This is a genomic window from Enterobacter cloacae complex sp. S2, from assembly GCF_015159675.1.
GTDB classification, from domain to species: Bacteria; Pseudomonadota; Gammaproteobacteria; order Enterobacterales; family Enterobacteriaceae; genus Enterobacter; species Enterobacter intestinihominis.
This window is the reverse complement of the sequence record NZ_JADDTS010000018.1, coordinates 57,436-145,030: the sequence shown is the minus strand read 5'-3', so window position 1 is coordinate 145,030 and position 87,595 is coordinate 57,436. Positions and strand designations below refer to the sequence as shown.

Annotated in this window: 73 protein-coding genes and 1 riboswitch (1 of these 74 cut by a window edge); of the genes, 32 read left to right on the top strand and 41 right to left on the bottom strand. The window is 55.4% G+C overall.

Going from position 1 to position 87,595, the window contains the following annotated elements; translation table 11 throughout:
• From IPZ49_RS10120 to pdhR, 3 genes are all read right to left on the bottom strand, one after another.
• The coding region (locus tag IPZ49_RS10120; protein ID WP_305038893.1) for a biotin/lipoyl-containing protein at positions 1-353 on the bottom strand (353 nt) is incomplete at its 3' end.
• 14 nt (positions 354-367) lie between these two features.
• Positions 368-3,031: a pyruvate dehydrogenase (acetyl-transferring), homodimeric type gene (gene aceE / locus IPZ49_RS10115; protein ID WP_022647064.1), complete on the bottom strand. Its 2,664-nt coding sequence runs from the start codon at positions 3,029-3,031 to the stop codon at positions 368-370.
• Positions 3,032-3,154: 123 nt separating this feature from the next.
• Positions 3,155-3,919: a pyruvate dehydrogenase complex transcriptional repressor PdhR gene (gene pdhR, locus IPZ49_RS10110; RefSeq protein ID WP_006173806.1), complete on the bottom strand. Its 765-nt coding sequence runs from the start codon at positions 3,917-3,919 to the stop codon at positions 3,155-3,157.
• 537 nt (positions 3,920-4,456) lie between these two features.
• Here pdhR and aroP point away from each other — a divergent pair.
• From aroP to IPZ49_RS10095, 3 genes are all read left to right on the top strand, one after another.
• The gene (gene aroP, locus IPZ49_RS10105; RefSeq protein WP_022647063.1) at positions 4,457-5,827 is read left to right on the top strand and encodes an aromatic amino acid transporter AroP; all 1,371 of its coding nucleotides are present in this window, start codon (positions 4,457-4,459) and stop codon (positions 5,825-5,827) included.
• Positions 5,828-5,991: 164 nt separating this feature from the next.
• Positions 5,992-7,389 (top strand): glycoside-pentoside-hexuronide (GPH):cation symporter, encoded by a 1,398-nt coding sequence (locus IPZ49_RS10100; protein WP_063146431.1) that lies wholly within the window; start codon positions 5,992-5,994, stop codon positions 7,387-7,389.
• A 10-nt stretch (positions 7,390-7,399) separates the two neighbouring features.
• Positions 7,400-8,350, top strand: coding sequence for a family 43 glycosylhydrolase (locus IPZ49_RS10095; RefSeq protein ID WP_063146430.1), 951 nt, complete (start codon positions 7,400-7,402; stop codon positions 8,348-8,350).
• Between the two features lie 18 nt (positions 8,351-8,368).
• On the opposite strand, the gene ampE is transcribed toward IPZ49_RS10095, so the two are convergent.
• Both ampE and ampD read right to left on the bottom strand, forming a co-directional pair.
• Entirely contained in the window at positions 8,369-9,223 is an 855-nt protein-coding gene (ampE, locus tag IPZ49_RS10090; RefSeq protein WP_063146429.1) for a beta-lactamase regulator AmpE, read from the bottom strand.
• Positions 9,220-9,783, bottom strand: coding sequence for a 1,6-anhydro-N-acetylmuramyl-L-alanine amidase AmpD (gene ampD / locus IPZ49_RS10085; protein WP_022647059.1), 564 nt, complete (start codon positions 9,781-9,783; stop codon positions 9,220-9,222). Before ampD ends, ampE begins: the two co-directional genes overlap by 4 nt.
• A gap of 87 nt (positions 9,784-9,870) precedes the next feature.
• Between ampD and nadC the strand changes: the two genes are divergently transcribed.
• From nadC to hofC, 4 genes are all read left to right on the top strand, one after another.
• Complete coding sequence (nadC, locus tag IPZ49_RS10080) at positions 9,871-10,764, top strand: carboxylating nicotinate-nucleotide diphosphorylase (protein ID WP_063146428.1); 894 nt, start codon at positions 9,871-9,873, stop codon at positions 10,762-10,764.
• A gap of 174 nt (positions 10,765-10,938) precedes the next feature.
• Positions 10,939-11,376 carry a prepilin peptidase-dependent pilin gene (gene ppdD, locus IPZ49_RS10075; RefSeq protein ID WP_023299332.1) on the top strand — a complete coding sequence of 146 codons (438 nt, stop codon included), beginning with the start codon at positions 10,939-10,941 and terminating at the stop codon, positions 11,374-11,376.
• 12 nt (positions 11,377-11,388) lie between these two features.
• The gene (gene gspE, locus IPZ49_RS10070) at positions 11,389-12,768 is read left to right on the top strand and encodes a type II secretion system protein GspE (protein WP_063146427.1); all 1,380 of its coding nucleotides are present in this window, start codon (positions 11,389-11,391) and stop codon (positions 12,766-12,768) included.
• On the top strand, positions 12,758-13,942 hold the full coding sequence (hofC, locus tag IPZ49_RS10065) for a protein transport protein HofC (RefSeq protein ID WP_063146426.1): 1,185 nt from the start codon (positions 12,758-12,760) through the stop codon (positions 13,940-13,942). Before gspE ends, hofC begins: the two co-directional genes overlap by 11 nt.
• A gap of 33 nt (positions 13,943-13,975) precedes the next feature.
• Here the strand turns inward: hofC and IPZ49_RS10060 are convergent, their stop codons facing one another.
• Entirely contained in the window at positions 13,976-15,019 is a 1,044-nt protein-coding gene (locus IPZ49_RS10060; RefSeq protein ID WP_022647054.1) for a GMP reductase, read from the bottom strand.
• A gap of 228 nt (positions 15,020-15,247) precedes the next feature.
• Here IPZ49_RS10060 and coaE point away from each other — a divergent pair, with 228 nt between their 5' ends.
• From coaE to yacG, 3 genes are read left to right on the top strand one after another with little or no spacing between them, the layout of a single operon-like run.
• The gene (gene coaE, locus IPZ49_RS10055) at positions 15,248-15,868 is read left to right on the top strand and encodes a dephospho-CoA kinase (protein ID WP_063146425.1); all 621 of its coding nucleotides are present in this window, start codon (positions 15,248-15,250) and stop codon (positions 15,866-15,868) included.
• Positions 15,868-16,611 carry a cell division protein ZapD gene (gene zapD / locus IPZ49_RS10050; RefSeq protein WP_063146424.1) on the top strand — a complete coding sequence of 248 codons (744 nt, stop codon included), beginning with the start codon at positions 15,868-15,870 and terminating at the stop codon, positions 16,609-16,611. Before coaE ends, zapD begins: the two co-directional genes overlap by 1 nt.
• A gap of 9 nt (positions 16,612-16,620) precedes the next feature.
• The gene (gene yacG / locus IPZ49_RS10045) at positions 16,621-16,815 is read left to right on the top strand and encodes a DNA gyrase inhibitor YacG (protein WP_003856332.1); all 195 of its coding nucleotides are present in this window, start codon (positions 16,621-16,623) and stop codon (positions 16,813-16,815) included.
• Positions 16,816-16,849: 34 nt separating this feature from the next.
• Here the strand turns inward: yacG and mutT are convergent, their stop codons facing one another.
• The 23 genes from mutT to leuO form a co-directional block, all read right to left on the bottom strand.
• Positions 16,850-17,242 (bottom strand): 8-oxo-dGTP diphosphatase MutT, encoded by a 393-nt coding sequence (mutT, locus tag IPZ49_RS10040; RefSeq protein WP_032625594.1) that lies wholly within the window; start codon positions 17,240-17,242, stop codon positions 16,850-16,852.
• A gap of 57 nt (positions 17,243-17,299) precedes the next feature.
• Entirely contained in the window at positions 17,300-20,005 is a 2,706-nt protein-coding gene (secA, locus tag IPZ49_RS10035; RefSeq protein WP_022647050.1) for a preprotein translocase subunit SecA, read from the bottom strand.
• A gap of 59 nt (positions 20,006-20,064) precedes the next feature.
• The gene (secM, locus tag IPZ49_RS10030) at positions 20,065-20,568 is read right to left on the bottom strand and encodes a secA translation cis-regulator SecM (protein WP_032677334.1); all 504 of its coding nucleotides are present in this window, start codon (positions 20,566-20,568) and stop codon (positions 20,065-20,067) included.
• A 280-nt stretch (positions 20,569-20,848) separates the two neighbouring features.
• Positions 20,849-21,766, bottom strand: coding sequence for a UDP-3-O-acyl-N-acetylglucosamine deacetylase (gene lpxC, locus IPZ49_RS10025; protein WP_003856337.1), 918 nt, complete (start codon positions 21,764-21,766; stop codon positions 20,849-20,851).
• Between the two features lie 101 nt (positions 21,767-21,867).
• Complete coding sequence (gene ftsZ, locus IPZ49_RS10020; protein WP_022647048.1) at positions 21,868-23,019, bottom strand: cell division protein FtsZ; 1,152 nt, start codon at positions 23,017-23,019, stop codon at positions 21,868-21,870.
• A 62-nt stretch (positions 23,020-23,081) separates the two neighbouring features.
• A complete protein-coding gene (gene ftsA, locus IPZ49_RS10015; protein WP_003856340.1) occupies positions 23,082-24,338 on the bottom strand; it encodes a cell division protein FtsA in 1,257 nt (418 codons plus the stop codon).
• A complete protein-coding gene (gene ftsQ / locus IPZ49_RS10010) occupies positions 24,335-25,177 on the bottom strand; it encodes a cell division protein FtsQ (protein WP_003856342.1) in 843 nt (280 codons plus the stop codon). Before ftsQ ends, ftsA begins: the two co-directional genes overlap by 4 nt.
• A gap of 1 nt (position 25,178) precedes the next feature.
• Positions 25,179-26,099 carry a D-alanine--D-alanine ligase gene (locus IPZ49_RS10005; protein ID WP_023299324.1) on the bottom strand — a complete coding sequence of 307 codons (921 nt, stop codon included), beginning with the start codon at positions 26,097-26,099 and terminating at the stop codon, positions 25,179-25,181.
• Positions 26,092-27,567 carry a UDP-N-acetylmuramate--L-alanine ligase gene (gene murC / locus IPZ49_RS10000; RefSeq protein ID WP_063146423.1) on the bottom strand — a complete coding sequence of 492 codons (1,476 nt, stop codon included), beginning with the start codon at positions 27,565-27,567 and terminating at the stop codon, positions 26,092-26,094. Before murC ends, IPZ49_RS10005 begins: the two co-directional genes overlap by 8 nt.
• Before the next feature lie 59 nt (positions 27,568-27,626).
• Entirely contained in the window at positions 27,627-28,691 is a 1,065-nt protein-coding gene (gene murG, locus IPZ49_RS09995; protein WP_023299322.1) for an undecaprenyldiphospho-muramoylpentapeptide beta-N-acetylglucosaminyltransferase, read from the bottom strand.
• Positions 28,688-29,932 carry a cell division protein FtsW gene (gene ftsW, locus IPZ49_RS09990; RefSeq protein ID WP_022647044.1) on the bottom strand — a complete coding sequence of 415 codons (1,245 nt, stop codon included), beginning with the start codon at positions 29,930-29,932 and terminating at the stop codon, positions 28,688-28,690. The genes murG and ftsW overlap by 4 nt, the downstream gene beginning before the upstream one ends.
• Positions 29,932-31,248: a UDP-N-acetylmuramoyl-L-alanine--D-glutamate ligase gene (murD, locus tag IPZ49_RS09985; RefSeq protein WP_063146422.1), complete on the bottom strand. Its 1,317-nt coding sequence runs from the start codon at positions 31,246-31,248 to the stop codon at positions 29,932-29,934. The genes ftsW and murD overlap by 1 nt, the downstream gene beginning before the upstream one ends.
• A gap of 2 nt (positions 31,249-31,250) precedes the next feature.
• On the bottom strand, positions 31,251-32,333 hold the full coding sequence (mraY, locus tag IPZ49_RS09980; protein WP_003856353.1) for a phospho-N-acetylmuramoyl-pentapeptide-transferase: 1,083 nt from the start codon (positions 32,331-32,333) through the stop codon (positions 31,251-31,253).
• Entirely contained in the window at positions 32,327-33,685 is a 1,359-nt protein-coding gene (gene murF, locus IPZ49_RS09975; RefSeq protein WP_063929051.1) for a UDP-N-acetylmuramoyl-tripeptide--D-alanyl-D-alanine ligase, read from the bottom strand. The genes mraY and murF overlap by 7 nt, the downstream gene beginning before the upstream one ends.
• Positions 33,682-35,169: a UDP-N-acetylmuramoyl-L-alanyl-D-glutamate--2,6-diaminopimelate ligase gene (murE, locus tag IPZ49_RS09970; RefSeq protein WP_046619892.1), complete on the bottom strand. Its 1,488-nt coding sequence runs from the start codon at positions 35,167-35,169 to the stop codon at positions 33,682-33,684. The genes murF and murE overlap by 4 nt, the downstream gene beginning before the upstream one ends.
• The gene (locus IPZ49_RS09965) at positions 35,156-36,922 is read right to left on the bottom strand and encodes a peptidoglycan glycosyltransferase FtsI (protein ID WP_063146420.1); all 1,767 of its coding nucleotides are present in this window, start codon (positions 36,920-36,922) and stop codon (positions 35,156-35,158) included. Before IPZ49_RS09965 ends, murE begins: the two co-directional genes overlap by 14 nt.
• Before the next feature lie 15 nt (positions 36,923-36,937).
• Complete coding sequence (gene ftsL / locus IPZ49_RS09960; RefSeq protein WP_003856363.1) at positions 36,938-37,303, bottom strand: cell division protein FtsL; 366 nt, start codon at positions 37,301-37,303, stop codon at positions 36,938-36,940.
• Positions 37,300-38,241 (bottom strand): 16S rRNA (cytosine(1402)-N(4))-methyltransferase RsmH, encoded by a 942-nt coding sequence (gene rsmH, locus IPZ49_RS09955; protein WP_003856366.1) that lies wholly within the window; start codon positions 38,239-38,241, stop codon positions 37,300-37,302. The genes ftsL and rsmH overlap by 4 nt, the downstream gene beginning before the upstream one ends.
• A 2-nt stretch (positions 38,242-38,243) precedes the next feature.
• On the bottom strand, positions 38,244-38,702 hold the full coding sequence (gene mraZ, locus IPZ49_RS09950; RefSeq protein ID WP_014830641.1) for a division/cell wall cluster transcriptional repressor MraZ: 459 nt from the start codon (positions 38,700-38,702) through the stop codon (positions 38,244-38,246).
• Positions 38,703-39,293: 591 nt separating this feature from the next.
• Positions 39,294-40,298 carry a catabolite repressor/activator gene (gene cra, locus IPZ49_RS09945; protein ID WP_063146419.1) on the bottom strand — a complete coding sequence of 335 codons (1,005 nt, stop codon included), beginning with the start codon at positions 40,296-40,298 and terminating at the stop codon, positions 39,294-39,296.
• A 176-nt stretch (positions 40,299-40,474) separates the two neighbouring features.
• Positions 40,475-40,969, bottom strand: coding sequence for an acetolactate synthase small subunit (ilvN, locus tag IPZ49_RS09940; RefSeq protein ID WP_023305437.1), 495 nt, complete (start codon positions 40,967-40,969; stop codon positions 40,475-40,477).
• 1 nt (position 40,970) lies between these two features.
• Positions 40,971-42,695, bottom strand: coding sequence for an acetolactate synthase 3 large subunit (gene ilvI / locus IPZ49_RS09935; RefSeq protein ID WP_063146418.1), 1,725 nt, complete (start codon positions 42,693-42,695; stop codon positions 40,971-40,973).
• 376 nt (positions 42,696-43,071) lie between these two features.
• Positions 43,072-44,016, bottom strand: coding sequence for a transcriptional regulator LeuO (leuO, locus tag IPZ49_RS09930; protein ID WP_022647036.1), 945 nt, complete (start codon positions 44,014-44,016; stop codon positions 43,072-43,074).
• A gap of 627 nt (positions 44,017-44,643) precedes the next feature.
• On the opposite strand from leuO, the gene leuL reads away from it, so the two are divergent.
• The 5 genes from leuL to leuD all read left to right on the top strand — a co-directional run bounded on the left by leuL (position 44,644) and on the right by leuD (position 49,503).
• On the top strand, positions 44,644-44,730 hold the full coding sequence (gene leuL / locus IPZ49_RS23445) for a leu operon leader peptide (protein WP_057979999.1): 87 nt from the start codon (positions 44,644-44,646) through the stop codon (positions 44,728-44,730).
• 91 nt (positions 44,731-44,821) lie between these two features.
• Complete coding sequence (gene leuA / locus IPZ49_RS09920) at positions 44,822-46,393, top strand: 2-isopropylmalate synthase (protein ID WP_022647035.1); 1,572 nt, start codon at positions 44,822-44,824, stop codon at positions 46,391-46,393.
• Complete coding sequence (leuB, locus tag IPZ49_RS09915) at positions 46,393-47,484, top strand: 3-isopropylmalate dehydrogenase (protein WP_022647034.1); 1,092 nt, start codon at positions 46,393-46,395, stop codon at positions 47,482-47,484. The genes leuA and leuB overlap by 1 nt, the downstream gene beginning before the upstream one ends.
• 2 nt (positions 47,485-47,486) lie before the next feature.
• A complete protein-coding gene (gene leuC, locus IPZ49_RS09910; protein ID WP_063146417.1) occupies positions 47,487-48,887 on the top strand; it encodes a 3-isopropylmalate dehydratase large subunit in 1,401 nt (466 codons plus the stop codon).
• Positions 48,888-48,897: 10 nt separating this feature from the next.
• Positions 48,898-49,503, top strand: coding sequence for a 3-isopropylmalate dehydratase small subunit (gene leuD, locus IPZ49_RS09905; protein ID WP_023299315.1), 606 nt, complete (start codon positions 48,898-48,900; stop codon positions 49,501-49,503).
• A 90-nt stretch (positions 49,504-49,593) separates the two neighbouring features.
• Here leuD and IPZ49_RS09900 read toward each other — a convergent pair whose 3' ends face one another.
• The 3 genes from IPZ49_RS09900 to sgrT all read right to left on the bottom strand — a co-directional run bounded on the left by IPZ49_RS09900 (position 49,594) and on the right by sgrT (position 51,414).
• A complete protein-coding gene (locus IPZ49_RS09900; protein ID WP_010427008.1) occupies positions 49,594-49,746 on the bottom strand; it encodes a Hok/Gef family protein in 153 nt (50 codons plus the stop codon).
• Between the two features lie 216 nt (positions 49,747-49,962).
• A complete protein-coding gene (locus IPZ49_RS09895; RefSeq protein WP_063146415.1) occupies positions 49,963-51,141 on the bottom strand; it encodes a sugar efflux transporter in 1,179 nt (392 codons plus the stop codon).
• 120 nt (positions 51,142-51,261) lie between these two features.
• Positions 51,262-51,414: a glucose uptake inhibitor SgrT gene (gene sgrT, locus IPZ49_RS09890; RefSeq protein ID WP_003856388.1), complete on the bottom strand. Its 153-nt coding sequence runs from the start codon at positions 51,412-51,414 to the stop codon at positions 51,262-51,264.
• 88 nt (positions 51,415-51,502) lie between these two features.
• Here sgrT and sgrR point away from each other — a divergent pair, with 88 nt between their 5' ends.
• The 4 genes from sgrR (at position 51,503) to thiQ (ending at position 56,581) form a co-directional block, all read left to right on the top strand.
• The gene (gene sgrR / locus IPZ49_RS09885) at positions 51,503-53,158 is read left to right on the top strand and encodes an HTH-type transcriptional regulator SgrR (RefSeq protein WP_022647030.1); all 1,656 of its coding nucleotides are present in this window, start codon (positions 51,503-51,505) and stop codon (positions 53,156-53,158) included.
• Positions 53,159-53,194: 36 nt separating this feature from the next.
• A riboswitch (TPP riboswitch) is annotated at positions 53,195-53,295 on the top strand.
• A 31-nt stretch (positions 53,296-53,326) separates the two neighbouring features.
• On the top strand, positions 53,327-54,310 hold the full coding sequence (gene thiB, locus IPZ49_RS09880; RefSeq protein ID WP_023299313.1) for a thiamine ABC transporter substrate binding subunit: 984 nt from the start codon (positions 53,327-53,329) through the stop codon (positions 54,308-54,310).
• Positions 54,286-55,896 carry a thiamine/thiamine pyrophosphate ABC transporter permease ThiP gene (thiP, locus tag IPZ49_RS09875; protein WP_063929057.1) on the top strand — a complete coding sequence of 537 codons (1,611 nt, stop codon included), beginning with the start codon at positions 54,286-54,288 and terminating at the stop codon, positions 55,894-55,896. The genes thiB and thiP overlap by 25 nt, the downstream gene beginning before the upstream one ends.
• Positions 55,880-56,581, top strand: coding sequence for a thiamine ABC transporter ATP-binding protein ThiQ (gene thiQ / locus IPZ49_RS09870; protein ID WP_032625461.1), 702 nt, complete (start codon positions 55,880-55,882; stop codon positions 56,579-56,581). The genes thiP and thiQ overlap by 17 nt, the downstream gene beginning before the upstream one ends.
• A gap of 43 nt (positions 56,582-56,624) precedes the next feature.
• Here the strand turns inward: thiQ and IPZ49_RS09865 are convergent, their stop codons facing one another.
• Together IPZ49_RS09865 and araC are read right to left on the bottom strand one after the other, a co-directional pair.
• Complete coding sequence (locus IPZ49_RS09865; protein WP_017383796.1) at positions 56,625-57,392, bottom strand: DedA family protein; 768 nt, start codon at positions 57,390-57,392, stop codon at positions 56,625-56,627.
• 118 nt (positions 57,393-57,510) lie between these two features.
• Positions 57,511-58,356, bottom strand: a complete 846-nt coding sequence (araC, locus tag IPZ49_RS09860) for an arabinose operon transcriptional regulator AraC (RefSeq protein WP_022647026.1) — start codon at positions 58,354-58,356, stop codon at positions 57,511-57,513.
• A 335-nt stretch (positions 58,357-58,691) separates the two neighbouring features.
• Between araC and araB the strand changes: the two genes are divergently transcribed.
• The 6 genes from araB (at position 58,692) to rluA (ending at position 68,916) form a co-directional block, all read left to right on the top strand.
• Entirely contained in the window at positions 58,692-60,401 is a 1,710-nt protein-coding gene (gene araB, locus IPZ49_RS09855; protein WP_063146413.1) for a ribulokinase, read from the top strand.
• A gap of 10 nt (positions 60,402-60,411) precedes the next feature.
• Positions 60,412-61,914, top strand: coding sequence for an L-arabinose isomerase (araA, locus tag IPZ49_RS09850; RefSeq protein ID WP_015572656.1), 1,503 nt, complete (start codon positions 60,412-60,414; stop codon positions 61,912-61,914).
• An 86-nt stretch (positions 61,915-62,000) separates the two neighbouring features.
• Entirely contained in the window at positions 62,001-62,696 is a 696-nt protein-coding gene (araD, locus tag IPZ49_RS09845) for an L-ribulose-5-phosphate 4-epimerase (protein WP_022647024.1), read from the top strand.
• Between the two features lie 156 nt (positions 62,697-62,852).
• Positions 62,853-65,210: a DNA polymerase II gene (gene polB, locus IPZ49_RS09840; RefSeq protein WP_063146448.1), complete on the top strand. Its 2,358-nt coding sequence runs from the start codon at positions 62,853-62,855 to the stop codon at positions 65,208-65,210.
• A 127-nt stretch (positions 65,211-65,337) separates the two neighbouring features.
• Entirely contained in the window at positions 65,338-68,244 is a 2,907-nt protein-coding gene (gene rapA, locus IPZ49_RS09835) for an RNA polymerase-associated protein RapA (protein ID WP_063146412.1), read from the top strand.
• A 12-nt stretch (positions 68,245-68,256) separates the two neighbouring features.
• Entirely contained in the window at positions 68,257-68,916 is a 660-nt protein-coding gene (rluA, locus tag IPZ49_RS09830) for a bifunctional tRNA pseudouridine(32) synthase/23S rRNA pseudouridine(746) synthase RluA (protein ID WP_003856412.1), read from the top strand.
• 31 nt (positions 68,917-68,947) lie between these two features.
• Here rluA and djlA read toward each other — a convergent pair whose 3' ends face one another.
• Positions 68,948-69,763 (bottom strand): co-chaperone DjlA, encoded by an 816-nt coding sequence (djlA, locus tag IPZ49_RS09825; RefSeq protein ID WP_023299305.1) that lies wholly within the window; start codon positions 69,761-69,763, stop codon positions 68,948-68,950.
• 239 nt (positions 69,764-70,002) lie between these two features.
• On the opposite strand from djlA, the gene lptD reads away from it, so the two are divergent.
• From lptD to apaH, 6 genes are read left to right on the top strand one after another with little or no spacing between them, the layout of a single operon-like run.
• Positions 70,003-72,354 (top strand): LPS assembly protein LptD, encoded by a 2,352-nt coding sequence (lptD, locus tag IPZ49_RS09820; RefSeq protein WP_023299304.1) that lies wholly within the window; start codon positions 70,003-70,005, stop codon positions 72,352-72,354.
• Positions 72,355-72,407: 53 nt separating this feature from the next.
• A complete protein-coding gene (gene surA, locus IPZ49_RS09815; RefSeq protein ID WP_003856417.1) occupies positions 72,408-73,694 on the top strand; it encodes a peptidylprolyl isomerase SurA in 1,287 nt (428 codons plus the stop codon).
• Positions 73,694-74,680, top strand: coding sequence for a 4-hydroxythreonine-4-phosphate dehydrogenase PdxA (pdxA, locus tag IPZ49_RS09810; RefSeq protein ID WP_063146411.1), 987 nt, complete (start codon positions 73,694-73,696; stop codon positions 74,678-74,680). The genes surA and pdxA overlap by 1 nt, the downstream gene beginning before the upstream one ends.
• Entirely contained in the window at positions 74,677-75,498 is an 822-nt protein-coding gene (rsmA, locus tag IPZ49_RS09805; RefSeq protein ID WP_003856423.1) for a 16S rRNA (adenine(1518)-N(6)/adenine(1519)-N(6))-dimethyltransferase RsmA, read from the top strand. Before pdxA ends, rsmA begins: the two co-directional genes overlap by 4 nt.
• Positions 75,499-75,501: 3 nt before the next feature.
• The gene (apaG, locus tag IPZ49_RS09800; protein WP_003856425.1) at positions 75,502-75,879 is read left to right on the top strand and encodes a Co2+/Mg2+ efflux protein ApaG; all 378 of its coding nucleotides are present in this window, start codon (positions 75,502-75,504) and stop codon (positions 75,877-75,879) included.
• A 4-nt stretch (positions 75,880-75,883) separates the two neighbouring features.
• Positions 75,884-76,732 carry a bis(5'-nucleosyl)-tetraphosphatase (symmetrical) ApaH gene (gene apaH / locus IPZ49_RS09795; protein WP_022647017.1) on the top strand — a complete coding sequence of 283 codons (849 nt, stop codon included), beginning with the start codon at positions 75,884-75,886 and terminating at the stop codon, positions 76,730-76,732.
• Between the two features lie 39 nt (positions 76,733-76,771).
• On the opposite strand, the gene folA is transcribed toward apaH, so the two are convergent.
• The 3 genes from folA to kefF form a co-directional block, all read right to left on the bottom strand.
• The gene (folA, locus tag IPZ49_RS09790; RefSeq protein WP_003856431.1) at positions 76,772-77,251 is read right to left on the bottom strand and encodes a type 3 dihydrofolate reductase; all 480 of its coding nucleotides are present in this window, start codon (positions 77,249-77,251) and stop codon (positions 76,772-76,774) included.
• Between the two features lie 114 nt (positions 77,252-77,365).
• Positions 77,366-79,231, bottom strand: coding sequence for a glutathione-regulated potassium-efflux system protein KefC (gene kefC / locus IPZ49_RS09785; RefSeq protein WP_022647016.1), 1,866 nt, complete (start codon positions 79,229-79,231; stop codon positions 77,366-77,368).
• Positions 79,224-79,754 carry a glutathione-regulated potassium-efflux system oxidoreductase KefF gene (gene kefF, locus IPZ49_RS09780; RefSeq protein ID WP_023305423.1) on the bottom strand — a complete coding sequence of 177 codons (531 nt, stop codon included), beginning with the start codon at positions 79,752-79,754 and terminating at the stop codon, positions 79,224-79,226. Before kefF ends, kefC begins: the two co-directional genes overlap by 8 nt.
• A 364-nt stretch (positions 79,755-80,118) precedes the next feature.
• On the opposite strand from kefF, the gene IPZ49_RS09775 reads away from it, so the two are divergent.
• Positions 80,119-83,142 carry an autotransporter outer membrane beta-barrel domain-containing protein gene (locus tag IPZ49_RS09775; protein ID WP_375336469.1) on the top strand — a complete coding sequence of 1,008 codons (3,024 nt, stop codon included), beginning with the start codon at positions 80,119-80,121 and terminating at the stop codon, positions 83,140-83,142.
• A 50-nt stretch (positions 83,143-83,192) separates the two neighbouring features.
• Here the strand turns inward: IPZ49_RS09775 and IPZ49_RS09770 are convergent, their stop codons facing one another.
• The 3 genes from IPZ49_RS09770 to carA form a co-directional block, all read right to left on the bottom strand.
• On the bottom strand, positions 83,193-83,426 hold the full coding sequence (locus IPZ49_RS09770; RefSeq protein WP_003856439.1) for a YgdI/YgdR family lipoprotein: 234 nt from the start codon (positions 83,424-83,426) through the stop codon (positions 83,193-83,195).
• 182 nt (positions 83,427-83,608) lie between these two features.
• Positions 83,609-86,833, bottom strand: coding sequence for a carbamoyl-phosphate synthase large subunit (gene carB / locus IPZ49_RS09765; protein WP_022647013.1), 3,225 nt, complete (start codon positions 86,831-86,833; stop codon positions 83,609-83,611).
• An 18-nt stretch (positions 86,834-86,851) separates the two neighbouring features.
• Positions 86,852-87,595, bottom strand: partial view of a glutamine-hydrolyzing carbamoyl-phosphate synthase small subunit gene (carA, locus tag IPZ49_RS09760; protein WP_063146409.1) — the 3' portion only. Its footprint extends 405 nt past the window's final position; 744 of the gene's 1,149 nt are visible here — the last part of the coding sequence; its start codon lies beyond the right edge, outside the window; the stop codon is at positions 86,852-86,854.

Here is an 87,595-nt window from a genome sequence, read left to right as displayed (position 1 = left end):
ACTTCGTCACCGCCGATGTCAGGCACATTTACTTCTTTCGCTGCCGCGGCCGCTGCTGGAGCAGCAGCAGGAGCGGCTTCTTTCTTCTCTTCCTGCGCAGGTGCAGCAGCTGCTGCACCGTCGGCGGAATCGAAAATCATGATCAGTTTGCCAGTCTCGGTTTTATCGCCAACAGAGACTTTGATCTCTTTAACGATGCCAGCCTGAGGAGACGGGACTTCCATAGAGGCTTTGTCGCCTTCTACGGTGATCAGCGACTGTTCAGCTTCAACTTTGTCGCCTACTTTGACCAGGATCTCGGTGATTTCAACTTCATCAGCCCCGATGTCCGGTACATTGATTTCGATAGCCATTATTCTTTTACCTCTTACGCCAGACGCGGGTTAACTTTATCTGCATCGATGTTGAATTTGGTGATTGCGTCTGCAACCACTTTCTTATCGATTTCGCCACGTTTAGCCAGTTCGCCCAGTGCTGCTACTACCACGTAGGAAGCATCAACTTCGAAGTGGTGACGCAGGTTTTCGCGGCTGTCAGAACGACCGAAGCCGTCAGTACCCAGTACGCGATAATCATCAGCTGGAACGTAAGTACGAACCTGCTCAGCGAACAGTTTCATATAGTCAGTAGACGCCACCGCTGGCGCGTCGTTCATCACCTGAGCGATGTACGGAACGCGTGGGGTTTCCATTGGGTGCAGCATGTTCCAGCGCTCACAATCCTGGCCATCACGCGCCAGTTCAGTGAAGGAGGTCACAGAGTACACATCGGAACCCACACCGTAGTCTTTCGCCAGGATCTGCGCTGCTTCACGAACGTGACGCAGGATAGAACCGGAGCCCAGCAGCTGAACTTTACCTTTGCTACCTTCGATGGTTTCGAGTTTGTAGATACCTTTACGGATACCTTCCTCGGCACCTGCTGGCATTGCCGGCATGTGGTAGTTTTCGTTCAGGGTGGTGATGTAGTAGTAAACGTTCTCTTGCGCTTCACCGTACATGCGCTGCAGACCGTCATGCATGATGACTGCCACTTCGTACGCGTAAGACGGGTCGTAAGAGATACAGTTAGGGATAGTCAGAGACTGAATGTGGCTGTGACCATCTTCGTGCTGCAGACCTTCACCGTTCAGGGTCGTACGACCAGAAGTACCACCGATCAGGAAGCCGCGAGCCTGCTGGTCGCCTGCCTGCCAGCACAGATCACCGATACGCTGGAACCCGAACATGGAGTAGTAGATGTAGAACGGGATCATCGGCAGGTTGTTGGTGCTGTAAGAGGTCGCAGCAGCCAGCCAGGATGCGCCTGCACCCAGTTCGTTGATACCTTCCTGAAGGATCTGACCTTTCTCGTCTTCTTTGTAGTATGCAACCTGCTCACGGTCCTGCGGGGTGTACTGCTGGCCGTTCGGGCTGTAGATACCGATCTGACGGAACAGACCTTCCATACCGAAAGTACGCGCTTCGTCGGCGATGATTGGAACCAGACGATCTTTGATTGACTTGTTCTTCAGCATCACGTTCAGGGCACGAACGAAAGCGATAGTGGTAGAGATCTCTTTGTTCTGCTCTTCCAGCAGCTGAGAGAAGTCTTCCAGGGCTGGCAGTTCCAGCTTCTCGGTGAAGTTAGGCTGACGAGCAGGCAGGTAGCCTTTCAGCGCCTGACGACGTTCGTGCAGGTACTTGTGCTCTTCAGACCCTTCCGGGAAGGTGATGTAAGACAGGTTTTCTACCTGCTCATCGGTCACTGGAACGTTGAAACGGTCGCGGATATAACGCACGCCGTCCATGTTCATTTTCTTAACCTGGTGAGCGATGTTTTTACCTTCTGCGGTATCACCCATGCCGTAACCTTTGATGGTGTGGGCCAGGATCACAGTCGCTTTACCTTTGGTTTCCTGCGCTTTTTTCAGTGCAGCGTAAACTTTCTTCGGATCGTGACCACCGCGGTTCAGCGCCCAGATCTGCTCGTCAGTCCAGTCTGCAACCAGGGCTGCGGTTTCAGGATATTTGCCGAAGAAGTGCTCACGAACGTAGGCACCGTCTTTGGATTTGAAGGTCTGGTAGTCGCCGTCAACGGTTTCGTTCATCAGCTGGATCAGTTTACCGCTGGTGTCTTTACGCAGCAGCTCATCCCAACGACCGCCCCACATGACTTTGATCACGTTCCAGCCTGCACCCGCGAAGATGCCTTCCAGTTCGTTAATGATCTTGCCGTTACCGGTTACCGGACCATCCAGACGTTGCAGGTTACAGTTGATGATGAAGCACAGGTTGTCCAGCTTCTCACGGGTCGCGATGGTGATCGCGCCTTTAGATTCTGGCTCATCCATTTCACCGTCGCCCAGGAAGGCGTAAACGGTCTGCTCAGAGGTGTCTTTCAGACCACGGTGTTCCAGGTACTTCAGGAATTTAGCCTGATAGATTGCACCAATTGGGCCCAGACCCATAGATACGGTCGGGAACTGCCAGAACTCAGGCATCAGTTTAGGGTGCGGATAAGAAGACAGACCCTTACCGTGAACTTCCTGACGGAAGTTGTTCATCTGCTCTTCAGTCAGACGACCTTCCAGGAAGGCACGTGCATAGATGCCCGGAGAGATGTGGCCCTGGAAGTACACCAGATCGCCGCCGTCTTTCTCGTTGGCTGCACGGAAGAAGTGGTTGAAGCACACTTCGTAAACGGTCGCAGAGGACTGGAAGGACGCCATGTGGCCACCCAGTTCCAGATCTTTCTTGGATGCGCGCAGAACGGTCATGATAGCGTTCCAGCGGATAGCAGAACGGATACGGCGTTCCAGATCCAGATTGCCCGGGTATTCCGGTTCGTCTTCGACGGCAATCGTGTTTACGTAGTTGCTAGCCCCTGCACCTGAAGCCACTTTCACGCCGCCTTTGCGCGCTTCTGAAAGCAGCTGATCAATCAGATACTGAGCACGCTCAACACCTTCTTCACGGATGACCGATTCGATCGCCTGTAGCCAGTCGCGAGTTTCGATCGGATCCACGTCATTTTGGAGACGTTCTGACATGGGGGTATTCCTTATCTATCTAATACGTTGATTTGTCTGGAACCTGTCCCATTGTGCTCTCGGTTAAGAACACAATAAGACAGGTTCTGCGTTTAGTTGCCGCGCTCTAAAAGTACCTGGCGCTTAATCCTTTCGTTGCTGTATGCGGCGCAATGAACGCTCGCGACGCGATTGTTCACGGCTGCGGTCCAGCAAGATTTCCTCAATGAAAGCCAGATGGCGGTGCGACGCTTCACGCGCCTGCTCCGGTTCCCCGGCCATTATCGCCTCGAATACTCGGGTGCGATGGTTGCTTACCAGCGGGAGCATCTCCCGACGGGCATACAACAATTCAAAATTCTGACGAACGTTCTGGGCCAGCATGGGCTCCATGCAGCGTAGCAGATGGAGGAGCACCACGTTGTGCGCTGCTTCGGTGACGGCAATTTGATACTGGACAACGGCGCTGGATTCGGCGTCTAAGTCGCCGGACTGCTGTGCCCGTTCAATGGCCTGATGCAGCTCGCGAATACGTACGCGGTCTTCATCAGTGCTGCGAAGGGCGGCGTAATAGGCCGCGATACCTTCCAGCGCGTGACGGGTCTCAAGCAGATCAAACTGGGATTCTGGGTGGTCAGAGAGAAGTTCTACCAGCGGGTCGCTGAAGCTCTGCCACAGGCTGTTTTGCACAAAGGTTCCGCCACCCTGACGACGGAGCAACAGGCCCTTTGCTTCGAGACGTTGAATCGCCTCACGCAGAGAGGGGCGTGAAACGTCGAACTGTTTTGCCAGCTCGCGTTCTGGCGGGAGTTTCTCGCCCGGGCGCAGTGTCCCTTCGAGAATCAAAAACTCCAGCTGCTGCTCAATCACATCGGAAAGTTTTGGTTGGCGAATTTTGCTGTAGGCCATATTCCCTGTCTTACGCCTTTTTGCCCGGAGTCAATTGGTCTTACCAATTTCATGTTCGTATCGCTAAAGTAACAAAGTATTCACCTTCTGTCCATATTGGTTTTGATTGAAATCAGGAAACCCGGCACATTTTAACAACCTTACAGAACTAACGTTTCAGGAATGTAACTTTGCACAAATGAAATGGTTACTCCCAAAGGGGCAGTTTTAACCATATTTAAACGAGGGATTTTGCAATCTGAAGCGATTCAACAAGGCAAAATATGAAAATTCGTCCACTTATGACGCATTTCTATTCTATAGGTTGGGGTATGAGGGGTTAACGTACCGATTTACAATTGGTTTCTTTTTATTCAAGTCGTCATCATCCCTTCATAAAGCAGGTGCATTCGCTGGCACTTACCACTATTCTGGCGGTAACGGAAGCCATCTCCGCTTTTTTCGGTATCGTTAACCGTAAAGAAATAAATACAGAATATGGACTTTCATAATTACACACGCACAGCGTGAACATAACAACCACACACGAGGTTTCAAATGGAAGCTCAACAGCATGGCGATCAGCTAAAGCGCGGCCTTAAAAACCGCCATATTCAGCTCATCGCCCTGGGCGGTGCTATTGGTACTGGCCTGTTTCTGGGCAGTGCGTCCGTTATCCAGTCGGCCGGTCCGGGCATCATTCTGGGTTACGCGATTGCAGGTTTCATTGCGTTTTTGATTATGCGCCAGTTAGGGGAAATGGTCGTTGAGGAGCCGGTTGCAGGCTCTTTTAGCCACTTTGCCTACAAATACTGGGGCAGCTTTGCGGGCTTCGCCTCTGGATGGAACTACTGGGTTCTTTACGTGCTGGTTGCTATGGCGGAACTCACCGCCGTCGGTAAATACATTCAATTCTGGTACCCGGAGATCCCCACCTGGGCGTCTGCGGCAGTCTTCTTCGTGCTGATCAACGCCATTAACCTGACCAACGTGAAAGTGTTTGGGGAAATGGAGTTCTGGTTCGCCATTATCAAAGTAATTGCCGTTGTAGCGATGATCATTTTTGGCGGCTGGCTGCTCTTCAGCGGCAACGGTGGCCCGCAGGCAACCGTGCGCAACCTCTGGGAACAGGGCGGGTTCCTGCCGCACGGCATGACCGGCCTGGTAATGATGATGGCGATCATTATGTTCTCCTTCGGCGGTCTGGAGCTGGTGGGCATCACCGCCGCGGAAGCCGACAACCCGGAGCAGAGCATCCCGAAAGCCACAAATCAGGTTATCTACCGTATTCTGATCTTCTACGTGGGCTCCCTGGCGGTCCTGCTCTCCCTGCTGCCATGGACACGCGTCACGGCGGATACCAGCCCGTTTGTGCTGATCTTCCACGAGCTGGGCGACACCTTCGTGGCGAACGCGCTCAACGTCGTAGTGCTGACCGCCGCGCTCTCTGTTTATAACAGCTGCGTTTACTGCAACAGCCGTATGCTGTTCGGCCTGGCGCAACAGGGCAACGCACCGAAAGCGCTGCTTACCGTTGATAAACGTGGCGTACCGGTTAACACCATTATCGTGTCGGCGGTCGTGACGGCGCTTTGCGTTCTGATTAACTACCTGGCACCGGAATCGGCCTTCGGCCTGCTGATGGCGTTGGTGGTTTCCGCGCTGGTGATCAACTGGGCGATGATTAGCCTCGCGCACATCAAGTTCCGCCGCGCCAAGCAGCAGCAGGGCGTAACCACGCGCTTCCCTGCCCTGCTCTATCCGCTGGGGAACTGGGTTTGCCTGCTGTTCATGGCGGCCGTGCTGATCATCATGCTCATCACGCCAGGCATGGCGATTTCCGTCTACCTCATCCCGGTGTGGATTGCGATCCTCGGCGTGGGCTATATGGTGAAACAGAAAAACGCCAAAACGGTGAAAGCGCACTAAGTGTTTTCTCGCTGTACCCGCAGTTGCGGGTACAGCGTCTTGTTACCTTCCTCACAAATTCACGCCAACAGCAAAATCCTCCATATCACCGCCCTTATATTGCAACGCATATATCCGTTTGCCAGCGAATAATTCTCTCCATACCGAAACCCGGAGATCTGTCGATGGATAACAACAAACTGTCAGTAAAAGAAAAGATCGGCTATGGCATGGGTGACGCCGGATGCAACATTATCTTTGGCGCCATCATGTTATTTGTTAACTATTTTTATACGGATATTTTTGGTCTGGCGCCTGCGCTGGTTGGAGTACTGCTGCTGTCCGTTCGCGTGATTGACGCCGTAACGGACCCAATCATGGGCGCGATTGCCGACCGCACCCGCAGCAAATATGGCCGATTTCGTCCATGGCTACTGTGGATTGCCTTCCCCTATGCGCTGTTCAGCATCCTGATGTTCACCACCCCAGAGTGGAGCTATAACAGCAAAGTTATCTATGCATTTGTCACCTACTTCCTGCTGTCGCTGACCTATACCGCCATCAACATTCCGTACTGCTCGCTCGGTGGCGTGATCACCAACGACCCAAAAGAGCGCGTAGCCTGCCAGTCCTATCGTTTTGTTATGGTCGGTATCGCCACGCTGCTGCTGTCGCTTACGCTCCTGCCAATGGCTGACTGGTTCGGTGGGGATAACAAAGCCAAAGGCTACCAGATGGCGATGACCGTGCTGGCGCTGATTGGTACCTGCATGTTCCTGTTCTGCTTCGCCACGGTGCGCGAGCGCGTTCGCCCGGCGGTACAAACCCACGACGAACTGAAAAACGACCTGAAGGATGTGTGGAAGAATGACCAGTGGGTGCGCATTCTGCTTCTGACGCTCTGCAACGTCTGCCCGGGCTTTATCCGCATGGCGGCCACCATGTATTACGTCACCTGGGTAATGGGGCAAAGCACCCATTTCGCCACGCTGTTTATCAGCCTGGGCGTTGTCGGCATGATGTTCGGCAGTATGCTGGCGAAAGTGCTGACCGACCGCTGGTGCAAGCTGAAGGTCTTCTTCTGGACCAACATCGCGCTGGCGATTTTCTCCTGCGCCTTCTACTTCTTCGACCCGAAAGCGACGACAACCATTGTTGTGCTTTACGTCCTGCTGAATATCCTGCACCAGATCCCATCCCCTCTGCACTGGTCACTGATGGCCGACGTGGACGACTACGGTGAATGGAAAACCGGGAAACGTATCACCGGGATAAGCTTCTCCGGCAACATCTTCTTCCTGAAGCTGGGTCTGGCGATTGCCGGGGCGATGGTTGGCTTCCTGCTCTCCTGGTACGGTTATGACGCGGGCGCAAAAGCGCAGAGCGCGGATGCCATCAACGGCATTGTGCTGCTCTTTACCGTCATTCCTGGCACTGGATATTTAATTACCGCGGGCGTTGTACGTCTGCTGAAAGTGGACCGTGAGACCATGAAGCAAATCCAGTCCGATCTGGAGAAGCGTCGCACCAACTATCGTGAACTGAGCGACTATCAGGAATTTAAAGCCGCTGAGACTAAATAAGGAAAGCCGAATGCAAACCTGGCCAAACCCGTTTATTGAACAACGCGCCGACCCGTATATCCTGCGCCACGAAGGACAATATTACTTTATCGCCTCCGTGCCGGAGTATGACCGGCTGGCGATCCGCCGCGCGGACTCGCTGGAAGATTTAGGCAATGCCGAAGAGGTAGTTGTCTGGCGCAAGCCCGACACCGGCCCGATGAGCCAGCTGATCTGGGCACCGGAACTGCATCATATCGACGGCAAGTGGTACATCTACTTTGCCGCCACACATACCCAAGCGCTCGACGAACTCGGGATGTTCCAGCATCGCATGTTCGCCATTGAATGCGCAGATCGCGATCCGCTCACCGGTACATGGGTGGAAAAAGGGCAAATCAAAACCCCGTTTGACACCTTCGCGCTGGATGCCACTACCTTTGTGCATCAGGGCAAACGCTGGTATCTGTGGGCGCAAAAAGCCCCGGACATTTCCGGTAACTCCAATCTTTACCTGTGTGAAATGGAAAATTCGTGGACGCTGAAAGGCGAGCCGGTGATGCTCAGTAAACCGGAATATGACTGGGAGTGCCGCGGATTCTGGGTCAACGAAGGCCCGGCGGTGCTGTTCCATGGCGATAAGCTATTTATCAGCTATTCCGCCAGCGCCACCGACGAGAATTACTGCATGGGATTACTGTGGATAGACGTAGATGCCGATCCGCAAAACCCGACTAACTGGCATAAATCCCCGCGCCCGGTGTTCGTCACCAGCTACGAAAACCGTCAGTATGGACCAGGCCATAACAGCTTTACGCAGACGCCGGAAGGCGACGATGTGCTGGTCTACCACGCGCGAAACTACACTGAAATTGAAGGCGATCCGCTTTACGATCCGAATCGCCACACTCGCCTGAAGCTCGTCCGCTGGGACGACAACGGGATGCCTGATTTCGGCATCCCGCCTGCGGATACGCTGTAACGGCTTCGGCGCGCTGGGTCAGACCAGCGTGCCGTAAATCGTCAGCAACGCCACAATCACCACCACCACAAACGACGTTTTTTTCGCCATCGAGACGGCAGCTTTAGGCGTTTCGACTTTGTTCGTGTGCGGCTCGCGAGCCAGCGAGAATTGAGCCAGTCGGGTTAAGACCTGATACTGCGCGGTATGGCGGTCTGCAAGGGAGGCAAACCACGCTGGCAACGCCTTTTCACCGTGACCGATGAGGGCATAGACCACGCCGACCAGTCGCACCGGAAGCCAGTCGAGCACGTGCAGAATGGCATCAATGCCGGACTGGAGACGTTCATGCGGCGTAAGGTAGCGGGCAAGCCAGGTCTGCCAGGCGCGCAGAAAAGCATAGCCCATCAGCAGTACTGGTCCCCATGGACCGCCCACCACAAACCAGAACAGCGGCGCCAGGTAGTAACGGAAGTTAATCCACAGCAGCGCGTTTTGTAGCTCGCGCAGAAATTCGCGTTCATCGCAGTCCGGCGGTACGCCGTGGATCATCGTCAGCTCGCTCGCCATCGCGCCGCGCGCGTGGACATCATCCCGGGAAGCAGCTTTCAGATACGCGTGATAGTGCAAACGCACCTTGCCCGCGCCAATACACAACACGCCCAGCAGTATCCATACCACCAGCAGCGGCACGTTGAAAAAGAGGCCGTAAAGTGAGCGTAGCAACAGGAACGTAATCACCATCATACCTGCCGTCATAAGCAGCGTGCGTAGCATGGAAAAATGCCTGATCCGGCGGAATAACACTTCCAGCCGATGATCCAGATGCCAGTGCTCGCCGAGCTTAAACAGGCGTTCGGCGATCATAACCAGCAGCATGGTAAACAACGTCATGTTATCTCCTTATCTGACGACGTGGTAAGCATGGCGTGAAACCGGGACCAGTCAAACGCCGGGCCGGGGTCGGTTTTTCTTTCGGGGGCGATGTCGCTGTGCCCCGTAATATTGTCTGCAATGGCGGGATAAAGCCCCACTAAAGTTTGCGTCACAGCAACCAGTTTCTGATATTGCGCATCGGTGTAAGGCGTGGTGTCCGTTCCTTCCAGTTCAATTCCAATGGAGAAATCATTGCACCGCTCGCGCCCCTGATACATCGACACGCCGGCATGCCAGGCTCGCTTATCAAAAGGAACATACTGAACCACTTCGCCATCACGGCGGATCAGGCAGTGCGCCGATACGCGCAAATGCGCAATCTCAGCAAAGTAAGGATGAGCATCGGGATCTATCGTTCCTGTGAATAACGCGTCGATCCACGGACCGCCAAACTCACCTGGCGGGAGACTTATGTTGTGAACCACCAGCAGTGTGGGCTTTTCATCCTCCGGGCGGCAATCGTGGTGCGGCGACGGTACATGTCGCGCGTCCACCAGCCATCCGTTTTCTAACAACATGCTGGAACTCCTTATCTATGGTGCTGTTACTCGGTTCAGAGTAGCATGTTTCAATATTATGATTCGTTACCAATTTGGAGTTTTATCATGCCGCCTCGCCGCTATAACCCCGACCACCGACGTGACGCGCTTCTGGAACGTATTAATAGTGATATCCCGGCAAGCGTTGCCCATGCCCTGAGAGAAGACCTCGGCGGTGACGTCAGCGCCGATAACGATATTACCGCCCAATTGTTGCCAAAAGAGACACGGTCGCACGCGGTAGTCATCACCCGCGAAGCGGGGGTTTTCTGCGGCAAACGCTGGGTTGAGGAGGTCTTTACCCAGCTGGCGGGCGACGAGGTGCAGGTAACATGGCACGTTGAGGACGGTGATGCGGTCACGGCAAATCAGCCACTGTTCGAGCTGGACGGCCCGTCCCGCGTCTTGCTGACCGGTGAACGCACCGCGCTCAATTTTGTGCAAACGCTCTCTGGCGTTGCCAGTGAAGTACGCCGCTACGTTGACCTGCTGGCAGGCACCCGCACGCAGCTACTGGATACCCGTAAAACCCTGCCGGGCCTGCGCACCGCGCTGAAATACGCCGTGCTCTGCGGTGGCGGCGCCAACCATCGTCTGGGGCTATCCGATGCCTTCCTGATCAAAGAGAACCACATTATTGCCTCTGGCTCGGTACGTCAGGCCGTGGAAAAAGCCTTCTGGCTGCATCCGGATGTGCCGGTTGAGGTGGAAGTGGAAACGCTGGATGAGCTGGACGAGGCCATTAAAGCGGGGGCTGACATCATCATGCTCGATAACTTCGACACGGAGAAGATGCGTGAAGCGGTCAAACGCACAAACGGCCAGGCGCAGCTTGAGGTGTCCGGCAACGTGACGTTCGACACCCTCCGCGAATTTGCTGAAACCGGCGTCGATTATATCTCCGTTGGCGCCCTGACCAAGCACGTACGTGCCCTGGACCTCTCGATGCGCTTCAAATAACTGATCTTCCCCTCTCCGCCCGGAGAGGGGAAATACGAAACCGCTCGCAATTACGCTGTCCTTCTCTGCAACACTGAATCATTTCCCTGAAAGCCCTTTCACGTTCGCGCTTTTGCCCCTCGTTTCTGCGCGCCGACACTGCCACAGTAGCGCCACTTAACGTAAGGAGCAGATATGAACAGACAACAAGGATTTACCCTGATTGAGCTAATGGTGGTCATTGGCATTATTGCCATCCTGAGCGCGATTGGCATCCCGGCCTATCAGAACTACCTGCGAAAAGCAGCGCTCACCGATATGCTGCAAACGTTCATCCCCTACCGCACCGCTATTGAGCTTTGCGCCCTGGATCGTGGTGGTGTGGATCGCTGCGACGCAGGAACCAATGGCATCCCCTCCCCGACTACCACGCGTTACGTTTCAGCGATGAGCGTGGCGAAGGGGGTCGTATCGTTAACAGGGCAGGAAAGCCTTAACGGACTTGAAGTGCTCATGACACCGATCTGGAGCGACGGTAACGGTATGACGGGCTGGACGCGTGCCTGCAACATTGCGTCCGACACGGCGCTCAGACAAGCCTGTGAAGATGTTTTCCGCTTCGACAACAACTGACAGGAGTGGACAATGAACACCGAACAGCTTATGACGCTCTGTCAGCGCCATCACGCACTGCTACTCGCAAGCGACACCGAGATGATCAGCATTGCGGTGGTGGGTAATCCTGCCTCTGAGCTGATGGAAGCGTTACGCTTCGCCACGCAGAAACGTATTGATATTGAGTGCTGGACGGCCGAACGGATGGAAAAACGGCTTCAGTCCCTCTCATCATCACACCTGCCGGGAATAGCGCCAAACTCAGCCGCTGACGTGCTCAGTACAACGTTGCAGCAGGCAGTGAACCAGCGGGCTTCTGACATCCATATTGAACCGACGGAGCACGGCTACCAGATCCGTTTGCGAATCGACGGTGTTCTCTACCCGCAACCGCCGGTTTCCGCCGCCCTCGGTACGACGCTTGCCGCACGCCTGAAGGTGCTGGGCCAACTGGATATTGCGGAGCGCCGCCTGCCGCAGGACGGTCAGTTTACGGTGGAGCTGGCAAGCGTCCCCGTCTCTTTTCGTATCGCAACCCTTCCCTGTAGCGGTGGAGAAAAAATCGTGCTTCGTCTGCTTCACCAGGTGCAGCAGGCACTGGAGCTTGAACTGCTGGGGATGAGTGCAGACCAGCAGGCCCGTTTTGCCGGGGCGCTTAACAGCCCTCAGGGGTTGATTCTGGTCACCGGCCCGACCGGTAGCGGGAAAACGGTGACGCTGTACAGCGCGTTACAGGCGCGAAATACCCCTGACGTTAATATTTGCAGCGTGGAAGATCCCGTTGAAATCCCGCTTGCAGGCTTAAACCAGACGCAGATTAATCCGCGCGCGGGGCTGACCTTCCAGAGCGTGCTGCGTGCCCTGCTCAGGCAGGATCCTGACATCATTATGGTGGGTGAAATTCGTGACGGCGAAACGGCAGAAATTGCCATTAAGGCGGCGCAAACCGGGCATCTGGTGCTGTCCACCCTCCATACTAATTCGACGACTGAAACGCTGGTACGGCTGCAACAGATGGGCGTCGCGCGCTGGATGATCTCTTCGGCGCTCTCGATGGTGATTGCCCAGCGGCTGGTGCGTCGTTTATGCCCGTACTGCCGACAGGAAGCCAGCCGCCACACCGAATTACCTCGCACGCTGTGGCCCCGGCCGCTTCCTCGCTGGCAACCCACCGGTTGCGAGCGCTGCTACCACGGTTTTTATGGTCGCGTAGCCATTTTTGAAGTGCTCGTCATCGACGACACGCTGCGGCAGGCCATCGCCAGCGGAGCAAGCACGGAGGTGATTGGATCCAGCGCTCGTCAGGCGGGAATGACCTCTTTGTTTGAGCACGGCTGCATGGCCGTAGAGCAAGGGCTGACCACGCTCGAAGAGCTGTTGCGCGTCCTGGGAATGCCCGATGGCTGCTAATTCGCTCTGGCGCTGGCGTGCCCTGACCACCGAGGGGGAGGTGCAAACCGGCACCCTCTGGGCCATCGACCGTAACGCAGCTTACACGGCTCTGGTGCTTAAACAGCTGCACCCGCTGGCGCTAAAACGCTGCCAGCAGCGACACCGATGGCAGGTGCAGCACTGCTACGATATTTTTCGCCAGCTCGCCACGCTGCTACAGGCCGGACTCACGCTGTCCCAAAGCCTGCACATGCTGGCGGAACAGCATCCTTTGAAGCACTGGCAGGCGCTGCTGCACAGTCTTGCTGATGACCTGAGCGAAGGTTGCGCCCTGTCAGAGGCCATGAAGAAATGGCCAGAGGTGTTTAGCCCCCTTTATGTCTCGATGGTGAAGACGGGTGAGCTGACGGGTAAGCTCGAAGCCTGCTGCCGTCAGCTTGCGCTGCAGCAAAAATCCCAGCAGCAGCTCAGTGCAAAGGTGAAGAAAGCGCTGCGCTATCCGCTGATCATCCTGACGCTGGCCGTTTTCGTGGTGCTGGCGATGGTAACGCTGGTTTTGCCTGAGTTTGCTGCAATCTACAAAACATTCAACACCCCGCTCCCTTTGCTCACGCAGGCAGTCATGGGGCTGGCGGCGCTGGTTCAGGCGCATATCCTCACCCTTTTGGCCCTGCTCGTGGCAATGGTTGTCATCGCCTGTAAGCTGCGGCGGCATCCGCGCTGGCAGTATGTCTTATTACACGTACCGGTGATGGGCACGCTGATGCGTGGGCAAAAACTGGGGCAAATTTTTACAGTGCTGTCATTAACCCAGCAGGCCGGGATTGCCTTTTTACAAGGAGTGGAGAGTGTGGAGGAAACCGTTGAGAGTGGCTACTGGCAGGAGAAACTCCGTGAGATACGCAGCGATATCGAACAGGGGATGCCCGTGTGGTCCTCCTTCCAGAAGGCCTCTGTTTTTACGCCACTGTGTATTCAGCTCATTCGCACCGGAGAAGTGTCGGGTTCACTGGATGTGATGCTGATGAATCTGGCCCGCCATCATACGGAACAGACATTTCAGCAGGCAGACAATCTGGCGGCGCTTCTTGAGCCTTTGCTACTGGTCGTGACAGGTCTGATTATTGGCACGCTGGTGGTGGCGATGTATCTGCCAATTTTCCATCTGGGGGATGCAATGAGCGCGGGGTAATGCTGGCGCACGGACGCGCGCCAGCCGTAGCCGTCAGAGGCTATTAAATACGCGGTTTTCCTGCTCCTGAACGCGGATAAACGTCGTGCGTTTAGTCAGCTCTTTCAGGCGGGAAGCCCCCACGTAGGTGCAGGCAGAACGCAGACCGCCGAGGATATCGCGCGCCGTGTTTTCGACCGGGCCGCGCAGTGGCAGCTTCACGGTTTTACCTTCCGCCGCACGGTATTTCGCGACACCACCCACGTGACGGGTCATCGCAGATTCAGAGCTCATTCCGTAGAACAGCATGAATTTCTCACCGTTCTCTTCCACCACGGTACCGCCGCTCTCTTCGTGGCCGGCCAGCATGCCGCCGAGCATCACGAAGTCCGCGCCGCCGCCGAAGGCTTTCGCCACATCGCCTGGCATGGTGCAGCCACCGTCGCTGATGATCTGGCCGCCCAGACCGTGCGCGGCGTCAGCGCATTCAATTACCGCAGACAGCTGCGGATAACCCACACCGGTTTTCACGCGCGTGGTGCAAACGGAGCCCGGGCCAATGCCCACTTTCACAATGTCGGCCCCGGAGAGGATCAGCTCTTCACACATTTCACCGGTCACCACGTTGCCCGCGATGATGGTTTTGGTTGGCCAGGCTTCACGCGCCTTGCTGACGAACTGGACGAAATGCTCGGAATAACCATTTGCCACGTCAATGCAGACAAAATTCAGCGCCGGATTGGCGTTCAGGATCTGTTTGGTTTTCTCGAAATCTGCATCAGACGTACCGGTCGAGACCATCACATGCTTCACCACGTCAGCCGAGGCTGAGGCGACAAACGCATTCCACTCCTCAGGGCTGTAGTGTTTATGTACCGCAGTAAGGATGTCGAATTGCGCCAGCGCGGTCGCCATCTCGAAGGTCCCGACGGTGTCCATATTGGCCGCGATAATCGGCACGCCAGACCACGTCTGACCGGAATGCTTAAAGGTGAATTGACGTTCGAGTTCAACGTCTGAGCGACTTTTCAGTGTAGAGCGTTTAGGGCGGATAAGAACGTCTTTGAAACCTAACTTCAGATCTTCTTCAATACGCATGTGCGGATTCCTGGGGTTAGAGGCAAATATATTAAAAGCACAACTCCAGTGACGCTATCATACGCACTAATACCTGCTCCGCAAGACTGCGAAATTCTCTTTTTTTACGCTACAATCCTATAAATTTACCTGGTAAAAAGCGGGTAAAGAGAGCTAAACATTGGCTGTTGTAAGTTTGAATTTTAAGCAACTGATTTTAAAACTGAATAATTCCCAGGATCTGATTTAATGGGGTATATCGTCGCATTAACCGGCGGCATCGGTAGTGGTAAAAGCACCGTTGCGCACGCGTTTGCTCGTCTCGGCATCACGATTATCGACGCCGATATCATTGCCCGTCAGGTGGTAGAACCCAATACACCCGCCTTAAACGCCATCGAAGCGCATTTTGGTCGCCGTGTGATACAGGCTGACGGCACCCTGAATCGTCGGCAGCTGCGTGAGTGCATATTTTCCGATCCGGCGGAAAAAGCCTGGCTTAATGCCCTGCTCCACCCCATTATCCACCATGAAACTCAGCGTCAGATTGCCGCAGCCAGTTCGCCCTATGTGTTGTGGGTGATCCCGTTACTGGTGGAAAATCATCTACAGAATAAGGCGGACAGAACGCTGGTGATTGACGTTTCCCGCGAAACGCAAATCCAGAGAACCATGGCGCGTGACCATGTTTCACGCGAGCATGCTGAACAAATTCTTGCCGCACAGGCCACGCGCGAAGCGCGCCTCGCCGTTGCGGATGATGTTATTGATAATAACGGCGCACCAGATGCCATTGCATCGGATGTTGCTCGTCTGCACGCGAAGTATCTGACCTTCGCCACGCAGGCCGTTGCACAGGAAAAACCATAATGTCGACTCATATCCTTTTTGAGCATCCGCTTAACGAAAAAATGCGTACCTGGCTACGCATAGAATTTCTTATTCAACAACTTTCACAACATCTGCCCGTCAACGATCATGCCACCGCGCTGCATTTTTTCCGCAACGTGGGCGATCTGCTGGATGTGATTGAACGCGGCGATGTCCGCACTGAGCTGTTGAAAGAGCTGGAGCGCCAGCAGCGTAAATTACAGGCCTGGGCCGAAGTACCGGGCGTAGATCAAAGTCGAATTGACGCTTTACGCCAGCAGCTAAAAAACAGCAGCGCGACGCTGATGGCCGCGCCGCGCGTTGGACAATTTTTACGCGAGGACCGTCTGATTGCGCTGGTGCGTCAGCGTCTGAGCATACCGGGCGGTTGCTGTAGCTTTGACCTTCCAACGCTGCATATGTGGCTGCACATGCCGCAGGAACAGCGCGATCGCCAGGTGAACAGCTGGATGGGCAGTCTGGAGCCGATGAATCAAACGTTATCCCTGATCCTCGATCTTGTGCGTAACTCTGCCCCGTTCCGCAAGCAGACCAGTCTCAACGGTTTTTATCAGGATAACGGCGACGACGCCGATCTTCTGCGTTTGAATCTCTCTCTTGGCGAGCAGCTTTACCCGCAAATTTCCGGACATAAAAGCCGTTTCGCGATCCGCTTTATGCCGCTGGACAGTGAGCATGGCACCGTGCCGGAACGCCTCGATTTTGAACTGGCCTGTTGTTAAGGAGTGCCGATGTCTGACGTAACCACCGTAAACTGCCCAACCTGTGGGAAAACTGTCGTCTGGGGAGAAGTGAGTCCATTTCGCCCATTCTGCTGCAAACGCTGTCAACTTATAGACCTGGGCGAATGGGCGGCGGAAGAGAAACGCATTCCGAGCGAAGGCGATCTCTCGGATAGCGATGACTGGAGCGAAAACCAGCAGTAACATTTAAAGCCTGCTGGCGCTTCGCTTAGCAGGCCTACGGTTGTGCGACCAGCCGGAGGATCACAGGCTCATTGGCAGGCGGGAATTTTTCCGCATCGCTGGCCTGAAGCTCAATCCAGTTACCCGGCTGCCCCTCTTTTCCCCATGGCTCACCTTCCCAGTTTTCCACCAGCCAGAACCACAGCGTGATGTGCCTGTCCGGAAACTGGTACTCCAGCTTATCGAACAGCGTTGCGCCATGCGGGGTGATCCCCACCTCTTCCTGAAGCTCACGCACCAGCGCCTGCTCCGGCGTTTCACCTGATTCGATTTTTCCGCCGGGGAATTCCCATTTGTTGGCCATATGCGCATCGGCGGCACGTTGGGTAATGAAGATCTGGTTTTGCGGGTTGCGAATGATCCCGACAGCAATTTGCAGTGTTTTCATCATGTCACGTCCATAAAAAAGGCGCAGATATCTGCGCCTTTTCGGTTTGTTATGTTCTTAGCTCAGGCGGCCGTGGCACGCCTTGTATTTTTTGCCGGAACCGCATGGGCACGGATCGTTACGACCGACTTTACGATCGCCCGTCTGCGCTGCGATTGCCGCTGCGGCTTCGCTCTCATCGGTCTGATGACTCAGCTGCTGCATCTGTGCCAGACGCTCAGCTTCTTCACGACGCTGCTGCTCCATCGCTTCCACTTCTTCCGGCATACGCACCTGAACTTTGCTCAGAGTGCTGATGACTTCATACTTCAGCGACTCCAGCATGGCAGCAAACATGGAGAAGGATTCACGCTTGTACTCCTGCTTCGGATCTTTCTGCGCATAACCACGCAGGTGGATACCCTGACGCAGGTAGTCCATTGCCGCCAGGTGCTCTTTCCACAGGGAGTCCAGGGTCTGCAACATTACGCCTTTCTCGAAGTGACGCATCATCTCAGCGCCAACCACTTCTTCCTTACGCTTGTAGACGTCCAGCGCGGTTTCGTAGATACGCTCGCGCAGGGTCTCTTCGTGCAGCTCAGGCTCTTTGTCCAGCCACTCTTTGATTGGCAGTTCGAGGTCGAAGTCGTTTTTCAGACGTTCCTGCAGGCCTTCGATATCCCACATCTCTTCCAGAGACTGCGGTGGAATGTGCGCGTCGATAGTGGCTTTGAACACATCTTCGCGAATGCTGTTGATGGTTTCGCTCACGTCGGACACGTCCAGCAGTTCGTTACGCTGGGTATAAATCGCACGACGCTGGTCGTTGGCAACGTCATCATATTCCAGCAGCTGCTTACGAATATCGAAGTTGCGGCTTTCTACTTTACGCTGGGCGTTGGCAATCGCTTTGGTAACCCACGGGTGCTCGATCGCTTCGCCAGGTTTCATGCCCAGTTTACGCATCATGCCGGACACACGGTCAGAGGCAAAAATACGCATCAGCGCATCTTCCATAGACAGATAGAAACGGGAAGAACCGGCATCACCCTGACGGCCCGCACGACCGCGCAGCTGGTTATCGATACGACGAGATTCATGACGCTCGGTACCAATGATGTGCAGACCACCGGATGCCAGCACCGCGTCGTGACGCACCTGCCAGTCGGCTTTGATCTGCGCGATTTGCTCCGGGGTTGGGTTTTCCAGCTCGGCCACTTCGGCCTGCCAGCTACCGCCGAGCATAATATCGGTACCACGACCCGCCATGTTGGTAGCGATGGTTACGGCAGCCGGGTAACCCGCCTGCGCAACGATATCTGCTTCTTTAGCGTGGAACTTGGCGTTCAGCACGTTGTGCTTGATGCCCGCCTTGGTCAGCTCGTTAGACACCACTTCAGATTTCTCGATGGAGATGGTCCCCACCAGAACCGGCTGGCCCTTCGCGGTACGATCGCGAATATCTTCGATGATCGCCTGGATTTTTTCCGCTTCGGTCATGTACACCAGGTCCGGCATATCCTTACGGATCATTGGACGGTTGGTTGGTACTACCACGGTATCCAGCTTATAGATGGAGCTAAACTCAAACGCTTCGGTATCTGCGGTACCGGTCATCCCCGCCAGCTTCTCGTACAGACGGAAGTAGTTCTGGAAGGTGATAGACGCCAGCGTCTGGTTTTCGTTCTGAATATCCACGCCTTCTTTCGCTTCCACGGCCTGGTGCAGACCATCGGACCAGCGACGTCCCTGCATGGTACGACCGGTGTGTTCATCGACGATGATGACTTCACCGTCTTTAACGATATAGTCAACGTCGCGGGTGAACAGGGCGTGCGCGCGCAGTGCAGCCGTTACGTGGTGCATCAGCATGATGTTGCTCGGGGAGTACAGAGACTCGCCCTCTTCCATAATGCCTTCAGCCACCAGCAGCTCTTCGATTTTCACCAGGCCGCGTTCGGTCAGGTTGACCTGACGCGCTTTTTCATCCACGGAGAAGTGACCTTCACCCTGGAAAGTATCGGAGTCTTCTTTCTCCTGACGCAGCAGGTGTGGAATGATTTTGTCGACTTTACGGTACATCTCGGAGCTGTCTTCGGCCGGGCCGGAGATGATCAGCGGGGTACGCGCTTCATCGATCAGAATGGAGTCAACCTCATCCACCAGCGCATAGTGCAGTTTACGCTGGACGCGCTCTTCAGGGCTGAACGCCATGTTGTCACGCAGGTAGTCGAAGCCGTATTCGTTGTTGGTGCCGTAGGTGATGTCCGCGTTGTAGGCTTCACGCTTCGCAGGTGCCGGCAGGCCGGACATGTTAATGCCCACGGTCATGCCGAGGAATTCGAACAGTGGACGGTTATTTTCGGCGTCGCGTTGCGCCAGATAGTCGTTGACGGTAACAACGTGAACGCCCTTACCCGTCAGCGCATTCAGGTAAGCCGGCAGCGTTGCAGTCAGGGTTTTACCTTCACCGGTACGCATTTCCGCGATGCAGCGCTCGTTGAGCACCATCCCGCCCAGCAGCTGCACGTCGAAGTGACGCATGCCGAACACGCGTTTACTGGCCTCACGTACTACGGCAAAGGCTTCCGGGATCAGGCTTTCTAAGGTTTCGCCTTTCTCCAGACGCGCACGGAACTCCGCGGTTTTTGCTTTCAGTTCATCATCAGAGAGCTTCTCCATCGCCGGTTCCATACCGTTGATGACGTTCACAGCTTTGCGCATGCGGCGCAGGGTACGATCGTTACGACTACCAAAAACTTTGGTTAATAATTTGATTAGCATGTTAAATTCTCAAACGCCCCAGTCGGGCAGATAAATTAAGGTATTGAAAAAGGGTTAATTTAGCTGAGGCGTTGAGGCCCGGCACGGATGCCGTGAACCTGGCTAATCCAGGTCGAAACAGAGAAGGATGCGGGGGAAACAAAAGCAGTTTGCGCCGTCTGACTCACGGTCACAGGCGGCTGGTTGTCCTGCGTCAGAAGCGCATTGAGCGTATCGAGCAGAGCAAGGTGCTGAGCCTGGACCGGCAGCGTTTCTTCAGCAACAGGCATCGTCTGCGGCGCCATCGCGAACGACAGATGGCGAATAACCGTGCGAATCGCGTGTTGCTGCCAGTAATCAACGGAGAAATTGGGACGACGGCTGGCTTCAAGCCATGCGAGATTAGTGAAGTTAACCCGCGTGGTGAGATCGTGCTTGGTCGTCGTGGAACGTGCTGGGGTTGCCGCGTCTGCGCTGTTGCTGAGCACAGGCAAGCCGAGACTCGCCGCGACCATCCCCAATAAGAGATGCGGCCAGAAGTAACGTCTGCCAAATTGTCGCCAGCGCGTCAGTATTCCGCTCACTTGCTCCACCACGTTCGCCCGCCAGTGCAGGCTGAGTTCAGTTATTCTTTTTTAGCGCCCAGATATTACCACTAAAGCCAATACACGACAGCAGGAATGACACCTTGCAGCAGGTAAAAACGGTCATTAATGCAGCGAACACACCGTTATTTGGCACCCAACACAGGCCAGGGGTGAGAGAGACAAATCCAGAAAGGGCAGAAATAAAAACGACTGGCTTCCCTGGTCGGAGAGAGTACCAGGTGAACCAGTCGCTTTTCTTACGAAACGGCTTTAACCGTTACGCCAGGACCATAGTCGGGGCTTTGAACGCCAGCGGCAGTTCAGCTTCGTCTTCGAAGGTCACATATTCCCAGGCTTCCTGTTTTGCCAGGACGGCCTGCAACAGTTTGTTGTTCAGTGCATGACCGGATTTAAACGCGGTAAAGGCACCAATGATGTTGTGACCACACATGAAGAGGTCGCCGATCGCGTCCAGCATTTTGTGACGGACAAATTCATCTTCAAAACGCAGGCCGTCTTCGTTCAGTACGCGATAATCGTCAACAACGATGGCACAATCGAAGCTGCCGCCCAGGCACAGGCCGCGGGATTGCAGATATTCGATATCACGCATAAAGCCGAAGGTACGTGCTCGGCTGATCTGACGCATGAACGCATCCGCAGAGAAGTTCATCGCATAGCGCTGGGTGCTGGAGTCAATCGCCGGATGGTTAAAATCGATGGTGAAGTCCAACGAGAAACCATTGTACGGTTTGAATTCAGCCCATTTGTCGCCATCTTCGACGCGAACGGTCTCTTTAATGCGAACAAATTTCTTCGCGCAGTTCAGTTCTTCGATGCCGGCATCCAGCAACAAATAAACGAACGGAGCAGCACTCCCGTCCATGATCGGGATTTCTGGCGCATCGACTTCAACCATAATGTTGTCGATACCCAGACCCGCCAGGGCGGCGTTCAGGTGCTCTACGGTAGAAATCCGCACGTCATGCTCGTTCACCAGACAAGTACAGAGCATAGTATCACGCACAGATTTGGCATCGGCCGGAAAATCTACCGGTGGATTCAAGTCGGTGCGACGATAGATGACCCCGGTATTGGCCGGCGCAGGGCGTAACGTCAGTGTGACTTTCTTGCCGGTATGTAAACCGACACCCGTCGCCTGAACGATACGTTTAAGTGTCCTTTGTTTGATCATCGTATAATCTCGCCAAATTAACTATCCAACCGAGAGTGTATATCACTAACGGTGGGCCAGTTTAGCACAAAGAGCGCAAATCCCCAAATTCCAGCCAATTCTTAGTCAGCTTGCTTACGCAGGAACGCCGGGATATCCAGATAATCTGGCTCTTTTGCCGTTTGTGGAGTCGGGTCGTTCACCACTTTCGCAGCCGGTTTTTGCTCCTGAGTCAGAGGCGACATACCGTGCTGCTGGTAACGATCCATCACCGGCTGCTGAGTCTGTTTGTTGGTCACGAGGGTGATCTCAGGACGCTTGTCCATACCGATACCGGTGGCCACAACAGTCACACGCAGTTCGTCGTTCATTTCCGGGTCAAGGGACGTACCGATAACAACGGTCGCGTTGTCAGAGGCGAATGCACGGATGGTGTTACCCACGGTTTCGAACTCATCCAGACGCAGGTCAAAGCCAGCGGTAATGTTGACCAGCACGCCGCGCGCGCCAGACAGATCGATATCTTCCAGCAGTGGAGAAGAGATCGCCATTTCAGCGGCTTCTTCCGCACGGTCTTCACCGCTCGCCACGCCAGAGCCCATCATCGCGTAGCCCATCTCGGACATCACGGTGCGAACGTCTGCAAAGTCAACGTTCATCAGGCCAGGACGGGTAATCAGTTCAGCAATACCCTGAACCGCGCCTTTCAGCACGTCGTTTGCCGCGCCAAAGGCGTCCAGCAGAGAGATACCGCGACCCAGCACTTTCAGCAGCTTGTCGTTCGGAATGGTAATCAGAGAGTCCACGTGCTTGGACAGCTCGGTGATACCCTGCTCCGCGAAAGCCATACGCTTCTTACCTTCGAAGTTGAAAGGCTTGGTCACGACAGCAACGGTCAGAATACCTAAATCTTTAGCGACTTCCGCCACAACGGGTGCTGCACCGGTACCTGTACCGCCGCCCATACCCGCTGCGATGAAGACCATGTCTGCACCGTCCAGTGCAGCGCGCAGCGCTTCACGATCTTCTTCAGCCGCGTTGCGGCCCACTTCCGGGTTAGCCCCTGCTCCCAGACCTTTGGTGATGCCACCACCGATCTGAATCGTCTGGCCAACAGCCGTTTTACGCAACGCCTGCGCATCGGTGTTCACCGCGAAGAATTCAACACCTTCGATGCGCTCGCGCACCATGTGCTCTACGGCGTTACCGCCGCCGCCACCGACGCCGATGACTTTAATCACCGCGTCGTTGGTTAATTCCATAGGTTCAAACATAATCTCTCTCTCCGTTGTGCCTGTCGCCCGAGACCGCTAATTCTCTCCGGTCTCTTAAAAAATTAAAATTCTTTTCGCAACCAGGTGTTAAGTCGTTTGACCCACGACCCCACCGAGACGCGTTTTTCCACCTCTGCCTCACCACTTAAATGGGATTCTTTCCCGTAGTGCAGCAGGCCCACCGCCGTTGAATAGTACGGCTCCTGAGCATAATCCGTTAAACCGGTGATATTCAGCGGCGCACCAATACGCACCTGCGTATGGAACACGCGCTGAGCGCAGGCCGCAAGACCTTCAATTTGCGCTGCCCCGCCGGTTAATACAATCCCCGCTGCGAGATGATGTTTCACACCCTGCTGGCGAAGCTGTTCCTGTAACTGCAAAATCTCTTCGTTGACCAGGTTGAGCAGCTCGGTATAACGCGGCTCAATTACCTCTGCCAGCGTCTGGCGTTGCAGGCTGCGCGGCGGTCGACCGCCTACGCTCGGCACTTCAACGCTCTCGTCTTTGCCGACGATAGAGCCCAGCGCGCAACCGTGGCGCACTTTAATCGCCTCTGCATCGCTCGGTGGCGTACCAAAGGCGTAAGCGATATCGCTGGTCACCACATTCCCGGCGTACGGGATCACTTTGGTGTGGCGCAACGCACCGCCGGTATAGACAGCCATGTCCATTGTACCACCACCAATATCGACCACACAGACGCCCAGTTCACGTTCGTCTTCGGTCAGCACGGAATAGCTCGCGGCAAGTCCGGCGAAAATTAGTTGGTCAACTTTCAGGCCACAACGTTCAACGGCTTTTACAATGTTCTTCGCCATATCGTTGTGACATGTGATCAGGTGCACTTTTGCCTGCATACGTACGCCCGACAGACCGACCGGATTCTTGATACCTTCCTGGTAGTCGATCGCGTATTCTTGCGGGATCACATGCAGCACACGGTGCTCGTCGCGAACACGCACGGATTTCGCCGTGTGGACAACGTTCTCAACGTCTTCCTGCGTCACTTCTTCTTCAGAAATCGGCACCATACCGATTTCATTCTGGCAGCTGATGTGCTTACCAGAAAGGGCCAGATAGACAGAGGAAATCTGGCAATCTGCCATCAATTCAGCCTGGTCGATGGCGCGCTGAACGCATTTCACCACCGACTCAAGGTCGTTTACCCCACCTTTATCCATACCACGGGAAGGGCAGCTGCCCACGCCAATGATATTGACCATACCGTCGGGCAGAACTTCCCCTACCAAAGCGGCAACCTTCGCGGTGCCAATCTCCAGTCCTACTACCAATTTTCTGTCCGTCGACTTGATCATTGTTGTTCTGCCTGTACCTGTGCCTGATTTTGTTGCTGATTAGGTTCCTCGACCGGAGCCGGCTCCCAACCGACTGCTGCGCCTGAGTCATAGCGCAAATCAACGTAGCTTATCCGTTTGCCATCCGTCTGCGCCTGCTGCTGTAAAACCGGGTAAAGTTCTACAAAACGCGCCAGACGTTTCATTGTGTCGCCGCGGCCAAGATTGAGCTTAATGCCATTCGTTAAGGTCAGCTGCCAGGAACGGCGCGCCGTCATCGCAGCATCTTTTAACGTAAAGCGATCCTTAGCCAGCACCTGCCCCATCTCACGAAAACCCTGCAATACTTCGTTTTCGCTGCCTTCCGGGCCATACAACATCGGTAAATTCTGCTTGTTGACACGATCGCTCGGGACGCTGAACGAATTTCCGTCTACGTCAACCATATGCTGATCATTCCAACGCGCAATCGGCACATATTCAACCAGATGAATCTTCAATTCATCAGGCCATTGCTTTCTGACACTCGCCTGTTTTATCCACGGCAGACGTTCAATCTGGCTCTGGATAATGTTGACGTCCTGCGTCATAAAGGTGCCAGGCGACCCCAGCGCCAGAATTGACTGGCGAATGTCATCGTTACGCGTGTAGTGACGCTCTCCGGTCACTACCAGCTTCGACAGCGGCAACCGCTGTGCGTCTTCCATCCAGCCCAGCACCATCCAGCCGCTGATAAACACGGTGCACAGCACCCCGAGCAGGAAAATAATTCCTGCAAGACGCGTTCCATTACTCCGGCGCGAAGAAGAATATTCTTCTTCGTCATCGCGGTTGCGCGTGTTCAACGCAGCCTGAGACATATCAGCCCGCCTGGTCCAGAATACGTACGACTAATTGCGAGAAGCTCATTCCCGCCTGACGCGCCGCCATCGGCACAAGGCTATGGCTGGTCATACCCGGAGACGTGTTTGCTTCCAGCAGATAAAATTGCCCATCACCGTCAAGCATCACATCAATTCGTCCCCAGCCTCGGCATCCCAAAACATTCCAGGCTTTAAGCACCAGAGACTGTAATTCCGCTTCACGTTGTGCTTCAAGACCAGCTGGGCAGAAATATTGCGTCTCATCAGAGAGATACTTCGCCTCATAATCATAGAAGACTCCGGCGGGTTGGATGCGAATTGACGGTAAAATTTCTTCACCAAGCATCGCGACGGTAAATTCCGGCCCGCTAAGCCATTTTTCAATCAGAACTTCTTCATCATGTTGAAATGCCAGAGCTAAAGCGTCAGCCAAATCTACAGCTTTATCAACTTTGGACATTCCCACGCTCGACCCTTCACGGCTAGGCTTCACAATAACCGGTAAGCCCAGTGACGCAATGCGTGTATTAACGCTGTCCGACAAGCCCAATTCAAATTCACGGCGCGTCAGTGCAACCCATGGCGCAACGGGCAGACCCGCCCCCTGCCACAGCAGTTTGCTGCGCAGTTTATCCATGGAGATAGCGGATGCCATCACGCCACTGCCGGTGTACGGCATACCGATCAGCTCCAGCAGCCCCTGCAACGTGCCGTCTTCACCGCCGCGGCCATGCAACGCGATAAAGGCTTTATCGAAGCCCATCGCTTTCAGCTGCGTAACGTCCACCTCTTTCGGATCAACCGGATGCGCGTCCACGCCACCTTCACGCAGGCCCGCCAGCACGGCAGCGCCCGAATTCAGAGAAACCTCGCGTTCGGCGGAAGTGCCGCCAAACAGGACAGCAATCTTATCAGCCATGACGCTCGTCCTCCTGAGTTTGCGGCTTCAGTTTGATTTCAGCTAAGGTACGGGCGATTTTGCCGATATTTCCCGCACCCTGAATCAGGATCAGATCGTTACCCGTCAGGACCGGGGCAAGCATTTCAGCTACCTGCACCGGGTCGGGGACCAGGATAGGGTCCACTTTACCGCGTCCGCGGATGGTACGACATAAAGACCGACTGTCCGCGCCCGGAATCGGCGCTTCACCCGCGGCATAAACATCCAGCATCAGCAGGGTATCGACCTGCGAAAGGACGTTGGCAAAATCGTCATACAGATCGCGGGTACGTGTGTAACGGTGCGGCTGGAAGATCATGACCAGATTCTTTTCCGGCCAACCCGCGCGTGCCGCTTTGATGGTTGCGTCCACCTCCGTCGGATGGTGACCGTAGTCATCGACCAGCATCGCAGAACCTGGCTTACCGTTTACTGGCTCCAGTGGGAACTCACCCAGGAAGTCGAAGCGACGGCCCGTTCCCTGGAAGCTTTCCAGCGCGCGCAGGATCGCCTCATCATCAATGCCTTCTTCCGTTGCAACAGCCACCGCCGCCGCCGCATTCAGGGCATTGTGACGTCCCGGCGCGTTCAGGGTGACATGCAGGAGCTCTTTATCCTGGCGTGCCAGGGTGAAATGCCCCTGCGCACCAATCTGCTTATAATCTTCCACGCGTACATCAGCGTCTTCGCTGAAGCCGTAGGTGGTAATTTGACGCCCGACGCGCGGCAGCAGCTCGCGGATCACCGGGTCGTCCACGCACATCACCGCACGGCCATAGAACGGAAGGTTGTGCAGGAAGTTAATAAAGGTCTGCTTTAAGTTCTCGAAGTTGCCCTGGTAGGTATCCATATGGTCAGCTTCGATATTGGTGACGATAGCCACCATCGGCTGCAAATGCAGGAACGACGCGTCGCTTTCATCCGCTTCCGCAATCAGATAACGGCTGTGGCCCAGACGCGCATGCACGCCAGCGGCTTTCACCAGACCACCGTTAACGAACGTTGGGTCGAGACCCGCTTCCGCATAAATGCTGGAGACCATCGCTGTTGTTGTGGTTTTACCGTGCGTACCGGCCACCGCAATGCCGTGACGGAAACGCATCAGTTCCGCCAGCATTTCCGCGCGACGGATCACCGGAATGCGCGCCTCATGCGCCGCAACGATTTCCGGGTTATCCGCGGAGATCGCGCTGGACACTACAACCACGCTCGCATCGCTCACATTTTCCGGGCGATGATTGAAATAGATAGTCGCCCCCAGCGACGCCAGCTGCTGCGTAACAGGGTTTGGCGCCAGGTCAGACCCGCTGATCTGATAGCCTTCGTTAGCTAACACTTCGGCAATACCGCCCATGCCAGCACCACCGATGCCGACAAAGTGAATGTGCCGGACGCGACGCATCTCGGGCACGATAGAACGCAGTTTTGCCAGTTGTTGTGTATTCATTCTCTAAACGCCATCGACTACTTCAAAAAAATCGTGCAGCGCAACACGCGCTGCGAGAATTATGCCTGGGCTGCCAGGCTCACTTCTTTTGCCACCCGTTCCGTTGCATCCGGGATAGCGGTCGCGCGTGCGCGTTGCGCCATCTCCAGTAATACATCCCGGTTCCAGCCCGCCAGGGTAGTGGCGACCGCATCAGCGGTAAATTGTGGCTGCTCAAAAATCTTCGCGGCACCCGCTTTCTCAAGCGGCAGCGCATTCCAGTACTGCTGTCGGTCTTTGTGCTGGAACGGCACAAACAGCGCCGGCAAACCGGCGGCGGCGATTTCGCTCACCGTCAGCGCGCCCGAGCGACAGACCACGACATCGGCCCAGGCATAGGCTGCGGCCATATCATCAATAAATTCAGTCACTTTATGCTGCGGCTGACCTTCCTGCGCGTAAGCCTGCTCAACGCTCTGCTGAGCGCCCTTCCCGCTCTGGTGCCAGATGGTCACCGCATCACCCAGTTTTGCCGCAACCTGTGGCATCGTCTGGTTTAAAATACGTGCGCCCTGTGAACCGCCGACAACCAGCACGCGCACCGGCCCTTCGCGACCCGCCAGACGCGTATCTGGCAGCGGCAGCGCCAGCACGTCCACACGCACCGGATTCCCTACGACATCCGCTTTCGGGAATGCCCCGGGGAAGGCCTGCATAACTTTGGTGGCGATTTTTGCCAGCCATTTGTTGGTCAACCCGGCAATACCGTTCTGCTCATGCAGAACAACAGGGATGCCCAGTGACCACGCCGCCAGTCCTCCCGGACCGGAAACGTAGCCGCCCATGCCCAGAACGACGTCAGGCTTAAAGCGCTTCATAATGTCGCGCGCCTGACGCCAGGCATTGAAAATGCGCACCGGCGCCAGCAGCAGCGCCTTGATCCCTTTGCCACGAAGGCCAGAAATACGAATAAAGTCGATCTCGATACCGTGTTTAGGTACAAGGTCGGCTTCCATGCGGTCTGCGGTTCCCAGCCAGCGTACCTGCCAGCCCTGTTCCATTAAATGGTGCGCAACCGCCAGTCCCGGGAACACGTGTCCGCCGGTCCCGCCTGCCATCACCATTAACCGCTTCGGTTGATTCATCGTGAACCTCGTGTAAACGCCTGAGCTTTCTCCAGACGCGTTTCATAATCTATGCGTAACAAAAACATGATGGCCGTCGACATGATCAACAGACTCGAACCACCATAACTGATCAACGGCAACGTCAGACCTTTGGTCGGCAGCATACCCGCTGCGGCCCCAACGTTTACCAGTGCCTGGAAGCTAAACCAGATACCAATTGAGCAGGCCAGGAAACCGGAGAAGCGGTGATCGATCTCCAGCGCTTTACGGCCAATCGACATGGCGCGGAAAGCGACGAAGAATACCATTAATAGCGCCAATACCACACCGATATAACCCAGTTCTTCCCCAATAATGGAGAAGATAAAGTCGGTATGCGCCTCCGGTAAATACTCCAGTTTTTGCACCGAGTTGCCCAGGCCTTGGCCCCAGACTTCGCCGCGGCCAAACGCCATCAGCGACTGTGTCAGCTGATAACCGCTGCCGAACGGATCTTCCCATGGGTTCCAGAACGAGGTCACACGGCGGATACGGTATGGTTCGGCGAGGATCAGCAGCACCACCGCCGAAATCCCCATCCCGATGATGGCAATGAACTGCCACAGTTTTGCGCCCGCCAGGAACAGCATCGCCAGCGTAGTGACAAACAGTACGACTACCGTACCGAGGTCGGGCTGCGCCAGCAGCAGGATCGCAAGCACCAGAATCACGCCCATCGGTTTTAAGAAGCCGCGCAGGTTGTTACGAACTTCGTCGACTTTACGCACCAGGTAGTTTGCCAGGTAGCAGAACAACGAAAGCTTGGTGAACTCTGCAGGCTGAATACGCAGCGGACCAAAGGCGATCCAGCGTGATGCCCCGTTAACGGAGCTCCCGACGACCAGAACGATCAACAGCATGATGATTGAGGCGATAAGCATGGCCGTACTGTGCCGCTGCCAGAACGACATCGGCAGGCGTAAGGTGATCATCGCCAGGCAGAACGCGAGAATGATGTACAGCCCGTCACGCTTGGCAAACAGGAACGGATCGTTTGCCAGACGCTGTCCGACAGGCATCGACGCCGAGGTGACCATAATAAAGCCGGTCGCAGCCAGCCCCAGCGTGAGCCAGAACAGCGTGCGGTCGTACATAATCAGGCTGTCGGAATCTTTATCCCGTGAAGCCATCACCCAGCCTTTCAGCGCCGTAAACAGCCATACCAGGATACCAAACCCTGGCAGACGCGGCATTTTCAGGCGAGGGAGAGATAAACGCATCAGCCTAACTCCTTCGCCAGGCGGGTAAAGACATCGCCCCGCTGTTCGAAATTCTTAAATTGATCGAGGCTGGCACAGGCTGGCGAGAGCAGCACCATATCGCCGGGCTTCACGCGTGGGGCGATAAGGCGCATCGCCTGTTCCATGGTCTCGGTTTGTTCGGCGACCTCAGGACGCAACGCCGCAAGCTCGCTGCCATCGCGGCCAAAGCAATAAAGGCGCACGTTATTACCGTTGAGGTACTGCTTCAGCGAGGAGAAATCGGCTGATTTACCGTCGCCGCCCAGCAGCAGATGCAGTGTGCCTTCAACGTGCAGACCGTTCAATGCCGCCTCGGTGCTACCCACATTGGTCGCTTTGGAATCGTTAATCCAGCGTACGCCGTTGTGTTCCAGCGCCAGCTGAAAACGGTGAGCCAGGCCGGTAAAGGTGGTCAGCGCCTTCAGGCTTGAAGATCGCGGCAGGCCAACGGCATCCGCCAGCGCCAGCGCCGCCAGGGCGTTGGTGTAGTTATGCTGGCCGGAGAGCATCATCTCTTTCACGTTCAGCACCTTCTCACCTTTCACCCGCAGCCAGGTTTCGCCCTGCTGGCGGTTAAGGTGATAGTCACCCATGTTAATACCGAAGCTAATGCAGCGATCGTCTGCGCCACGCACCGGCATGGTGAGTGCATCATCGGCATTCACCACGCAGACTTTGGCATTTTCATAGACACGCAGCTTGGCCGCGCGGTACTGCTGCAAGCCGAACGGGTATCTGTCCATATGATCTTCGGTGACATTAAGGATCGTCGCCGCCGCCGCATGCAGGCTTGAAGTGGTTTCCAGCTGGAAGCTGGAAAGCTCAAGTACAAACAGCTCACACCCTTTATCGAGCAGCATCAACGCGGGCAGACCAATGTTACCGCCCACGCCGACATTTTTGCCCGCCGCTTTCGCCATCTCACCCACCAGGGTGGTGACGGTGCTTTTACCGTTTGAACCGGTAATGGCAACGATCGGGGCCTGCGCCTCCCGGCAGAACAGTTCGATATCGCCAACAATCTCAACGCCTGCATCCGCCGCGGCACTCAGCGAAGGATGCGCCAGCGCCATGCCCGGGCTGGCAACAATCAGATCGGCGACCAGCAGCCACTCATCATTCAGACCACCCAGGTGGCGTTCAACCTGCTCCGGCAGCTTGTCCAGACCCGGCGGAGAGACGCGCGTATCCATCACGCGCGGCGTCACGCCACGCGCAAGGAAAAAGTCCACGCAGGAGAGGCCGGTAAGGCCCAACCCGATGATAACGACTTTTTTGCCCTGGTAATCTGCCATGATTAACGTACCTTCAGCGTTGCCAGGCCAATCAGCACCAGCATCAGCGAAATAATCCAGAAGCGCACAATGACGCGCGGCTCCGGCCAGCCTTTCAGTTCATAGTGGTGGTGAATCGGTGCCATACGGAAGATGCGCTGGCCGCGCAGCTTGAAGGAACCGACCTGCAAAATCACCGACAGGGTCTCAACCACAAACACACCGCCCATAATCACCAGCAGGAACTCCTGACGCAGCAGCACGGCGATAATGCCCAGCGCGCCGCCCAGTGCCAGTGAACCGACGTCGCCCATAAAGACCTGCGCCGGATAGGTGTTGAACCACAGGAAGCCCAGCCCCGCGCCGACAATCGCCGTACAGACGATCACCAGCTCACCAGCGTGTCGCAGGTACGGGATGTGCAGGTAGTTTGCAAAGTTCATGTTACCGGTCGCCCACGCCACCAGCGCGAAACCGCCCGCGACAAACACGGTTGGCATGATGGCCAGGCCGTCCAGACCATCGGTCAGGTTGACGGCGTTGCCGGTGCCGACGATCACAAAGTAAGCCAGCAGAATGTAGAACAGCCCCAGCTGCGGCATCACGTCTTTGAAGAACGGCACCACCAGCTCGGTGGCCGGGGTGTCTTTTCCTGCCAGGTAAAGCGCGAAGGCCACACCCAGCGCAATTACCGACATCCAGAAATACTTCCAGCGCGCGATCAAACCTTTGGTGTCTTTGCGCACGACTTTGCGGTAGTCATCAACAAAACCGATGATCCCGTAGCCAACCAGAACAGTCAGCACGCACCAGACGTAGGGGTTAGACGGATAAGCCCACAGCAGAACGGACACCACAATCGCGGTCAGGATCATGATCCCGCCCATGGTCGGCGTACCGCGCTTGCTGAAATGCGATTCCGGACCATCGTTGCGTACAACCTGGCCGAAAGAGAGTTTTTGCAAACGGGCAATCATGCGCGGGCCCATCCACAACGAGATGAACAGCGCAGTCAGCAGGCTGACGATGGCGCGAAACGTCAGATAGGAAAAGACGTTAAAGCCTGAATAATATTTGACCAAATGTTCGGCCAGCCAAACTAACATGTCCCGTTCTCCTGTAATGCGTGCACAACCTCTTCCATGGCGGCACTACGTGAACCTTTAACTAAAACAGTCACAATCTGTTTTTCTGTAATCAATGCCTTCAGGCGTTCGATCAGTGCAGATTTATCGGCAAAATGTTCGCCAACTTCACTGGCATCGGAAATGGCCTTGCTCAGCGTGCCTGCGCTCAGTACGCGGTCAAGCCCGGCAGCTTTCGCCGCTTCGCCAACCTGTACGTGGCAGGCTTCGCTTTCATCACCCAGCTCGGCCATATCGCCAACAACCATCACGCGATAGCCCGGCATCTCAGACAAGACCTGCACGGCCGCCGTCATGGAGCCGACGTTAGCGTTGTAGGAGTCATCCAGCAGGAGTTTGTTTTCAGCCAGCTGGATCGGGAACAGACGCCCCGGCACGGCTTTTAAATTTGCCAGACCAGTTTTTATCGCAGCATGTGAGGCCCCTACCGCCATTGAGAGCGCTGCCGCAGCAAGCGCATTGGCGATGTTATGACGACCCGGCAACGGCAGCAGCACGTCGATGTCGCCCGTTGGGGTCAGGAGGGTGAACTCGGTGCCGTGTGACGTCACATGAATGTTGGTCGCCGAAAAATCACTGTTTGCCGCATTCGGGGAGAAGCGCCAGGTTTTGCGTGAACCAATGATGCTCTGCCAGTTCAGCCAGTCATTGTTATCGGCATTCATAATGGCGATGCCGTCATCCGGCAGGCCGGTATAAATTTCACCTTTCGCTTTCGCCACACCGGCCAGCGAACCAAAACCTTCAAGATGTGCCGCCGCCAGGTTATTCACCAGCGCCGCTTCCGGACGCGTCAGGCTCACGGTCCAGGCGATTTCGCCTTGATGGTTAGCCCCTAACTCAATCACCGCATATTCATGCTCGTGGGTCAGGCGCAGCAGCGTCATCGGTACACCGATGTCATTATTAAGGTTGCCCGCCGTATAAAGCGTGTTTCCGCACTGGCTAAGGATCGCCGCCGTCATCTCTTTAACGGAGGTTTTGCCCGACGAGCCCGTCAGCGCCACGACGCGTGTTGGCACCTGCTGGCGAACCCATGCCGCCAGCTCACCAAACGCCAGGCGCGTATCTTTCACCACAATCTGCGGCAAATCGATATCGAGCTTACGGTTGACCAGCAGCGCACCCGCGCCGTTATCTTTAGCCTGTTGCGCAAAATCGTGGGCGTCAAAACGTTCACCCTTCAGCGCCACAAACAGGCAGCCCACCGTCACCTTACGGGTGTCGGTGGTCACAGCCTCGATGGTCAGATCCTGACCATGCAGCATCCCCTGCAATACCGCAGCGGCCTGGCTTAACGTAATGCTAATCATGCCACCACTCCCAGCAGACGCGCTGCCGTCACGCGGTCGGAGTAATCCAGACGACGATTGCCGACGATCTGATAATCTTCATGACCTTTACCGGCCAGCAGAACCACATCGTTCTCCTGCGCCTGCATAATGGCGTTAGTCACGGCCTCCGCACGGCCTTCGACCACGCGCGCACGCCCAGCATCCAGCATGCCCGCCAGAATGTCGTTGATAATGGCCCTCGGCTCTTCGGTACGCGGGTTGTCATCGGTCACCACGGGAATATCCGCGAACTGCTCAGCGATGGCGCCCATCAGCGGACGTTTGCCCTTGTCGCGATCGCCACCGCAGCCAAACACGCACCAGAGCTTGCCTGCGCAGTGCAGACGCGCCGCTTCCAGCGCTTTTTCCAGCGCATCCGGCGTGTGGGCGTAATCCACGACCACCGTCGGCTTGCCCGGCGCACTGAACACTTCCATGCGGCCACAGACCGGTTGCAAACGCTCAGACGTTTTCAGCAGATCCACCATCGGGTAACCCAGCGCCAGCAGCGTCGCCAGCGCCAGCAGCAGGTTACTGACGTTGAAAGCCCCCATCAGGCGGCTTTCAATTTCACCTTCGCCCCAGGTGGAAGCAAAGCGGATCGTCGCCCCGCTATCGTGGTAGTTCACTTCGACTGCCTTCAGCCAGCGGCCACGACAGTTCGGATTAATGCGATCTTCCATCGACACCGCCACCGCATCTGGCAGTTTTTCCAGCCAGCGGCGACCGACTTCGTCGTCGGCGTTAATGATCGCCTGCCCGTGGTGGTGAGTGGAATAAAGCAGCCATTTCGCCGCTTCGTAGTGCTCCATATCACCATGATAATCAAGGTGATCGCGGCTCAGGTTTGTAAAGACAGAGGCGGCAAATTTCAGTGCCGCCACGCGATGTTGTACCAGACCATGGGAGGAGACCTCCATCGCCGCGAAGGTCGCCCCCTGCTCTGCAAGGCCTGCCAGCACACGCTGCACGTCAACCGCCGAGCCTGTCGTGTTTTCCGTCGGGCTTACTTTGCCCAGAATACCGTTCCCCACCGTGCCCATGACGGCACCGGTTTCACCCAGCAGCTGAGCCCACTGCGCCATCAACTGAGTGGTGGTGGTTTTTCCGTTGGTTCCTGTCACGCCAACAAGCTTTAACTGGTCGGAAGGTTCGTTGTAAAAACGTCCTGCCAGCGCGGAGAGACGCTCATTCAGCTGGCTGAGATAGATGACCGGCACGCCGTGCATTTCACGGATCTCACCGTCTGTTGCCTCATCTTTGGCCTCAGCAATAATGGCAGCAACACCTTGCGCAATCGCCTGCGGGATATAACGACGCCCGTCCGCCTGATGACCTACAACTGCCACAAAAAGATCGCCAGAAGCCGCTACGCGGCTGTCCAGTACCATCTCTCGCAGTGCTCGCGCAGGTAGCATAGGCACCCACGGAGCAAGAAGGTCGCGCAAATTACGATCTGCCACCTGTTCCCTCGCCTTGATTAATTACAAATTCACTTTTTTCGCCCGTCGCCAGCGCATCCGGTTCAATGTTCATGGTGCGCAACACGCCGCCCATAATAGCCCCGAACACAGGCGCGGAGACGGCGCCGCCGTAGTATTTACCCGCCTGCGGATCGTTGATGACGACCACCAGCGCAAAACGCGGATTGCTTGCAGGCGCTACGCCTGCGGTATAGGCAATGTATTTGTTGATATAGCGGCCGTCCGGCCCCACTTTTTTCGCTGTACCGGTTTTGATGGCGATACGATAGCCCTTAATCGCGGCCTTCACGCCACCACCACCGGGCAGCGCGACGCTTTCCATCATATGTACGACGGTACGAACGATAGATTCCGGGAAAACACGTTCCCCCGGTACCGGTGGATCAACTTTGGTGATCGACAGCGGGCGATAAATGCCATAGCTGCCAATCGTTGCGTAGACTCGCGCTAACTGTAAGGGAGTTACCATTAGCCCGTAGCCGAAAGAGAAGGTGGCCCTCTCTATGTCAGACCACCGTTGTTTTTGAGGATATAAGCCACTGCGTTCTCCGACCAACCCCAAATTGGTCGCCTTTCCCAGCCCAAAACGTGAGTAAGTATCTGCTAACGCTGAGGACGGCATCGCTAACGCCAGTTTTGACACACCGACGTTACTCGACTTCTGTAAGACCCCGGTCAGGGTCAGTTCGCTGTAACGTGCCACGTCTTTTATTTCGTGGCCGTTAATTCGATAAGGGATCGTATTCAGAACGGTATTTTCGTTGACGATGCCTCGCTGTAGAGCCGTCATCACCACCATAGGTTTTACGGTTGAACCGGGTTCAAACACATCGGTGATGGAGCGGTTACGCATCGCATCTTTTGCTGTACCGGCAAAATTATTCGGGTTATATGAGGGACTACTGGCCATCGCCAGCACTTCACCTGTCGCCACATCCACCAGCACGGCACTGCCCGATTCCGCCTTGTTAAACGCGACGGCGTTGTTCAGCTCACGATAGACCAGCGCCTGCAAGCGCTCATCAATACTCAGGGCCAGGTTGTGCGCGGCCTGGCTGTCTGTCGAGGAAATATCTTCAATGACGCGACCATAGCGGTCTTTGCGCACGATTCGCTCGCCAGGCTGGCCGGTAAGCCACTTGTCGAAGCTTTTTTCAACGCCTTCAATCCCCTGGCTATCCACGTTGGTGAAGCCAATCAGGTGCGCGGTGACTTCGCCGGAAGGATAATAACGGCGGGATTCTTCCCGCAGATGAATGCCGGGCAGCTTAAGTTTTTTAATGTAATCAGCCATGTCAGGGTTCACCTGACGGGCAAGATAGATGAAGCGCCCTTTCGGGTTGGCGTTAACGCGTGACGCCAGCTGATCCAGCGGCATTTTCAACGCGTCTGAGAGCGCCTTCCAGCGGTTATCAAGGGTGATCCCGCCTGCGTCATGCAGCTCTTTAGGATCGGCCCAGATCGCCTTCACCGGTACGCTCACCGCCAGCGGGCGGCCGGAGCGGTCGGTGATCATCCCACGAGAGGTAGAAACTTCCTGCACGCGCAGAGAACGCATATCACCCTGACGTACCAGCATGTCAGGCGCGATGATTTGTAGCCACGCCACGCGTCCCAGCAGGAAACCCAGCGCCAGTAAAATGCAGCCGCAAAGCAACGCAAAACGCCAACTGTTAAAGTTGGCCTGTTCTTCCTGGCGTTTTGGTTTTAGCGTTTTTGCCGCTGCTTTCATGCGTCGCGTTTTCCCTTATTTTTGTACTACGATATTTTCCTGCGAAGGATCAACATGCTGTAATTGCAGTTTTTCCGTTGCGATCCGTTCAACCCGGCTGTGATCGCCGAGCGCGTTTTCTTCAAGGATCAGATTTCGCCATTCAATATCCAACGCATCGCGTTCCAGTACCATCTGTTCGCGCTGCGCAGTTAACAAACGGGTATGGTGAGCGGTGGTTACCACCATGACTGCCGTCACAATGATGCAAATGAACAAGCAGAGTGGCAGCTTCCCAAACCGCAAAAGATCGTCGCCGATCACGCCAGGCAAGGCATGGCGCTCGTTGCTTCCTAACGATCCCTTAACTTTGCTTAGGGTCTCTGTCACTCTGCTGATCATGCGTTCGTCCTCTCTGCAATACGCAGCACTGAACTACGGGCACGTGGATTCTCTGCCACCTCTTCTTCGCCCGGCATCAACTTGCCTAATGCTCGCAACTGACGGCCTCCCAGCTTTCTGAGTTGTTCTTCCGTCATCGGCAGCCCAGCTGGAACCTGCGGACCGCGGCTCTGTTCACGCATAAAGCGCTTAACGATGCGATCTTCCAGCGAATGGAAGCTGATGATGGATAACCGCCCACCCGGGGCCAGCACGTCGAGCGAGCTTTTTAGCGCCAGCTCTATTTCCTCCAGTTCACTGTTTACCCAGATACGAACCGCCTGGAAGGTACGGGTCGCAGGATGTTTGTGCTTGTCCTTCACTGGCGTTGCCGCCGCGATGACTTCTGCCAGCTCTTTGGTACGGGTCATTGGCTCAACGCGGTTGCGCTCCACGATGGCGCGCGCAATACGTTTGCCAAAGCGTTCTTCGCCGAAGGTTTTGATCACCCAGGCAATATCCGCTTCGTCAGCAGTTTGTAACCACTCGGCGGCAGACTGGCCGCGGGTGGGGTCCATACGCATATCCAGCGGACCGTCGCGCATAAAGGAGAAGCCGCGTTCTGCATCATCAAGCTGTGGTGAAGAGACACCAAGATCGAGGAGGATCCCGTCGATTTTGCCGGTCAGGCCGCGCTCGGCGACATAATCCGCAAGCGCAGAGAAAGGTCCATGCACGATGGAAAAGCGAGGGTCATCGATGGTTTGCGCAACGGCAATCGCCTGCGGATCGCGGTCAATTGCCAGCAGGCGCCCTTCCGCTCCAAGCTGAGAGAGGATCAAACGCGAGTGGCCACCGCGACCAAAAGTGCCATCAATATAGATGCCATCTGGACGAATATTCAGGCCGTTAACGGCCTCATCCAGCAGCACCGTTGTATGTTTATAATTTTCCATCATATTTATAGAGACAAGTCCTGCAGCCGTTCCGATAATGTTGCGGAATCAGACTGCTCAGCGTCGATATCTTCCTTGACCTGTTGATACCAGGTCGTTTCGTCCCACAGTTCAAACTTGTTGAACTGCCCGACCAGCATCACTTCTTTAGTCAGACCGGCATGTTGCCGCAACACAGGCGCAATCAATAATCGCCCGGCGCTATCCATCTGACATTCACTGGCATGTCCCAATAACAACCGCTGTACGCGGCGTTCCTGCGGGTTCATGCTCGACAGTCGCGACAGCTTTTGCTCAATGATTTCCCATTCAGGCAAAGGATAAAGCAGCAGGCAGGGGGAGTTGATGTCAATGGTGCAAACCAGTTGACCCGAAGCGTTCTCAATCAGCTGGTCACGGTATCGGGTTGGTACCGATAAACGCCCTTTGCTGTCGAGATTGACTAACGTTGCTCCACGGAACATGCCAGCCTCACCCCTCCTCACCACTTTAACCCACAAATTCCCACCTGAAGGAGTTTACGGAGCGAGGGAAAAGCTTGTCAAGCCAGGACTCTCTCTGTACGGACCCGAAAGCATCCTATTTACAGAGCAAGAGTGACCTGGCTAATAACTAAACAACTGGCGAGGCAAAATTAACGTTATGAATATTTGTAAGAAAAAAACCGAATATGCACACGAGCGTTAAGACTCACTCAATATCATCGCAGGGAAATATAAAGTGTCAGTTTGCGACGCGGGCAGCATTTTAAGGCATATCGCCGGGGGATAACAGCACCAGTTTAATCCCGAGGCAATATGGATTCGTTCGTGTGCATTGAGGCCTGGAGGGAGAGTGAAAAATGGCTGAATATTCATCGGCTGGCACCTGTTTGTAACAAAACAATACAAAGAAATGTCAGTCAAAAATTTATAATTGTGCTTTTTAACACCAAAATGGATTCAGAAAAATAGCAGGCTATGAATCTTAGAGATAAATCCTAATTTTTATCCGGGAATTATTTATCGCAATAAATTCGCCGCAAAAGGGGCAGTTATACCGCCCCTGTGGAAATATTAATGGCGGCTCAAAATTCCGCGCCGATAGAGATTACGTTTGATACGCGTAAGTCCGGGTTTCGGCTTGCGGGGTTCATCCAGGCTTGCCAGAACAATCTCCAGCACGCGCTCGGCGACGTCGCGGTGACGCTGAGCCACGGCCAGCACTGGACATTGCAGGAAGTCGAGCAGTTCGTTATCACCGAAGGTAGCAATCGCCAGATCGGATGGCAGCTTGCCATCGCGACGTAACGTCACGTCCATCACTCCCTGCAACAGAGCAAACGAGGTGGTAAACAACGCCTGCGGCATCGGGTGCGTTTCCAGCCATTTCTCGAACAGCTGGGCAGCCGCTTCGCGCTCATAACTGTTGGCATAGAGATAATGAACGTCACGCGGATCGTCTTTCCATGCCGTACGGAACCCTTGTTCACGCAGGAAGCTTACCGAAAGTTCAGGCAAAGCGCCAAGATACAGCACCGTTTCAGCCGGGAAGGTACGCAGCTCGGCAGCCAGCATTTCTGCATCGTCCTGATCGGCACCCACGACGCTGGTGAAATGTTCACGATCGAGCGCACGATCCAGCGCCACTATCGGGAACGAATCGTTCGCCCAGCGCTGATAGAACGGATGCTCGGGTGGTAAAGAGGTCGACACGATGATGGCATCAACCTGACGTTGCAGCAGATGCTCAATGCAGCGCATCTCGTTGTCGGGCTGATCCTCGGAGCAGGCAATCAACAGCTGATAGCCCCGCTGACGAGCCTGACGTTCCAGATAGTTGGCGATGCGGGTATAGCTGGTGTTTTCCAGGTCCGGGATCACCAGGCCAATAGAGCGGGTGCGCCCGGCACGTAAACCTGCGGCGACAGCATTCGGATGGTAATTATGCTCACGAACGACTGCCATCACTTTCTCAACGGTCTTATCGCTGACACGATACTGCTTTGCTTTACCGTTAATCACATAGCTGGCCGTGGTTCTCGACACGCCGGCGAGCCGGGCGATTTCATCCAGTTTCACAATTGCCCCTCAAAAAAAGAAAAGAGTCCATGGCCCTGTCAAGGTTATGGTTAAATATTTTAACATCTAAACGCAGAATAGCCTTCACGGCAACCGCTTTTGTCTGCGTTGTCGGCGGATTACGCAAAAAAAAGCCCGGCTTTGGCTACCGGGCTGAAAGAGGCGAACCTATTGCGCTACTCACGCATGATTTTATCGCCGCGCGAGAGGCCAACAACGCCAGAGCGCGCAACTTCAACAATTTTTGCCACATCCCTGACAGAGGCCAGGAAAGCGTCCAGCTTATCGCTCGTTCCGGCAAGCTGGACAGTATATATAGAAGGCGTGACGTCAATAATCTGCCCACGGAAAATATCCGTGTTGCGCTTGACCTCATCACGGCCGTAACCGCTGGCCTGAATTTTCACCAGCATCACTTCACGTTCGACGTAAGCACCCTGCCCCAGCTCGCTGACGCGCAGTACGTCCACCAGCTTGTGCAATTGCTTTTCGATCTGCTCAAGCACTTTCGCATCGCCGACAGTCTGGATCGTCATGCGCGAGAGCGTAGGGTCATCGGTCGGTGCCACGGTCAGGCTTTCAATGTTATAGCCGCGCTGGGCAAAGAGCCCAATAACCCGCGACAGTGCGCCCGACTCATTTTCCAGTAATACAGATAATATCCGGCGCATATCAGGTTCTCTCCGTTTTGCTTAACCACATTTCATCCATACCACCGCCACGAATATGCATCGGATAAACGTGCTCTGTGCCATCGACGATAACGTCCATGAAGACAAGGCGATTGTTTTTAACGTGCTCAAGCGCTTCGCCGAGCTTCGCTTCCAGCTCTGACGGATGGGTTACCCGCATGCCAATATGACCATAGGCTTCAGCCAGACGGACAAAGTCCGGAAGTGATTTCATATAGGACTGGGAGTGACGGCCCGAATAAATCATATCCTGCCACTGTTTTACCATGCCGAGGTAACCGTTATTCAGGTTCAGCACCAGCACTGGCAGTTCATATTGCAGCGCAGTGGAAAGTTCCTGAATATTCATCTGTATACTGCCGTCACCCGTTACGCAAATAACCGTTTCGTTTGGCAACGCCAGCTTTACCCCCAGCGCGGCGGGCAAACCAAAGCCCATCGTGCCGAGCCCGCCTGAGTTGATCCAGCGACGCGGTTTATCAAACGGGTAATACAGCGCAGCAAACATCTGATGCTGGCCCACGTCAGAAGTGACATACGCATCGCCATTGGTCAGACGCCAGATCGTCTCGATCACCGCCTGCGGTTTGATGTTCTCACTTTGCGTGTCGTATTTAAGGCACTGACGGCCACGCCATTGCTCGATTTGTTGCCACCAGTCGCGGATCTCGTCCAGCGGTTGAGAGGCGGTCTCCTGCGCCAGCAGATCCAACATTTGATCCAGCACCTGTCGTGCGTCTCCCACGATCGGCACATCCGCCGGCACCGTTTTAGAGATAGAAGTAGGATCGATATCAATGTGCAGCACCGTCGCATTCGGGCAGTATTTCGCCAGGTTGTTCGTGGTGCGATCGTCAAAACGCACGCCGACGGCAAAAATCACGTCAGAATTGTGCATCGTCATATTGGCTTCGTAGGTGCCGTGCATACCCAGCATGCCCAGCGCCTGCCGATGCGTGGCAGGGAATGCCCCCAGCCCCATCAGTGATGACGCGACAGGAAGATTGAGCCTCTCGATCAGTTCGCGTAGTTGCGTTTCGCAGGCTGCATTGACGGCGCCGCCCCCCACATAGACCACCGGTTTTTTCGCAGACAGCAGCGTTTGAAGCGCACGTTTAATCTGTCCTTTGTGCCCTTGCGTGGTCGGATTATACGAACGCATGCTCACCGACTCAGGCCAAAGGTAAGGCAGTTTATTCGCCGGATTGAGAATATCTTTTGGCAGATCGACAACCACTGGCCCAGGACGACCGCTGGCGGCCAGCCAGAAGGCTTTTTTCAGTACGCCCGGGATATCTTCAGTTTGTTTAACCAGAAAGCTGTGCTTCACCACGGGGCGTGAGATCCCCACCATGTCGCACTCCTGAAACGCATCATAGCCAATCAGCGACGTCGCCACCTGTCCGGAAAGAATGACCAGTGGAATAGAGTCCATATACGCAGTCGCTATGCCGGTAATGGCATTGGTCGCCCCCGGCCCGGAAGTGACCAGCACAACACCCACTTCGCCCGTGGCGCGGGCCAGGCCGTCAGCCATATGCACAGCAGCCTGTTCATGACGAACCAGAACATGATCAATACCGCCTACCGTGTGCAGCGCGTCATAAATATCGAGAACCGCGCCTCCGGGATAGCCGAACACTTGTTTCACGCCCTGATCGATAAGCGATCGGACGACCATTTCCGCGCCAGACAACATCTCCATGCTTTGCCTCCAGGCTTTTGTTATAGACGGTCTACAGAATTCATTTCCGCGCCGTCTTCTGACAGGGTAAACCCATCTTATAATGTGCAGAGTGATGGATACCTTAACCGCTCGTTATGAGGCAGGCAATTAGCAAACGGGATGCGGGAATGAGCAATAAAAGCAGAAAAAACAGCTGACAGACATGAATATGGTGAATTCGTCTGGTATGAGTGGAGACAATAATAATTCATCTCTTAAAAAGAGGATGGATCAGGAAATCATCTATTTTTGAGCATGCATAAGTAACTAAAAAAATGAACACAGAACATAATATCGCCAGTTTTAAAAACGGCAGAATAAACCGCATGACGCCATGCGGTTTATTCACCAGAACCTAGCGACGGCAAATATTGATCAGCAGCTCTTCCATCCACTGATGCCCTTTATCCCGACCCGCAGCCTCATGCCAGGAAAGATAACAGGTACGGCTATTAAGCTTGAGCGGCAGAGGTAAAATTTGCAGATTCAGTGAATCGGAGAACTCTTCAGCAAGCCAGCGCGGCGCAATAGCGACTAACTGCGTCTGAGAAACGACATTTAATACACTGACCATGGCCATTCCCTGATAAGCCACGCTGGCTTGTTTATCGGCGGTGTCATACCACGGCTGACTGAATGAGGCATATCTGTCAAGAGCAACAACGGCGTGTTGCTCACTGTAAACATCGCTTTCACGCAGCGGCGAATTCATACGGGGATGTTTTTTACTGGCGACTAACACCATTTCGTCTTTGAACAACGGAACACAGGCAAACTCTGGACGGCGGAACTCTTCGTATCCCAGAACAAACTCTGTTTCCTGATAACGAAGCTGGTGTTCAGTGTTTTGATTTAATGATGATTTAAAAACGAGATGAATATTTGGGGCGATCTGTTCAACTTTATTATATATAACAGACGTCAAATAATTATCTAACGGACTGCACACACAGAGATGGAAAACCCGCTCACTGCTTAAGGGTTCAAAGCCCGAACCGGGAAGTTCATTTTGAACTAGCTGTAGCGCCTGACGAATCGAACCGAATAGCTGGAATGCACGCGCTGTGGGCTGAATTCCCCTCCCATAACGAACGAATAACTCGTCGTTAAACATCACCTTAAGTCTGGCTACGGCATTACTCACGGCAGGCTGAGACATTCCCAGAGATTGCGCTGCTCGCGTAATATTCTGCTCCTGCATCACTGCATCGAATACAGTTAACAAGTTAAGATCCACTGTGCGTAACTGAGGCTTAACCCCATCATAAGTCTGTGGTTGGTTAATATTATTTTCTGGCATTTCTGACTCCACCGTCACGCTAAATTCCCTTTGCCCAGGTACAGTAATAACTTCGAAAAATATGATTTACCATGCATATACAACAAGCGAAAGGAAATTATTTAAAATTCGGAATATATAAAGAGCCCCATTCACCGAGCGGCTTTACGCACCCCATAAATGAAGAGTTAAAAATCGTTCAAAAGATATCTCAAACTTTATTGTGAGCATGAAACCATAAACCAGACAAATACACAATCAACGCTCTCATTAATAATGACTTAAGCGTTATTAAACTATTAATAGTATACAACGCATATTCATTAACAAATTGATATCAATTTTGATAACTTACTTACCCGTAAATCATTCATGAAGTCTATAAATCAATGATATGAAACACATTCCATTTCATAGCATGTTGGTGAAAATAGTATGTTCAATTGCTACCAATTATATTCAAATTATTCCAGAGATGAATCCCCAGTCCAATAATAGACAATAAAATCGGTTAGCCACGCAAAAACCAGCACAATTAGCTAATGTATTCTCCCTGCGTTGGGTCCCCGTTTTGTCGGGGAGGGGTTGACATGAGTCGGCGTATCCAGTACCACTAAAAGCATATCGCATTCACCTGGAGCAGGATTCATGATTCGCACCCTTCGTTTCACCGGTCTACTACTACTAAACGCATCCACTGTGCGCGGTAGACTGGCGGGCGAAATTCAGCGTTGAATCGTCTTCAGTAAAACTAAAAACCCGCGCCACTGCGCGGGTTTTTTTATGCTCGTAGCAAGGCGCCCTAAGACTGACAAGGACCTAACCCATGAGCCAGCAAGTCGTTATTTTCGATACTACTTTACGTGACGGTGAACAGGCATTACAGGCGAGCCTGAGTGTTAAAGAAAAACTGCAAATTGCGCTGGCCCTGGAACGCATGGGTGTAGACGTAATGGAGGTCGGTTTTCCTGTCTCCTCGCCGGGTGATTTTGAGTCAGTGCAGACTATCGCCCGCACCATCAAAAACAGCCGCGTGTGCGCTCTGGCTCGCTGCGTTGAGAAAGATATCGATGTGGCCGCGGAATCCCTGAAAGTTGCAGAAGCTTTCCGTATCCATACTTTTATAGCCACCTCCCCCATGCACATTGCAACCAAGTTGCGCAGCACGCTGGATGAAGTGATCGAACGTGCGGTGTATATGGTTAAACGGGCGCGTAACTACACTGACGACGTGGAATTTTCCTGTGAAGATGCAGGCCGCACGCCGATTGACGATTTGGCCCGTGTAGTGGAAGCCGCTATTAATGCCGGAGCCAGAACCATCAACATCCCGGATACCGTCGGCTACACCATGCCGTTTGAGTTTGCCAACATCATTACTGGTCTGTATGACCGCGTACCAAATATTGATAAAGCCATTATCTCTGTACACACCCACGATGACCTGGGTCTGGCCGTTGGCAATGCTATCGCGGCGGTGCACGCCGGCGCGCGTCAGGTAGAAGGCGCGATGAACGGCATCGGCGAACGCGCAGGCAACTGTTCACTGGAAGAAGTGATCATGGCGATCAAAGTGCGCAAAGACATCATGGACGTGCACACACGCATCAATCACAACGAAATCTGGCGCACCAGCCAGACCGTCAGCCAGATTTGCAACATGCCGATCCCGGCCAACAAAGCGATTGTCGGTACGGGCGCGTTCGCTCACTCTTCCGGTATTCACCAGGATGGCGTGCTGAAGAACCGTGAAAACTACGAAATCATGACTCCGGAATCCATCGGTCTGAACCAGGTTCAGTTGAACCTGACCTCACGCTCTGGTCGCGCGGCAGTGAAGCACCGTATGGAAGAGATGGGCTACAAGGACAGCGATTACAACATGGATCAGCTGTACGACGCCTTCCTGAAGCTGGCGGACAAGAAGGGCCAGGTGTTCGATTACGATCTGGAAGCGCTGGCATTCATCAACAAACAGCAGGAAGAGCCAGAGCACTTCCGTCTGGACTACTTCAACGTCCAGTCCGGCTCAAGCGACATCGCCACCGCCTCCGTTAAGCTGGCCTGCGGGGATGAAATTAAAGCGGAAGCCGCCAACGGCAACGGCCCTGTGGATGCCATTTACCAGGCGATTAACCGCGTCACTGAGTACGACGTAGAGCTGGTGAAATACGACCTGACGGCTAAAGGGCACGGTAAAGACGCCCTGGGTCAGGTGGATATCGTCGTCAATTATAACGGTCGCCGCTTCCACGGTGTGGGTCTGGCGACAGATATCGTCGAATCCTCCGCGAAAGCGATGGTGCATGTCCTGAACAACATCTGGCGCGCCGCCGAAGTCGAAAAAGAGTTGCAACGCAAAGCTCAGAATAAAGAGAACAACAAGGAAACCGTGTGATGTCGAAGAATTACCATATTGCTGTGTTGCCGGGTGACGGTATTGGCCCGGAAGTGATGGCACAGGCGCTGAAAGTACTGGAAGCCGTTCGTTCGCGTTTTGCGATGAAAATTACCACCAGCCACTACGATGTGGGCGGTATTGCAATTGATAACCACGGTACGCCATTGCCGAAAGCCACTGTGGAAGGCTGTGAAAATGCCGATGCCGTGCTGTTTGGCTCCGTGGGCGGCCCTAAGTGGGAACATTTGCCGCCAGCAGAGCAGCCGGAGCGCGGTGCGCTGCTGCCGCTGCGTAAACATTTCAAACTGTTCAGCAACCTGCGTCCGGCGAAGCTGTACCCGGGGCTGGAAGAGTTTTGCCCGCTGCGCGCGGATATCGCGGCCAACGGTTTCGACATTCTCTGCGTGCGTGAGCTGACCGGCGGCATCTACTTCGGTCAGCCAAAAGGTCGCGAAGGCAGCGGTCAGCATGAGAAAGCGTTTGATACCGAGGTCTATCACCGTTTTGAAATTGAACGTATCGCCCATATCGCGTTTGAGTCAGCGCGCAAACGCCGCCGTAAAGTGACCTCTATTGATAAAGCGAACGTGCTCCAGTCTTCCATTTTGTGGCGCGAAATCGTCAGTGAAGTCGCTAAGCAGTACCCGGACGTTGCGCTGTCGCATATGTATATCGACAACGCAACGATGCAGCTGATCAAAGATCCGTCTCAGTTTGACGTGCTGCTGTGCTCCAACCTGTTCGGCGATATTCTCTCGGATGAATGCGCCATGATCACCGGCTCCATGGGCATGCTGCCCTCCGCCAGCCTGAACGAAGAAGGCTTTGGCCTGTACGAACCGGCGGGGGGCTCCGCGCCGGATATCGCAGGCAAAAACATCGCCAACCCGATTGCGCAGATCCTCTCCCTGGCTCTGCTGCTGCGCTACAGCCTGGATGCAGGCGATGCAGCAACCGCAATTGAAAACGCCATTAACCGGGCGTTAGAAGAAGGCGTCCGTACCGGTGATTTAGCACGCGGCACGGCGGCAGTCAGTACCGATGAAATGGGCGACATCATTGCCCGCTATGTCGCTGAAGGGGTGTAATCATGGCTAAGACGTTATATGAGAAGTTGTTTGATGCGCACGTTGTTTACGAGACGCCAGACGAAACCCCACTGTTGTACATCGACCGTCATCTGGTACACGAAGTGACGTCTCCTCAGGCATTTGACGGCCTGCGTGCGCACAAGCGCCCGGTGCGTCAGCCGGGTAAAACCTTTGCCACGATGGATCACAACGTTTCCACCCAGACCAAAGACATTAATGCATCTGGCGAGATGGCGCGTATCCAGATGCAGGAGCTGATTAAGAACTGTAACGAGTTTGGCGTGGAGCTGTACGATCTGAACCACCCCTATCAGGGCATCGTCCACGTAATGGGGCCTGAACAGGGTATTACTCTGCCGGGCATGACCATTGTCTGCGGCGACTCCCACACCGCGACGCACGGCGCATTTGGCGCCCTGGCGTTCGGGATTGGCACCTCTGAAGTGGAACACGTTCTGGCGACGCAGACCCTGAAGCAGGGCCGCGCCAAAACCATGAAGATTGAAGTGAAGGGGAAAGCCGCGCCGGGTATCACCGCGAAAGATATCGTGCTGGCGATTATCGGCAACACCGGCAGTGCAGGCGGTACCGGTCACGTCGTTGAGTTCTGCGGCGACGCTATTCAGGCGCTGAGCATGGAAGGTCGTATGACCCTGTGCAACATGGCCATTGAGATGGGTGCCAAAGCAGGCCTGGTGGCCCCAGACGACACCACCTTCAACTATGTGAAGGGGCGTCTTCATGCGCCGAAAGGACAGGATTTTGACGACGCGGTAGCGTACTGGAAAACCCTGAAAACGGACGAGGGGGCAATTTTTGATACCGTTGTGACGTTGCAGGCGGAAGAGATCGCCCCGCAAGTCACCTGGGGCACCAACCCGGGCCAGGTCATTTCCGTCAACGACAGCATTCCTGACCCGGCTTCCTTCGCCGATCCGGTCGAGCGCGCGAGTGCGGAAAAGGCGCTGGCTTACATGGGGTTGAAACCCGGCGTACCGCTGACCGACGTGAGCATTGATAAAGTGTTCATCGGCTCCTGCACTAACTCCCGTATCGAAGATTTACGCGCTGCGGCAGAAATTGCAAAAGGCCGCAAAGTGGCACCGGGCGTGCAGGCGCTGGTTGTGCCGGGCTCCGGTCCGGTGAAAGCCCAGGCGGAAGCGGAAGGTCTGGATAAGATCTTTATCGAAGCAGGCTTCGAGTGGCGCCTGCCCGGCTGCTCCATGTGTCTGGCGATGAACAACGACCGCCTGAATCCGGGCGAGCGCTGTGCCTCCACCAGCAACCGTAACTTTGAAGGCCGTCAGGGCCGCGGTGGGCGCACCCACCTGGTCAGCCCGGCAATGGCCGCCGCTGCGGCAGTCACCGGTCATTTCGCCGATATTCGCAGCCTGAAATAAGGAGACATTCATGGCAGAGAAATTTACCCAACATACGGGCCGTGTTGTCCCGCTGGACGCCGCTAACGTCGATACTGACGCGATCATTCCTAAACAGTTTTTGCAGAAAGTGACGCGCACGGGTTTTGGGGCGCATCTGTTCAACGACTGGCGCTTCCTCGACGATAAAGGCGAAGTGCCGAACCCGGAATTCGTCCTGAACTTTCAGGAATACAAAGGCGCCTCCATTTTGCTGGCGCGGGAAAACTTTGGCTGCGGATCGTCGCGTGAACACGCGCCATGGGCATTGACCGACTACGGTTTTAAAGTGGTTATCGCCCCAAGCTTCGCGGATATCTTCTACGGCAACAGCTTCAACAACCAGCTGCTGCCGGTGACGCTGAGTGACGAACAGGTCGATGAACTGTTTGCGCTGGTGCAGGCAAATCCGGGGATGTCGTTTGAAGTGGATCTGGAAGCAGAAGTGGTGAAAGCCGGTGACAAGACCTACAGCTTTAGCATTGATGCGTTCCGTCGCCACTGCATGCTGAACGGTCTGGATAGCATTGGCCTGACGCTGCAGCACGAAGAGGCTATCTCCACCTACGAGAAAAAACAGCCTGCGTTTATGGGCTAAAGGCAATGGCCCGCAGGGTGCGGGCCATTGATAAGGGTGCGTTGAGGCGTAACCACTCTGGAGAGGCGGGGAAAAACCCCGCCAATACCGCTAACGTTTTGCTTCGTAAGCCAACACTGCCGCCAGCTCTGTTTTCTCCTGTCTGAAGTGCAGCTCACACAGCGAGTCGCGCACCATCCAGGTGAAGATCAACAACGTCGTACAGATCAGAAACAAACCTAACAGCAGAGTACGTTTTGGCATTCCAGCCTCCTTATTGCTTTTCGGCAATGAAGAGACTAACCTCGCAATGTTGGTTGTGAAGTTGGTCTCCCCATCAGTTTTTTGATGTGGGACTCTCCACTGTTTGCCTCTTGCGAAAGCCTGAGGCAAACAGCCTCAAGCACCCGTCACGCACTCTATGCGCCTTCTCTGCTCCTGTCAGAAAATCGTTTCATTTCGTGAAGCCGCCTTCCAGAATCAAACGTCTTTAACCCGGCACGTTAATACAAGCGTGATGACCGAAATCGCTGCGATCACCCAGTACACGGATGCATGTCCATAGCTTTGCGACAGCGCCCCCTGAATCACCCCTGCCAGAATCACGCCGGTAGAGATACTGTTTGTAAACAGCGTGGTCGCGGAGCCTGCTCGCCCCGGCATTAAATCCTGGAACCAGAGCATGCCGATCCCGGCAACGATTCCGATAAATACCGCGTTAAATAGCTGTAACGCCAGCAAAGCTTCCCGCGAATGGAAAAGGATTAACCCCGCGTAGAACACCACCCCAGCCGCCACGGCGACGACCATCATCCGACGCTTTCCGAAACGTTTTACGTAGTAACCCGCCAGAATCATCGCCGGGATCTCCAGCCCGGCAGCGGTGCCCATCAGGATCCCCGCGAGCTTGTCGGGCAGTCCCAGATCGCTGCTGATCCACAGCGGCATATCGATAATGTACATGGTGTTGCAGGTCCACATCAGCGTGGAGGCGATAAACAACATGCGGACGTTTTTATTCTGCCAGCCGCTTACCTGGGTGATGGGCTTGTCCGTCACCTGCTCTACGCGCACCACCGATGGCAGCACAAAGGCTATCAGCGCCAGGCTGATGGCAAAAATTCCCGCGGCGATGGTGAACATGACGGTGAAACCGTAGTTCAGCGCCAGCATGAACGCCAGCGGGGGGCCGATGACCCATGCGAGAGAGAGCTGCGCACGCATCACCGAGCTGAACATCACCACTTCCCGCGCCGAGTTGTCGGCGTACTCCCGGGCCAGAGCGAAGAGCTGCGGCATGGCGGTGTTCGCCAGAGAGGCCAACAGCACGCCACAGGTGATAAGCGTCAGGTAGTGACGATTAAAGGCAAACAGCAACGCGTTGCCCACGGCCATGGCGCAACAAAAGAGGATCAGCTTGCGGCGATCGCCCTGGCTGTCGGATCGTTTCGCCAGCCACAGGCTGACGAGGATCCCGGCAATGGCGTTGACGGTGTAGAACAGGCCTACCCAAAATGGCTGCGCCCCAACCTCACGGCTGAGAAACAGGCTCAGCGTCGGCGCCTGTAGCGCACCGGCCACGCCCATCATGAAGGCCACCAGCATAAAAGCGGCGTACACGCCGTTCAGGCGTCGCCCCATCGTCATCAACCAGAGCATGCGCAAGTCCTTATGAAAGCGAATCGAAATTGGGTGAAATAGTAAACGAAAAAAGCCAGCAAAAACATTTTGCTGGCGGGTGATTAGCACCAATACTCAGTCACACATGATCGAGGCGAGTTAGCGAGAAGAGGTCGGTTTCGTAACGTCCCACTGCATCAGATCTTCCAGTATTCTCAGCCGCTGCTCTGCGCACTGGCGGGCCAGCCAGGACACTCCCTTTGTCGCTGAAAAATAGTGCTGATAAAACTGACGTGCGGTAGACCTCTTCATAATTTACCTCCTCGCTTCATCGATAAGGATTATTGGCTTAATATAGGGATTAATAAATTGCTGATTTTTTGTCAGGAGTTCCTCTTTTATGCCTTCTGGTCGTCTGCAACAACAATTTATCCGCCTCTGGCAGTGCTGCGAGGGGCAATCGCAGGAGACCACGCTGAACGAGCTGGCTGAGCTCCTCAACTGCTCCCGGCGTCATATGCGTACCCTCCTTAACACCATGCAGCAGCAGGGCTGGCTAAACTGGGAGGCCGAAGCCGGACGCGGTAAGCGCTCGCGCCTGACTTTCCTCTATACCGGCCTGGCGTTGCAGCAACAGCGGGCGGAGGATCTGCTGGAGCAAGACCGCATCGATCAGCTGGTCCAGCTGGTGGGCGACAAAGCCGCCGTGCGCCAGATGCTGGTCTCGCATCTGGGACGCAGCTTTCGTCAGGGACGCCACATTCTGCGAGTGCTTTACTATCGCCCAATGAAAAATCTGTTGCCCGGTACGGCGTTACGTCGCTCTGAAACCCACATGGCCCGGCAGATTTTTAGCGGTCTGACGCGGATAAATGAGGAAAACGGGGAACTGGAAGCGGATATTGCCCATCACTGGCAACAGGTGTCTCCGTTGCACTGGCGCTTCTTTTTACGCCCCGGCATACATTTCCACCATGGACGCGAGCTGGAGATGCGCGACGTTATCGATTCCTTAGAGCGCGCCCGCACGCTGCCGCTCTATTCGCATATCGCGCGGATCCACTCCCCCACGGCCTGGACGCTGGATATTGAGCTATCGCAGCCGGACAAATGGCTTCCGTGGCTTCTGGGCTACGTACCCTCGATGATCCTGCCTGCCGAGTGGCGATCCCTGAACAATTTTTCCAGCCAGCCGATTGGTACGGGCCCCTACTCCGTTTCACGGAACAACAGTAATCAGCTGAAGATCCGCGCCTTTGATGATTACTTTGGCTATAGGGCGCTGATCGACGAAGTCAACGTCTGGGTACTACCGGATCTCAACGAAGAGCTGAGCGCAGGCCTGACGCTGGAAGGGCCAACAGCCGGTGAAAAGGCGTTCGAAAGCCGCCTGGAGGAGGGCTGCTACTACCTGCTCTTCGATAGCCGCAGCCATCGCGGGGCGAATCACGACGTACGCAGGTGGATCAGCCATGTTCTGGCGCCCGCTAACCTGATTTATCACGCAGAGGAGCAATACCAGACCTGGTGGTTCCCGGCCTATGGCCTGCTTCCGCGCTGGCACCATGCGCAGCCAGTACGCAGTGAAAAACCTGCCGGACTGGAGACCATCACCCTCAGCTACTATCGCGATCACATTGAACACCGGTTTATCGCAAGGATCATGAGTAAGCTGCTGGCAGCCGAGGGCGTGACGCTGGCGATACAGGAAGTGGACTATGATGAATGGCACCGTGGAGATGTTATCAGCGATATCTGGCTCAACAGTGCGAACTTCACGCTGCCGCTTGATTTTTCGCTCTTCTCTCACCTGTATGAAGTGCCCCTGATTCAGCACTGTATCAATCGGGACTGGCAGCGAGACGCCGCACGTTGGCGGGCAGGAGAAATGGATCTGGCCGCCTGGTGTCAGGAGCTGCTGGCCGGGCAGACGATCGTACCGTTGATTCACCACTGGCTGCTGATCCAGGGTCAGCGCAGCATGCGCGGCCTGCGAATGAATACCCTGGGCTGGTTTGATTTTAAATCCGCGTGGTTTGCGCCGCCGGAGCCATAACGCTTTCGTAATATTCACCAAATCATTACAATAGCGCCGTTCTCAACGGGGTGCTGCATCACTGATGTGCGCTGAGATAATACCCGTCGAACCTGATCCGGATAACGCCGGCGAAGGGATTTGAGGCTGTCTCTCAAAATCCTTTGCCACTCAACCCTGAGGTGCAAAGTGTTAAAAAACGTTCTTCCTCTGCTGGCGCTGTTTGCGCTGCCTGTTTTTGCTAAGCCTGTCCTGACGGTCTACACCTACGACTCCTTCTCCGCCGACTGGGGCCCCGGCCCGGCGGTGAAAAAAGCCTTTGAAGCCGACTGCAACTGCGAGCTGAAATTCGTGGCACTGGAAGATGGTGTCTCTCTGCTTAACCGGCTGCGTATGGAAGGCAAAAACAGCAAAGCCGACGTGGTGCTCGGGCTGGATAACAACCTGCTGCAAGCCGCCACTCAAACCAGACTGTTCGCCAAAAGCGGCGTGGCGGCAGATGCCGTCAACGTGCCGGGCGGCTGGAAAAACGACACCTTCGTACCCTTTGATTACGGTTACTTTGCGTTTGTCTACGATAAAAACAAGCTGAAGAATCCGCCCAAAAGCCTGAAAGAGCTGGTCGAAAGCGATCAGAAGTGGCGCGTGATTTATGAAGATCCGCGCACCAGCACGCCGGGTCTGGGGCTGCTGTTGTGGATGCAGAAAGTCTATGGCAACAAAACGCCTGAGGCGTGGCAGAAACTGGCTGCGAAAACCGTTACCGTCACCAAAGGCTGGAGCGAAGCCTACGGCCTGTTCCTGAAAGGCGAAAGCGACCTTGTGCTGAGCTACACGACTTCTCCGGCCTACCACATTATCGCCGAGAAGAAAGACAACTACGCCGCCGCGAACTTTGCTGAAGGACATTATTTGCAGGTGGAAGTGGCCGCCCGCACCGCCGCGAGCAAACAGCCGGAGCTCGCCGAGAAATTCCTGAAGTTTATGGTTTCACCGGCATTCCAGAATGCTATTCCGACAGGAAACTGGATGTACCCGGTCACTGATGTTGCGCTGCCGGCAGGTTTTGAGCAGCTGAACAAACCGCAAACCTCCCTGGAATTTACGCCGCAGCAGGTTGCCACCCAGCGCGCCGCATGGATAAGCGAATGGCAACGCGCCGTCAGCCGCTGATCCCCGGCTGGTTAGTTCCCGGGCTGCTCGCCGCTATACTGATGGTGGTCGTCAGCCTGGGTGCATTCCTTGCGCTGTGGTTTAACGCGCCAGAGAGCGATTTGCTTGCCCTCTGGCACGACAGCTATCTCTGGCACGTCATCCGTTTCTCCTTCTGGCAGGCGTTTCTCTCCGCGCTGCTGTCGACGCTCCCGGCCATTTTCCTCGCCCGCGCCCTCTATCGCAGACGTTTCCCCGGCAGGCTTGCCCTGCTGCGGCTGTGCGCGATGACGCTGATCCTGCCCGTGCTGGTGGCGGTGTTCGGCATTCTGAGCGTCTATGGTCGGCAGGGATGGCTGGCATTCCTTTTCAACCTGCTTGGTCAGGAATGGACCTTCTCGCCATACGGCCTGAAAGGCATTCTGCTGGCGCATATTTTTTTCAATATGCCGATGGCCACGCGCCTCTTTTTACAGGCGCTGGAAAACATTCCCGGTGAGCAGCGTCAGATTGCCGCCCAGCTTGGCATGCGCGGCTGGTCGTTCTTCCGCTTTGTCGAATGGCCGTGGCTGCGACGCCAGATTGCCCCGGTTGCCGCGCTAATCTTTATGCTCTGCTTCGCCAGCTTCGCGACCGTACTTTCTCTCGGCGGCGGGCCGCAGGCCACCACCATTGAGCTGGCGATCTATCAGGCTTTAAGTTACGACTACGATCCGGGCCGCGCCGCGCTGCTGGCGATCGTGCAGATGGTATGCTGTCTGGCACTGGTGTTACTCAGCCAGAGGCTAAGCAAAACGATCCCCGCAGGAAGCAATAACATGACAGGCTGGCGCGATCCGCAGGACAGCCTGTATAGCCGCGTCGCGGATTTTATGCTGATCGCACTGGCACTCCTGCTTTTGCTGCCCCCGCTGCTGGCCGTTATCGTTGATGGACTGAATCGCAATGTGTTGTCGGTACTGCAACAACCTGTCCTGTGGCAAGCGACGTGGACCTCCTTGCGCATTGCGCTGGCAGCCGGGCTACTGTGCGTGATCCTGACCATGATGCTGCTCTGGAGCAGCCGCGAGCTGTACGCGCGTCATGCCCGTAAAGCCGGACACGCGCTGGAACTGACGGGTATGCTGATCCTGGCGATGCCGGGCATTGTGCTGGCGACCGGATTCTTTTTACTGTTCAACAGCACCCTCGGCCTGCCGGAAAGCGCCGACGGCATCGTCATTTTTACCAACGCACTAATGGCCATCCCTTACGCGCTCAAGGTACTGGAAAACCCGATGCGCGACGTCAACAGCCGCTACAGCTTGCTGTGTCAGTCGCTGGGCATGCAGGGCTGGCAGCGCCTGAAGGTGGTAGAATTGCGCGCACTGAAACGCCCGCTCGCCCAGGCGCTGGCGTTTGCCTGCGTACTGTCAATTGGCGATTTTGGCGTAGTGGCGCTCTTCGGCAACGAGGATTTCCGCACGCTGCCGTTCTGGCTTTATCAGCAAATCGGCTCCTATCGTAGCCAGGACGGCGCCGTCACGGCGCTGCTCCTGTTGCTGCTGTGCTTTGCGTTATTTACCGTTATCGAAAAACTTCCGGGGCGTGATGTTAAAACTGACTGATGTAACCTGGCTTTATGAGCACCTGCCAATGCGTTTTACCCTCTCCGTTCGTCAGGGAGAGCGAATCGCAGTGCTTGGCCCCAGCGGGGCCGGAAAAAGTACCCTGCTCAATCTGATTGCCGGTTTTCTGCAACCTGCCAGCGGGTCGATCGTCATTGATAACGGCGAGTTTACCTACGCTCCGCCGGCTAAGCGCCCGGTGTCGATGCTGTTTCAGGAAAACAATCTGTTCAATCATCTTACGGTCTGGCAGAACATCGCGCTGGGTATGGATCCGGGGTTAAAGCTCAGTGCTGCGCAGCGTCAGACGCTGGAGGCGATCGCCGAACAAATGGGCCTGTCTGCGTTTATCAACAGACTTCCGGGGGAGCTTTCCGGCGGCCAGCGCCAGCGCGTGGCGCTGGCACGCTGTCTGGTGCGCAAGCAGCCGCTGCTGCTGCTCGACGAACCCTTTTCGGCGCTCGACCCGGCTCTGCGCCAGGAAATGCTCTCGCTGGTTGAGGAGGTGTGCGAGCGCGAACAACTGACGATGCTGATGGTTTCGCACAGCATTGAAGATGCCGCACGCATCGCGCCGCGATCGGTGGTGATCGCAGAGGGACGTATTTTGTGGGATGGAGAAACAGAAGAACTTCTGAGTGGTAACGCAGGGGCATCTTCATTGTTGGGCATTCGTGCGGTCTGATGCCCTCACCCTGGCCCTCTCCCACGGGGAGAGGGAAAACACCTTAACGGCTCACCACCTTCAACAGGATCTCTCCGTACACCGGCATCAGCGGGTGACGGATTAGCGCCACCAGCGCTACCACCGCCACGCCGAGCGTAAGTGGGGCCAGCCAGAGCAGGCGCGTGCGCGGGAGATAGCGGGTCAGGCGATCGACGCTCGCTTTCGCGCTGCGCCACAGGCGCCAGCAGAGCCAAACCGCCAGCCACAGCAGCACCGCCGTACCCAGCAGAAGCCATTTAAACTCACCGCTTTGCATACCGTCAGGAATATCAATCGCCGCGCCCGCCAGGATACCCGGCAGGAAGTAGAACGGCGGCCAGAAGACGCAGCCGATGATATTCGGCACCACAAACTTCGCGACGGGCAGATCCAGCATCCCGGCCACCATCGGCACCAGTGGACGCGTTGGCCCAACGAAGCGCCCCACGAGGATGGTGAACATGCTGTGCTGGTGCAGCGCGTGCTCGGTTTTATCCAGCAGCGCTTTGTTTTTTTTCATGAACGACCAGCGGTGTAGCGGCTTCTTAAAGCGCCAGCCCAGCCAGAAGGAGATCCAGTCCCCCAGCAAACAGCCGATAATACCGGCCATCCACGCCTGCCAGAAATTGACCTCGCCGCTGCCGATAAGCGCCCCAAGCCCCGCCATCATCACGGTGCCGGGCAGGATCAGCCCGACCAGCGCCAGCGACTCCAGAAACGCCACCAGCGCCACGGCGATGAGCGAATACATAACGGACTGGGTAATAAAATGTTCCAGCAATGCCTGCATAACTATTCCGGTCAGAAAACGAATCAGCGATTCTGCTTAGCGCCCTGCACCGCGTCAAGGCATCAATTGTCTGAATAGTTTACAAGATGCGCCTGAAGTTCACCTGAATGTTTACCGATTATTCACATCCCGCACGGAATTCGCTCGGGCTGGCACCGGTGCACTTCTTAAACACGCGAGAGAAATAGAGCTGATCTTCAAAGCCGACGTTACGCCCGACGGTGGCGATAGGCATTCGGGTGGTGCTGAGCAGCAGTTTCGCCTGGCTGATGCGCTGATCCTCGCGCCAGCTGAGTACGCTCACGCCAAGCTGCTGGCGGAACAGATGCGACAGCCGTGACGGCGACAGGCACACATGCTGGGCGACGCTGGCAATATCAAACTGGCTGTCGGCAAGGTGGTCGCTGATGTACTGGCAGGCGTCGCGGACGCGGTTGTCCAGCGGCGGATTAAGCGACTCGTTGATGGCCTCCATGCGGCGCAGCAGCACCTGTTCAAGCAGATTGATGGCCAGCAGTTCGGCGTAGCGCCCTCCCGCCTGCCCTGCCTCAATAATCTGTGCAAACAGCTCACGGAACTGCGCCAGATGCGCCTCATCCGGGCGATATAAACCGGTATGGGCGAAAATGGCCGGCCACGAGAGCCACTCCTGCCAGTAGGCGCGCGGACGGAAATAGACCCACTGGTGATACCACTCTTTGGCATCCGGGTGGCGCCCGTAGTGGTGGATCTCCCCCGGCGGGAACAGCAGCATATCACCAGGGCGGCAGATAAACTGCCGATCGCCGTTTTTAATCACCCCTTCCCCGCGAACGGTCAGGTTCAGAATATACCCTTTCATTCCGAGCGGTCGATCGACGTAGAAATCAAGGTACCCCTCGGCCTCAATGGGCGTCAGCCCCGCCACCAGATGGGCGTTAAATGAGTATCCCGGCAGCAGGGGATCGTTTTGCGGTTCGGCCATAGATTCAGTTCTCCCAAGGGTCCTGAAGGAAACCAATTGTCCATATCGATAAAAGCAGTATAAAAATGGCCCGCGAAAAGATCCAAAAAGCATCACGCCTCTTTTACGTCCGCCATGTTTCAGCCTTTCCCCCTGATTTCTCCGCCAGCACGGGCGGTTAAGCAGTAACAAAAGTGTCTATAAGTACGGCAGAAATGTCCACATTGAATATTTGCACGGCGTCACACTTTCCGCTGCTACAGCAATTTAGTCCATAAGATTAGCGGATCCTGCCTGACGATCTTTGTTCTCAGTCTCTAATGTTCTTCCATACCTGTTTTGGATGGAGCAACACCATGGCAATTGCAATTGGCCTCGATTTTGGCAGCGACTCAGTTCGCGCGCTGGCAGTGGACTGTACGACTGGCCGGGAGATAGCAACTAGCGTTGAGTGGTATCCGCGCTGGCAAGAGGGGCGCTACTGCGATGCGCCGAACAACCAGTTCCGTCACCACCCGCGCGATTACATTGAATCAATGGAAGCGGCGATCAAAACCGTGCTGGCGGAGCTGACGGACGCCCAGCGGGCCGACATCGTGGGGATTGGCGTCGACAGTACCGGTTCAACGCCAGCCCCGGTTGATGCAGAAGGCCGCGTACTGGCGCTTCGCCCGGAGTTTGCTGATAACCCGAACGCCATGTTTGTGCTGTGGAAAGACCATACCGCCGTGGAAGAGGCGGAAGCCATCACCCGCTTATGCCACCAGCCGGGCAAAACCGACTACTCGCGCTACATCGGCGGGATCTACTCCAGCGAATGGTTCTGGGCAAAAATCCTGCACGTTACCCGCGCGGACGCGTCGGTCGCACAGGCTGCGGCGTCATGGATTGAGCTGTGCGACTGGGTTCCCGCCCTGCTTTCCGGCACCACTCGCCCGCAGGCTATTCGCCGTGGCCGTTGCAGCGCCGGGCATAAATCGCTGTGGCATGAAAGCTGGGGTGGTCTGCCTCCGGCAGCGTTCTTCGATGAACTCGACCCGATCATCAACAAAAACCTGACATACCCGCTGTTTACCGACACCTTCACCGCCGATATTCCGGTCGGCATGCTCTGTGAAGAGTGGGCGAAACGCCTCGGTCTGCCGCAAAACGTGACCATTTCCGGCGGCGCGTTCGACTGCCATATGGGCGCCGTGGGCGCGGGTGCGCAGCCTAACACGCTGGTGAAAGTGATTGGCACCTCCACCTGCGACATTCTGACGGCGGATAAAACGACCGTTGGCGACCGCGCGGTGAAGGGTATCTGCGGTCAGGTTGACGGCAGCGTGGTGCCCGATTTTATCGGCCTCGAAGCGGGTCAGTCCGCGTTTGGCGATATCTACGCCTGGTTTGGCCGGGTGCTCGGCTGGCCGCTGGATCAGCTGGCGGCCGCGCATCCTGAACTGAAAACCCAGATTACCGCGAGCAAAAAACAGCTCCTGCCGCAGCTCACCGAAGCCTGGGCAAAAAATCCGTCTCTCGATCACCTGCCGGTGGTGCTGGACTGGTTCAACGGCCGTCGTACGCCGTTTGCCAACCAGCGTCTGAAAGGGGTGATTACCGATCTCAACCTGGCGACCGACGCGCCCGCGCTGTTTGGCGGCCTGATCGCCGCCACCGCGTTCGGCGCGCGCGCCATCATGGAGTGCTTCACCGGGCAGGGCATTGACGTGAACAACGTGATGGCTTTGGGCGGTATCGCCCGTAAAAACCCGGTGATCATGCAGGCCTGCTGCGACGTGCTCAACCGTCCGCTGCAAATTGTGGCCTCCGATCAGTGCTGTGCGCTGGGCGCAGCGATTTTCGCTGCCGTGGCCGCAGGCGTCCATGCGGATATCCCGACCGCGCAACAGCATATGGCGAGCGCCGTCGAAAGTACGCTTCAGCCGCAGGCTCAGCAGGCACAACGCTTTGAACAGCTTTATCAGCGCTACCAGCAATGGGCAAAAAGCGCCGAACTTCACTATCTCCCTGTCGCCGCCCCGGCCAAAAGCACCGCGGACACTACGGCAACCCTGACACTTTAAGGACACGATAATGACCATTTTTAATAATTATGAAGTGTGGTTTGTGATTGGCAGCCAGCATTTATACGGACCGGAAGCGTTGCAGCAGGTGACGAAACACGCGGAGCACGTTGTGAATGCGCTGAACGCGGAAGCCAAACTGCCGTGCAAACTGGTGCTGAAGCCGCTGGGTACTACGCCGGACGAAATCACTAACATCTGCCGCGATGCCAATTACGATGACAAATGCGCTGGCCTGGTGGTGTGGCTGCACACCTTCTCGCCAGCCAAAATGTGGATCAACGGCCTGGCTATCCTCAACAAACCGCTGCTGCAATTCCACACTCAGTTCAACGCCTCCCTACCGTGGGACAGCATCGACATGGACTTCATGAACCTGAATCAGACCGCGCACGGCGGTCGCGAGTTCGGCTTCATCGGCGCACGTATGCGTCAACAACATGCCGTGGTGACCGGCCACTGGCAGGACGGCCAGGCACAAAAACGCATTGGCTCCTGGATGCGTCAGGCGGTCTCTAAGCAGGATACCCGTCACCTTAAAGTGGTGCGTTTCGGCGACAACATGCGTGAAGTTGCCGTAACCGACGGTGATAAAGTGGCCGCGCAGATCAAGTTCGGCTTCTCCGTAAATACCTGGGCGGTGGGCGACCTGGTGCAGGTGGTGAATGACATCAGCGATGGCGACGTGAACGCGCTGGTGGACGAGTACGAAAGCAGCTACCGCCTGACGCCTGCGGCACAGGTCAACGGCGACAAGCGCCAGAACGTGCTGGATGCCGCACGCATTGAACTGGGCATGAAGCGCTTCCTGGAACAGGGCGGCTTCCATGCCTTCACCACCACCTTTGAAGATCTCCACGGCCTGAAACAGCTCCCGGGTCTGGCGGTACAACGTCTGATGCAGCAGGGCTACGGTTTTGCGGGCGAAGGCGACTGGAAAACTGCCGCTCTGCTTCGCATCATGAAGGTGATGTCGACCGGTCTGCAGGGCGGCACCTCCTTTATGGAGGACTACACCTACCACTTCGAGAACGGCAACGATCTGGTGCTCGGCTCGCACATGCTGGAAGTGTGTCCCTCTATCGCCGTCGAAGAGAAACCGATCCTCGATGTGCAGTACCTCGGCATTGGCGGCAAAGCGGATCCGGCCCGTCTGATCTTCAACACCCGTACCGGCCCGGCCATTAACGCCAGCCTGATCGACCTCGGCGACCGTTTCCGCCTGCTGGTGAACTGCGTCGATGCTGTGGAAACTCCGCATTCTCTGCCGAAACTGCCGGTCGCGAACGCCCTGTGGAAAGCGCAACCTGACCTGCCAACCGCGTCGGAAGCCTGGATCCTGGCCGGCGGCGCGCACCACACCGTCTTCAGCCACGCGCTTGACCTGAACGATATGCGTCAGTTTGCCGAGCTGCACGACATCGAACTGACCGTGATTGATAACGACACCCGTCTGCCAGCCTTTAAAGACGCGCTGCGCTGGAACGAAGTCTATTACGGTTCAAAACGCTAAGCCCTGAATGCCCGGTGGCACTTCGTTTACCGGGCCTACGGTTCTGTAGGCCGGATAAGCGCAGCGCCATCCGGCAGGAGACGACAATGTTAGAAGATCTCAAACGTCAGGTACTCGAAGCCAACCTGGCGCTGCCAAAACATAACCTGGTGACCCTGACTTGGGGCAACGTCAGCGCCGTTGACCGGGAAAAAGGCGTGTTCGTGATCAAGCCTTCGGGCGTGGATTACACGGTGATGACCGCGGAAGATATGGTGGTGGTCAGCATCGAAACGGGTGAAGTGGTTGAAGGCGATAAAAAGCCCTCCTCCGATACGCCCACTCACCGCCTGCTGTATCAGGCCTTCCCGACCATCGGTGGGATTGTGCATACCCATTCGCGTCACGCGACCATCTGGGCGCAGGCGGGCCAGCCAATTCCGGCCACCGGCACCACCCACGCGGACTACTTTTACGGCACCATTCCCTGCACGCGTCTGATGACCGATGCGGAGATCGGCGGTGAGTACGAATGGGAAACCGGGAACGTGATCGTCGAAACCTTCGAAAAACAGGGTATCGACGCGGCGCAAATGCCCGGCGTGCTGGTGCACTCCCACGGTCCGTTTGCCTGGGGTAAAAACGCGGAGGACGCGGTGCACAACGCGATCGTGCTGGAGGAAGTCGCCTACATGGGGATCTTCTGCCGCCAGCTGGCACCGCAGTTGCCGGATATGCAGCAAACCCTGCTCGATAAGCATTATCTGCGCAAGCACGGCGCGAAGGCGTACTACGGGCAGTAAAACATTGTCCGGTGGCGCTGCGCTTATCGGGCCTACGGATCCTGTTGGCCGGATAAGCGTAGCGCCATCCGGCAAAACAGGCACTGTATAAAACCCCAGCAAATACCCCTCAACCAGGCTATAATCAGGCCTGGTTTTGTTTTGTGGGATAGCGGCGTGGCACAGGCGCAAGAAGGCTTTTTACTGACCCGACACTGGCGGGATACCCCTCAGGGCACCGAGGTTGCGTTCTGGCTGGCGACGGATAACGGCCCGCTGCACGTTACCCTGCCGCCTCAGGAGTCCGTGGCGTTTATCCCTGAACACCACGTCGAGAAAGTAAAGCAGCTGCTGCGCGGTGAAAACGGCTGGCGCCTTACTCCCCTTGAGCTAAAAGACTTCCACCGCCAGCCGGTTTATGGCCTCTACTGCCGCGCCCATCGCCAGCTGATGCGCTATGAAAAATTGCTCCGCGAAGCGGGCGTGACGCTCTATGAAGCGGACATTCGCCCGCCGGAACGTTTTCTGATGGAGCGGTTTATCACCGCCCCCGTCTGGGTGGACGGCGCTGAGCAGAACGGTTGTCTCGTGAACGCGCGCCTGAAGCCTAACCCGCACTATCGCCCGCCGCTGAAGTGGGTCTCGCTGGATATCGAAACCACCCGTCACGGCGAGCTGTACTGCATCGGCCTGGAGGGCTGTGGGCAGCGGGTTGTCTATATGCTCGGGCCCCCGAACGGCGATGCGTCCGCGCTGGATTTTCATCTGGAATACGTTATCAGCCGACCACAGCTGCTGGAGAAGCTTAATCAGTGGTTTGCCGAGCACGATCCCGACGTGCTGATCGGCTGGAACGTGGTGCAGTTTGACCTGCGCGTGCTGCAAAAACATGCCGAGCGGTACCGCATTCCCCTGACGTTAGGGCGCGGAAACACGGAGCTGGAGTGGCGAGAGCACGGTTTTAAGAACGGCGTATTCTTCGCACAGGCTAACGGTCGCCTGATTGTCGACGGCATCGAGGCGCTGAAATCCGCCTTCTGGAACTTCTCTTCCTTCTCGCTGGAAGCGGTCGCCCAGGCGCTGCTCGGTGAAGGTAAATCCATCGACAATCCCTGGGACCGAATGGACGAGATCGACCGGCGCTTTAATGAGGATAAGCCAGCGCTCGCTACCTATAACCTGAAAGACTGTGAGCTGGTAACGCAGATTTTCCATAAAACCGAGATCATGCCCTTCCTGCTGGAACGCGCAACGGTAAACGGTCTCGCGGTCGACAGGCACGGCGGCTCGGTAGCGGCCTTCAGCCACCTCTATTTCCCGCGGATGCACCGGGCGGGCTATGTGGCCCCTAACCTCGGTGACGTGCCGCCGCAGGCCAGTCCCGGCGGTTACGTGATGGATTCACGGCCCGGGCTGTATGATTCGGTGCTGGTGCTGGATTATAAAAGTCTGTACCCGTCGATTATCCGCACATTTCTGATTGATCCGGTAGGGCTGGTCGAGGGGATGGCGCAGCCAGACGATGCGCACAGTACTGAAGGTTTTCTCGGGGCACGCTTCTCGCGCGAAAAGCACTGCCTGCCTGAGATCGTGGGAAATATCTGGCACGGCCGTGACGAGGCAAAACGCCACGGCAACAAGCCGCTCTCACAGGCGCTGAAAATCATTATGAATGCCTTTTACGGGGTGCTGGGCACCAGCGCCTGCCGCTTCTTTGATCCGCGTCTGGCGTCGTCCATCACCATGCGCGGGCACGACATTATGCGCCAGACCAAAGCGTTGATTGAATCCCGGGGTTATGACGTTATTTATGGCGACACCGATTCCACCTTTGTCTGGCTGAAATCGGCCCATTCAGAAGACGACGCCGCGCAAATCGGCAAAGAACTGGTCGCCTTCGTGAACGCCTGGTGGCGCGAAAGTTTGCAAAAAGAGCGGTTAACCAGTGCGTTAGAGCTGGAGTTTGAAACCCATTTTGCCCGCTTTTTAATGCCGACCATTCGCGGTACCGACCAGGGCAGCAAGAAGCGCTACGCCGGACTGATTCAGGAAGGCGACAAGCAGCGGATGGTGTTTAAAGGGCTGGAGACAGTGCGCACCGACTGGACGCCGCTGGCACAGCAGTTTCAGCAAACGCTTTATCTGCGGGTGTTCCGCAATGAGCCGTATCAGGACTACGTGCGCGAGACGATAGCCAGCCTGATGGCGGGCGAACTTGACGCGCAGCTGGTGTATCGCAAGCGCCTGCGCCGCCCGCTGGCGGAGTACCAGCGTAACGTTCCTCCGCACGTCCGCGCGGCGCGACTGGCAGATGAAGAGAACGTTCGCCGGGGCCGCGCGCCGCAGTATCAGAACCGGGGAACGATCAAATACGTCTGGACAACGAACGGACCAGAACCCGTTGATTACCAGCAGTCTCCGCTCGATTACGATCACTACCTGACCCGCCAGCTTCAGCCTGTTGCGGAGGGAATTTTACCGTTCATCAACGACGACTTTGCTACACTAGTGACAGGACAACTTGGGCTATTTTGACGCGTGACGAAACCGTTGCCATCCAGTACCATAGCGCCCTTTCCATTCCCGGACCCATTTTTCGATGACCGTCTTTTTTGACGGGGTCGAACTATTGCCTGCAATTAAAGATTAGAGCCGAACAACTATGCCTTTTACACTTGGTCAACGCTGGATCAGCGATACAGAAAGCGAACTTGGATTAGGAACCGTCGTTGCCGTCGATGCGCGCATGGTTACCCTCCTTTTCCCTGCTACCGGTGAAAACCGCCTGTACGCTCGCAATGACTCCCCTGTTACCCGCGTAATGTTCAATCCGGGTGATACCGTGACCAGCCATGACGGCTGGCAACTGAAGGTTGAAGACGTAAAAGAAGAGAATGGACTGCTCGCCTACATCGGAACGCGTCTTGATACCGACGAGACAAATGTCATCCTGCGTGAAGTGCTGCTCGACAGCAAACTGGTGTTCAGTAAGCCACAGGACCGTCTGTTTGCCGGGCAAATCGACCGAATGGATCGCTTCTCCCTGCGCTACCGCGCGCGTAAGTTCCAGAGTGAGCAGTACCGCATGCCGTGGAGCGGCCTGCGCGGTCAGCGTACCAGCCTTATTCCCCATCAGCTGAATATCGCCCATGACGTGGGCCGTCGCCATGCGCCTCGCGTGCTGCTGGCTGACGAAGTGGGCCTGGGTAAAACCATCGAAGCAGGCATGATCCTGCACCAGCAGCTGCTCTCTGGCGCTGCCGAGCGCGTGCTGATTGTGGTTCCAGAAACGCTGCAACATCAGTGGCTGGTTGAAATGCTGCGCCGCTTTAACCTGCGCTTCTCCCTGTTCGACGATGAGCGCTATGCCGAAGCCCAGCACGACGCGGACAACCCGTTTGAAACCGAACAGCTGGTCATTTGTTCCCTGGACTTCGTGCGCCGTAGCAAGCAGCGCCTGGAGCATCTGTGCGACGCTGAATGGGATCTGATGGTCGTCGACGAAGCGCACCACCTCGTCTGGAGCGAAGACGCGCCAAGCCGTGAATACATGGCGATTGAGCAGCTTGCCGAGCGCGTACCGGGCGTTCTGCTCCTGACCGCCACGCCGGAGCAGCTGGGTCTTGAGAGCCACTTCGCCCGTCTGCGTCTGCTCGATCCCAACCGTTTCCACGATTTTGAGCAGTTTGTTGAAGAGCAGAAAAACTACCGCCCGGTGGCGGACGCCGTCGCGCTGCTGCTGGCCGGTAATCGTCTCTCTAATGATGAGCTTAACACTCTCAGCGATCTGATTGGCGAGCAGGATATTGAGCCGCTGCTTCAGGCCGCGAACAGCGACAGCGATAATGCGGGATCCGCGCGTAAAGAGCTGATCGACATGCTGATGGACCGCCACGGTACCAGCCGCGTGCTGTTCCGTAACACCCGTAACGGCGTGAAAGGCTTCCCGAAACGCGAGCTGCACACCATCAAACTGCCGCTGCCGACCCAGTACCAGACGGCGATTAAAGTCTCCGGCATTATGGGTACCCGTAAATCTGCGGAAGATCGCGCGCGCGACATGCTCTACCCGGAGCAGATTTATCAGGAATTCGAAGGCGACAGCGGCACCTGGTGGAATTTCGATCCGCGCGTGGAGTGGTTGATGGGCTACCTCACCGCTCACCGTTCCCAGAAAGTGCTGGTGATCTGCGCCAAAGCCGCTACCGCATTGCAGCTGGAGCAGGTTCTGCGTGAGCGCGAAGGCATTCGCGCCGCCGTGTTCCACGAAGGCATGTCCATAGTTGAGCGCGATCGTGCAGCAGCCTGGTTTGGTGAAGAGGACAGCGGCGCGCAGGTTCTGCTGTGCTCTGAAATCGGTTCTGAAGGCCGTAACTTCCAGTTCGCCAGCAATCTGGTGATGTTCGATCTGCCGTTTAACCCGGATCTGCTGGAGCAGCGTATCGGCCGTCTGGATCGTATCGGGCAGGCGCACGATATTCAGATCCACGTGCCGTATCTGGAGAAAACCGCCCAGTCGGTGCTGGTGCGCTGGTACCACGAAGGGCTGGACGCGTTTGAACACACCTGCCCGACCGGCCGCACCATTTACGATCAGGTCCATGGCGATCTGATCGGTTACCTGGCCGCGCCTGAAAATAGCGAGGGCTTTGATGAGCTGATCAAATCCTGCCGTGAGAAGCACGACGCACTGAAAGCGCAGCTGGAGCAGGGTCGCGATCGCCTGCTGGAGATCCACTCCAACGGCGGTGAAAAAGCGCAGCAGCTGGCCGAAAGCATTGAAGAGCAGGACGACGACACCAGCCTGATCAGCTTCTCCATGAATCTGTTCGACATCGTCGGTATAAACCAGGACGATCGCGGCGAGAACATGATCGTGCTGACCCCGTCCGATCATATGCTGGTGCCGGATTTCCCGGGCCTGCCGGAAGACGGCTGCACTATCACCTTTGAGCGTGATGTGGCGCTGTCCCGCGAAGACGCACAGTTCATTACCTGGGAGCACCCGCTGATCCGCAACGGTCTGGATCTGATCCTCTCCGGCGATACCGGCAGCAGCACCATTTCCCTGTTGAAGAACAAAGCCTTGCCTGTGGGCACGCTGCTGGTGGAGCTGATCTACGTTGTGGAAGCGCAGGCGCCGAAACAGCTTCAGCTTAACCGCTTCCTCCCGCCAACGCCGGTGCGTCTGCTGCTGGATAAAAACGGTACGAATCTGGCCGGCCAGGTGGAGTTTGAAAGCTTCAACCGTCAGTTGAGCGCGGTGAACCGCCATACCGGCAGCAAGCTGGTGAATGCGGTGCAACAGGACGTGCATGCCATTCTGCAACTGGGTGAAACCCAGGCCGAAAAAGCGGCCAGAGTGCTGATTGATGCGGCGCGCAGCGAAGCCGATGAGAAGCTTTCTGCCGAGCTGTCGCGTCTGGAAGCGTTGAAAGCGGTGAACCCGAACATTCGTGACGATGAGCTGGCCGCAATTGAGAGCAACCGCCAGCAGGTGCTGGAAAGTCTGAATCAGGCGGGATGGCGTCTCGACGCCCTGCGTCTTATCGTTGTGACGCATCAGTAAGCGGAGCGCAAAATGGTAATGGAGCCCTACAATCCCCCGATGGATCCGTGGCTGGTCATTCTGTATCAGGACGAGCACATTATGGTGGTTAACAAGCCGAGCGGCCTGTTGTCCGTGCCGGGGCGTCTGGAAGAGCATAAAGACAGCGTGATGACGCGTATCCAGCGCGATTATCCCCAGGCCGAGTCTGTCCATCGTCTGGATATGGCGACCAGCGGCGTGATTGTGGTGGCTCTTAATAAGGCGGCAGAACGTGAGCTGAAGCGTCAGTTCCGCGAGCGCGAGCCGAAGAAGCAGTATGTCGCCCGCGTGTGGGGCCATCCGGCGCAGGCGGAAGGGCTGGTGGATTTACCGCTGATTTGTGACTGGCCGAACCGGCCAAAGCAGAAAGTGTGTTATGAAACCGGCAAGGCTGCGCAGACCGAGTATGAAGTGCTGGAGTACGCGCCGGATAATACCGCGCGCGTCCTGCTGAAGCCGATTACCGGGCGCTCCCATCAGCTGCGTGTGCATATGCTTGCGATGGGTCACCCGATTCTGGGTGACAGATTCTATGCGCCGCCGGAAGCGCTGGCGTTAGCGCCGCGCCTGCAACTGCATGCGCAGACGCTCACCATCACCCACCCTGCTTTCGGCAACGCCATGACGTTCAAAGCCCCGGTGGACTTCTGAAAAAATGGCCCGACACTGTCGGGCCATTTTTTTATTTAAAACCTTTCTGCTCTTTAATCAGCTCGTAGGCTTTCTGGATTTCCTGCGCTTTCTGTTTCGCCATCTCCATCATCTCAGGCGGCAGGCCTTTCGCCACCAGCTTATCCGGATGGTGCTCGCTCATCAGCTTACGATAGGCGCGTTTGATGGTCGTGACATCGTCAGAGGGCTTCACGCCGAGGACATTACAGGCATCTTCAAGCGTAGGGCCACGCTGCGCCTGCTGCCAGCCGCCACCGGACGATTGCTGTTGATAACCGCCGCCAAAGTGCGCGCCGCCCTGCATCATGCGCAGGAACTGATCGAACTGCATGCGGGAAATGCCCAGCTCTTCAGCAATTACATACAGGACGTCCCGTTCATTCGGATGCAGAGAGCCATCCGCGAAGGCGGCCTGGATTTGAATTTCCAGAAACATCCGAATTAAATCAAAGCGCCCGAAGCAGATGCTACGGAACTGCCGCATTTTTTCACGCAGCGGGTAGTTATCCGCTTTACCAATCCGGAATGCATTCTGCGCCGCGACGCGGGATTCGCCGTGCAGATTCATGCGATCCATAAAGACGCTGGCAACCTGAATATCGGCTTCCGTTACGCGCCCTTTTGATTTGGTTAAGTGCCCCATCACCTCGAAGGTGGTGGAGAAGAAGAGTGACTGGCGCTCGCGCTGGTTGGCAAACCAGGCCATTTTGCGGCTGCGTGCTTTATCAAACATATGGCCGATAATGAGGCCAAGAACAACACCCCAGAATCCGGCACCCATAATAATTGCGAACGCAACGCCGATTATTTTACCCCAATACTGCATATACTCCCCGAATGGTCATGTTCCTGGCCGACGCAACGCCATCATTACAGTGGTCGCGCCACGGTCAATTGAGGGACATCGCCTATAATTTGCATTATCATACTCGTCATTCGATAGCGAGCCTAACACTCTGGCGCGCAAACGGGCAGGATTAACGCTGGTACTGCGCTGATGAGTAAGATAGTCTCTGAGCGTTTGTAAGCCGTAGCCACTGATGACGGAACAATAAAATACAACGTATGAAAAAACGTATCCCCACCCTTCTGGCCACAATGATTGGCACCGCCCTGTATAGCCAACAGGGGCTCGCAGCCGATCTCGCCTCGCAGTGTATGCTTGGCGTCCCAAGTTACAATCGCCCACTGGTGAAAGGCGATACGAATGACTTACCCGTCACCATTAATGCCGACAGCGCAAAAGGTAATTATCCTGACAATGCAACCTTTACGGGCAATGTCGATATTAACCAGGGTAACAGCCGTCTGCTGGCTGACGAAGTGCAATTGCACCAGAAGCAGCCGGAAGGTGCTCAGGCACCTGTCCGTACGGTGGATGCGCTGGGTAATGTGCACTATGACGACAATCAGGTCATCCTGAAAGGTCCGAAAGCCTGGTCGAATCTGAATACCAAAGACACCAACGTCTGGGAAGGTGATTATCAGATGGTCGGTCGTCAGGGGCGCGGTACCGCAGACCTGATGAAGCAGCGCGGCGAGAACCGCTACACCATTCTCGAAAACGGCTCGTTTACGTCCTGTTTGCCAGGGTCAAATACCTGGAGCGTTGTGGGCAGCGAAGTGATCCACGACCGTGAAGAACAGGTTGCAGAGATCTGGAACGCCCGTTTTAAACTCGGCCCGGTGCCCATTTTCTATAGTCCTTACCTGCAACTGCCTGTGGGTGACAAACGTCGTTCAGGCTTCCTGATCCCGAACGCCAAGTACAGCACGTCGAACTACTTTGAGTTCTACCTGCCGTACTACTGGAACATTGCGCCCAACATGGACGCCACAATCACGCCGCACTACATCCATAAGCGCGGTAACATCATGTGGGAGAACGAATTCCGCTATCTGACCAAAGCGGGCGCGGGCCTGATGGAGTTTGATTATCTGCCATCAGATAAGGTGTTCCAGGACGAACATCCGAGCGAAGGTGATAAGCACCGCTGGATGTACTACTGGAAGCACGCCGGGGTATTGGATCAGGTGTGGCGCTTCAACATCGACTACACCAAAGTCAGCGATCCGTATTACTTCAACGACTTCGACTCTAAATACGGGTCCAGTACCGACGGTTACGCCACGCAGAAATTCAGCGTGGGCTACGCCATTGAGAACTTTGACGCGACGGTGTCGACCAAGCAGTTCCAGGTATTTGATACGCAATCGCGTAGTACCTATGGTGCAGAGCCGCAGCTGGACGTGAACTGGTACCAGAACGATGTGGGTCCTTTCGACACGCACGTTTACGCTCAGGCGGTCCATTTCGTCAACACCAACTCGGATATGCCGGAATCAACGCGTCTGCATATCGAGCCGACGATCAATCTGCCGTGGTCAAACGACTGGGCGAGCCTGAATACCGAAGCCAAGCTGATGGCCACCCACTATCAGCAGAAAAATCTGGACTGGTATAACAAACGCTATGGCACCGATCTTGAAGAGTCGGTAAACCGTACGCTTCCGCAATTCAAAATGGATGGGAAGCTGATTTTCGAACGTGATATGGCTCTTCTCGCGGATGGATACACCCAGACGCTTGAGCCACGTATGCAGTATCTGTACGTGCCTTATCGCGATCAGAGCAAAATTCAAAACTACGACTCGTCCTTCCTGCAATCAGACTACAGCGGCCTGTTCCGCGATCGTACCTACGGCGGCCTTGACCGTATTGCGTCTGCTAACCAGTTAACGACCGGCGTCACAACGCGCATTTATGATGATGCTGCCGTTGAACGTTTTAACGTTTCTGTTGGTCAAATCTACTATTTCACCGAGTCTCGTACCGGTGATGACGACATTAACTGGGAGAAAGACAACAAAACGGGCTCACTGGTATGGGCGGGCGACACCTACTGGCGTATGACGGATCGTTGGGGTCTGCGCGGTGGTGTTCAGTACGATACACGACTGGACAATATCGCGACGGGCAGCGCTGCCATCGAATATCGTCGTGATGAAGATCGCATGTTGCAGTTGACGTACCGTTACGCCAGCCCGGAGTATATCCAGGCGACATTGCCAAACTATGCGAATACAGACCAATACAAAGACGGTATTTCACAGGTGGGTACCGCCGCGAGCTGGCCTATCGCCGATCGTTGGTCAGTCGTCGGAGCCTACTACTATGACACGAATGCCCAAAAACCTGCTGACCAGATGCTGGGTCTGCAATATAACTCCTGCTGTTACGCAATACGTGTCGGTTACGAACGCAAACTTAACGGCTGGGATACGCAAAACAGTCAGGGCAAATACGATAACGTGATTGGCTTTAATATCGAGTTGCGCGGCCTGAGCTCTAACTACGGTCTGGGCACGCAGCAGATGCTGCGCTCGAACATTCTGCCGTATCGTAGTTCATTGTAATGTGCTTGATTTACAACGTAATCCGCTTTGCGGTTAATTGAAATGGAAAAAGTATGAAGAACTGGAAAACGCTGCTACTCGGTGTCGCTATGGTTGCGAATACCAGCTTCGCGGCCCCACAGGTTGTCGATAAAGTCGCGGCTGTGGTTAACAACGGCGTCGTGCTTGAAAGTGACGTTGACGGTTTGATGAAATCTGTAAAGCTCAACTCGGGCCAGGCAGGTCAACAACTTCCAGATGACGCTACGCTGCGCCACCAGATCCTGGAACGTCTGATCATGGATCAGATTGTCCTGCAAATGGGCCAGAAAATGGGTGTGAAGATCTCTGACGAGCAGCTCGATCAGGCGATCGCCAACATTGCAAAGCAGAACAACATTACCCCGGACCAGATGCGTAGCCGCCTGGCCTATGACGGCATCAGCTATGCCACCTACCGTAATCAGATCCGTAAAGAGATGCTGATTTCAGAAGTGCGTAACAATGAAGTCCGTCGCCGCGTCACCATCCTGCCTCAGGAAGTGGATGCCCTGGCGAAACAGGTGGGTAATCAGAATGATGCCAGCACTGAACTTAACCTGAGCCACATCCTGATCCCACTGCCGGAAAACCCAACCTCCGATCAGGCGGCTGAGGCGGAAAGTCAGGCGCGCGCTATCGTTGAGCAGGCGCGTAATGGCGATGACTTCGGCAAACTGGCGATCACCTACTCTGCTGACCAGCAGGCGCTGAAAGGCGGCCAGATGGGCTGGGGCCGTATTCAGGAGCTGCCATCCCTGTTTGCCCAGGCGCTGAGCACGGCGAAGAAAGGCGACATCGTCGGTCCAATCCGTTCCGGTGTGGGCTTCCACATTCTGAAAGTGAACGACCTGCGCGGTCAGAGCCAGAACATTTCGGTTACCGAAGTGCATGCGCGCCATATCCTGCTCAAACCGTCTCCGATCATGACTGACGATCAGGCCCGTGCAAAGCTGGAACAAATCGCCGCAGACATCAAGAGCGGTAAAACCACCTTCGATAAAGCGGCAAAAGAGTTCTCTCAGGATCCTGGCTCTGCAAACCAGGGCGGTGACCTGGGTTGGGCGGCAGCGGATATTTACGATCCAGCTTTCCGCGATGCGTTAATGAAGCTGAATAAGGGTCAGATGAGCGCGCCAGTGCACTCCTCCTTCGGCTGGCATCTGATCCAGCTGATGGACACGCGCAACGTGGATAAAACCGACGCGGCGCAGAAAGATCGTGCGTATCGCATGCTGTTTAACCGTAAGTTCTCTGAAGAAGCCGCAACCTGGATGCAGGAACAACGCGCCAGCGCTTACGTGAAAGTGTTGAGCAACTAATGAAACCGCATCGTGTTGTGATCACTCCCGGCGAACCCGCCGGGATTGGGCCTGACCTTGTGGTTCAGCTCGCCCAGCGCAGCTGGCCGGTAGAGTTGGTTGTTTGCGCAGATGCAACACTGTTACAAGACCGGGCAGCCTTGCTCGGTCTGCCTTTAACGCTCCTCCCTTACGTTGAAGGCCAACAGCCCGCACCGCAGCAGGCTGGTACTCTCACCCTGCTTTCAGTTCCGCTCCGTGCACCTGTTGTCCCCGGTGAGTTACACATCGAAAACGGCCACTACGTTGTCGAGACGCTGGCGCGCGCCTGTGACGGTTGCCTTCAGGGCGAATTTGCCGCCCTGATCACCGGTCCGGTGCATAAAGGCGTAATCAACGACGCGGGCATTCCGTTTACCGGGCATACCGAATTTCTCGAAGAGCGTTCCCACAGCCCGAAAGTGGTGATGATGCTGGCAACCGAAGCAATGCGCGTTGCGCTGGTAACAACGCACCTGCCGATCAAAGCCATTCCGGATGCCATTACGCCTGAACTCCTGCGTGAGATCATTGGCATTTTGCATCACGATCTGCAAACCAAATTCGGTATTCCGCAGCCGCATGTGCTGGTTTGCGGCCTGAATCCGCACGCGGGTGAGGGCGGACATATGGGCACTGAAGAGATCGACACCATCATTCCGGTGCTTGAGGAGATGCGGGCGAAGGGGATGAACCTCAGCGGGCCACTGCCTGCCGACACCCTTTTCCAGCCCAAATACCTGGATAAAGCCGATGCCGTACTCGCGATGTACCACGATCAGGGTCTGCCCGTGCTAAAATACCAGGGATTTGGTCGCGGGGTGAATATCACCCTCGGCTTACCCTTTATTCGAACGTCCGTTGACCACGGTACTGCGCTGGATCTGGCAGGCCAGGGAAAAGCAGATGTCGGCAGTTTTATCACGGCGCTTAATCTCGCCATCAAAATGATTGTTAATACTCAATGACTAATCGAGTCCATCAGGGCCACTTAGCCCGTAAACGCTTCGGGCAAAACTTCCTCAACGATCAGTTTGTGATCGACAGTATCGTTTCTGCCATTAATCCGCAGAAAGGCCAGGCCATGGTCGAAATCGGCCCGGGTCTTGCCGCGCTGACCGAGCCGGTAGGCGAACGCCTTGACGAACTGACCGTTATCGAACTCGACCGCGATCTGGCCGCGCGTCTGCAAACGCACCCTTTCCTCGGGCCGAAGCTGACGATTTATCAGCAGGATGCGATGACCATGAACTTTGGCGAACTGTCAGAAAAAATGGGACAGCCGCTGCGCGTGTTCGGTAACCTGCCGTACAACATCTCCACCCCGCTGATGTTCCATCTGTTTAGCTATACTGATGCCATTGCCGACATGCACTTCATGTTGCAAAAAGAGGTCGTTAACCGTCTGGTTGCAGGGCCGAACAGTAAAGCGTATGGTCGTTTAAGCGTGATGGCGCAATATTACTGCAACGTGATCCCGGTATTAGAAGTGCCGCCTTCCGCGTTCACGCCACCACCAAAAGTGGATTCTGCGGTTGTGCGCCTGGTGCCACATAAAACGATGCCGTATCCGGTCAAAGACCTGCGCGTGCTGAGCCGTATCACGACAGAAGCCTTTAACCAGCGCCGTAAAACGATTCGTAACAGCCTTGGCAATCTGTTTACCGTTGACGTGTTAGCTGAGTTGGGCATCGACCCGGCAATGCGTGCGGAAAATATTTCCGTAGAGCAGTACTGCAAGCTGGCTAATTACATCAGCGACAATGCGCCGCCGAAGGAGAGCTAAGCCATGATTGATTCGCCCCGCGTCTGTGTTCAGGTTCAAAGCGTCTACATTGAGTCCCAATCCACACCGGATGAAGAACGTTTTGTCTTTGCTTATACCGTAACCATTCGCAATCTGGGGCGGATGCCTGTGCAACTGCTCGGGCGCTACTGGCTTATCACCAACGGCAATGGCCGCGAAATTGAAGTCCAGGGTGAAGGTGTGGTCGGTGAACAACCCCATATCGCCCCTGGCGAAGAGTATCAGTACACCAGCGGTGCGGTCATTGAAACGCCACTGGGTACCATGCAAGGCCATTACGAAATGGTCGATGCCGACGGTAATGCTTTCCGCATTGCTATTCCTGTGTTCCGTCTCGCCGTACCTACACTTATTCATTAATCTAATGTCTACATATCTGATTGGCGACGTTCACGGTTGCTACGATGAACTGATCGCATTATTAAAACAGGTCGATTTCACTCCCGGGCAGGACACGCTCTGGCTTACAGGCGATTTAGTGGCGCGCGGCCCTGGCTCCCTTGACGTCCTGCGTTACGTCAAATCTCTGGGCGACAGCGTGCGGCTGGTACTGGGCAACCACGATCTGCATCTGCTGGCCGTATACGCCGGGATCAGCCGTAATAAGCCGAAAGATCGCATTACCCCCCTGCTGGAAGCACCGGATGCCGATGAGTTGCTCAACTGGCTGCGTCGCCAGCCACTGCTACAGATTGACGAAGAGAAAAAGCTGGTGATGGCTCATGCCGGCATCACGCCTCAGTGGGATCTTGAGACGGCAAAAACCTGTGCGCGCGACGCCGAAGCGGTGCTGGCTAGCGACTCCTACCCGTTCTTCCTTGATGCGATGTACGGCGACATGCCGAATAACTGGAGTGATGACCTCAGCGGCCTGGCGCGGCTACGTTTTATCACCAATGCTTTTACGCGGATGCGCTACTGCTTCCCGAACGGGCAGCTGGATATGTATTGCAAAGATACGCCGGAAAATGCCCCTGCGCCGCTTAAGCCATGGTTTGCGATTCCGGGCCCCGTGACAAACGAATATAGCGTGGTATTTGGGCACTGGGCATCACTGGAAGGAAAAGGCACCCCGGAAAATATCTATGCGCTGGATACCGGATGCTGCTGGGGCGGGGATTTAACCTGCTTACGCTGGGAAGATAAAACCTACTTTGTCCAGCCATCCAACCGACAGCTGGATTTAGGCGAGGGAGAGGCGGTCGCCTCCTGAAGATGTTTATCCTCTCCCTTTGGGGAGAGGATAAACACGTTAACGACGTTCCAGAATTTCGAAGCAGTAGCTGTGCGAGTTCTGCGCATCCGCATCGTGAAACTCACTGAATACGGACTCCCACTCGTCCGGATCGTAATCCGGAAAATGGGTATCCCCTTCCACTTCCGCATCAATGTGCGTCAGATACAGTTTCTGCGCTTTTGGCAGGAACTGCTCATACACGCGACCACCACCGATCACCATGATCTCTTCGGCATCGCCGCAGGCGGCAATCGCTTCATCAACGGATTTCACCCACTGCACGCGATCGTCAGTGCCCGGCTGGCTACTGATCACAATATTCTTACGACCCGGCAATGGACGACCAATCGACTCCCAGGTCAGGCGGCCCATCACTACCGGCTTGTTTAACGTAGTACGTTTAAACCATGCGAGATCGGCAGGCAGGTTCCACGGCATGGCGTTTTCCATGCCGATAACGCGGTCTACCGCCAGCGCTGCAATCAGACTGATCATTGAAAATTTCCCGGATGCAAAAAATTGCCGCCACTATACGGAAAGCTTAATCTTTCGTCGACTGGCGGCAGGGTAAAGAATTAGAAATTTTTTAATATTGCTGGCAACTCCACTTCACGCAGAGGGTTTACTCTCCGGTTCATCCGCAGGATCACCGGTATGCTTGCCCTCTTCCGTCCCTTGCCAGCCGTGGCGCTGAACCAGCGACAGGTGATTACGATCCTCGTTGATGATTTCCGTCAGCATGGTGCTGGTGCGTTTAAACACCGCTGCGCGTTCGGTTGCCGTACTGCTCGCCATCGCCACCATCTCTTCCACCATCTCATGGTTAAAGCGGCGGAACAGATCGGCACGTTCACGCGCTTCATACGCACCAAGCCCCAGACTTTCCAGCGCCATGCGGCCAGATTTGAGCGCCCCTTCGAAGGTTTCACGTTCAGGGGCTGCCACCCCCGCCTGACGCAGCTGGATGTAGTGATCCACATCGCGCGCACGGGAGATAATGGTCAGATGCGGAAAATGCTCTTTAACCAGCTCAACCATCTGCATGCTGGTCTCAGGATCGTCGATGGCGTTAATCAGCACCTCGGCTTTCGCCGCCCCGGCGGATTCCAGCAGGTCCGCCCGGGTCGCATCACCGTAAAACACTTTCATATCGAATTTACGCAGCGTATCAACATGGTCAGGATCGTGATCGAGGATAACCATTTTCACACCGCTGGAGAGCAGTAAACGGCCGGCGATCTGCCCGAAGCGGCCAAATCCGGCGATGATCACGCGAGGCTGCTCCTCGTCGATCTCATCGGCTTCTCGCTCCTGTTCGCTTCCCGTTTTTTCCAGACGCGTCAGCAGCACCAGCAGAATTGGCGTTGCGGCCATCGACAGCGCGACCGCCAGCGTCAGCGCTTTTGCCCATTCCGGATCGAGTACATTTGCCATTTGCGCGGCGCCAAAGACCACGAAAGCAAACTCACTCCCCTGCCCCAGCAGCACAGCAAACCAGCGGCGTTGCGGTTTTGGCACGTTTAACGGTCGGGCAATCAGCCACAGCATCGCCATTTTAATGACCAGGAAACCCACCAGCAGAATGATGATGCGCAGCGGGTGGGTTACCAGCGTCCCGAAGTCGATAGACATCCCGACGCCGATGAAAAACAGCCCAAGCAGCAATCCTTTAAACGGCTCGATATCGCTTTCCAGCGCGTGACGATATTCGGAGCTTGCCAGTAAGACCCCTGCGAGGAAAGCGCCCATCGCCATCGACAGCCCAGCCTCTTCAAGCAGCAATCCAAAACCAAACACCAGGAATAACGCAACGGCGCTGAATACTTCGCGCAGGCCAGAGCGAGCCACAAAGCGCAGCAACGGACGCGTTACGTAGCGCCCCAGAAGAATTACCAGCGCCAGCGCACCGACAACCTTCAGCGCAGATAAGGCAAATGCCCCCAGCGTCGTTGAAGCGCCGCTGGTTGCCAGCAGCGGGATCATCGCTACCAGCGGGATGGCGGCAATATCCTGGAACAGCAGTACGGAGAAGGTGCTGCGCCCCATTTGCGAGACCGTCAGGTTACGTTCGTTCATTGCCTGCATGGCAATCGCCGTCGAGGAGAGCGCCAGCGTCATGCCGATCAGCTCTGCGACTTTCCACTCCATCCCCAGCAAAATGCAGAACCCGCCCAACAGCAGACCGCAGGCCAGCATTTGCAAAGCGCCACCGCCAAACACCGAGGCGCGCAGTTTCCACAGCCGCTGCGGATCCAATTCCAGGCCAATCACAAACAGCATCAGCACCACGCCGATTTCCGCAAAATGCAGGATTGACTCGGCATCCGTCACCAGCCGAAAGCCCCAGGGGCCAATCACACACCCGGCAATCAGATAGCCGAGCACCGAGCCCAGCCCCAGACGGACCGCCACGGGCACAATTAATGCCGCCGCGCCGAGGTAAATCAGCGCCTGTATCATCGTATGGCTATCCATTGTGCCCCTCCTGCCACTCGAGTAAGCGTTGTTTGTAGTGACGAGCCTGCGCCTGCAAGGTTTCATCGTCGCAGACAAAGGTACAGTGCATTGCAAAAGGCGGAAGCCAGTTCAGGCCACAGTAAAGGGCGGTAGCCTGGAGCGGCTGCGCCAGCACGTCAAATCCGGGGAAAGCGCCAATCTCAAAGTGGCTTTCACCCCCACCGGTGGTTACAGCCCACATCAGGCTTTTTCCCTGAAGCGCTTTGCCGTTATGTCCGTATGCCCAACCGTGCGACAAGACTTTGTCGATCCACAATTTCAGCAGCGGAGGTGTGCTGTACCACTGCATCGGATGCTGCCAGACGATCAGATCGGCACGAGAGAGCGCCTCCTGTTCGGCGGCGACATCGATACTGAAATCAGGATAGAGTTGATAGAGGGAACGTATCTCAACGTTTTCGAGCGTCCTTGCCTGCTCAAGCATCCGTTTATTCGCATGCGAATGTTGCGGATAGGGATGCGCATAAATTATCAGAACCATGAATATGCCTGTCTTTTACTTTTCTTGTAGCATTGAGTGTAGACAGTTACCACCCCGACTTAAAGGGGCTATCTAACGGTTAAAAGTAAAACGCAAGTATAGGCAACCCATCCCACCTTACCAGCGACAGTGGCGCTAAACACGAAGAGCGATACGCGAGACAAATTCATCCTACAAAATAGTTATGGCCATTCATATTATCAACAGATATTTTTAGCGAAACTTAAGTCATTATTTAATAAATCAACCTGTACATAACCTATTGAAAAAATAATAATTTTATGCTTTTTTTTGTTTTAAGCTCACGCTTTAAGACGGACTAAATACGTTTTACGCACGTTATCTAATGTTCCTTCTCACTCAAATGGATGTGTACATGAGCAACAATTTCTTTAGATTAAATCATACAACCAAAACTCTTGGAAAGATATTTCCTGCCTTGTTGATATGCACCCCTGCGGTTGCGTTTTCTGCAACGATTGACCAATCAACTTCTGTTCCTCAAGATTTCTCAGCCGATGCTGAATATATTATTAATAAAAACGTGACAATCTCCTCCGCCGGTAGTGAAGCGGCGGTATCGGTCTCTGGGTTTGCGATCGATAATGTCACTAACAAAGGAAATATTTCCGGTACAGGAACTGGCCTGGATATTAATACTGGCGCGCAACGTGTAGTTATTAACAATGACAGTGGTGCAACCATTTCTTCCACCACAGCGAATGCTGTGAATATTCAGTCATTACTCGGCGATTTCAACAACAATGGAAATATCATCGGTGCGGAAAATGGCATTTATGTCAGTGAAAGCTCCTCAGCAGTAAATATTACCAACACCAGCACTGGAGTGATAAAAGGAAAAACAGGCCTGAGTTCTCAGACTGGCATTGGTATTAATAACAGTGGTGCAATTATTGGTACAAGCGGTGACGCTATCGCACTAGGCACTGGCAATACAAAGATATTAAACAGTGGTACCGTACAAGGAACCCAGAACGGCATTAATGTAAAAGATACGGCAAAAGTAGATATTACGAATAGCGGAACGATTAGTGGCGATACTGCGGCTATTATGTTCGCCAGCAATAAAAATAACACCCTGGTACTTGATACGGGTTCCACTCTTATCGGTGACGTTATTTCCACCAATTCCATGGGAAACACTCTCACTCTGATCGGCACCGGTACGGAAGACAGTAACTTCGTGGGTCTGAATGAAGGCGACGGTTTTGCCAGCGTAAAAATGGAGGGTGAAAGCTGGACAATGTCGGGCGATCTCGACATTATTGGCTCTGGCGACTCCTTGCTGATAGAGACTGGCGCGTTAACCCTGTCGGGTGCGGTATCGAATACCGGTAATACGCGGGTGGCCAAAGACGCCTCGCTGCAACTGGGCGATGGCGAAAAAACTGCGACGCTCAGCGGTGGGCTCACCAACAATGGTACCGTCATTTTTAATCAGGGTAGCGATTTCACTTTCGCCACCGACATGACCGGTAGCGGTAACGTCGAAAAAGTTGATTCCAACACGCTGACCCTGACAGGCAAAAATAGCTATACAGGGAATACGGTTCTGCACGGTGGCACCACGCTTATCTCCACCGGAGCAACGCTCGGCGTCAAGGGCAGTAACGCCACCGTTACCGTTGAAAACGGTGCGACCTTTGCCACCGCAGGCGAAGTGAACAACAACATCGCGATTCTTAGCGGCGGTACGCTGGCGGCATGGAATGCAGTCCAGGGTAATTCCACGCTCAGCGCTTCCGGTGTTGATACCATCAACGGCAACGTGGCTAATGGCGGCACGCTGTTGCTGAGTGCGGCTGATAATAGCGTTGGCAATAATTTTACGATTAATGGCGACTACACCGGCTCTGACGGTAGCCAGATTGTGATGAACAGCACTCTGGGTGAAGATAACTCACCAACTGACCACCTCACCATTACGGGCAGCAGCTTCGGTCAGTCCGACGTCAGCATTACCAACATTGGCGGCGCAGGCGCGCAAACCATTAACGGTATGGAAATTGTCAGCATTGGCGGCAGTTCCGAAGCCCAGCTGACGCTGGCAAAACCGGTCGTCGCAGGCGCCTGGGAATATAACCTCTACCAGCACAGTGACGGAAACTGGTATCTGGAATCAAAGGCGACGCCTTCTGATGATCCTTCCGACGACACCGATGACGGTGGCAATAATGATGACGGCGGTAACACCGACGGCGGTGGCAACACCGATAATGGTGGTAACACCGATGACGGTGGTAACACAGATGACGGTGGTAACGCCGATGATGGTGGTAACACCGACAACGGCGGCAACACTGACAACGGCGGCAACACCGATAACGGCGGCAACACTGACAACGGTGGCAACACCGATAACGGCGGCAATACTGACAACGGCGGCAACACCGATAACGGCGGCAACAACGATAACGGCGGTAACAGTGCCCCGGAAGTTATGGCACCTGAAGTGGGTGCTTACTTAGGTAACTACCTTGCCGCGCAGAGCATGTTCCTGCATAAGCGCGACGATCGCGACCAGCTCACTTTCCGCAATGAAGACGATCTGAACACCTGGATGTACGTTAAGGGTCGCTATCATGAGAACGATGCGGGTGGCGATAAAGTCAGCTACGACACCACCACCACCGTTCTGCAAGTCGGCAGCGATTTCATGAGCAAGCCAATGGATAACGGCATCCTGCGTGCCGGTGGTATGTTCGGTGCAGGCCAGGCGAAGACCCATTCTGATGCGAAGCACAACGTGCGTGACGCACAGGGTAAAGTTGATGGCTTTAATGTTGGGCTGTACGCCACCTGGCAGGAAGATCAGAAATTACGTCTGGGCAGCTACGTTGATACCTGGGCCGCTTATAGCTGGTACAACAACAAAGTCACCAGCAATCGTAACGATGAAGATTACGATAGCAAAGGTTTCGCCGCGTCTGTTGAAGTCGGCCACGCGTGGGTTATCCAGTCTGAAAATGAACGTACATGGAAGATCGAGCCACAGGCGCAGGTGATCTACAGCTATCTCGATCAGGAAAATCACACCGATCGCGACGGCGTACGCGTAACCACGCTGGACAATGACAGCGTCTTTGGTCGTCTTGGCGTTAAAGCAAGCTACTTCCAGCAGAAGGACGTCAAGGCCTGGCAGCCATACGTCGCAGTTAACTGGTTGAAAGGTGCTGGTCAAAACGATCTGGCATTCAATGACGAAACCGTCAGCAACGATACGCCAGAAGATCGTGGTCAGTTAGAGCTGGGCGTAACCGGCAACCTGAACGAAACCACAACGATCTCCCTGCGTGCCAGCGGTGAGTGGGGTGAAAACAGCTATGCCGCTTACGGCGGTCATATTTTGTTAAACCATCGCTGGTAATCGATCATTCTGACGCAAAAAAAGCAGTGGCATGTGCCACTGCTTTTTTTTTAGTTATCCAGCTCACCCATTGATTTAACCTGGTCACGGTTAATCTGTTCAGTTTGACCGGTTTCGGCGTTTTTGTACGATACCAGACCGGTATCGTCATCCACCTGCGGTTTCCCGTCAGTAACGATAGTTTTACCATCGGTGGTTTTTACGGCCTGATTTGACGAACAGCCCGCCACGGTGAACATTGCAGTGGCAGCCAGAACGGAAGCGATCAGTAGTTTATTTTGCATGGTGTTTTCCCCTGCTCTCAGTTGAATTTTCGTTATCGACCTAACCATTTTAGGCTAACTGACTGAAAGCGGATGAAAAACCAGAAGGTTCTTAAGATGGGTAAAGAAAACCGTAGGGCGGGTAAGCGAAGCGCCACCCGCCACTTGCCCGGCGGCGCTAACGCTTGCCGGGCCTACGCAGATTACTTGCTAATCTGAGCGTGCATTTCCTGCACCGAAATCACCTTCTCGGTGGCATCCGCATTCAGCGCCATGGCCGTCGCGAAACCGCCGTTCAGGGTGGTGTCGTAATGCACTTTATACTGGAGCGCGCTGCGGCGAATCAGCTTGGAGTCTTCAATCGCCTGGCGACCTGCGGTGGTGTTGATGATGTAGGTGTACTCACCATTCTTGATACGGTCCTGAATGTGCGGACGACCTTCATGCACCTTGTTCACCAGACGCGGGTTGATCCCAGCTTCACCCAGCACAATTGCCGTGCCGTGGGTTGCATCCAGCTCGAAGCCCTGTTTAAGCAGCTTGGCGGCCAGGTCAACCACGCGCTCTTTATCGCCTTCGCGAACGGAGAGCAGCGCACGGCCCGATTTTCTCATGGTGGAGCTACTGCCCAGCTGTGCCTTGGCAAACGCTTCTGCGAAGGTGCGGCCCACGCCCATCACTTCCCCGGTAGAGCGCATCTCTGGCCCTAACAGTGGGTCAACGCCCGGGAATTTGTTGAACGGCAGCACCACCTCTTTCACCGAGTAGTACGGCGGGATGATTTCTTTCGTGACTCCCTGCTGAGTCAGCGTCTGGCCAGCCATCACGCGCGCCGCCACTTTCGCCAGCGGAATACCGGTCGCTTTAGAGACGAACGGTACGGTACGTGCCGCACGCGGGTTGACTTCAATCAGATAAACTTCGTTGTCTTTCACTGCGAACTGAACGTTCATCAGGCCGCGAACCTGTAGCTCGAAGGCCAGCTTCTGCACCTGCTGACGCATCACATCCTGAATCTCCTGGCTCAGGGTGTACGCAGGAAGAGAACATGCGGAGTCACCGGAGTGCACGCCAGCCTGCTCGATGTGCTCCATGATGCCGCCAATCAGCACCATTTCGCCGTCGCAGATAGCGTCAACGTCGACTTCAACCGCGTCGTCGAGGAAGCGGTCGAGCAGCACTGGCGCATCGTTGGAAACGCTCACCGCCGTCTGGAAGTAGCGACGCAGGTCGGCTTCGTCATAGACGATTTCCATCGCACGGCCGCCCAGTACGTAGGATGGACGCACCACCAGCGGGTAACCAATCTCTTTCGCTTTCTCAACGGCCATTTCAATCGCGGTCACGGTGGCGTTCGCCGGCTGTTTCAGCTTGAGACGATCAACTGCCTGCTGGAAACGCTCGCGGTCTTCCGCACGGTCAATAGCGTCCGGGCTGGTGCCGATGACCGGCACACCTGCTGCTTCCAGCGCACGCGCCAGCTTCAGCGGAGTCTGGCCGCCATACTGCACGATCACGCCTTTCGGCTTCTCGATGCGCACGATTTCAAGCACGTCTTCCAGCGTAACCGGCTCGAAGTAGAGGCGGTCGGAAGTGTCGTAGTCGGTCGAGACGGTTTCCGGGTTACAGTTGACCATGATGGTCTCGTAACCGTCTTCGCGCAGCGCCAGCGAGGCATGCACGCAGCAGTAGTCGAACTCAATGCCCTGGCCGATACGGTTTGGACCGCCGCCCAGCACCATAATCTTGTCGCGGTCGACGGACGGGTTCGCCTCGCACTCGTCTTCATAGGTGGAGTACATGTACGCGGTATCGGTCGAGAACTCTGCCGCACAGGTATCCACGCGCTTGTAAACCGGGTGCAGGTCATACTGGTCGCGCAGCTTGCGGATCTCCGCTTCACGTACGCCCGCCAGTTTAGCCAGACGCGCATCGGCGAAGCCTTTACGCTTCAGCATGCGCAGGAAGTCTGCGTCAAGGCCGTTGATGCCCAGCTCTGCCACTTTCTCTTCCAGACGCACCAGCTCTTCAATCTGCACCAGGAACCAGCGGTCGATGTTAGTCAGGTTAAATACGCCGTCGACGGAGAGGCCCGCACGGAAGGCATCGGCGATGTACCAGATACGCTCTGCGCCCGCGTCTTTCAGCTCGCGGCGGATTTTGGTCAGTGCTTCCGGGTCGTCCAGGCTGACTTTCGGGTCAAAGCCGGTCGCGCCCACTTCCAGGCCACGCAGCGCTTTTTGCAGGGATTCCTGCTGCGTGCGGCCAATCGCCATGACTTCACCAACGGATTTCATCTGGGTAGTCAGACGGTCGTTCGCGCCGGCGAATTTCTCGAAATTAAAGCGAGGAATTTTGGTCACAACGTAGTCGATGGACGGTTCGAAGGACGCTGGCGTGCGGCCACCGGTGATGTCGTTCATCAGCTCGTCAAGGGTGTAACCCACCGCCAGTTTCGCCGCCACTTTCGCAATCGGGAAGCCGGTGGCTTTGGAGGCCAGCGCGGAGGAACGGGACACGCGCGGGTTCATTTCGATAACAATCAGACGGCCGGTTTTCGGGTTCACCGAGAACTGCACGTTCGAGCCGCCGGTTTCCACGCCGATTTCACGCAGTACCGCCATCGAGGCGTTACGCATGATTTGGTACTCTTTGTCGGTCAGCGTCTGAGCTGGCGCAACGGTGATGGAGTCGCCGGTGTGGATCCCCATCGCGTCGAAGTTTTCGATGGAGCAAACGATGATGCAGTTGTCGTTTTTATCACGCACCACTTCCATCTCGTACTCTTTCCAGCCAATCAGCGATTCATCAATCAGCAGCTCTTTAGTTGGGGAGAGATCCAGACCGCGTTCGCAAATCTCTTCGAACTCTTCGCGGTTGTAGGCGATACCGCCGCCGGTGCCGCCCATGGTGAATGATGGACGGATGATGCACGGATAGCCCACGTCAGCCGCGACGGCCAGCGCTTCTTCCATGTTGTGTGCGATACCGGAACGCGCGGTGTCGAGGCCAATTTTTTTCATTGCCACGTCGAAGCGACGACGGTCTTCTGCTTTATCAATCGCGTCGGCGGTTGCCCCAATCATGGTCACGCCGAACTCTTCCAGCACACCCTGACGCTCCAGCTCCAGCGCGCAGTTCAGCGCCGTCTGGCCGCCCATGGTTGGCAGCACCGCGTCCGGACGCTCTTTCTCAATAATTTTGCGTACCACTTCCCAGTGAATTGGCTCGATGTAGGTCGCATCTGCCATTTCCGGGTCGGTCATGATGGTGGCCGGGTTAGAGTTGACCAGGATGACGCGGTAACCCTCTTCGCGCAGGGCTTTACACGCCTGCGCGCCGGAGTAGTCAAATTCACAGGCCTGGCCGATCACGATCGGGCCAGCGCCAAGGATCAGGATGCTTTTTATGTCTGTACGTTTTGGCATGGTCTTCTCAGCTCCTGATTATTTAGCAGTCTTACGGTATTGCTCGATAAGTTCGATGAAGTGATCGAACAGCGGCGCGGCATCGTGTGGGCCCGGGCTGGCTTCAGGGTGGCCCTGGAAGCTGAACGCAGGCTTATCGGTGCGATGGATACCCTGCAAGGTACCATCGAACAGTGACTTATGCGTCACGCGCAGGTTAGCTGGCATCGTCGCTTCATCCACAGCGAAGCCGTGGTTCTGCGCGGTGATCATTACCGTGTTGTTGTCGATATCTTTCACCGGGTGGTTACCACCATGGTGGCCGAACTTCATCTTGACGGTGTTCGCTCCGCTCGCCAGCGCCAGCAGCTGATGGCCGAGACAGATGCCGAATACCGGGATATCGGTTTCAAGGAAGGACTTAATGGCGTCGATAGCGTAGTCGCACGGCGCCGGGTCGCCAGGACCGTTAGAGAGGAAGATGCCGTCCGGGTTCATCTTCAGAACATCTTCCGCAGACGTTTGTGCCGGGACGACCGTCAGGCGGCAGCCACGGTCAACCAGCATACGCAGGATGTTGCGCTTGGCACCAAAATCGTAGGCCACCACGTGGAACGGCAGCTCGCTTTCCGGTTTCGCTTCCGGCAGGTCGCCTTTCAGCGTCCAGCTTCCCTGCGTCCAGCTGTAGGCTTCTGTGGTAGTCACTTCTTTCGCCAGGTCCATACCGTTCAGGCCCGGGAAGGCTTTCGCTTTTTCCAGCGCCAGCGCCGCATCGAGGTTGTC

Coding starts and splice junctions, on each gene's coding strand:
- aceE (WP_022647064.1), bottom strand. CDS start 3,031: ATGTCAGAACGTCTCCAAAATGACGTGGATCCGATCGAAACTCGCGAC.
- pdhR (WP_006173806.1), bottom strand. CDS start 3,919: ATGGCCTACAGCAAAATTCGCCAACCAAAACTTTCCGATGTGATTGAG.
- aroP (WP_022647063.1), top strand. CDS start 4,457: ATGGAAGCTCAACAGCATGGCGATCAGCTAAAGCGCGGCCTTAAAAAC.
- IPZ49_RS10100 (WP_063146431.1), top strand. CDS start 5,992: ATGGATAACAACAAACTGTCAGTAAAAGAAAAGATCGGCTATGGCATG.
- IPZ49_RS10095 (WP_063146430.1), top strand. CDS start 7,400: ATGCAAACCTGGCCAAACCCGTTTATTGAACAACGCGCCGACCCGTAT.
- ampE (WP_063146429.1), bottom strand. CDS start 9,223: ATGACGTTGTTTACCATGCTGCTGGTTATGATCGCCGAACGCCTGTTT.
- ampD (WP_022647059.1), bottom strand. CDS start 9,783: ATGTTGTTAGAAAACGGATGGCTGGTGGACGCGCGACATGTACCGTCG.
- nadC (WP_063146428.1), top strand. CDS start 9,871: ATGCCGCCTCGCCGCTATAACCCCGACCACCGACGTGACGCGCTTCTG.
- ppdD (WP_023299332.1), top strand. CDS start 10,939: ATGAACAGACAACAAGGATTTACCCTGATTGAGCTAATGGTGGTCATT.
- gspE (WP_063146427.1), top strand. CDS start 11,389: ATGAACACCGAACAGCTTATGACGCTCTGTCAGCGCCATCACGCACTG.
- hofC (WP_063146426.1), top strand. CDS start 12,758: ATGGCTGCTAATTCGCTCTGGCGCTGGCGTGCCCTGACCACCGAGGGG.
- IPZ49_RS10060 (WP_022647054.1), bottom strand. CDS start 15,019: ATGCGTATTGAAGAAGATCTGAAGTTAGGTTTCAAAGACGTTCTTATC.
- coaE (WP_063146425.1), top strand. CDS start 15,248: ATGGGGTATATCGTCGCATTAACCGGCGGCATCGGTAGTGGTAAAAGC.
- zapD (WP_063146424.1), top strand. CDS start 15,868: ATGTCGACTCATATCCTTTTTGAGCATCCGCTTAACGAAAAAATGCGT.
- yacG (WP_003856332.1), top strand. CDS start 16,621: ATGTCTGACGTAACCACCGTAAACTGCCCAACCTGTGGGAAAACTGTC.
- mutT (WP_032625594.1), bottom strand. CDS start 17,242: ATGAAAACACTGCAAATTGCTGTCGGGATCATTCGCAACCCGCAAAAC.
- secA (WP_022647050.1), bottom strand. CDS start 20,005: ATGCTAATCAAATTATTAACCAAAGTTTTTGGTAGTCGTAACGATCGT.
- lpxC (WP_003856337.1), bottom strand. CDS start 21,766: ATGATCAAACAAAGGACACTTAAACGTATCGTTCAGGCGACGGGTGTC.
- ftsZ (WP_022647048.1), bottom strand. CDS start 23,019: ATGTTTGAACCTATGGAATTAACCAACGACGCGGTGATTAAAGTCATC.
- ftsA (WP_003856340.1), bottom strand. CDS start 24,338: ATGATCAAGTCGACGGACAGAAAATTGGTAGTAGGACTGGAGATTGGC.
- ftsQ (WP_003856342.1), bottom strand. CDS start 25,177: ATGTCTCAGGCTGCGTTGAACACGCGCAACCGCGATGACGAAGAAGAA.
- IPZ49_RS10005 (WP_023299324.1), bottom strand. CDS start 26,099: ATGGCTGATAAGATTGCTGTCCTGTTTGGCGGCACTTCCGCCGAACGC.
- murC (WP_063146423.1), bottom strand. CDS start 27,567: ATGAATACACAACAACTGGCAAAACTGCGTTCTATCGTGCCCGAGATG.
- murG (WP_023299322.1), bottom strand. CDS start 28,691: ATGAATCAACCGAAGCGGTTAATGGTGATGGCAGGCGGGACCGGCGGA.
- ftsW (WP_022647044.1), bottom strand. CDS start 29,932: ATGCGTTTATCTCTCCCTCGCCTGAAAATGCCGCGTCTGCCAGGGTTT.
- murD (WP_063146422.1), bottom strand. CDS start 31,248: ATGGCAGATTACCAGGGCAAAAAAGTCGTTATCATCGGGTTGGGCCTT.
- mraY (WP_003856353.1), bottom strand. CDS start 32,333: ATGTTAGTTTGGCTGGCCGAACATTTGGTCAAATATTATTCAGGCTTT.
- murF (WP_063929051.1), bottom strand. CDS start 33,685: ATGATTAGCATTACGTTAAGCCAGGCCGCTGCGGTATTGCAGGGGATG.
- IPZ49_RS09965 (WP_063146420.1), bottom strand. CDS start 36,922: ATGAAAGCAGCGGCAAAAACGCTAAAACCAAAACGCCAGGAAGAACAG.
- ftsL (WP_003856363.1), bottom strand. CDS start 37,303: ATGATCAGCAGAGTGACAGAGACCCTAAGCAAAGTTAAGGGATCGTTA.
- rsmH (WP_003856366.1), bottom strand. CDS start 38,241: ATGATGGAAAATTATAAACATACAACGGTGCTGCTGGATGAGGCCGTT.
- mraZ (WP_014830641.1), bottom strand. CDS start 38,702: ATGTTCCGTGGAGCAACGTTAGTCAATCTCGACAGCAAAGGGCGTTTA.
- ilvN (WP_023305437.1), bottom strand. CDS start 40,969: ATGCGCCGGATATTATCTGTATTACTGGAAAATGAGTCGGGCGCACTG.
- ilvI (WP_063146418.1), bottom strand. CDS start 42,695: ATGGAGATGTTGTCTGGCGCGGAAATGGTCGTCCGATCGCTTATCGAT.
- leuO (WP_022647036.1), bottom strand. CDS start 44,016: ATGCCAGAAAATAATATTAACCAACCACAGACTTATGATGGGGTTAAG.
- leuL (WP_057979999.1), top strand. CDS start 44,644: ATGATTCGCACCCTTCGTTTCACCGGTCTACTACTACTAAACGCATCC.
- leuA (WP_022647035.1), top strand. CDS start 44,822: ATGAGCCAGCAAGTCGTTATTTTCGATACTACTTTACGTGACGGTGAA.
- leuB (WP_022647034.1), top strand. CDS start 46,393: ATGTCGAAGAATTACCATATTGCTGTGTTGCCGGGTGACGGTATTGGC.
- leuC (WP_063146417.1), top strand. CDS start 47,487: ATGGCTAAGACGTTATATGAGAAGTTGTTTGATGCGCACGTTGTTTAC.
- leuD (WP_023299315.1), top strand. CDS start 48,898: ATGGCAGAGAAATTTACCCAACATACGGGCCGTGTTGTCCCGCTGGAC.
- IPZ49_RS09900 (WP_010427008.1), bottom strand. CDS start 49,746: ATGCCAAAACGTACTCTGCTGTTAGGTTTGTTTCTGATCTGTACGACG.
- IPZ49_RS09895 (WP_063146415.1), bottom strand. CDS start 51,141: ATGCTCTGGTTGATGACGATGGGGCGACGCCTGAACGGCGTGTACGCC.
- sgrT (WP_003856388.1), bottom strand. CDS start 51,414: ATGAAGAGGTCTACCGCACGTCAGTTTTATCAGCACTATTTTTCAGCG.
- sgrR (WP_022647030.1), top strand. CDS start 51,503: ATGCCTTCTGGTCGTCTGCAACAACAATTTATCCGCCTCTGGCAGTGC.
- thiP (WP_063929057.1), top strand. CDS start 54,286: ATGGCAACGCGCCGTCAGCCGCTGATCCCCGGCTGGTTAGTTCCCGGG.
- thiQ (WP_032625461.1), top strand. CDS start 55,880: ATGTTAAAACTGACTGATGTAACCTGGCTTTATGAGCACCTGCCAATG.
- IPZ49_RS09865 (WP_017383796.1), bottom strand. CDS start 57,392: ATGCAGGCATTGCTGGAACATTTTATTACCCAGTCCGTTATGTATTCG.
- araC (WP_022647026.1), bottom strand. CDS start 58,356: ATGGCCGAACCGCAAAACGATCCCCTGCTGCCGGGATACTCATTTAAC.
- araB (WP_063146413.1), top strand. CDS start 58,692: ATGGCAATTGCAATTGGCCTCGATTTTGGCAGCGACTCAGTTCGCGCG.
- araA (WP_015572656.1), top strand. CDS start 60,412: ATGACCATTTTTAATAATTATGAAGTGTGGTTTGTGATTGGCAGCCAG.
- araD (WP_022647024.1), top strand. CDS start 62,001: ATGTTAGAAGATCTCAAACGTCAGGTACTCGAAGCCAACCTGGCGCTG.
- rapA (WP_063146412.1), top strand. CDS start 65,338: ATGCCTTTTACACTTGGTCAACGCTGGATCAGCGATACAGAAAGCGAA.
- rluA (WP_003856412.1), top strand. CDS start 68,257: ATGGTAATGGAGCCCTACAATCCCCCGATGGATCCGTGGCTGGTCATT.
- djlA (WP_023299305.1), bottom strand. CDS start 69,763: ATGCAGTATTGGGGTAAAATAATCGGCGTTGCGTTCGCAATTATTATG.
- lptD (WP_023299304.1), top strand. CDS start 70,003: ATGAAAAAACGTATCCCCACCCTTCTGGCCACAATGATTGGCACCGCC.
- surA (WP_003856417.1), top strand. CDS start 72,408: ATGAAGAACTGGAAAACGCTGCTACTCGGTGTCGCTATGGTTGCGAAT.
- pdxA (WP_063146411.1), top strand. CDS start 73,694: ATGAAACCGCATCGTGTTGTGATCACTCCCGGCGAACCCGCCGGGATT.
- rsmA (WP_003856423.1), top strand. CDS start 74,677: ATGACTAATCGAGTCCATCAGGGCCACTTAGCCCGTAAACGCTTCGGG.
- apaG (WP_003856425.1), top strand. CDS start 75,502: ATGATTGATTCGCCCCGCGTCTGTGTTCAGGTTCAAAGCGTCTACATT.
- apaH (WP_022647017.1), top strand. CDS start 75,884: ATGTCTACATATCTGATTGGCGACGTTCACGGTTGCTACGATGAACTG.
- folA (WP_003856431.1), bottom strand. CDS start 77,251: ATGATCAGTCTGATTGCAGCGCTGGCGGTAGACCGCGTTATCGGCATG.
- kefC (WP_022647016.1), bottom strand. CDS start 79,231: ATGGATAGCCATACGATGATACAGGCGCTGATTTACCTCGGCGCGGCG.
- kefF (WP_023305423.1), bottom strand. CDS start 79,754: ATGGTTCTGATAATTTATGCGCATCCCTATCCGCAACATTCGCATGCG.
- IPZ49_RS09775 (WP_375336469.1), top strand. CDS start 80,119: ATGGATGTGTACATGAGCAACAATTTCTTTAGATTAAATCATACAACC.
- IPZ49_RS09770 (WP_003856439.1), bottom strand. CDS start 83,426: ATGCAAAATAAACTACTGATCGCTTCCGTTCTGGCTGCCACTGCAATG.
- carB (WP_022647013.1), bottom strand. CDS start 86,833: ATGCCAAAACGTACAGACATAAAAAGCATCCTGATCCTTGGCGCTGGC.